The 115,343-nt window shown below is 36.4% G+C and carries 111 protein-coding genes and 1 tRNA gene; 41 read left to right on the forward strand and 71 right to left on the reverse strand.

Annotation, left to right across the window (positions count from 1 at the left end):
- The first annotated feature begins 22 nt into the window (after positions 1-22).
- From GFU89_RS20875 to map, 4 genes are all read left to right on the forward strand, one after another.
- Positions 23-367 (forward strand): hypothetical protein, encoded by a 345-nt coding sequence (locus tag GFU89_RS20875; RefSeq protein ID WP_318848959.1) that lies wholly within the window; start codon positions 23-25, stop codon positions 365-367.
- Positions 368-378: 11 nt separating this feature from the next.
- Positions 379-1,308, forward strand: coding sequence for an RHS repeat-associated core domain-containing protein (locus GFU89_RS20880; protein ID WP_318849094.1), 930 nt, complete (start codon positions 379-381; stop codon positions 1,306-1,308).
- Positions 1,308-1,547, forward strand: a complete 240-nt coding sequence (locus GFU89_RS20885) for a hypothetical protein (RefSeq protein WP_318848960.1) — start codon at positions 1,308-1,310, stop codon at positions 1,545-1,547. The genes GFU89_RS20880 and GFU89_RS20885 overlap by 1 nt, the downstream gene beginning before the upstream one ends.
- Before the next feature lie 424 nt (positions 1,548-1,971).
- Positions 1,972-2,736 (forward strand): type I methionyl aminopeptidase, encoded by a 765-nt coding sequence (gene map, locus GFU89_RS20890; protein WP_318848961.1) that lies wholly within the window; start codon positions 1,972-1,974, stop codon positions 2,734-2,736.
- A 306-nt stretch (positions 2,737-3,042) separates the two neighbouring features.
- Here the strand turns inward: map and GFU89_RS20895 are convergent, their stop codons facing one another.
- Positions 3,043-3,630: an FMN-dependent NADH-azoreductase gene (locus tag GFU89_RS20895; RefSeq protein WP_318848962.1), complete on the reverse strand. Its 588-nt coding sequence runs from the start codon at positions 3,628-3,630 to the stop codon at positions 3,043-3,045.
- Positions 3,631-3,823: 193 nt separating this feature from the next.
- On the opposite strand from GFU89_RS20895, the gene GFU89_RS20900 reads away from it, so the two are divergent.
- Positions 3,824-5,356 (forward strand): M20/M25/M40 family metallo-hydrolase, encoded by a 1,533-nt coding sequence (locus GFU89_RS20900; protein WP_318848963.1) that lies wholly within the window; start codon positions 3,824-3,826, stop codon positions 5,354-5,356.
- 324 nt (positions 5,357-5,680) lie between these two features.
- A complete protein-coding gene (locus GFU89_RS20905) occupies positions 5,681-6,376 on the forward strand; it encodes a hypothetical protein (protein ID WP_318848964.1) in 696 nt (231 codons plus the stop codon).
- A gap of 118 nt (positions 6,377-6,494) precedes the next feature.
- On the opposite strand, the gene GFU89_RS20910 is transcribed toward GFU89_RS20905, so the two are convergent.
- Positions 6,495-7,298, reverse strand: coding sequence for a DUF2490 domain-containing protein (locus tag GFU89_RS20910; RefSeq protein WP_318848965.1), 804 nt, complete (start codon positions 7,296-7,298; stop codon positions 6,495-6,497).
- A gap of 445 nt (positions 7,299-7,743) precedes the next feature.
- Here GFU89_RS20910 and GFU89_RS20915 point away from each other — a divergent pair, with 445 nt between their 5' ends.
- The gene (locus GFU89_RS20915; protein WP_318848966.1) at positions 7,744-10,215 is read left to right on the forward strand and encodes a TonB-dependent receptor; all 2,472 of its coding nucleotides are present in this window, start codon (positions 7,744-7,746) and stop codon (positions 10,213-10,215) included.
- A 69-nt stretch (positions 10,216-10,284) separates the two neighbouring features.
- Here the strand turns inward: GFU89_RS20915 and GFU89_RS20920 are convergent, their stop codons facing one another.
- The 4 genes from GFU89_RS20920 to GFU89_RS20935 all read right to left on the reverse strand — a co-directional run bounded on the left by GFU89_RS20920 (position 10,285) and on the right by GFU89_RS20935 (position 12,972).
- Entirely contained in the window at positions 10,285-11,019 is a 735-nt protein-coding gene (locus GFU89_RS20920; protein WP_318848967.1) for a hypothetical protein, read from the reverse strand.
- A gap of 188 nt (positions 11,020-11,207) precedes the next feature.
- Complete coding sequence (locus tag GFU89_RS20925; protein ID WP_142719241.1) at positions 11,208-11,624, reverse strand: hypothetical protein; 417 nt, start codon at positions 11,622-11,624, stop codon at positions 11,208-11,210.
- Between the two features lie 189 nt (positions 11,625-11,813).
- Positions 11,814-11,900, reverse strand: a tRNA-Ser gene (locus tag GFU89_RS20930).
- A 55-nt stretch (positions 11,901-11,955) separates the two neighbouring features.
- Positions 11,956-12,972: an asparaginase gene (locus tag GFU89_RS20935; protein ID WP_318848968.1), complete on the reverse strand. Its 1,017-nt coding sequence runs from the start codon at positions 12,970-12,972 to the stop codon at positions 11,956-11,958.
- 162 nt (positions 12,973-13,134) lie between these two features.
- Between GFU89_RS20935 and GFU89_RS20940 the strand changes: the two genes are divergently transcribed.
- Positions 13,135-13,815, forward strand: coding sequence for an RNA methyltransferase (locus tag GFU89_RS20940; protein WP_318848969.1), 681 nt, complete (start codon positions 13,135-13,137; stop codon positions 13,813-13,815).
- 88 nt (positions 13,816-13,903) lie between these two features.
- Here the strand turns inward: GFU89_RS20940 and GFU89_RS20945 are convergent, their stop codons facing one another.
- The 3 genes from GFU89_RS20945 to tsaD are packed head-to-tail and all read right to left on the reverse strand — an operon-like array spanning position 13,904 to position 16,004.
- On the reverse strand, positions 13,904-14,599 hold the full coding sequence (locus GFU89_RS20945) for an RsmE family RNA methyltransferase (protein WP_318848970.1): 696 nt from the start codon (positions 14,597-14,599) through the stop codon (positions 13,904-13,906).
- Complete coding sequence (locus GFU89_RS20950) at positions 14,596-14,991, reverse strand: hypothetical protein (protein WP_318848971.1); 396 nt, start codon at positions 14,989-14,991, stop codon at positions 14,596-14,598. The genes GFU89_RS20945 and GFU89_RS20950 overlap by 4 nt, the downstream gene beginning before the upstream one ends.
- The gene (gene tsaD / locus GFU89_RS20955) at positions 14,988-16,004 is read right to left on the reverse strand and encodes a tRNA (adenosine(37)-N6)-threonylcarbamoyltransferase complex transferase subunit TsaD (protein WP_318848972.1); all 1,017 of its coding nucleotides are present in this window, start codon (positions 16,002-16,004) and stop codon (positions 14,988-14,990) included. The genes GFU89_RS20950 and tsaD overlap by 4 nt, the downstream gene beginning before the upstream one ends.
- 4 nt (positions 16,005-16,008) lie before the next feature.
- Between tsaD and GFU89_RS20960 the strand changes: the two genes are divergently transcribed.
- The 3 genes from GFU89_RS20960 (at position 16,009) to GFU89_RS20970 (ending at position 21,851) form a co-directional block, all read left to right on the forward strand.
- Positions 16,009-20,799 carry a translocation/assembly module TamB gene (locus GFU89_RS20960; RefSeq protein ID WP_318848973.1) on the forward strand — a complete coding sequence of 1,597 codons (4,791 nt, stop codon included), beginning with the start codon at positions 16,009-16,011 and terminating at the stop codon, positions 20,797-20,799.
- Between the two features lie 134 nt (positions 20,800-20,933).
- Positions 20,934-21,404 (forward strand): Lrp/AsnC family transcriptional regulator, encoded by a 471-nt coding sequence (locus GFU89_RS20965; RefSeq protein WP_318848974.1) that lies wholly within the window; start codon positions 20,934-20,936, stop codon positions 21,402-21,404.
- 69 nt (positions 21,405-21,473) lie between these two features.
- Complete coding sequence (locus GFU89_RS20970; RefSeq protein ID WP_318848975.1) at positions 21,474-21,851, forward strand: hypothetical protein; 378 nt, start codon at positions 21,474-21,476, stop codon at positions 21,849-21,851.
- 85 nt (positions 21,852-21,936) lie between these two features.
- Here GFU89_RS20970 and gwsS read toward each other — a convergent pair whose 3' ends face one another.
- From gwsS to GFU89_RS20995, 5 genes are all read right to left on the reverse strand, one after another.
- Positions 21,937-23,007, reverse strand: coding sequence for a grasp-with-spasm system SPASM domain peptide maturase (gene gwsS, locus GFU89_RS20975; protein WP_318848976.1), 1,071 nt, complete (start codon positions 23,005-23,007; stop codon positions 21,937-21,939).
- 46 nt (positions 23,008-23,053) lie between these two features.
- The gene (locus GFU89_RS20980; RefSeq protein WP_318848977.1) at positions 23,054-23,980 is read right to left on the reverse strand and encodes a hypothetical protein; all 927 of its coding nucleotides are present in this window, start codon (positions 23,978-23,980) and stop codon (positions 23,054-23,056) included.
- Between the two features lie 172 nt (positions 23,981-24,152).
- Positions 24,153-25,058 (reverse strand): grasp-with-spasm system ATP-grasp peptide maturase, encoded by a 906-nt coding sequence (gene gwsG, locus GFU89_RS20985; RefSeq protein ID WP_318848978.1) that lies wholly within the window; start codon positions 25,056-25,058, stop codon positions 24,153-24,155.
- Position 25,059: 1 nt separating this feature from the next.
- Positions 25,060-25,932: a hypothetical protein gene (locus tag GFU89_RS20990; protein ID WP_318848979.1), complete on the reverse strand. Its 873-nt coding sequence runs from the start codon at positions 25,930-25,932 to the stop codon at positions 25,060-25,062.
- Positions 25,933-26,027: 95 nt separating this feature from the next.
- Complete coding sequence (locus GFU89_RS20995) at positions 26,028-26,210, reverse strand: grasp-with-spasm system A modified peptide (RefSeq protein WP_318848980.1); 183 nt, start codon at positions 26,208-26,210, stop codon at positions 26,028-26,030.
- A 668-nt stretch (positions 26,211-26,878) separates the two neighbouring features.
- Here GFU89_RS20995 and GFU89_RS21000 point away from each other — a divergent pair.
- The 3 genes from GFU89_RS21000 (at position 26,879) to GFU89_RS21010 (ending at position 28,528) form a co-directional block, all read left to right on the forward strand.
- Positions 26,879-27,412: a DUF4303 domain-containing protein gene (locus GFU89_RS21000; RefSeq protein ID WP_318848981.1), complete on the forward strand. Its 534-nt coding sequence runs from the start codon at positions 26,879-26,881 to the stop codon at positions 27,410-27,412.
- Positions 27,413-27,552: 140 nt separating this feature from the next.
- Positions 27,553-28,032, forward strand: coding sequence for a hypothetical protein (locus GFU89_RS21005; protein WP_318848982.1), 480 nt, complete (start codon positions 27,553-27,555; stop codon positions 28,030-28,032).
- Positions 28,010-28,528 (forward strand): hypothetical protein, encoded by a 519-nt coding sequence (locus GFU89_RS21010; protein WP_318848983.1) that lies wholly within the window; start codon positions 28,010-28,012, stop codon positions 28,526-28,528. The genes GFU89_RS21005 and GFU89_RS21010 overlap by 23 nt, the downstream gene beginning before the upstream one ends.
- 193 nt (positions 28,529-28,721) lie before the next feature.
- Here the strand turns inward: GFU89_RS21010 and GFU89_RS21015 are convergent, their stop codons facing one another.
- The 3 genes from GFU89_RS21015 to GFU89_RS21025 form a co-directional block, all read right to left on the reverse strand.
- On the reverse strand, positions 28,722-29,666 hold the full coding sequence (locus GFU89_RS21015) for a transketolase family protein (protein WP_318848984.1): 945 nt from the start codon (positions 29,664-29,666) through the stop codon (positions 28,722-28,724).
- A gap of 100 nt (positions 29,667-29,766) precedes the next feature.
- Positions 29,767-30,621, reverse strand: a complete 855-nt coding sequence (locus GFU89_RS21020; protein WP_318849095.1) for a transketolase — start codon at positions 30,619-30,621, stop codon at positions 29,767-29,769.
- A gap of 107 nt (positions 30,622-30,728) precedes the next feature.
- Positions 30,729-31,247 (reverse strand): hypothetical protein, encoded by a 519-nt coding sequence (locus GFU89_RS21025; RefSeq protein WP_318848985.1) that lies wholly within the window; start codon positions 31,245-31,247, stop codon positions 30,729-30,731.
- Positions 31,248-31,574: 327 nt separating this feature from the next.
- Between GFU89_RS21025 and GFU89_RS21030 the strand changes: the two genes are divergently transcribed.
- The gene (locus GFU89_RS21030) at positions 31,575-33,812 is read left to right on the forward strand and encodes a reprolysin-like metallopeptidase (RefSeq protein ID WP_318848986.1); all 2,238 of its coding nucleotides are present in this window, start codon (positions 31,575-31,577) and stop codon (positions 33,810-33,812) included.
- Between the two features lie 69 nt (positions 33,813-33,881).
- Here the strand turns inward: GFU89_RS21030 and GFU89_RS21035 are convergent, their stop codons facing one another.
- From GFU89_RS21035 to GFU89_RS21100, 14 genes are all read right to left on the reverse strand, one after another.
- Positions 33,882-35,441 carry a sodium:solute symporter gene (locus GFU89_RS21035; RefSeq protein WP_318848987.1) on the reverse strand — a complete coding sequence of 520 codons (1,560 nt, stop codon included), beginning with the start codon at positions 35,439-35,441 and terminating at the stop codon, positions 33,882-33,884.
- A gap of 185 nt (positions 35,442-35,626) precedes the next feature.
- The gene (locus tag GFU89_RS21040) at positions 35,627-35,914 is read right to left on the reverse strand and encodes a GNAT family N-acetyltransferase (protein ID WP_318848988.1); all 288 of its coding nucleotides are present in this window, start codon (positions 35,912-35,914) and stop codon (positions 35,627-35,629) included.
- A 1-nt stretch (position 35,915) separates the two neighbouring features.
- Positions 35,916-36,311, reverse strand: a complete 396-nt coding sequence (locus GFU89_RS21045; RefSeq protein ID WP_306844012.1) for an OsmC family protein — start codon at positions 36,309-36,311, stop codon at positions 35,916-35,918.
- Positions 36,311-36,529 carry a (4Fe-4S)-binding protein gene (locus GFU89_RS21050; protein ID WP_047373661.1) on the reverse strand — a complete coding sequence of 73 codons (219 nt, stop codon included), beginning with the start codon at positions 36,527-36,529 and terminating at the stop codon, positions 36,311-36,313. The genes GFU89_RS21045 and GFU89_RS21050 overlap by 1 nt, the downstream gene beginning before the upstream one ends.
- 1 nt (position 36,530) lies before the next feature.
- Positions 36,531-37,109, reverse strand: coding sequence for a TMEM175 family protein (locus tag GFU89_RS21055; RefSeq protein ID WP_318848989.1), 579 nt, complete (start codon positions 37,107-37,109; stop codon positions 36,531-36,533).
- Positions 37,102-37,641 carry an NAD(P)H-dependent oxidoreductase gene (locus GFU89_RS21060; RefSeq protein ID WP_318848990.1) on the reverse strand — a complete coding sequence of 180 codons (540 nt, stop codon included), beginning with the start codon at positions 37,639-37,641 and terminating at the stop codon, positions 37,102-37,104. Before GFU89_RS21060 ends, GFU89_RS21055 begins: the two co-directional genes overlap by 8 nt.
- A 14-nt stretch (positions 37,642-37,655) precedes the next feature.
- Positions 37,656-38,555: a pirin family protein gene (locus GFU89_RS21065; protein ID WP_318848991.1), complete on the reverse strand. Its 900-nt coding sequence runs from the start codon at positions 38,553-38,555 to the stop codon at positions 37,656-37,658.
- A gap of 53 nt (positions 38,556-38,608) precedes the next feature.
- Positions 38,609-38,920 (reverse strand): GNAT family N-acetyltransferase, encoded by a 312-nt coding sequence (locus GFU89_RS21070; RefSeq protein ID WP_142719264.1) that lies wholly within the window; start codon positions 38,918-38,920, stop codon positions 38,609-38,611.
- Between the two features lie 154 nt (positions 38,921-39,074).
- Positions 39,075-39,950 (reverse strand): pirin family protein, encoded by an 876-nt coding sequence (locus tag GFU89_RS21075; RefSeq protein ID WP_318848992.1) that lies wholly within the window; start codon positions 39,948-39,950, stop codon positions 39,075-39,077.
- A gap of 134 nt (positions 39,951-40,084) precedes the next feature.
- On the reverse strand, positions 40,085-41,488 hold the full coding sequence (locus GFU89_RS21080) for an MFS transporter (protein ID WP_318848993.1): 1,404 nt from the start codon (positions 41,486-41,488) through the stop codon (positions 40,085-40,087).
- Between the two features lie 141 nt (positions 41,489-41,629).
- Entirely contained in the window at positions 41,630-42,442 is an 813-nt protein-coding gene (locus GFU89_RS21085) for a hypothetical protein (protein ID WP_318848994.1), read from the reverse strand.
- Positions 42,443-42,776: 334 nt separating this feature from the next.
- The gene (gene asnB / locus GFU89_RS21090; RefSeq protein WP_318848995.1) at positions 42,777-44,444 is read right to left on the reverse strand and encodes an asparagine synthase B; all 1,668 of its coding nucleotides are present in this window, start codon (positions 44,442-44,444) and stop codon (positions 42,777-42,779) included.
- 319 nt (positions 44,445-44,763) lie between these two features.
- Positions 44,764-46,431, reverse strand: a complete 1,668-nt coding sequence (locus GFU89_RS21095) for a GLPGLI family protein (protein WP_318848996.1) — start codon at positions 46,429-46,431, stop codon at positions 44,764-44,766.
- Positions 46,432-46,620: 189 nt separating this feature from the next.
- Positions 46,621-47,826 carry an RsmB/NOP family class I SAM-dependent RNA methyltransferase gene (locus tag GFU89_RS21100; RefSeq protein ID WP_318848997.1) on the reverse strand — a complete coding sequence of 402 codons (1,206 nt, stop codon included), beginning with the start codon at positions 47,824-47,826 and terminating at the stop codon, positions 46,621-46,623.
- A gap of 299 nt (positions 47,827-48,125) precedes the next feature.
- Here GFU89_RS21100 and GFU89_RS21105 point away from each other — a divergent pair, with 299 nt between their 5' ends.
- Entirely contained in the window at positions 48,126-48,470 is a 345-nt protein-coding gene (locus GFU89_RS21105; RefSeq protein WP_318848998.1) for a zinc ribbon domain-containing protein YjdM, read from the forward strand.
- A gap of 303 nt (positions 48,471-48,773) precedes the next feature.
- Here the strand turns inward: GFU89_RS21105 and GFU89_RS21110 are convergent, their stop codons facing one another.
- Positions 48,774-49,709 carry an ABC transporter ATP-binding protein gene (locus GFU89_RS21110; protein WP_318848999.1) on the reverse strand — a complete coding sequence of 312 codons (936 nt, stop codon included), beginning with the start codon at positions 49,707-49,709 and terminating at the stop codon, positions 48,774-48,776.
- A 75-nt stretch (positions 49,710-49,784) separates the two neighbouring features.
- Between GFU89_RS21110 and GFU89_RS21115 the strand changes: the two genes are divergently transcribed.
- Together GFU89_RS21115 and pheS are read left to right on the forward strand one after the other, a co-directional pair.
- Positions 49,785-50,444 (forward strand): YceI family protein, encoded by a 660-nt coding sequence (locus GFU89_RS21115; protein WP_318849000.1) that lies wholly within the window; start codon positions 49,785-49,787, stop codon positions 50,442-50,444.
- Positions 50,445-50,571: 127 nt separating this feature from the next.
- A complete protein-coding gene (gene pheS, locus GFU89_RS21120; protein ID WP_318849001.1) occupies positions 50,572-51,582 on the forward strand; it encodes a phenylalanine--tRNA ligase subunit alpha in 1,011 nt (336 codons plus the stop codon).
- A gap of 281 nt (positions 51,583-51,863) precedes the next feature.
- Here the strand turns inward: pheS and GFU89_RS21125 are convergent, their stop codons facing one another.
- A complete protein-coding gene (locus GFU89_RS21125) occupies positions 51,864-52,634 on the reverse strand; it encodes a DUF3108 domain-containing protein (protein WP_318849002.1) in 771 nt (256 codons plus the stop codon).
- 153 nt (positions 52,635-52,787) lie between these two features.
- Between GFU89_RS21125 and GFU89_RS21130 the strand changes: the two genes are divergently transcribed.
- Together GFU89_RS21130 and GFU89_RS21135 are read left to right on the forward strand one after the other, a co-directional pair.
- Positions 52,788-53,843 (forward strand): NAD(P)/FAD-dependent oxidoreductase, encoded by a 1,056-nt coding sequence (locus GFU89_RS21130; RefSeq protein ID WP_318849003.1) that lies wholly within the window; start codon positions 52,788-52,790, stop codon positions 53,841-53,843.
- Between the two features lie 12 nt (positions 53,844-53,855).
- The gene (locus tag GFU89_RS21135) at positions 53,856-54,185 is read left to right on the forward strand and encodes a ferredoxin (protein WP_318849004.1); all 330 of its coding nucleotides are present in this window, start codon (positions 53,856-53,858) and stop codon (positions 54,183-54,185) included.
- A 63-nt stretch (positions 54,186-54,248) separates the two neighbouring features.
- On the opposite strand, the gene GFU89_RS21140 is transcribed toward GFU89_RS21135, so the two are convergent.
- From GFU89_RS21140 to GFU89_RS21155, 4 genes are all read right to left on the reverse strand, one after another.
- Positions 54,249-54,830: a TIGR00730 family Rossman fold protein gene (locus GFU89_RS21140; RefSeq protein WP_318849005.1), complete on the reverse strand. Its 582-nt coding sequence runs from the start codon at positions 54,828-54,830 to the stop codon at positions 54,249-54,251.
- 190 nt (positions 54,831-55,020) lie between these two features.
- Positions 55,021-56,463, reverse strand: a complete 1,443-nt coding sequence (locus tag GFU89_RS21145; protein WP_318849006.1) for an aminoacyl-histidine dipeptidase — start codon at positions 56,461-56,463, stop codon at positions 55,021-55,023.
- Positions 56,464-56,627: 164 nt separating this feature from the next.
- Positions 56,628-57,119 carry a hypothetical protein gene (locus tag GFU89_RS21150; RefSeq protein WP_318849007.1) on the reverse strand — a complete coding sequence of 164 codons (492 nt, stop codon included), beginning with the start codon at positions 57,117-57,119 and terminating at the stop codon, positions 56,628-56,630.
- A 23-nt stretch (positions 57,120-57,142) separates the two neighbouring features.
- On the reverse strand, positions 57,143-57,748 hold the full coding sequence (locus tag GFU89_RS21155) for a hypothetical protein (RefSeq protein WP_318849008.1): 606 nt from the start codon (positions 57,746-57,748) through the stop codon (positions 57,143-57,145).
- Positions 57,749-58,144: 396 nt separating this feature from the next.
- On the opposite strand from GFU89_RS21155, the gene recR reads away from it, so the two are divergent.
- Together recR and GFU89_RS21165 are read left to right on the forward strand one after the other, a co-directional pair.
- A complete protein-coding gene (gene recR / locus GFU89_RS21160; protein ID WP_318849009.1) occupies positions 58,145-58,756 on the forward strand; it encodes a recombination mediator RecR in 612 nt (203 codons plus the stop codon).
- The gene (locus GFU89_RS21165) at positions 58,752-59,591 is read left to right on the forward strand and encodes a glycosyltransferase family 2 protein (protein ID WP_318849096.1); all 840 of its coding nucleotides are present in this window, start codon (positions 58,752-58,754) and stop codon (positions 59,589-59,591) included. The genes recR and GFU89_RS21165 overlap by 5 nt, the downstream gene beginning before the upstream one ends.
- A gap of 51 nt (positions 59,592-59,642) precedes the next feature.
- Here GFU89_RS21165 and secG read toward each other — a convergent pair whose 3' ends face one another.
- The 3 genes from secG to GFU89_RS21180 form a co-directional block, all read right to left on the reverse strand.
- The gene (secG, locus tag GFU89_RS21170) at positions 59,643-59,996 is read right to left on the reverse strand and encodes a preprotein translocase subunit SecG (RefSeq protein WP_318849010.1); all 354 of its coding nucleotides are present in this window, start codon (positions 59,994-59,996) and stop codon (positions 59,643-59,645) included.
- Between the two features lie 133 nt (positions 59,997-60,129).
- The gene (locus tag GFU89_RS21175) at positions 60,130-62,160 is read right to left on the reverse strand and encodes a pitrilysin family protein (RefSeq protein ID WP_318849011.1); all 2,031 of its coding nucleotides are present in this window, start codon (positions 62,158-62,160) and stop codon (positions 60,130-60,132) included.
- A 53-nt stretch (positions 62,161-62,213) separates the two neighbouring features.
- Positions 62,214-63,527 carry a pitrilysin family protein gene (locus GFU89_RS21180; RefSeq protein WP_318849012.1) on the reverse strand — a complete coding sequence of 438 codons (1,314 nt, stop codon included), beginning with the start codon at positions 63,525-63,527 and terminating at the stop codon, positions 62,214-62,216.
- A 330-nt stretch (positions 63,528-63,857) separates the two neighbouring features.
- Between GFU89_RS21180 and GFU89_RS21185 the strand changes: the two genes are divergently transcribed.
- Positions 63,858-66,188, forward strand: a complete 2,331-nt coding sequence (locus tag GFU89_RS21185) for an ATP-dependent helicase (protein WP_318849013.1) — start codon at positions 63,858-63,860, stop codon at positions 66,186-66,188.
- Between the two features lie 417 nt (positions 66,189-66,605).
- Entirely contained in the window at positions 66,606-69,383 is a 2,778-nt protein-coding gene (locus tag GFU89_RS21190) for a TonB-dependent receptor plug domain-containing protein (RefSeq protein WP_318849014.1), read from the forward strand.
- 212 nt (positions 69,384-69,595) lie between these two features.
- On the opposite strand, the gene GFU89_RS21195 is transcribed toward GFU89_RS21190, so the two are convergent.
- From GFU89_RS21195 to GFU89_RS21215, 5 genes are all read right to left on the reverse strand, one after another.
- Positions 69,596-71,437 (reverse strand): carbon starvation protein A, encoded by a 1,842-nt coding sequence (locus GFU89_RS21195; RefSeq protein ID WP_318849015.1) that lies wholly within the window; start codon positions 71,435-71,437, stop codon positions 69,596-69,598.
- Between the two features lie 194 nt (positions 71,438-71,631).
- The gene (locus tag GFU89_RS21200; protein ID WP_318849016.1) at positions 71,632-72,654 is read right to left on the reverse strand and encodes an alpha/beta hydrolase; all 1,023 of its coding nucleotides are present in this window, start codon (positions 72,652-72,654) and stop codon (positions 71,632-71,634) included.
- A 22-nt stretch (positions 72,655-72,676) separates the two neighbouring features.
- On the reverse strand, positions 72,677-73,060 hold the full coding sequence (locus GFU89_RS21205) for a DUF3037 domain-containing protein (RefSeq protein WP_318849017.1): 384 nt from the start codon (positions 73,058-73,060) through the stop codon (positions 72,677-72,679).
- Positions 73,047-73,820, reverse strand: coding sequence for a HipA family kinase (locus GFU89_RS21210; RefSeq protein WP_318849018.1), 774 nt, complete (start codon positions 73,818-73,820; stop codon positions 73,047-73,049). The genes GFU89_RS21205 and GFU89_RS21210 overlap by 14 nt, the downstream gene beginning before the upstream one ends.
- A 15-nt stretch (positions 73,821-73,835) precedes the next feature.
- On the reverse strand, positions 73,836-75,092 hold the full coding sequence (locus tag GFU89_RS21215; RefSeq protein ID WP_318849019.1) for a T9SS type A sorting domain-containing protein: 1,257 nt from the start codon (positions 75,090-75,092) through the stop codon (positions 73,836-73,838).
- Between the two features lie 62 nt (positions 75,093-75,154).
- Between GFU89_RS21215 and GFU89_RS21220 the strand changes: the two genes are divergently transcribed.
- Together GFU89_RS21220 and GFU89_RS21225 are read left to right on the forward strand one after the other, a co-directional pair.
- On the forward strand, positions 75,155-75,997 hold the full coding sequence (locus tag GFU89_RS21220) for an alpha/beta hydrolase family protein (RefSeq protein WP_318849020.1): 843 nt from the start codon (positions 75,155-75,157) through the stop codon (positions 75,995-75,997).
- Between the two features lie 49 nt (positions 75,998-76,046).
- Positions 76,047-76,553: a hypothetical protein gene (locus tag GFU89_RS21225; RefSeq protein ID WP_318849021.1), complete on the forward strand. Its 507-nt coding sequence runs from the start codon at positions 76,047-76,049 to the stop codon at positions 76,551-76,553.
- A gap of 56 nt (positions 76,554-76,609) precedes the next feature.
- Here GFU89_RS21225 and GFU89_RS21230 read toward each other — a convergent pair whose 3' ends face one another.
- From GFU89_RS21230 to GFU89_RS21265, 8 genes are all read right to left on the reverse strand, one after another.
- On the reverse strand, positions 76,610-77,434 hold the full coding sequence (locus GFU89_RS21230) for a flavin reductase family protein (RefSeq protein ID WP_318849022.1): 825 nt from the start codon (positions 77,432-77,434) through the stop codon (positions 76,610-76,612).
- 162 nt (positions 77,435-77,596) lie between these two features.
- Complete coding sequence (gene fahA / locus GFU89_RS21235; protein ID WP_318849023.1) at positions 77,597-78,844, reverse strand: fumarylacetoacetase; 1,248 nt, start codon at positions 78,842-78,844, stop codon at positions 77,597-77,599.
- Between the two features lie 52 nt (positions 78,845-78,896).
- Entirely contained in the window at positions 78,897-79,358 is a 462-nt protein-coding gene (locus tag GFU89_RS21240; RefSeq protein ID WP_318849024.1) for a hypothetical protein, read from the reverse strand.
- A 71-nt stretch (positions 79,359-79,429) separates the two neighbouring features.
- Positions 79,430-80,560, reverse strand: coding sequence for a 4-hydroxyphenylpyruvate dioxygenase (gene hppD, locus GFU89_RS21245; RefSeq protein ID WP_318849025.1), 1,131 nt, complete (start codon positions 80,558-80,560; stop codon positions 79,430-79,432).
- Positions 80,561-80,795: 235 nt separating this feature from the next.
- The gene (locus GFU89_RS21250; protein ID WP_318849026.1) at positions 80,796-81,587 is read right to left on the reverse strand and encodes a hypothetical protein; all 792 of its coding nucleotides are present in this window, start codon (positions 81,585-81,587) and stop codon (positions 80,796-80,798) included.
- A gap of 138 nt (positions 81,588-81,725) precedes the next feature.
- On the reverse strand, positions 81,726-83,000 hold the full coding sequence (locus GFU89_RS21255; protein ID WP_318849027.1) for an acetyl-CoA hydrolase/transferase family protein: 1,275 nt from the start codon (positions 82,998-83,000) through the stop codon (positions 81,726-81,728).
- A 216-nt stretch (positions 83,001-83,216) separates the two neighbouring features.
- Positions 83,217-84,728 (reverse strand): succinate CoA transferase, encoded by a 1,512-nt coding sequence (locus tag GFU89_RS21260; RefSeq protein WP_318849028.1) that lies wholly within the window; start codon positions 84,726-84,728, stop codon positions 83,217-83,219.
- Positions 84,729-85,152: 424 nt separating this feature from the next.
- Positions 85,153-86,304, reverse strand: coding sequence for a homogentisate 1,2-dioxygenase (locus GFU89_RS21265; protein ID WP_318849029.1), 1,152 nt, complete (start codon positions 86,302-86,304; stop codon positions 85,153-85,155).
- A 123-nt stretch (positions 86,305-86,427) separates the two neighbouring features.
- Between GFU89_RS21265 and GFU89_RS21270 the strand changes: the two genes are divergently transcribed.
- Together GFU89_RS21270 and GFU89_RS21275 are read left to right on the forward strand one after the other, a co-directional pair.
- Complete coding sequence (locus GFU89_RS21270; protein WP_318849030.1) at positions 86,428-88,497, forward strand: TonB-dependent receptor plug domain-containing protein; 2,070 nt, start codon at positions 86,428-86,430, stop codon at positions 88,495-88,497.
- Positions 88,494-88,955: a thioredoxin fold domain-containing protein gene (locus GFU89_RS21275; RefSeq protein ID WP_318849031.1), complete on the forward strand. Its 462-nt coding sequence runs from the start codon at positions 88,494-88,496 to the stop codon at positions 88,953-88,955. The genes GFU89_RS21270 and GFU89_RS21275 overlap by 4 nt, the downstream gene beginning before the upstream one ends.
- 316 nt (positions 88,956-89,271) lie before the next feature.
- On the opposite strand, the gene GFU89_RS21280 is transcribed toward GFU89_RS21275, so the two are convergent.
- Positions 89,272-89,748, reverse strand: coding sequence for a cupin domain-containing protein (locus GFU89_RS21280; protein ID WP_318849032.1), 477 nt, complete (start codon positions 89,746-89,748; stop codon positions 89,272-89,274).
- Between the two features lie 3 nt (positions 89,749-89,751).
- Positions 89,752-90,741, reverse strand: a complete 990-nt coding sequence (locus tag GFU89_RS21285) for an NADP-dependent oxidoreductase (RefSeq protein WP_318849033.1) — start codon at positions 90,739-90,741, stop codon at positions 89,752-89,754.
- A 92-nt stretch (positions 90,742-90,833) separates the two neighbouring features.
- On the opposite strand from GFU89_RS21285, the gene GFU89_RS21290 reads away from it, so the two are divergent.
- Complete coding sequence (locus GFU89_RS21290) at positions 90,834-91,211, forward strand: winged helix-turn-helix transcriptional regulator (protein ID WP_047424526.1); 378 nt, start codon at positions 90,834-90,836, stop codon at positions 91,209-91,211.
- Between the two features lie 297 nt (positions 91,212-91,508).
- Here GFU89_RS21290 and GFU89_RS21295 read toward each other — a convergent pair whose 3' ends face one another.
- The 4 genes from GFU89_RS21295 to GFU89_RS21310 all read right to left on the reverse strand — a co-directional run bounded on the left by GFU89_RS21295 (position 91,509) and on the right by GFU89_RS21310 (position 95,327).
- A complete protein-coding gene (locus tag GFU89_RS21295) occupies positions 91,509-92,363 on the reverse strand; it encodes a glycine betaine ABC transporter substrate-binding protein (RefSeq protein ID WP_318849034.1) in 855 nt (284 codons plus the stop codon).
- A 1-nt stretch (position 92,364) separates the two neighbouring features.
- Positions 92,365-93,192, reverse strand: a complete 828-nt coding sequence (locus GFU89_RS21300) for an ABC transporter permease (RefSeq protein WP_047424380.1) — start codon at positions 93,190-93,192, stop codon at positions 92,365-92,367.
- 1 nt (position 93,193) lies between these two features.
- Positions 93,194-94,444, reverse strand: coding sequence for a quaternary amine ABC transporter ATP-binding protein (locus tag GFU89_RS21305; RefSeq protein WP_047382703.1), 1,251 nt, complete (start codon positions 94,442-94,444; stop codon positions 93,194-93,196).
- Positions 94,445-94,961: 517 nt separating this feature from the next.
- A complete protein-coding gene (locus GFU89_RS21310; RefSeq protein WP_318849035.1) occupies positions 94,962-95,327 on the reverse strand; it encodes a DUF1304 domain-containing protein in 366 nt (121 codons plus the stop codon).
- 66 nt (positions 95,328-95,393) lie between these two features.
- Between GFU89_RS21310 and GFU89_RS21315 the strand changes: the two genes are divergently transcribed.
- The 3 genes from GFU89_RS21315 to GFU89_RS21325 all read left to right on the forward strand — a co-directional run bounded on the left by GFU89_RS21315 (position 95,394) and on the right by GFU89_RS21325 (position 96,912).
- The gene (locus GFU89_RS21315; RefSeq protein WP_318849036.1) at positions 95,394-95,966 is read left to right on the forward strand and encodes a Crp/Fnr family transcriptional regulator; all 573 of its coding nucleotides are present in this window, start codon (positions 95,394-95,396) and stop codon (positions 95,964-95,966) included.
- A gap of 63 nt (positions 95,967-96,029) precedes the next feature.
- Positions 96,030-96,461 carry a DoxX family protein gene (locus GFU89_RS21320; RefSeq protein WP_318849037.1) on the forward strand — a complete coding sequence of 144 codons (432 nt, stop codon included), beginning with the start codon at positions 96,030-96,032 and terminating at the stop codon, positions 96,459-96,461.
- A 7-nt stretch (positions 96,462-96,468) separates the two neighbouring features.
- The gene (locus GFU89_RS21325) at positions 96,469-96,912 is read left to right on the forward strand and encodes a carboxymuconolactone decarboxylase family protein (RefSeq protein WP_318849038.1); all 444 of its coding nucleotides are present in this window, start codon (positions 96,469-96,471) and stop codon (positions 96,910-96,912) included.
- 220 nt (positions 96,913-97,132) lie between these two features.
- Here GFU89_RS21325 and GFU89_RS21330 read toward each other — a convergent pair whose 3' ends face one another.
- The 6 genes from GFU89_RS21330 to GFU89_RS21355 all read right to left on the reverse strand — a co-directional run bounded on the left by GFU89_RS21330 (position 97,133) and on the right by GFU89_RS21355 (position 101,933).
- Positions 97,133-98,101 (reverse strand): cyclase family protein, encoded by a 969-nt coding sequence (locus tag GFU89_RS21330; protein WP_318849039.1) that lies wholly within the window; start codon positions 98,099-98,101, stop codon positions 97,133-97,135.
- Positions 98,102-98,237: 136 nt separating this feature from the next.
- The gene (locus GFU89_RS21335; protein ID WP_318849040.1) at positions 98,238-99,221 is read right to left on the reverse strand and encodes an aldo/keto reductase; all 984 of its coding nucleotides are present in this window, start codon (positions 99,219-99,221) and stop codon (positions 98,238-98,240) included.
- Positions 99,222-99,390: 169 nt separating this feature from the next.
- A complete protein-coding gene (locus tag GFU89_RS21340; RefSeq protein ID WP_318849041.1) occupies positions 99,391-100,143 on the reverse strand; it encodes a type 1 glutamine amidotransferase domain-containing protein in 753 nt (250 codons plus the stop codon).
- Between the two features lie 2 nt (positions 100,144-100,145).
- Positions 100,146-100,433: a putative quinol monooxygenase gene (locus GFU89_RS21345; RefSeq protein ID WP_047429398.1), complete on the reverse strand. Its 288-nt coding sequence runs from the start codon at positions 100,431-100,433 to the stop codon at positions 100,146-100,148.
- A 1-nt stretch (position 100,434) separates the two neighbouring features.
- Entirely contained in the window at positions 100,435-101,319 is an 885-nt protein-coding gene (locus tag GFU89_RS21350) for an NAD-dependent epimerase/dehydratase family protein (RefSeq protein WP_318849042.1), read from the reverse strand.
- The gene (locus GFU89_RS21355) at positions 101,316-101,933 is read right to left on the reverse strand and encodes an NAD(P)H-dependent oxidoreductase (protein WP_318849043.1); all 618 of its coding nucleotides are present in this window, start codon (positions 101,931-101,933) and stop codon (positions 101,316-101,318) included. The genes GFU89_RS21350 and GFU89_RS21355 overlap by 4 nt, the downstream gene beginning before the upstream one ends.
- A gap of 155 nt (positions 101,934-102,088) precedes the next feature.
- On the opposite strand from GFU89_RS21355, the gene GFU89_RS21360 reads away from it, so the two are divergent.
- The 4 genes from GFU89_RS21360 to GFU89_RS21375 all read left to right on the forward strand — a co-directional run bounded on the left by GFU89_RS21360 (position 102,089) and on the right by GFU89_RS21375 (position 106,078).
- Positions 102,089-103,018 (forward strand): bifunctional helix-turn-helix transcriptional regulator/GNAT family N-acetyltransferase, encoded by a 930-nt coding sequence (locus GFU89_RS21360; RefSeq protein ID WP_318849044.1) that lies wholly within the window; start codon positions 102,089-102,091, stop codon positions 103,016-103,018.
- Between the two features lie 87 nt (positions 103,019-103,105).
- Positions 103,106-103,852, forward strand: coding sequence for a metallophosphoesterase (locus tag GFU89_RS21365; RefSeq protein ID WP_318849045.1), 747 nt, complete (start codon positions 103,106-103,108; stop codon positions 103,850-103,852).
- A gap of 292 nt (positions 103,853-104,144) precedes the next feature.
- Complete coding sequence (locus GFU89_RS21370) at positions 104,145-105,080, forward strand: alpha/beta hydrolase (protein ID WP_318849046.1); 936 nt, start codon at positions 104,145-104,147, stop codon at positions 105,078-105,080.
- 101 nt (positions 105,081-105,181) lie between these two features.
- Complete coding sequence (locus tag GFU89_RS21375) at positions 105,182-106,078, forward strand: LysR family transcriptional regulator (RefSeq protein ID WP_318849047.1); 897 nt, start codon at positions 105,182-105,184, stop codon at positions 106,076-106,078.
- Here the strand turns inward: GFU89_RS21375 and GFU89_RS21380 are convergent.
- A complete protein-coding gene (locus GFU89_RS21380; protein WP_318849048.1) occupies positions 106,055-106,522 on the reverse strand; it encodes a GNAT family N-acetyltransferase in 468 nt (155 codons plus the stop codon). The two genes, GFU89_RS21375 and GFU89_RS21380, sit on opposite strands and share 24 nt — an antisense overlap.
- Positions 106,523-106,957 carry a GNAT family N-acetyltransferase gene (locus tag GFU89_RS21385; protein WP_318849049.1) on the reverse strand — a complete coding sequence of 145 codons (435 nt, stop codon included), beginning with the start codon at positions 106,955-106,957 and terminating at the stop codon, positions 106,523-106,525. It lies immediately after the preceding gene.
- A 185-nt stretch (positions 106,958-107,142) separates the two neighbouring features.
- On the opposite strand from GFU89_RS21385, the gene GFU89_RS21390 reads away from it, so the two are divergent.
- The 4 genes from GFU89_RS21390 to GFU89_RS21405 all read left to right on the forward strand — a co-directional run bounded on the left by GFU89_RS21390 (position 107,143) and on the right by GFU89_RS21405 (position 110,709).
- Positions 107,143-108,018 (forward strand): aldo/keto reductase, encoded by an 876-nt coding sequence (locus tag GFU89_RS21390; protein WP_318849050.1) that lies wholly within the window; start codon positions 107,143-107,145, stop codon positions 108,016-108,018.
- Positions 108,019-108,123: 105 nt separating this feature from the next.
- Positions 108,124-108,828, forward strand: a complete 705-nt coding sequence (locus GFU89_RS21395) for a DNA alkylation repair protein (RefSeq protein WP_318849051.1) — start codon at positions 108,124-108,126, stop codon at positions 108,826-108,828.
- Between the two features lie 136 nt (positions 108,829-108,964).
- On the forward strand, positions 108,965-110,023 hold the full coding sequence (locus GFU89_RS21400) for a nitronate monooxygenase (protein ID WP_318849052.1): 1,059 nt from the start codon (positions 108,965-108,967) through the stop codon (positions 110,021-110,023).
- Positions 110,024-110,097: 74 nt separating this feature from the next.
- Positions 110,098-110,709 (forward strand): hypothetical protein, encoded by a 612-nt coding sequence (locus tag GFU89_RS21405; RefSeq protein WP_318849053.1) that lies wholly within the window; start codon positions 110,098-110,100, stop codon positions 110,707-110,709.
- 81 nt (positions 110,710-110,790) lie between these two features.
- Here GFU89_RS21405 and GFU89_RS21410 read toward each other — a convergent pair whose 3' ends face one another.
- Genes GFU89_RS21410 through GFU89_RS21425 form a run of 4 tightly spaced genes read right to left on the reverse strand, consistent with a single transcriptional unit; the run spans position 110,791 to position 114,051 of the window.
- Entirely contained in the window at positions 110,791-112,128 is a 1,338-nt protein-coding gene (locus GFU89_RS21410; protein WP_318849054.1) for a UDP-N-acetylmuramate--L-alanine ligase, read from the reverse strand.
- Between the two features lie 6 nt (positions 112,129-112,134).
- Complete coding sequence (locus GFU89_RS21415; protein ID WP_318849055.1) at positions 112,135-112,572, reverse strand: hypothetical protein; 438 nt, start codon at positions 112,570-112,572, stop codon at positions 112,135-112,137.
- Between the two features lie 15 nt (positions 112,573-112,587).
- The gene (locus GFU89_RS21420; protein WP_047373745.1) at positions 112,588-113,394 is read right to left on the reverse strand and encodes a lysophospholipid acyltransferase family protein; all 807 of its coding nucleotides are present in this window, start codon (positions 113,392-113,394) and stop codon (positions 112,588-112,590) included.
- A 27-nt stretch (positions 113,395-113,421) separates the two neighbouring features.
- On the reverse strand, positions 113,422-114,051 hold the full coding sequence (locus tag GFU89_RS21425; RefSeq protein WP_318849056.1) for a CoA pyrophosphatase: 630 nt from the start codon (positions 114,049-114,051) through the stop codon (positions 113,422-113,424).
- 425 nt (positions 114,052-114,476) lie between these two features.
- Here GFU89_RS21425 and GFU89_RS21430 point away from each other — a divergent pair, with 425 nt between their 5' ends.
- Positions 114,477-115,295 (forward strand): RIP homotypic interaction motif-containing protein, encoded by an 819-nt coding sequence (locus tag GFU89_RS21430; protein ID WP_318849057.1) that lies wholly within the window; start codon positions 114,477-114,479, stop codon positions 115,293-115,295.
- The last annotated feature ends 48 nt before the right edge of the window (positions 115,296-115,343 follow it).

Here is a 115,343-nt window from a genome sequence, read left to right on the forward strand (position 1 = left end):
ATGGTCAAACATATTATAAAAAATGAAAAATACTTTAATAATTTTCTCTTGTCTATTTCTATTTAGTTGTAATTCTAAATTCAAAATTGGACGATATGAGAATAAGTGCTACTCTACAGACGCTCCTTTAAATATACTTTTAGTTGAAAAAAACAATAGATTTATTTTAATATATCCTAGTTCTGTAGAGCAATTATCTGGAATTTGGGTAGTTAAAAATGATACTTTAGGTTTAATTTCACAATATACTAGTTCACTAAAAGGAAAGGATAGTGTTGCTCATAAAGAAAAAAAGGACTTTATCATTAAAGGAAAAAAATTAATAAATCCTCAAAATCGAAACTGTTACTTAATTTTTAAAAACTAATTCTTCCTCGAATTTTTCGTGTATTAGATAATAAGTACAACGGAAAAGAGCTTCAGGAAACAGTTTTTTTTGATTACGGAGCCAGAATGTATATGCCGGATTTGGGTAGATGGGGTGTTGTAGATCCCTTGGCTGACCAAATGAGAAGATGGTCACCCTATAATTATGTTTTTAATAATCCAATTCGCTTTATTGATCCTGATGGTAGAGGGCCATCAGTGGGACCTGGAGATGGAACAGATGGAAAAACCTATAATATAGAAGAAATTGTAATTACTGTAAGGCGAAAAACGAATAATTTTTTTACTAGGCTTTGGAATGAGATTAAAGGAGGGTTTGTAAATCAATTCAGCTCTAAAACAAATACAGATAAATATGGAGGATTAAATTCTTATCGTCAATGGCAAGCAAGTCCATTCTATAATCAAGGGGAAACAAAAATGGATAGGATTTTCCGATTAATAGGAAATAGCAAACGAGAAGAAATGTTAGATTTTGGCGGTGGGGGCTATAATATGTTTGGGGGGTATGGAAGAGCAACTAAAGCTGCAAATGTAGTAGAAACTGCAGTAGAAGTGGAGTCAAAGAATTCTACAATCCTAGGTTTTAGTATTGAAGAGATAGGAGATGAATTTGCTATTTTTTCATTTGAAGGAAAAGGTGATGCCCCAGACATGACTATATACACCAATTTAGAGCCACAAGGGACTCATGTAAATGTTAAAGTTGATATAATACCAACGGAGATATTTAGGGAAGGAACCAAATTAGAAGAAACTTATGCAAAATACGCTGGTAAAATCGGGATAAAAGATTATAGGAATAGTATTGAAGCTTGGGCGAAAAGTAAGGGATATAAATCAATTAGTTATTATGGAGAAAGAGCAACTGGGAAAGCAACTGGGAGAGTTCAAAGTTCAAAAAAATTCGATATTAAATAATGAAACATTTAGAAATTATAGAAGAAATCAAAAAGGATAAAAACCTAACTTTAGAAAATATAGTTACCATTTTTTATAAAAAAAGAATACCGAGGAATGCATCATTTCATTTAATTAAGATCAATTTTAATTATGATGATTTTGATATAATAAAATATTTAGATCTTATTTATGTGAATGAGCCAACAAATCCTTTTAACAGAGATTTTATGGATGAATTAAATTCTTCAGACTCTTAAATTAGAAAGAGGTACAATATGTTATAATATCCCCGCTGACGTGAACGTCCGTGAATAAAACAAAAACCACTGCAAAAAGCAGTGGTTTTTATTTATAAAAGCCCTTTTACATCCTTATCAAAATACTATGAACCACTTCTATAGCCACTTAGAAAGTACCTCTGACCACTGTAGTAATTCTCTCGAGTCCCTTTATCAAGTAGGTGGAGGATGTTCCGAAGGGGCTCCACCTACTTCATTAACGGCCTCCAGACCGTTCATAAGTCCTTTTACCCCCTTACTCAAGGGGGTAGAGGGGGTGGTAAAGGGGTAGAAGGATATTAAAGTACCTGATAATACACGAATTTTAGGAATTAAAACAAATCATATCAGAATATTTTAATTTCCTAACTTTGTAGTTCTCAATAACAATCAAAATAAAACTATGTCAATTACCACCGAAGATCAGATGATCGGAATGCAAAAAGTAAGTGAAGCTGTTGCCTATACTTTGAAAAAGATGATGGAGTATGCTGAACCAGGCATGACCACAAAAGATCTTGATGAATATGGAGCCAAGATACTGGAAGGTTTCGGGGCAAAGTCAGCGCCTTATCTGACGTATGGATTTCCAGGCTGGACTTGCATCAGCGTGGATAATGAATTCTGCCATGGTATTCCGACTGATCAAAGGATTTTGAAAGAAGGAGATCTGATCAATATTGATGTGTCTGCCGAACTGGACGGATATTGGGCCGATAACGGTAGCTCTTTTGTCATCGGAAAAGATATTCATGGGCATCAGAAACTCGTGGAAGCTTCCAAAGATATTTTAAAGAAAGCCATTGACAATATAAAAGGTGGAGTGAAAATCGCGGACATAGGGCATTTAATGGAAACGGAGGCGAAGAAAAGAGGGCTTAAGGTTATTAAAAATCTTGCCGGACATGGAGTAGGCAGAAGTTTACATGAACAACCCGATGAATTACTGAACTACAAAAACCGTTTTGATTCCAGACGTTTTAAGAAAAACTCTGTGGTGGCCATTGAAACATTCATTTCCACTGATTCCAATCTTGCAGTAGAATTGAAAGACGGATGGACAATGGTAGGAAATAAAGGCGGTTATATGGCTCAACACGAACATACCATTGTAATCACTGATGGGAAACCTATCATTCTAACCCACATGAACGAAATTTTGAATTAAAAACTAAAGGTTATTTATTTCAGGATTGGTAAGCAGCAAAGGCGTCAAGAGAGTATAATAAAATTTTTCAGGTTTTATCATACTCTCTTTGCTGAAAATCTTTGATTTTCTTGCGCCTTAAAATATACATCAGGATAAAAAAACTTTGCGCCTTTGCGTTAAAAAACAAATAATAATCATTATTTGAAATCGCAAAGCTTCATCCAATCAACTTGTTAATTCCTTCTTCGCTCCCTTATATTCAGTATTAACAATAAAAAACTTTGCGTTTAAAAAAATCTTCTTTTAAGAGATTTGTGGCTAGAATCAAAAATCTTTCAGAATACTTCCATAATCGGCTGTAAAACCACTCTCCATAGTCCCTTCAATACGATACGTTTCCACATCAGTAATTCCTGTATAACTTCTAAAAACGTCTTTGATATACGCAGAAATATAATCCGGAGCACCCTCAGCACTTCTGCCACCGGAAGCCACCGCGAGATATACTTTTTTACCCTTAAACTGACCAACACGATTCCACTGTTCATCAAAAATATAAGTAACTCCCGCCCGGATCAGCTGATCCAGCCATGCTTTTAAAGGAGTGGAAATTCCCAGGTTAAACACAGGAGTTCCAATCACAATAATATCTGCTTGGTGCACTTCATCCACAATCGTATTGGCATATGAAAGAAGCTGTTGACTTTGTTCATCATATAATCCCGGATGCTTATAAAACTCATGAATAGATACTTCATCTGCATGAGGTGGAGTTTCCTTAACCAGATCCCGTACTGTAATCTTGTTGATATTACCTTGTTGTAAAAGTTTTTCTAAGATGAAAGAACTCAATTTATTACTATAAGACAGTTCTCCTCTTGCGCTGGAAATAATGTGCAGAATATTCTTCATACTTTTATTTTTTTATTCTTATGACGATCTGATTTTCATAATGGGGACAGGTGTATGTACTTTTTATCAGTTTAAAATTTGAAAAAACAGCATTCAATAGTTTTTGAGACTGAAAAAGCCGGCTTTAAATTGTTAAACCATAAATACTTTGCTATATTTATAGGATTAAACCACCTCGCAAAACTTATCTGCTATGAAAAAAGTCCTTTTAATCCTTCTGGGAATCATTGTCATTCTGGCCGCTGTTGTCTTGATTAAAACGTATACCTATCCGTTTAAAAAAAATAATACAGGAGCAGGCGAAGGCTGGAAACCCATAAAAAATGATTCTGCAGTGATGAGGCTGTCGGGAGGAATAAAGGTTCCCACCGTTTCTACAGGAAGTTTGGGTGAATTCGATTATGCACCCTTTGATCAGTTCAAAACTTATCTAAAAACCTCGTATCCATTAGTATATCAGAATACGGAAAACGTTGAGGTGAATCAGTACGGATTGGTGTTCAGACTTAAAGGAAGCAATCCTGCTTTGGAGCCCATCTTATTTCTTTCCCATATGGACGTTGTTCCTCCGGGAGATGCCGATATAAAAAATAATGAAGAAAATATATTCCGTCCGGATGATAAACCGGCAGAACCTGTTGCAAAAGTAGCAGAAGACTGGGATTTTGCTCCCTTCTCCGGAGCTGTAGCGAATGGAAGGATCTATGGAAGAGGAGCAATAGACATGAAAGGAATGCTATTTTCCTTAATGGAATCAATGAATTCTATGATTAAAAATAAACAGATTCCACAACGTGATATTTATCTGGCGTTTGGTTTTGATGAAGAAGTTGGCGGGCAAAAAGGTGCCATCCAGATTGCAGATTATTTTAAGAAAAAAGGCTTGAAGTTCGATGCCGTTTATGACGAAGGCGGATTAATTATGAGAAAAGGAAATGTGGCAGGGATAGATACAGATGTTGCTGTTGTAGGATGTGCTGAAAAAGGCTTTCTTTCCGCAAAAATAAAAGTAAAAGGACTTGGCGGACATTCTTCTATGCCTCCCATGGAAAGTGCTATCGGAAAAGCAGCTGTTATCATGCAGCGTTTGGAAGACAACCAAATGAAACCTGTGATCACTCCCTTAATCAAAGAGTTTTTTAATAATATAGGAGGTGAAATGCCTTTTACAACAAGAATAGCACTCGCCAATCAGTGGCTTTTAAAACCGGTATTAATTTCACAACTTACTAAAAATAATACAACCAACGCATTGGTAAGAACAACGACTGCCCTGACGATGATGAAAGGGAGTGATGGTACCAATGTGCTTTCTCCTGAAGTAGAATTTGTTGTTAATTTCAGATTACTTCCTGGAAATTCAGTAAAGGATGTAAGGGATCATATTGCTAAAGCAACTGAAGGTTTCGATGTTGAGGTAGAAGAAATTGACAATACAAGAGAAGCTTCTGCAATTTCTCCGACCAATACAAAAGCTTTTAAAATGATAGAAGCCGGAGTCAAGGAAATACATCCCGGAGCTATTGTCACTCCATACCTTACGATGGCAGGAACTGATGCAGGAAAATATGAGATTGTAAGTAAAAATGTTTACAGATTCATGCCGATTAAGATCAACAGTGCAGAACAGCAAAGTATTCACAGCACCAATGAATATCTCAGTATTGAAAACTACCTGAAAATGATTCACTACTTTGAGTATGTGATGAAGAATTATGATAAGTAGTTCGGGGTACGGGATCTAGGGATAATGCATACTATTAAACGCAGAGTTCGCGAATTTTTCTATACTATCTTATTATTTTTTCGATCGCAAAGGCGTTTCACTCAGCAAAGAAAAAGTAGGTCTCTCTGCTAAATGAAATGCCTTTGAGAACCAATAAGCTTTATCTATTAATAAACCTTGCGATCCTTAGCGTTAAAATCATATTCACTATTGACTTTGCGAAACAAAATTGACTCCTGACCAAAAAATATTTTACGAAAAATATATTACGTCAAGTTTTGTCGCATTACGGATATAGCTTTGTCATATCAAAATTACAGAGCTATGGAATTGCCATTTTACTTAAACTTTAACGACTTTGAAAGTAATTATTACGATAACCTTGAAAAATGGTTTGAAGAATATCATAATACCAGCGAAACAGACTATCTGAAAGCTCTTGCTGAACTTTACAGTCCATATGTCTATTATAATTTTACAGATGATATACTAAAGCCGGATGCTTCTATTGAAGTCAAAGACTGCTTTTTTCCTTATCATGAAAAAATCGGGATCTCATTCTGTATCGATTGTGAAAACGGAAATTCTCCATCCAATGGAATGAACCAGGTTTTTGAATTTAAAAATATTTCCATGATGGAGTATGCCCAGCATATTCTGGATAAGATCAATAAGTTTTGTTCTACAAATGCCAATGCTTTGGATGGTACCAAAAATATTCAGGATTATATTAATCATTATGCTGTTATTACCTCTATGGAAGGAGTAGGATATTGTATCAGTTACAATCGTCATCAGAAAGCCATTCCTTTTTTGAAAGCTTACCTGCCATACTATGGTCAGACGGTGAGTATGGCGGTATACAGAGACTTTCTTTTTTCTGTTGTCCAGATTGCAGAATTCATAGATCAGAAACTAAAGACGGTACATGCTTTTAAACAAACTATTTATGCCCGTTCAAGAGCTGAAGCCAAATTCAATGTCCAATTGAGCCGCCAGTTTCTGACATTGTGCAACTAAAATTTTACACCAAACATTCATACTTAATTATATTGCAGAGAAACTTATGTTTCAAACAAAAATCCCGGTCAGCGATGACTGGGATTTTGTATGTGATGGTATAGAATTATTCTTTTTACTATTTCTTTCTGTAAGGAATATTCCAGATCAGGTCTGCCGCCAGGTAATGCACTCCTCCATGATGAATACTTCTGCTGTCTCTGATCAGATCATCCATATATCCTATATCTACGGTAAAAGGAGAGTTGGGGATCGTAAACATATAGTAAGCTGCAATTCGCATTTCACGATACCCGAAAGAACCCCATTGCGGATCAGGTTCATTGAGATGGCTGATGGAAAATAGTGCTTCTGCGCTCAATGCAAGTTTTTGATTGTTTTTAGGAGATAAATTATAGGTTAATTGGCTCTTGATACGCGTTCTGAATTGAAAATCTTCCTCTACTTGATGAAAGTCTGCATCAAAAAACTTCCTGAACTCCTGACGCACCATATTTTTTAGTTTCCATTTCTTTCCAAAGTCAAAAGTATAGGCATATCTTCCGTAAACTCTGAATTCCTGTTCTGTATTTTCCCTATCATAAGGTGCTGTACTTTCATACTGTGGCTGCCGGCGGTAGCTCAAAGCATAGCTATACTGCTGGTGTGGTGCAAAAGAATGATACACTTCGTGATTTAAGACAATGATTGCCTGTTTTGAAAATAAATTATGATTATCCGGACTGCTTTTTCTTCCGATAGCAACATAACTTAACGCTTGCTTCTTTCCCAAAGAATCCAGCTGTCGTTTGACTCCGAAGGCAGACCAGAATGCATTATTGGCATCTCCCAATCCGGGTGGACTGATCTGTGCTTTTAAGGTTGAGCCTGCACAGCCCATTAAAAATAATCCTGCAAAGATTTTCTTTATGCTCAACATCATGGATAACTGCTTTTTTGTTAGTTTTAAATGACTGCGATACCATGAGGTGGGTAAAAATACCATTGATACGCAGAGAGAATACTTCAAGATCTCAAAATTAGAGGCTTTACTCATAAAATGTTTATTCAAAAACTTTTATTACTGTTTAAAAACAAGACAAAATAAAAGCTTGATTTGGGATAGATTTAGGAATGAATTTTCTGAATCAAAATAATGATTGTGGATAAAATGTGAATAACTTGTGGAAAAGTGGATAACTCATGAATTGAGATAAATCCAACTTCCTTGTAATCGGCTGTATGCTATTGTTTTAATACTTTAATTTTCAGAACGAAATAATATCATTTAAAATTTATTTAGAATAGTTAAATTAATTTTGTGAGAGAATTTGTTAATCCTTTATTTTGCACCTTTATTTATAATTATTTTAAATAAGGCTGGAAAAATGATACAATCAAATGAATGTGTGCTCTTATCAGGGCATATGAATCATTCTGGAACTACTCCCCAAAATGATATACCTACCCATCACAACATACAATGGTCTAAGCAGCTGTTCATCCTTTTCTTTTCGCTTCTGAGCTTTGCAACGCTGTATGCACAGGACTTGCATGGAGGAATAACCGGGAAAGTGAGTATGGTGGACGGACAGCCGCTGAGAGCAATATCAGTCTCATTACTTGAAACAGATCGACAAACCCTGACAGATGATGAAGGGAATTATCATTTTGAAAACCTTAATGCGGGTTCTTATACCCTAAAATTACAAATTCTGGGAAGTAAAGAAATCCGTCTTCCTGTTGAGGTTAAAACAGGAGAAGATACAAAACTGGATTATCAGCTTACCAAGGAAAATATTCAGGCGATACAGGAGGTGGTTATCATGAAAAATACCAACAGGTTTTCCAAAAAAGAAAGCGGATTTGTAGCAAGATTACCCTTAAAAAACTTAGAAAATCCACAAGTATACAATACCGTTACAAAAGAACTTTTTCAGGAACAGGTTGCTGTAGATCTGGGAAGTATTTCTAAAAATGTACCGGGAGCAGGAGTGCCTATGATTGCCAACCAGGGAAGGGTGACATTCCGCTCAAGAGGATTCGAAACAGAACCTAATGCAAGAAATGGAGTGGCAGGAGCCGCATTTTCAGTGATTGACCCCGTAAACCTTGAACGTATAGAGGCTATCAAGGGACCGTCAGCTACATTATTCGGGAAAAGTGTAGCCAGCAGCTACGGTGGAGTCTACAACAGAGTGACGAAAAAACCTTATAATAAATTTGGCGGTGAAGTTGGCTATGTGGGAGGAAGCTGGAGCTATAACCGATTGACAGTAGATGTGAATACTCCTGTTAACAAAGATAGAACTGCTCTTTTTCGTCTTAACGCAGCTGGAACTTTTGAAAAGAGTTTTCAGGATCTTGGGTTTACCAATTCTTTAGCGATTGCACCTAGTTTCTCTTATCAGATCAACGATCGTATGTCGCTTCTTCTTGACGTAGAGTTTAATCAGGCAAAAGGGACATCCGTTGTTCGTTTTAATCCTTATACAGGAAGTAACAAAACTCAGTCTATTGCAGATATGAAGTTTCCGTATTATAAAAAATTCTTAGGAGATGATCTGGCGTATGAAACGCAGATGATGAATGTTTTTGCCCAGCTGAACTATAAAGTTTCAGAAAACTGGACTTCCCAGACCATCTTATCGCGTGCAAGATCAACAATTAAAGGGTATATTTCTGCGATTAACGGAAAGACAGACTCTACAGCAACTGCTCAGGTAATGGTAGGAACAACTTCATTTATTGCCACGAACATCCAGCAGAACTTCATCGGAGATTTCCATATCGGACGTTTCAGAAACAGAATGGTTGTAGGATTGGATTATTATAACAATTCCAATCACTTCGACCGTTACCATACCAATACCAAAGTATTCAATTTTGTTCACCCTTCAGCGGATTTCAGAGTGAATCAGAATATCATTGATGCTCTTACAGCAACTTCTGCTTTCAGAAAAGAAAACAATAGCGATAATACCTATGCTGCGTATGTATCGAATGTATTCAATATCACAGACCAGCTTATGGTGATGGCTAGTTTGAGAGTAGACAGGTTTCAGTTTAAAGGAGTCTATGATATCACCACAGGGGAAATTAAAGGAGGTTTAAGCAATAGTGGAACCCAGTCAGGTCCCTATGGACAGACCGCTTTTTCACCTAAGATGGGAATCGTTTACGAAATACTGAAAAATAAAGTTTCCTTGTTTGGAAATTATATGAATGGTTTCAATAATGTAAGCGGTGTTGATATCAATGGAAATACATTCAGACCGGAATATGCCAATCAATTGGAATTTGGAGTGAAGGCGGATATTTTCAATCACAGACTGGTAGGAACCTTAAGCTATTATAACATTCGTGTAGATAATATTTTGCGAACCAACCCTGATGATGTCAACTATTCAATACAGGACGGAACGCAGCTAAGCAAAGGAATAGAAGCCGAAATTACTGCCAATCCGTTTGATGGGTTCAATATTGTGGCAGGATATGCTTATAATGACAGTAAATATACCAATGCTAATCCTTCTGTTGACGGGTTAAGACCTGCATTGTCAGGTCCTGCTAATATGTATAACTTCTGGATCAGCTACCGGATCTCTGAAGGAAAATTAAAAGGCCTTGGAATAGGTGGAGGAGGAAATATGGGTTCATCTTCTTATCAAACCAATACACAAACAGCTAAAGTGATCATTCCATCTTATAAAATGTTTGATCTTGGGATTTTCTATGATCAGCCAAAATATAGAGTAGGATTGAAATTCGATAATATAACCAATGAAAAAGCATGGTCTGTACGTTTGACACCACAGGCTCCGGCACGTTTTCTTGGAAGTGTTTCTTTAAAGTTTTAAATAATTATTATAATTGAAAAAATCCCGAGCATATGTTCGGGATTTTTATTTTTTATGATTAAGATAAGATCAGTTGATCCAAAGGCAGTAATTATTCCGGTAACGTATTTTTCCATAAGAATTCCCCTGAAAAGTTCCGGGAGTATTATCATTCCAGTCCTGTCGGATTACATAGAGCCCTGAAAGAGTGGGTTTAAACACTGCCTGATGATTTTCATCAACAGAAATGTTTTTCTCCCAGTTTTCGGGGTTAAATATCCTGATGGCCGTTCCTTTTTCAACAGGTTTCCTATTTCTGTACGGAGAAATAGTATAAATGCCATTTTTTTCCTGAAGAAGAATATCCATGAACTGAGCAGGCGATACCATTTCCGAAGGTTTCCCTACATGATAAGCACCACATATAAAATCAATAGGACGTACATTTTCGTCAGGATTCTTAGAACGAAGAAGAACAGGAAGTTGGTCATTCATGCCTAAAATCCGGTAAGTTCCCTCGTTGTCAGGTGTGAAAGTTCCTTCCCAGTGATCTTCTTTCATTTGCAATTCAAGTGTTGATTTTTCTCCCTTGGTATTAAGTATAAAAAAGCGGAAGTTTTTGATTTCATTAAATTCCGGTCCAGTGGTTCGGTGGCGCTCACTAAGATCATCAATAAAACCATAAAAAACCTGAACTTTTACAGGGTCTTTTAATTTTCCCGATCCGTGAATTTCTATCCAGTAGGCACTGGCTTTCGCCAATTGCGGGAATAGAAAGAACGTTGAAAATAATAGCAAAGAGAATATTGTTCTGAATTTATACATATTGAAAAGTCCTGTTTGAATAAGCGAATGTAGTGAAAAAGGGAATAAACAAATTTCTGGATTCAATAGTTTTCTCATCATCCAGCATAAAAAAAATGTTTTAATACGCTTCTGTCCGGAGAATAGTAAATTGCCACAGTATGCAAAATACTGTGGCAATCTGGTTTATGGACTGGTTTATTTATAGTTTAGTTTTGCCCTGTCTTACACATGGCATCCCATGTCGTCCAAAAATGGGCATTAATAGCGCCGATAGGAGGGTTGGTGCTGTCAGCAACAATACCTACCATCGAAGCACAGTTAGAATTACAGCCTATTTCATTATGACTTCCGTTCTGAGGTGGAATCTGGCGCCATGTACCGGTAGATCCGCTTAGTAATTCTACCTTAATCTCAAAGATCCCGGAAAGATTGGGAGTCTGAATTTGTTTGGTTGGATTTTCACTGGAAATGGTATCGCTCCAATTTCCCTGTGAGAATGTTACACGCCATGTAGAGATCATTCTGGCGGTGTCGTTTTGAGGTGAAAGATATACCCAAAACTGAGCTCCGTTTCCAAGTACGAGTTGACCTGAAGAATTTGCATTTACACTTGTTGATGTCATATTGATCTGGATTTTAGTTGATTAGATTGTAGTTCAAAGTAACGAAGAACAAGGCAGATGTTGTATAGTATAAATTACCAATTATGATTTTGAGTATAAATACTTATGAGGTAGAGAATTGAATACGAGTAAAGAATTTTAACCAAAAAATAAGCCTGTGCTTCATTAGCACAGGCTTTAATTTTCTTGCAGAGAGGAAGGGATTCGAACCCTCGATACAGTTACCCGTATACTACCTTTCCAGGGTAGCTCCTTCAACCACTCGGACACCTCTCTTTTTGAGATTGCAAAAATAGTGTAATTTCTTTAATATCCAAATTATTCTTGCAATTTAATCTGTAATTTCACCACAAAGGCTTCTGGTGAAATTATCTGCAAAGCTTCCCGGGTAGCTTGGGTTGTCAATAAGGTGCATTGCTTTGGTAATAGCTGTTTCCGCAGTCATGTCCCTTCCGCTGATCGCTCCGATTCTGGAAAAAATATTACTGTTTTCATACTTCCCGAATGAGATACCTCCTGAGATACACTGGCTTACCACTACGATTTCCGTTCCGTTATTTCTGATTTCCTGAAGTGTTTCCTGAGTTTTTTCACTACTGAAAATAGTTCCCGAACCAAAAACCTGAAGAATAAGAACCTTCATTTTAGGAATTTCTCTGAAATGACTTAAGTGCATTCCCGGAAAAATTCTCCAGAATAAAATATCTTCAGAAATATGTTCATCCACATGGAATTCTACCGCCGGGTCACAACGAAACAGATTGTCTTTAAGAATATTCAAATGAACTCCGGACTGTCCCAGAATAGGGTAATTGGGACTTGCATAAGCATCGAAGTACTCGGCAGAATATTTCAATGTTCTGTTTCCTCTTAATAATTTATATTCAAAATAGATGGCAACCTCCTGAATGACTGCTTCATCATTCTCATAAAGGCTGGCATAATAAAGGCTGGTCAGAAGATTTTCCTTAGCATCTGTCCTCAGATCACCAATCGGAAGTTGAGAACCGGTCATGATCACGGGCTTTCTTAATCCTTTTAACATGAAACTTAATGCTGATGCCGTATAAGACATCGTGTCTGTTCCGTGAAGAATCAGGAATCCGTCGTAGTCATTATAATTTTTAAGAATATAATTGGCGATGATCTTCCATTCCTCAGGTCCCATATCTGATGAGTCCAGTGGTTTGGCGAAAGGATGAACAAAGACTTCACATTCCATGAGCTTCATTTCAGGCATCTTTTCAAATATATTACCAAAATCAAAGGCACGGAGACTTCCGGTTTCATAATCTTTTTCCATTCCGATGGTTCCACCGGTATAGATGAGCAGGACTTTTCGCTTCATGTACTATTTTTAATTAAGAATTGGAGCCCGATTAGGGTTCATAGGTCAAAATTACGTTAATTTGCAAAGATTTGAAAATGAATGGAACGCTTAGATCAAAATTTTACAAAAATAAGATGGTAATTGTAGGTGTTACATTGGGCTATTGGAAAAAATAACTAAATGCAGATGAGTGATTTAGCACAGACTTATGAATATTTAAAACAGTTTTTAACCGAAGAAAGACTGGCTAAAATTGAACATTTTTCGCAGGAAAGTTCAGACTTTGTACTTCCGGTTGTAGAAGATGTCTATCAGTTTAGAAATGCAGCAGCAATTGTACGCTCTGTGGAGGCTTGCGGCTTTCATAAAGTAGTCGCTTTGCAGGAAGAATACAGTTTTGAGCCCAACCTTCGGGTGACAAAAGGCGCAGATACCTGGGTTGAAGTAGAAAAACTTCCCCGAAATATGGAATCCTTCCAGAGTATTAAAGACAGAGGATATAAAATTGTGGTGGTTTCATTGGAAAATAATGCTAAAATGCTTCCTGAGTATGAAATCACGGAACCCATTGCTTTAGTTTTTGGAACGGAGATGGAAGGGGTTTCTCAGGAGATCCTAGACTTTGCAGATGAAACACTGGCAATTCCGATGTATGGTTTTACAAGGAGTTTTAATGTTTCCGTAGCAGCTTCAATCTGTATGTATGAACTGAAACAAAAGCTGATCAAATCTGATATTGATTACAAACTAGACGAAGAAAAGCTTTTAAGAATGAAAATCCTCTGGACGGTAAATTCAATCAGAAGCGGACAGCAGATCTTTGATAAATTTCTGAAAGAAAATAATATTGATTGGAAATAATTAATACAGGAATAAAAAAAGAGAAGGTTTACGAACCTCCTCTTTTTTTATGAATAGTTGAGAAAATTATAGTTTCTCAGTTGTGTGTCTATATCATATTATAATAATTCCACGCTGCTACAAAAACCCCTGCAGTTTCCGTTCTCAGTCTTTGATTTCCAAGAGAGACAGCTTTTATTCTATTTTCTGCCAGAAATGCAATTTCCTTTTCAGAAAAATCACCTTCAGGACCTATTAAAAAGGTAAGCTGTTTCAGCTGAGGAATATTTTTAAGATCAATTCTTTCCAAATTCTCATGACAGTGTGCTACAAACGTATCTTCTGTGTCAATATTTTTCAGAAAGTCTGTGAGTTTTATCGCATCATTGATGACTGGAAAATGAAATCTCAGACTCTGCTTTGATGCAGCAACAGCCTGTTTTCGGATTTTATCAATATTAATATTTTTACGCTCCGTTTTCTCGGTTACAATAATACTGATCTCCGAAATACCCATTTCCACCGCTTTTTCCACAAAGAACTCAATCCTGTCAATATTCTTGGTGGGAGCAATCGCAATATGAAGTTTGGGGATAAATTCCGGGAGATTTTCTTTGATCTCAGAAACTATGATACCTGCTTTTTTACCTTCTATAAACAGTTTTCCGGAAGCCAGTTTTCCTTTTCCATCCGTCACATGAATCTCTTCACCATCTCTCATACGAAGTACTTTCACAATATGCTGCTGTTCTTCGTCATTGATGATGATCTGGTCACCTGTTATTTCTCCGTAAAATAGTTTCATATATCCTGAGTTAAGAATGCAACTCCTGTTTTTATAGTCGTGTAAATATCTGTATCACAATCACGGTAAGAACACATGTATATTTCTTCAATCCAGATGTTGTTAATAAAAATCAGATTTAAATATTCCTGCTTTCTCAAATTATTTTTGATCGATAAATAATCTCCTTCCTTTGGAGTATATGGAAAACTGAAAAGATGCTCAGAATTTATTTTTTTTATAATTTCCTCTTTTATATCCTGAATATATCCTGTCTCAGAACTTGATGGAAAGTAATCTAAAGCGTTTTCCGCATCTTCATTTTTTCCTGTAACCGTTTCTAATACCCAATAATATTTTGAGTTCTTTTTAGAATGCGTTCCCAGTATTTTTTCTTCTAAGAGTATTTTCATAAATCGTATTTTGCTGTTGCAGAAGTTCTCAAATCTGTAAATTCACCTCTTTCAAACTTCAGTTTCGCTACCATGGCGATCATCGCAGCATTGTCTGTTGTATACTCAAACTTAGGAATGAAAATACTCCAGCCCAGCTTTTCTTTGTTATCTTCCATTGCTTTTCTGAGCGCAGAATTGGCCGATACACCACCTGCAATAGCAACTTTATTGACGTTAAGATCTTGGGCTGCTTTTTCAAGTTTGTTCATCAGGATTTCAATGATAGACTTCTGTACAGATGCACATAGATCATTGAGATTTTCCTTAATGAATTCCGGATTTTTTCTGACTTCTTTCTGAATGAAGTACAATACCGAAGTTTTAATACCGCTGAAGGAATAATCATAATTCTCCAGCTTCGGTTTGTTGAATTTAAAAGCATCAGGATTCCCTTCCTTGGCAAGTCTGTCGATAATTGGTCCGGCTGGGTAGTCGAGGTCAAAAATCTTTCCGATTTTGTCAAATGCTTCTCCTGCGGCATCATCGATGGTTTTTCCGATGATTTCCATATCAAAATAGTCTTTTACCAACACAATCATCGTATGTCCGCCACTTACTGTAAGGCATAAGAATGGAAAGGTAGGCGGCACAGGATTTGCATCTTCGATGAAATGGGCCAGAATATGGGCTTGAAGGTGATTTACTTCAATTAATGGAACGTTGAGACTCATAGCCAAAGACTTGGCAAATGATGTTCCTACAAGAAGAGATCCTAAAAGTCCGGGTCCTCGTGTAAATCCTATAGCTGAGATTGCATTTTGTTGTATATTTGCTTTGGAAAAAGATTTTTCAACAACGGGAATAATATTTTGCTGATGGGCCCGTGAAGCCAATTCAGGGACAACACCACCATATTCTTTGTGGATGGCCTGGTTCGCGGCAATGTTTGAAAGAATAGAATTTCCCTTGATGATAGCTGCTGAGGTGTCGTCGCAGGACGATTCAATACCTAAAATTATAGAGTCGCTCATAATAATGGCAAAGTTAGAGAATAATAACGAGAATGAGAATAAAAAATCGGTAGCTGAAAACCTAGGTGATCAGGTACAGAAGACTGTCGAAAATGTAGAAGAAAAAGTTCGGGAGACAGTAAAAGAAGCATCTGAGCTGGCTTCAGATGCCATACATCATCCTGTGGAAACGGCTGAAGAGTTTGGGAAACAGGCGATGAAAGATGTTACCAGCTATACCTGGTGGGCAAAACTTCTCTTGATTCTCTTTTGGCTGGGTTTGTTTCTGGTAGGAGGTATATTGGTTGTTATCAATCTTCCGGTGACGAAGCAATGGGCAGCAGATCAGGCTCTTCAAATCGTAAATAAAGACTTCAAATCAGGGTTTTCTACCGAAAGTGTAGATGTTAACTACTTTGGAGATGTAACGATAAAAGGCTTAAAAGTAAAAGACTATAAAGGGTTTGATTTTATTAAAGCCCGTGAATTCCGTGCAGATTCGGACTGGATATCTCTGGCTGTGAATGCGATTTCAGGCAAAAGCAATTCTCTAAGCTTCAATTCCCTAACCCTCGTAAATGCCGAAGTAAGAGTAATCACCTATAAAGGAGACAGTATATCCAATTTTGTCAGATTTACAGAACTCTTTGATGACGGAAAGAAAAGAGATCCCAAGAAACCTCCTTTTCAACTGAATTCAAGAGTACAAATTATTGATTCTAAAGTTTCTATTGTCAACGAAAATTCTCCTGGAGAACAGGGTAAATGGCTTACAGCGACAAAATTCAACTTAAAAGCACCGAATGTAAAAGTCAACGGACCGAATGTTTCGGCTTTGATCAATAATATGTCATTTGTGACCACAAGATGGGGAAAATCCCATATTGTGGATACTTTTTCAACAGAACTGTCTTTAACGAAACAGTTTTTATCATTAAAAGATCTTACACTGAATACAGATCATACTTTACTTCAGGGAGATATTAAATTTAATCTTCATGACGGATCATGGTCAGATTTTGCTGACAGGGTACGATGGGATATGAACATTCAGCAGGGAAGCCAGATCAGTGGTTATGATATCAGGTATTTTGTGACCAACTGGGATAATATCAAGCCGTTCAATCTTTCTGGAACAATGACGGGGCCTTTAAATAAGTTCCATCTGGAGAATTTCCTGATTAGAAATCCCGATGTCAATATTGCAACCAAAACAATGAAGGTGGATAACCTGTTGAAAGGACATTTTGCTATTGAAACAAAAGACCTTTCCACAGATTTTACTTACAAGGATTTAAAAGCAATGATGCCTTCCTTTATCTCTAAAAAGATGAAAAACTTTGCTGATGATTTCGGGAAATTAAAGTACAACGGGACAGCAAGAGTAAATCCGGATCAGATCTATGTAGATAGCGGAAACTTAATGACAGGAATAGGACAGGCTAAAATTTCCAAACTGACTTTGTCCGGTTACAGTACCGCAATGCCTAAATATTCCGGTTATCTTGATGTGAAGGACCTTAATACATCTGTTATTACAAAGAATAAGACAGTAGGTTTGATATCTGGTAAATTCGATCTTAACGGACAGAGCTTTGATGTCAATACGATGCGCCTGACAACCAAATCTCAGATTGCTAGCATTGAAATTATGGATAAAACGATCAATAATCTGTATCTGGACGGATTATTGGATCATAAAAAATACAACGGACTTATTACCGTTAATGATGAGCAGGCAAAAGCTACAATCAAAGGATTAATAGACTTCAGTACTTCAAGAGTGTCTATGAATGTTAATGCGGATGTTACCTATCTGAACATGAACTATTTTACCAATAAACCTGGCAGCCAGGTGGTAAGTGGTCAGGTTGAAGGTAAGATGGCGATGTCTTCCATTAATGACCTTACTTTAGATGTGGATGCCAATAATCTGCACTTTGCTACAGCAACTCAGAAATATACTATTCCAAATGCCAAATTAAAAACCTTTGTAGAAGCAGGAGGCCGAGTGATAGATGTAGATGCTCCGGGAGCTGCTACTGGTAAAATATCAGGAAGGTACAACCTGGCAGATCTTGCAGGAATGGTAGAAAACGGAGTGGGAAAAATATTGGTGGGACCACCGCCTAGAAAATTATACCGCGGACAGAATTTTGCACTGAAGTTTGACGTTCAGCAGGGATTAGTCAACTACTTTTTACCGGAACTTAAATTACCGCAGGGAGCTGTTGTAGATGGAGAGTATGATGGAAATTCAAACAACCTGATTCTGAATCTGGATGCCGCTTCTTTGAAATATATGATGACAAAGGAGGAAGAAATTACAGATGCTGATCAAGCGCTGGCGGCTTCCAATCCTGATTATAAAGTGAATGACCGGAAAAATATCAACAGAGACAGTGCGATGGTGGATAGTGTTAAAGTAAGAATTAACACGGCAGATCTTAACCAGCAATTGTATGCTAAGATCAACAGGGTTGTTTATAATAAAAATGTAATCAAAGATTTTGAGCTTAAAGGGAATAATGAGAATGGAAATACGCTTCATTTAGCGACCGTATTTAAGCATGGAAGTCCTGATGATGAAATTAATGAAAAGCTTAAAGAATACACTATTAATGTAGATCAGTCTACAGATGCGGCCGGTGATTATGTATTCAGATTTGAGCCAACCGAAGTAAAATTCAATGAAGTGACTTGGGCTATAGATACAAGTCCTGAACTGAATCACTCTATTACTTATAGAAGAAATACCGGGGATTTTGATATCAGAAACCTGAGGGTTTATTCTGATAAAAGTGCTCTGTTTATTAAAGAAGCGCAATTTAAATCAGCAAAAGATTTTTATGTAGATGCTGATATCAATGACTTTTCTGTAGAAAAACTTCTGGAAATGCAGTCCGGAGGAAATACAATGGATATCAAAGGTCTTGCCAACGGAAGTGTCAAGATCAAGATGGATAAAAGTACGCTTCAGCCACTGGTAGATCTTACCATTGATGATATTAAGATGAATGGTAACGATATGGGGGATATCTCTATTTCCGCTACCAATGGTTTCTCACTGAACGTTTATGATATAGATGTGAAAGTTCACTCTGCAGGAGTACTTGGAAATAACAGCCTTAATCTGACAGGAACAGTCAATAATAATACTTCTTCTCCGATCATTGATCTTACGGCAGAAATGCGTGATTTTGACCTGTCATTTACACAGCAGTTTGTACAGACTGTTTTCGCAAACCTCAGAGGGAAAGCAACCGGAGACCTTAAAATCAATGGAAAGCTCAGCAACCTGGACTATAACGGTGATATTGCTTTAAAAGATTTCGGATTAAAGCTTTTGTTTACTGGAGTAGATTATTCATTTGATGACACTGTGATTCAGCTGACCAAAGGGCTTGCTATCCTCAACAATATAGAGGTACATGATGGAAGAACCAATTCTAAAGGGAATGTTTCCGGGGCGATCCAGTTTGAGACCCTTTCTTCCATGGGGGTTTCCCTTGTAATGAGAGCAGACAATCTGTTGATGCTTAATACTACCCAAAAAGATTTTGACCTGTTCTGGGGAAGAGTTTACGGACAGGGAGATCTTTACGTGGATGGACCAGTTTCAGGATTAAGTATTACAACTCCTAATATGAAGGCGCTTAATGGAAGTACCTTTACCTTTAATTCAAGTTCTACATCCAATGTGGAAGAATTTAAAATGCTGAGGTTCCTGAAAGAAGGAAAAGATGGTCTGATTACCCTGGAAGAAAAGAAGAAAACTGGAGCCAATATGAATATTGATTTCAATCTGGCTGTAGATAAAGGAACTACTGTAAATGTACTGGTGGGTGATGATGTAGGAAATATTACCGTAAAAGGTTCTGCCGATCCGTTGAGGTTCCATATGAACAGGCAGGGGAATATTGCCATGAGCGGTACCTATAAAGTAGATAACGGAACATTTGTATCTAAGGCAATTCTTAATAAAACATTCCAGATTGAACGGAACAGTAGTATCAGATGGGATGGTGATGCCATGAAGCCTGCATTAGATATTAATGCCAACTATATAAGAATGGTTTCCAATGCTGGAGAATATCTGAGTATGGGGAAACTTCAGCCTATCAGTATTTTGCTGCAGGCCCATATTACCCAGTCGTTGGTAGATCCTAATATTGACCTTAATGTTACCGCTATGGATGTGTCCAGTCAGGTAAGAGAAACGCTTGCTGCCAAGATGAGCCAGGAGGGAGAGAAAGTACTCCAATTCGGTTCTGTTCTTTTGCTGAGTACCTTTAATGTGTCCAACAGTGGTGGAGTAGAAGTGAATGTAGGAAACGTTGCAGAATCACAAGGGTATAATATGCTTCTTAAACAGTTGGGATCTGTTCTTAATACCATGAGTAACGAATTCCAGATTGACCTGAATTATGTAAAAGGTGACCAGAATTCAAACTTTGGAGATAGAGCCAATGCGGGATTAAGTGTAGCGCTTTCCCCAAGAGTTAATATAAAAACTGGGTTGGGTATTCCGTTATCGAAAACAGATGGTGCCCAAAACAACTATTTGTCTACAGAAGGGTCTGTAGAGTATGATTTATCTAAAAAGAACGACGGTACGCTGGTTATACGTGCTTATTCTAAGCCTACGAACATCGGGATGGTGAGTACAAACGGTTCTGCAAATCAAGCCTATGGAGGAGGAGTTGTGTGGAGTAAAAGCTTCAATTCTTTGTTTAAAAAGAAGAAAAAAGACAAAAAAACTTCAGATGCAAAAGGTGAAATAAAAACAGATTCTATAAAATCGAATGCCAAATAATTAGAATATTTTAATGATTTTTATCATCTGTGTTAATTATTGTTAATGTTTGATATATATTTTTTAGTTAAATTATTTTTCGTAAATTTGCAAAAAATACATAGATTTTTTAAAGAAATTGTAATTTAACTAATATGAACTATCAACTGGACGAAATAGACAAGAAAATTCTTGATTTCTTAGTAGAAAACACAAGAATGCCTTTTACAGAAATTGCAAAGCAGATGGATGTTTCTGCTGGAACAATTCACGTAAGAGTGAAAAAGATGGAAGATGCAGGTATTATTTTGGGATCATCTCTTAATATCGATTATGGTAAGCTTGATTATCATTTTACAGCTTTCATAGGTATCCTTTTGACAAAATCAAACCGTACTCAGGAAGTATTGAAAGAATTGTCAGTGTTACCGAACGTAATTGAAGCTAGCGTTATTTCAGGAAAATATAATATTTTCTGTAAAGTAAGAGCTAAGAATACGGAAGATGCTAAAAGAATTATCTATCAGATCGATGACATTCAGGACGTAATGAGAACTGAAAGTATGATTTCTATGGAAGAATTCCTAAGTGACAAAAATAGATTGATCAACGCTATCTCTATATAAGTCAAATTTTAAACGAATAATTATAAAAGAACTTATGAAATTTCTCATAAGTTCTTTATTTTTGTAGGTATGGAAGAATACAGTTATTTTGACGAAGATCCGAAGAAAGGATGGGGATTTGTACTGGCATTTGCCGCCTTAATGTTGTTTACCATAATGGGGCTTGGAATAGATGTGGATGAATATCTGCAGCATGAATATCTGGAGATCCCAAGGTGGTATTTCTATGTTATTTTTTCAATTGATGTATTGATGATGCTTGGGCTGGTACTGATGTTCTTCTACAGAAAAATAGGAATCATCATGTTCCCGGCTTTATTGGTGATGCACTTCTTTATGCACAATTATTACCTGTCTACATTCTTGTATACAGATGTTACCAACCTTTTCCTGTTTACAGGATTCGGAATGCTTGCCATTATCCCGAAATGGAAGTTTTTCAAATAAGAACATAATCACTTTACAATAAAATAACAAACGGCTTTTAAATAGAATTTAAAAGCCGTTTTTGAATATAAGGGGATGAGAAATACTAACTGATTGCTAACGAATGAAAAATTTTTTGCTTTAAAGGATTTTTTGTCCAATCTTCCCAGGTTCCTGTATAGGGATTATAGCCGCATTTTAGAGGTTTTGATACAATGACACCATCTTTGGCTTTTTCTGCATTTTCGGTATACGCCCTGCAGTCTGTGCAGACATATCGGAACTCACAGTCTTTGCAGATTTTTATCTTGTCTTTTGTCAGATTCCAATATTTTTTGAAATCAGGCTGGGCAATTGCTTCTTCAAGGCTGTGTTTATGGAGATTTCCAAAGCTTTCAGTCATCAGCGGACAGTTTTTAATAGTACCGTTTCTGTCAATGCCTATCTTTTTATACAGGCAGGAGTTGTGGTTCATAGCTTCTATGACTTTAGAAATATTGGTATTGAAATATTTCAGTTCCACTTTTCCACAGGCAGAGAGTTTCAGGTCATCTTTAAGAAAATGGAGCGAGAATCTATATTCATCTTTAGCTTTGAAAGGAGGTTTCGAACAATTGTAGAAAATGAGACTGTATATTCTGACTGTATTTTTTTGAAGAGCCTGTATAAAAGATAGATTGGTATCCTGATGATACGGAGAAAAGATTTCTATTCCTGACAGCACTGAAGTTTTAAAAGTATCATCAATTTCTATGAATTCATTTATTGTTAATGGTTTTAAACTGTAAATAACCAAATGTTTAATTCCCAGGTTTTCTATAGACGGTTTTATTTTTTTCAGCAGCTCTATATCTTCCATTTCTATAAAGACATTTGTAATAATACTGGGCTCGTGATGCTCGTAAGAAAGAGGAGGGAAATTTCTATCCCAATCATTCTCCGTGATAAACCCATATTCTTTTTCCAGCAGGAGATTGATGTATTCCTGAACAATTACTTTGGATTCTTTATCGTAATCCTTCAATATATCCTCAATAGAGTGGCTTTTCAGATCTTCAATAATCTCATGCAATTCTAAAGGATAGAGTTCAGATACATTTCTATGCAGATCCGAAATAAGAATTCTGCTGGCTCCTTTGGTGATGAGGATCGTTGAGAATAGATTAAAGTATTTCATAAGTTAGGTAAAGATATTTTTTCAATATTTTGGCAAATGATCAGTATCAATTTTTATTTTTCATTTTCTTTTGAAAATCTTTGGTGATATTTGAAGATTGTTTTAGGCTTGGAAATCCAATTGCTCTTCGGTTTTTGTTTATCCGTGCTGAGTCTGATGCACTAAAATCAGGTGTGGAATAATGAATGAATATCCCATAAATAGTTTCAAGATGATTAATATATTGATGTTTATCTACCATGTCAATGTATTCTCTAGGGGTACATTCACCAGACTTTACATATTCCAATAACTTCACCTTAAAATACTCATAATTCTGAGATCCTGCTATATGATTGAGCAGTACACCCATAGGCATAAATTTGTTATCGTTGCCTGTCAGGCCAATTTTTTGCTTGGATGGGAAACCATAATTTTTAAATGTCCATAAGAGAAGATTGGTATTTTTTCTATCATTAATTTCTACTATTGATCCAGTTCGTTCATTGTATTGATCTCTTTCAAATGCAACATTGAAAGAATCAATTAATGTTTTATTTAACCCTTTTTTCCATTGATCAATCTTTTGTTCTACTGCTATACTATCAATTCCATATTTTTTATAAAGCTTAAAAAAAGTGGAATCTTCTCTTTTATATTTCCAGTAAGGTGCTACCTGTGTTATCAGTTTGTCTAAACCTCGATGTCCTCCGAAGTTTTTATTATATCGATCAGAATATTTAATATAATTTTCGTATTCTTCTATTCTGTCATTTTGTGATGGTGGGTATTTTTTAAATAATTTTTTATATTGTTTGATGGTAGCAAGAGTATCTTTATTTATTCTAAGTGTACTATCAATGGCATATACTTTATTATAATAATCAATATAATTTCGATTTTTGCAGGCGGAAAGAAATAAGCAAAGAATCAAAGAAGTTATATACGTTAAATTAATGTCTTTATTTTGTGTTTTTATATTAAAATACCTCATAATAGGCGGTTCAGTGATTTTATTGGTTTTTCTCTGATATAGAAGTTAGTCTGATATTTTTCACAGTCTAAAACATAAATAATATCATTGTTTTTTTTGAGCTTCTGATCATTGAATTTTTCAATATATTGGAAAGTAAGCGGAAGCTTATTTTTTTCTTTAACTTTAATTTTCATAAGTAGTCAGCTATTTCTTTGTCCAACGAATAGTTGCAGGTATGAGACAATCCAAGGAATTGTCCGATAGTATTGACTTCTAAAAAATAGAATTTTCCATCCTTTCCTTTGATAAAATCCAGTGATCCGCAATTAAGATCTAATGTCTTCATTAGAAGATGAATTTTTTTCTCAATGTCAATCCTAAGTTTGTAAGGGATGTTTCTATTAGGTTTTTCTAAATTATACTTTCTGAAATCTGTCTTGGTTTGCTCATCATTTTGAGAAAAAATAGCCATCGAATAGCACTTTCCATTGAGATAAAATGTTCTTATTTCAAATTCTTTATCAATCTTATCCTGAAAGAATGTGGTAAAGAACTTCATCTTTTCTCTCTTATGTACCGTTGAGGTATACATGATACCATTTAAATCCATATCAATATCATCCAATATTGGGTTTCCTCCAATCGTTTTTATAATGGTTGTATTCAAAGAAACCTGATCAGTATTGTCAGTCAAAAAATATTCCGGAACGTCTAACCCTGCTTTTGTAGCTTCTTCCAGTACCAATAACTTGTTAATATCACTGTTACTTTCTTTATTGATATGTTTCTTGGACTCCAGTTTGGTTCTTACATAATCTTCAAGCCAGTGCTGTACTTCATTCATATGGGCATTCACAGCACCATTGTCATATCTCAGACGTTTAATCTTTAATCTGCCTCTTCTGTACCATACGCTGGTAATTTCATCCAAAAAAAAGGAATTTCTGCTACTTTCTAAAAAGATTTTTTTGTTTTCAGTTTTAATTTCAAAAACTTCATCCTCATGGATGCGTATAAATTTCTTTTTCGCGGCAAGGAGCCATTTGATGATTATCATGGTCGTCCTTTCATTGTTGTTGGAAATAATGAGGATCATTTCACAACTTGTTTTTGATTTTAGATACATATCTTAAAGGAGGTAGTCCTATGGTTTTCCTGTTTCGGTTTACTTTTACAGTATCAATGATAGATTTATAGCTTGGATAAGAACCATATAGCATCTCTTTTTTATCAATTTGGAGATCATGTCTGTCTACCATATTTGCGTAATCTCTTGGAATGCAATCTCCGGATTTTACATACTCCAGCATTTTCATTTTGAAATAATTATACTCTTTTGATTCTATCATATGGCTGAATAAGGGGTGCATTGGCATAAATATATCATCATTTCCAATAAGTCCTATTTTTTGTATTGAAGGATAACCATAGTTTTCAAAAGTCCATTTTATCAGCTCTGTATTTATTCTGTCATTCTTTTCCATGAGCTGAGGATCTTTTCGCCCTTCAGCCTGATCACGGGTAAAAGCAATACTAAAAGAATCTACCAATCGTCTATTCAAACCTTTTTTCCAGTCTGTAATTCTTTGTTTTACTTCAGTACTATCTATCCCATATTTTTGAAACAATGCAAAATACTTTTCATGAGAGCCTTCATAAGGAGCAATCAGGGGGATAAGCTTGTAAAGACTTCTCTTTCCTCCGAAATCTTTTTGATGTTCATCAGCCAGTTTAATATACGTCTCATATTCTTCAATATGATCTTGATTTCTCGGATTATATTTCCGGAATAATTTCCGGTATTGTTGTATTGCCTTTTCTGGATGATTGGCGATTCTATAGATGCTGTCAATTTCATTTACTTTATTGTAATACAAAATATAATTATTGCTTTTACTTTTACAGGAAATGAATATAAAAGGAATAATGAACAATGGTCCTATATATTTCAAAATCAAATTTTGTCTCATTTTATAATCCGTTTTTATTGATTCAATACAGTGTGCTTATTTGTAAAAGGAGGAAATAATTCCTCCCTTACAATGTATGATAGATAAGGACAAATTTATCCTACTTCTAAAGTTGATGAAAGTTTATGATCTACCCAGGTTTCTTTGTCATATACTTCTCCCTTATTTGTAGAAACATAGTTGATTGCAGTATCTCCACCTTTGATAGACTGTAGGTTTTTCATTTTTTTGTTTTCTAAAGAAGAGTAATTACTCTTCATACCAATTAACTTTTTCATGTTGATCATTTTTTGTTGTGTTGTGTAAATCATTTGTGTCATATAAACCCTGACATTGGGATAAATAATTCACATATTTTCATGTACTGTACACATACAATGTAAACATGCAGAATGTATTTCGTCAACGTTGATGTTTTCAAAACTAAAAATTATCACATCACTTCAAAGGGATATAATGTGTATGTGACTTGTTTTTTTTATGTACACAAATACACATGAAATTGGGGATAAATCGGAAGGTTTGGTGAAATATTTGAAATTTGGAAAAGAATAAAGGGAGGTTTGTTCCCGTGATGAAAATCTCAAAAGAAAAAAGGCTATTTTCAAGTAATATATTCTTTTGTACAATATGGAGGAGTAGGTGAGATTGATGCTGGAAATCAAAGGTTAAATAGTTTATTTGAAAGGTATTTGCATGTTTTTAATGATGTTACTCGGGGAAAATCAGCGGTTTTTGAATGAAAAATGATCAGAAATCCATTTAAAATTTTACAAAAAAGTTCTGATTTTATGTTCATTCGTATTTGTGAAGCTTTGGATTATCATAAAATTCTAAAAATAGAATAGCTATAATCATGAATTTGGCTCTACTTATAAAGAATATAATGTGCTGATTTGACAGGATAAAGGTAATTTTACCGCCCATTTTAAAAAAGAAAAGAAGTATGGATTTTGAAATTTTGAAACAGCAGATAGAAGATGCTGCCAGGAAGGCTTTTTTAGAAGTGTATGAAAAGCATGGATCAGAAGAGATTTACAGCTTTGCACTATACAGTGATGAAGGAGCAATGACGGTATGCCCTGCAACCAATACCATGAAAGTACTGAAAGCTGCAGATGAGGATGATGCTCTTTATTATAAATATGAACCAGCAGAATGGACCTATGAAATGAAAGGAGCCGATGAGGAGTTCAATGAGATCTGTACTCAGCTTAGAGCAGAATTGGATAAACATGATGACGATGATCAATGGTTTGAAGGTTTTCAGACTAAGTTATATTCCACCTGCATTGAAGTGCTGGAAAAGCTTAAGAATGAAAACTTTTTCACAAAGATCACGGGCAAAGATATTTTCCTGATTTTCACGGTCTCAGATTATGAGTTTGAGAGCGAAGAATTAAAAGATCTTATTGTAAGACTTAATGATAACGAATATAAAAGTGAATATCTGAATTGGATGGCTACCTGGGGCAATTAAAAGAATGCGAATTAAAAAAACACTTTAAATATATAATACATATGAAGACTGATAAAATAATTGTCTCAGAAGCCTCTTATCAATCACTACCTCTATAATATCAGAAAGAAACCAACATTTAAACAACAATTATATTAATTATGAACAATTACAAATTTTATAAACAAGAAGGAAATCAATATATTTTTAAAAACCAGCCAGTATTTGTAATGGTACTTTGTATTTTCTTTCTGATCGTAGCAGGATTACTTTTTAATAGTGTCAGAACTCTTAGCTATGTTCTTATTGCAGTGGTAGCACTTATTCTGGTTAATTTTTTCACCAAGAAATTCATTATTGATATGGATCGTATGACGATTACAGGGAAGCATACCATTTTTGTCCCGGCCAGAACCTATCCATTAGAGAATTTCAGAAACTTCCATGTGCTGGCAACAAAGTATATGGGTTTTATCACTACCAATGTGATCCTGTCTGTGTATTTTGAAGTTGATGGTAAAGAAAAGAAGCTTACAATAGGCCAGGCTCTTACACAAAAGGGAATACAGAAGATGGTGAATGAAACAGAAGATATTATGAACATTAATAATCCTGAGAATGGACATCCTAGACCGTTATAAGTTTCAGGAAAACGGAAGTGAAATAAGCTTTATGCCCAACTATAATTTCCTGCGTACTTTGGTATGGTGGCTGGGATTGGGTGTGACTGTTCTTCCTGCAGTTATTTATTACTTTAAGGATAAGATGTCCCTGGACCAGTTTAACATTGCATTGGGGATATGGGTAATTTATATGCTGTACTTTCTCTTTGATCTTTTTTTCAGAGTTCCTGTGAAATATATTTTTAATAAATCAGAGAAGTGTGTCTATAGAAGACTTTTTTTGTCTAAAAAGCTCATGAATTTTGATGAAATGACCTATTTTGTCAATAATGAAAGCGGAACTCATTATTATTCAATTGGGAAAAAAAGAAATCAGTTTGTGAAAAACTACAGAATCAGTAATTATTTCTCAGGTTCAAAAGCTTCAGACAGAAGAGAAGATGATTACATCAGAGAAATATTATGCCCTGTTCTGATTGCCGTGGGAATTCCGATGAATCAGCCGGAACAATAATAATGGAGGATAAAAACTAATACAATGAGAAATGGAAGTATAACCATTTCCTTCCTTTTGGGGGTAAAATTCAAAGAATTTTTGACGGGGTGGTTATATACATTTACAATCAAATTTTCACAAATCAACCAATAAAAAGATCCGGCGGTTTCGAAGAAACCGCCGGATTTTGTCTATATAAAAATAGCTTATCTTAAGCTAAAATTCTCTTTACAGCTTCTTTCACTGCAGCAGCATCAATTTTATACTTCTTCATCAGTTCTGCAGGGGTTGCAGACTCTCCGAAAGTATCATTTACCGCTACAAATTCTTGTCTTGTTGGTCTTTTTCTTGCAAGCATACCTGCAACAGATTCTCCTAAACCACCAAGGTAGTTGTGCTCCTCAGCCGTTACAATCTTACCTGTTTTTTCAACAGATTTTAAAATGATCTCTTCATCAAGAGGCTTAATAGTGTGGATGTTGATTACCTCACAAGAAATACCTTCTTTCTCAAGCTCATCAGCCGCTAAAAGAGATTCCCATACCAGGTGTCCTGTTGCAACAATCGTTACATCAGTACCTTCCTGAAGCATAATTCCTTTTCCGATTTCGAAAGGCATATCTTCTGGAATAAATACAGGAACTACCGGTCTTCCGAATCTTAAATATACAGGACCTTCAAAATCTGCAATCGCTAAAGTAGCAGCTTTAGTCTGGTTGTAGTCACAAGTATTGATAACCGTCATTCCAGGAAGCATCTTCATCATACCGATATCTTCAAGAACCTGGTGAGTAGCTCCATCTTCTCCTAAAGTAAGACCTGCGTGAGATGCACAGATTTTCACATTTTTGTTAGAATAAGCGATAGACTGACGAATCTGGTCATATACTCTTGAAGTAGAAAAGTTAGCGAAAGTTCCTGTGAAAGGAATTTTTCCTGTAATGCTAAGACCTGCAGCAATTCCCATCATGTTAGCTTCTGCAATCCCTATCTGGAAAAATCTTTCCGGAGCCTTTTCAATGAATTTCTCCATTTTCAAAGAACCGATAAGGTCTGCGCAAAGTGCTACAACATTAGGATTTTTATCAGCTAATTCAGCTAATCCTGCTCCGAATCCTGAACGAGTATCCTTTTTTTCTGTATATGTATATTTCATTTTACTAAAGTTTTTGATAATTGATAAATAGTGATGACAGATTAATAATAGTATAAAGTTCTAGAGGCATCATTTATCAATAATAATTTATCATTTATAATTAATAATCAGCCGGAGCTTCTAGGTACAATTGCTTGAATGCTGTTTCCAACTGCTCATCATTAGGAGCTTTACCATGCCAAGCATGAGATCCCATCATATAATCAACCCCATAACCCATTTCTGTATGAAGAATGATTGATACCGGTTTCCCTTTTCCTGTTTCTGTTTTTGCTTTCTCAAGGATTGCAATTACAGCTTCAAGATCATTACCGTTCTTTTCTTCCAAAACAATCCATCCGAATGCTTCAAGTTTAGCATGAAGATTTCCTAAGCTTAATACATCATCTGTATCTCCATCAATCTGACGACCGTTATAGTCGATAGTAGAGATGATATTATCTACTTTCTTAGCAGCAGCATACATCAATGCTTCCCAAACCTGACCTTCCTGAAGTTCACCATCTCCGTGAAGAGTGTAAACAAGAGATTGATCACCATCTAATTTTTTACCCTGAGCCACACCAAGAGCTACAGAAAGTCCTTGTCCAAGAGAACCTGATGCTATTCTGATTCCTGGAAGTCCCTCATGAGTAGTTGGGTGCCCCTGTAATCTTGAATCTAATTTTCTGAAAGTGCTCAGCTCTTCAACAGGGAAGAAACCGAATCTTGCCAATGTAGAGTAGAATACCGGAGAAATGTGTCCGTTTGATAGATAAAAATGATCTTCATTTTTGCCTTCCATTGTGAAAGGAAGTTTATAGTTCATCACTTTTCCATAAAGGGCTGTGAAGTATTCTGTACAACCTAAACTTCCGCCCGGGTGTCCTGAATTTACAGCGTGAACCATTCTTAAAATGTCTCTTCTGATCTGCGTAGTAAGAGATTTTAGCTCTTCAATACTTTTACTCATTATGTCTGATTTATTTGCACGCGAATTTACAATTTTTTACCGGCTTATGGAAATGCAAAAATCCGGATTTTTAGATCCGGATTTTAATTTATTTGAATATTTTCCCGCTTTTAGCAGCCTTCATTGAGGTAAACGGAAATTTCTGTAACAATATTATTAACAAATTTAAAGCTTAACAACGTTCCTGCCTGACTGTCTTCAATATTAAAATAACCGGAATCTTTGATAGGTTTGCTATTGTCATCCCAATCCGGACGTACACTGAAGTTGGAATAATTTCTATAAGCATTGATAAGGTCATCTCTGGTGCTTCCAACTCCAATTCCACTTTTGGTCTTAAATTTTTTACTCGTTGTTGTCATGTAAGTAATAGAAGGAACACTCGGATTGGCTTCATTAATATAATTGTCGAAAAGATCAATCTGGATGGTCTCTCCATTATACTTTACAAGGTTTTTTTTCTCCCCATTAGAGTTGGTAAGTTTTGTTCCTGCAATTTTTTCAGCTTCAACTTTGGGCATAAAGACTTTAAACGGGCCGATTCTTAATGTTGATACTTCAAAATTTTCCTGGGCACTCATACATACAAATGTTAATGAAAACATGAGGATTGAGATAATTTTTTTCATATTTTTTTGATTTCTGTTTCTTTTTATTTTGTTAAATTTTTGAATGTATTTATGTCATTCGGATCAAATATAATTAAAATACAAAAGTCTATAAAATTAGTTATTGTAATAAAGAAAATTTAAGTATTGAGTTGAATGCTTTGTGGTAGCTTGATTGTTGCTTTTTTGCTACTAAATGTCATTTTTTTTTGAATTTTAATATATACTATTTGAATAAATTTAACTATTTTTATAATTCAATATTATTTGAATTATGAACCTTTAACTGATTATTCTTTAGTTTTTGGTCTTGTTAGTTGAAGTAATAAAAATTACAAACCATTATATATGAAAATTAAACAATTATTTTATTTGGGGATATTTGTCATATCCATTTCCTCAGGGAAAGCGCAGGACTTTTTTACAGTAATCAGTGAGAGGTCCATTAAAGCAGATCCTAAAAACAGAACCGTACAACCGGAAAAGTCACTGACCTATACATTGGATGTGGCTGGAATGAAAAGTTATTTTAATTCTGTTCCGGAATTGAAAGACAGCGATCGTAAAAATAATGCACCAATTATTGTTCTGCCAATGCCGGACGGTACGAAAGCGAAATTCAGGATTTGGAAATCTTCAGTGATGGCTCCTGGATTGGCAAGTCAGTTTCCACAGATTGTTACTTTTACAGGACAGGGAATTGATGATAAGTACGCTACTATAAAACTTGATTTTACCGAACTGGGATTCCATGCGCAGATAAAATCTGTGGTAGCAGGTGATACTTATATTGATCCTTATGCAAAATTGGATGTCAACAATTATATCATTTATAAGAAAAGTGATCTGATTGATAAAAATCCAAGATCTTGTGGAGTAAAAGATGAGGATGAAACTTCATTAGGAAAAAAAAACGCTCAAAAAACAACAGCTCCAAGCGTAGGAACTCAAATTAGAGTTTTTAGATTGGCTGTTGCTTGTACAGGGGAATATGCGGTAGCTGCAACAGGTTCTGCGACACCTACTGTTGCACAGACACTTTCAGCCATTGTAACCTCTGTAAACAGAGTAAACGGAGTGTATGAGCAGGAAGTTGCTTCAAGATTGGTATTGGTGGATAATGAAGCCAATGTTGTTTTTACCAATGCTGCTACAGATCCCTTTAACGGAAATAATGCCGCAGGTACATTAATTAATGAAAGCCAGACTCAGATTGATTTACTGATAGGAAATGCTAATTATGACATCGGCCATACTTTCAGTACAGGTGGTGGTGGATTGGCAGGATTAGGAGTAATCTGTAATGCAACCAATAAAGGGAGAGGGATCACCGGTTCTCCAAACCCTGTTGGTGATCCTTACGATATTGATTATGTAGCTCATGAAGTAGGACACCAGTTTGGAGGGCCACATACTTTCAATGCAACCACAGGAAGTTGTGGAGGAGGTAACCGTAGTGCAGCCAATGCTGTAGAACCCGGAAGTGGAGTTACCATTATGGCCTACGCAGGAATTTGTGGAAGTACAAATAATTTAGCTCCGAACAGTATTCCTACTTTCCATACCAAATCATTCCAGTCTATTACAGCGAAAGTTCAGTCTACATCATGTCAGGTAACAAGTTCTTCTAACAATTTTCCTCCTTCTGTAAATGCCGGAGGTGATTATACCATACCTAAGAGTACACCGTTTAGATTAGAAGGATCTGCTTCAGATATAGACAACAATCCACTTACTTACAGCTGGGAACAGAATGATGTAGGCCCGGCAAGTGACTGGAATGCACCAACATTAAATGCAGCTATATTCAGATCATATGTACCTGTAACCGTTCCTTACAGATATTTCCCGAAACTTTCAGATGTGATCAGCGGTACAGTATCCAAAGGAGAATTTAAACCATCCTATGCAAGAACCATGGAGTTCAGACTGACTGTAAGAGATAATAACGCAGGGTGTGCAGGAGTTACTAATGATGATGCTATTATTACTGTTGATGGAAATTCAGGGCCGTTCAATGTAACTGCACCTACTACAGCTGTCAACTGGGCAGGTAATTCTACTCAGACCATAACGTGGGATGTAGCGAACACAACTGCCTTCCCTGTAAATTGTGCTACTGTAAATATTTTCCTTTCTACAGATGGAGGTCTTACGTATCCTACACTTATCTTAGGCTCCACTGCAAATGATGGCTCCGAGACCGTTACCATTCCTAATATAACAACTACGCAGGCCAGAATTATGGTGGCAGCAGAGACGAATGTATTTTACAATATAAACCCTATTAACTTTACGATCACACAGACATTGGGAGTGAGCGAAACAGCTTCAAATAAAGATGTATTCGTAGTGTATCCTAATCCAAGTAAAGGACTTCTGAATATTAAATTTACCAATTCAAATGAAGTGTATGATATGACAGTATATGATGTAAGCGGGAAATTAGTATTCACTCAGGCTAATAATAAATTGAATCATGATAAAGTTGGTACTTTTGACTTGTCTCAATTGGTTAAAGGTGATTATCTGGTTAAAGTTAAATCTAAGAACTTAGAGAAAACAGTTAAATGGATTAAAGAATAAAGAATCCATTCACCAAAATAAAAAAGGCTGTCTTCAATTGAGGACAGCCTTTTTATTTTTTTATAAAGATTAAACGACTCTTAAATGTTGTTTATTTTTTACCAGCCACAGGCCAATAAAGGTCAGAAGTCCGTTAAGAACAATCAGTTCCACACCAATTTTGTAATCAGTATACGTGGTAACAGCCATATTGATCAGATAGGTAAGTACAGGTGCCAAAATAGTTACCGCAAGAATGGAGTATTTTCTGGAAATCTGAAACTTCGTGAAAATTCCAAAGGCAAAAAGGCCTAAAAGTGGTCCGTAAGTATATCCTGCAATCTCCATGATCAAATAAACAATAGATTTGTCATTCATTGCTTTGAAAACCATAATCAGGATAAAGAAAACTACCGTAAAAATCAAATGTACTTTCATACGAAGACGTTTCTTCTCTTTTTCTGTTTTGGTTTTATCTTCATTAAGATTTAATAAATCTACACAATACGAACTTGTTACAGCTGTTAAAGCACCATCAGCAGAAGGGAATAACGCTGAGATCAATCCAATAATGAAAATAACGGAAATCGTCATTGGGAAGTACCCCTGAAGTGATAAAGCCGGGAAAAGGTCATCTCCCATTACATTTTTAATATTTCCTGCAGTATCTTTAAATCCGAAAATATTCGTCACAGTTTCAGATTTCAGAGTTCCATATTCAGCTCCGTGCTGTAATGCAAAAAGATAAAGTAATCCTCCCAGGAATAAGAAGGCAAGGTTCACGATAAGAAGTGTTCCGGCAAAGGTCAGCATGTTTTTCTTGGAGTTCTTAAGATTATCTACAGAGATATTTTTCTGCATCATTTCCTGATCCAGCCCTGTCATCGCAATGGTAATAAAAATTCCGCCCAGAATAGTTTTAAGGAAAAAGGTCTTGGAATTAGGATCAAAATTGATGAAATGAGTATAGTTTTTCTGCTCCAGAATAGTATATGCTTCTCCAAATGATAAATTAAGGTTTGATAAAATATAAACGATACATGCTACAAGGCTGATAATCATAAAAGAAGTCTGCAGTGTATCTGTAATAACAATCGTCTTTACACCCCCTTCAAAAGTGTACAGAAGTACCATCAGCAAAAGGACAAGAGAAGTTACCCAAAATGGAACTCCCAACCCTTGAAGTAAGAATATTTGTAAAACGTTGACTACCAGATATAATCTTGCGGTAGCACCAATAGCTCTTGAAATAATAAAAAAGATAGAGCCTATTTTATGAGCTTCCACATTGAATCTTTTCCCCAGATACGTATAAATAGATGTCAGATTCATCTTATAATAAAGTGGAAGCAGTATGGCTGCAACGATAAAATATCCGATGAAAAACCCGATCACCATCATATAGTACTCAAAACCTCCGTAAATATATTCGGAGCCTGTCATTTTTCCTACAGTTCCCGGAACAGAAATAAAAGTAACCCCGCTTAAGCTGGTTCCTATCATCCCAAATGCAACGAGCCACCATTTACTCTTTTTGTTACCGATAAAAAATGACTGGTTATCAGAATTCCGGCTGGTGAAATAGGAAATCACCAAAAGGCCAATAAAATAGATGAAAACAAATAGCAAAAGGATAGTTCCTGGATTCATGCTTGATTTTTAAATTTTAGCAAATATATAAAAAAGATCAGTCGTGAATCATGAATTTGAAATACTGTTGATTTCAAAACAAATTGTGATGAGTATTTTGCTTTACAGTCTGTATTTTACATAAATAAAAAACCTTCCAGAGAATCTCTCTGAAAGGTTTGTATTGTAAGGGTGGAAAACAGTGGCTAGTTCACTAAAACATCCTGAAGTTCCTCACTTTTCTGGAAACTTGCCTTAGCAAAAGGGCAGAGGGGAATGATCTTCTTCTCGTTTTTTCTGGCAAAATCCACTGCAGCCAGAAGCATTTCTTTGCCTACACCTTTTCCGTTGTAAGCTTCTTCCACCTCAGTGTGGTCTATAATAAATCTTTCTTCTCCCGCCCAGGTATACGTCATCATTCCTGCGCGACTTCCATCTATGAAAGCTTCAAAACTTCCGTGTTTATCGTCGTTGTTTTGTTTTACTTCGATCATGTTATGAGAATTTAGTTAGTATTTCTATATCGTTGGTTAATATTTTATGAACAGGGCATGCATCAGCAATGGTGTGCAGTCTTTTCAGCTGCTCATCATCCAGAATACCTTCAAAGCTGATGTCTCTTTTGAAAACAGCTCTTTTTGTTAATGGGAAATTTTCAAGCTCTACTTCCACATTGATGTTTTCTACATCCCATTCTTTTCTTTCAATATACATCCTCAATGTAGCAGCTGTACAGCTTGCCAGTGACGTCGCCAGAATTTCCATGGGATTAAAACCTTTGTTCTGTCCGCCTTTATCAATCGGTTCATCAGTGATGATCTGATTTTCGCCAGCCGTTACTTCTGTATAATATTTTGTTTTTCCTAAACTTGCTTTTACCGTTACCGCCATTATTTTTCTGTATTGAATTTATAACTTAATGCTCCTGAAGGGCATTGATCTATCTGTGTTCTAAGTTCTTCCGGGCTTGCATTTTCTGCTTTTATCCAAGGTCTTTCTTTAGGGTTGTAGACTTTTGGAAGTAATTTTACACATACAGCCGAGTGGATACACTTTTGAGGCTGCCAGATAACGGTGATATTACCGTTGGGATATTCGTGTGTTTCCATATCAATTTTCTTTTAATGATTTTTCGATTCTTCTGTCTGGAATCAGCCATATAAGAGCCACTAGATAATAAAAACCTATGGCAATATAAGGATAAAAAAATGAAGTAGCGATGCCAAGAACATAAAAAATAATAGAGATATATTCTTTATATTTCGAATGGATCGCCTCTTTCAGCTTGGAGTCTTCTCCCTCGCACCGGATGATGACATGCTCCAGAATAGTATAGGCAATTGCCGCCATAATGAGCCCGATACCATACACTGCAACAGGATTTTTAGCAAAACCGGTAGTTCCGATCCATTCCGTAGCAACAGGCATCAGAGAAAGCCAGAACAAAAGGTGAAGATTGGCCCAAAGAATGCTTCCATTTACTTTTTTTACCGTCTGAAACAAATGATGATGGTTGTTCCAGTAGATTCCTATATAAATAAAACTGAAAATATAAGCCAAAAACTTGGGAAGAAGAGGAGTGAGGCTGGCCCAGCTATTTCCCTCAGGTACTTTAAGTTCAAGTACCATAATGGTGATAATAATAGCAAGGACACCATCACTGAATGCCTCCAGTCTTCCTTTAGTCATTCGCTTTAACCTGATTTTTAAAGTTTTGTATTTTATTCTTCAGATCATTCAGCATATCCGGATTGATGACTCCGCTTTCCATGTCAAAGTTTTCATAAAACTTAGGCAATGAAAAAGTATCCTTGATGTCTGCTGCAAACTGAGGAAAAAATGTCTTTGCCGTATTCATCACATTTCCTCCGCCATAACCTCCGGGAGAAGTACTCATCAGAAGCATCGGTTTGTTCTGAAATACTTTTACATTAATCCTTGAAGACCAGTCAAAAACATTTTTAAAGGCTGAACTGTAAGAACGGTTGTGCTCCGCAAGAGAGCAGATGATCACATCACATTCTTCAATAGCTTTTAAAAAACCATGGGCTTCATCCGGAAACCCTTTCTTTTCAAGATCCACAGAGAAAACGGGCATGGTGAAATCGTTGAGGTCAATCAAATTGATTTCCTCATCCTGAAAATCTTTCAGAACAAACTTTACCAGTTCCCTATTGATAGAAGTGGAAGATGTACTTCCTGCAAATGCTAATATTTTCATGGTCTGAACTGAAATTATTTTCTGTTTAAAATAGCCTTAGGAAGCGGAACATATTCATTTTCGTCGCCTGGAACCAAAGGAAATGCCTCATGATTCTGATCATTCCAGTTTACTTTCGCCTGGTCAAGTAATTCTTTATCAGAGTTGACAAAATTCCAGAATATAAAACGTTCTTCATCGAATGGCTCACCACCGAAAAGATAAACCGTTCCGTTTTCGCTCATATCAAACTCACAAAGCTGGGTTTCTTTAGCGATCATCAGCTGTTTTGAACCATAAGTATTTCCATCAGTGGTAACCGTTCCGTCCAGAACATACATCGCTGCTTCTCCGTAAAGATCTTTTCCGATGCTTATTTTCTTGGCATCTTTTGTTTTTATTTCGATAAAAAATAACTTGCTGTGTACAGGAACGGGAGATGTTTTGCCAAATGCTTCTCCTGCAATTAGTTTATACTGAATACCATCTTCTTCCCAAACCGGAATCTCATCAGCTTCAATATGATGAAAAGTTGGCTCAGACTGTTCAAGATGCTTCGGAAGTCCTACCCAGATCTGGAATCCGTGGAGTCTTTTATCTGTGTGTCTTAAATATTCAGGAGTTCTTTCTGAATGTACAACTCCTTTTCCGGCAGTCATCCAGTTAACAGCACCCGGTTTTATTTCAAGAGCACTTCCAATACTGTCTCTGTGGAAAATAGAACCTTCCAGCAGATACGTTAATGTAGATAATCCGATATGCGGATGAGGGGGAACATCAAGATTCTGATAATCCTTTAATTCCGAAGGGCCCATATGATCGATAAAAACGAAAGGTCCAACAGCTCTTTTTTCACGGAAAGGTAGAAGTCTTCCTACCAGAAAATTTCCGATATCTGCTGCTTTTTCTTCAATGATAAGTCCAATATTTGACATGATGTAATACTTTTTAAAATGTTAATTAAATAAATTGTGGCTTTACAGGAAATTTAAAGTTTATCATATCCTTCAAATTTCTCATCCACGATACGTTTCCATTCAGGATGTTTCTTAATAAAAGCGAAAACGAAAGGACAGAAGGGAAGAAGCTTTTTTCCGCTTTCTTCAATATAATTCAGCGTTTTTTCTACTACGGCAGCCGCGGCACCTGTTCCTGCCAGTTCAGGATCTGCTTCAGTATGTACCAAAGCAATCTGGTGTGTGGTCTCACGATAATCGATGAATGCGTAATGCCCGTTGAATTCTATTTCAAATCTTTTTTCTGCTTTTACAAGAGGTATATTTTCAAATTCTGGTTTCATATTTTTTTGAATTAAAAGGGCCTGCTCCTGTAATAGAGCAAAGCTTATTGATTGCAATAACTAAACCTTATAGGTTTTCAAAACCTATAAGGTTTGCCATTATATAAAGTTAATAAAAAAGGAATTATCTAAGATTAAGATAAACTTAATTCTTTTAATCTTCAAGATATCCGAATTTTCCGGTATTGAAATCCTCAAAAGCCTGCATGATTTCCTCTCTGGAATTCATTACAAAAGGACCGTGAGGAAAGATAGGTTCACTGATAGGTTCACCGCTGATGATCAAAACAACAGCATCTTCTTTTGCTTCAGTTGTGAAAGTTTCACCTTCATTTTTAAATAAGGCAAAATGATCAGCTTTCACTGTTTCTTCACCATTGATGATAATGCTTCCTTCAATAACCAAAGCTGCAGTATTGAAATGAGCCGGGAAATTAAAATCTGCTTTTCCACCTGCTTTAAGTTTGGCATTCATCATATGAACCGGAGTAAAGGTACTTGCAGGACCTTTATGACCGTCATATTCACCAGCAATGACTTCCACTAAACCATTTTCACCTAAATCTACTCTTTCCATTGAAGAGTTTTCAATAGCCTGATATTTCGGGCAGCTCATTTTATCTTTTGCCGGAAGATTCACCCAAAGCTGAACCATCTGAAAAATTCCTCCTTCTTTTGCCCATGCTGTTTCATGGTACTCTTTATGAAGAACTCCTTTTGCTGCGGTCATCCATTGAACATCACCTTCTCCGATAACGCCGCCGCCGCCAGCACTGTCATGGTGTTCTACTCTTCCGCTATACGCTATTGTTACTGTTTCAAAACCCCTGTGTGGATGAACTCCCACACCTCTTGGTCTGTCAGAACCATTGAAATGAAATTTTGAATTGTAATCAAGCATAATAAACGGGTCCATTCTTTTCATTTCTAATCCAGGTACTCCCGGAATAAAATTGTGAACCCTGAATCCATCGCCTACAAAGTGTGCAGGTCTTGGAGATACTACGATTTCTATTTTTTTAGTTGCCATCACATTGTTGATTATGTTAACAAAATTACCATAGTTATGTGCGAAAAGCATTGATCTGTGTTAAGTTCGTAGGAAGGGTAGAATGGCAAAATGTAAAGAGTGAATTGTAAATCCTCCCTTTTAAGTTCTATTCTTTACTCTTCCTTCGACTTCATATTCTTTCCATCCGAAATGTGCAGTCTTCTGAAAACAAATCCTGATAAAATAGTCAATATTCCTACCGTGAGAAATGTGAGTCGAAAGGCATTATGAATTTCACCATTAATAAGATCTGTATTTTCAAACAGTTTTAAAACAATCAATCCGAATGCAATTCCGAAACCGATGGCCAGCTGTTGATTCACCGAAATTAAAGAGTTTCCGCTACTGGTCTGGAAATTCCGAAGGTCAGCAATAGAAATAGTATTCATAGAGGTGAATTGTATAGAATTGAAGAACCCTAACACCGCAATAATAGGAATAAACCAATACAAGGAAGTGTGTATATCAGGTATGGCGAGCAGACATATCAGTGTTCCAATGATGAACGTATTGATCATCAAAGTCTGGCGATAGCCATATTTATCCAGAATTTTAATCACAGATGATTTCCCAAAGATAGCCGTTAAAGCCATGGGAGCAATGATCCAGCCTGAAGTTACTGCAGACTGTTTATAGGCAATCTGAATCATCAGCGGAAGCAATAATGGAACAGAACTGATTCCTAATCTGGTAGCCAGATTTCCCACAATACCTACCCGGAAAGTTCTCACCTGAAAAAGGTTTAGTGGGAAGATAGGATTTCCTCCTCTTTTTGCATGTTTGTAATAATAATACAGGAACAGGAAGCCCATAATAAATACCAGCAAAACAGGGGTTATATTCTGCATATCCCCAAAAAGTTCCAGTGAAACGGAAAGCAGGAGGGATGCTGCGGCAAAAATTAAAAAGCCTTTTAAATCAAAATCTACATCATCAGACTTATAATTGGGCATGAATTTTAATCCTAAAATAATTCCTAAAACACCAATCGGAATATTGATAAGAAATATCCAGTGCCATGAAAGATAATCTACCATATAACCACCTACTAACGGCCCGAGTACAGGACCAATAAGCGCTGGAATAATGGCAAAATTCATCGCTTTAAGTAGTTCACTTTTATCAAACGTTTTAATGAGTGCTAGCTTTCCGACAGGAGTCATTAAACTTCCTCCAACTCCCTGGATAACCCTTGAAATAACCAAATGGGTAAGATTTTGAGACAAAGAACAAAACAAAGAACCTAAGCTGAACAATATCAACGAGAAGATGAATATTTTTTTTGTCCCGAAACGGTCTGCCAGAAATCCGCTGGCGGGCATGAAAACAGCCAATGTCAGAACATAACTGATAATGGCGTTCTGCATATTAAGCGGAGACTCATGCAGATCTTTTGCAATGGAAGGCAGGGAAGTGTTCAGGATGGTTGAATCCAGCATCTGCATAAAAATAGCAGTGGCCAGAATTAAGGGAAGTATTTTTTTTATGGATGTCTGTGGTGTACTTGCTTCTGTCATTTTGTATAGGCTGGGCTGTTAAAAAAACGTCCAGACTTATTTTGTTTGAAAAACCTGCCTGCTTTAAGCGGGTTGATCTTTAGATAAAGAAATCCATATAAAATTAAAAAAGTCCTGCGAGATTTCACAGGACTTTTTGATTTATTTTCTAGGTTTTTCTACTCCTTTCCATTCGTCACCAGCTTTTCTATACTGGCTTAAAGTGAAAGTTTTGAAATCCTTTGTTTTGTATTCGATGTTATCGGTATTCTGCTCAAATGGCATGATGTAATAATACTCGATGTCTGTCTTATCAGATTTGTTTCCTTTTTTTACAGTAGGAACATATTTTGAAAACTTATAGCTTGGAAGATATTGTTTCAGTCTTGCATAAAAAGCTTTGTCTTCTTTTTCGCTAGGAATGATATCCACGATATTCAAATCGTCTTTTTTCTTATCAATCCAAAGGTAATACGTTTTCTCTTCTCCCATATTTCTGTTGAAAGAGTTGAAAGCAAACAATTCTTTCGGTACAAGCTCCTTGATTTTCTCAGGATCAACCTTTGTATAGTATTGCCCTTTTGAAGGATCTACATACGTTTCAAGGTTATACATTAAAACAGAATTGTTTTCAAATTTTTTATTTTTAAAATATTGATTTAATGATAATTCTGCTGTTGCTCTCAATTCTTTCCCTCTGTCGTCCAGCTTTTTGGTTGGATTCTGAGGGTTTACATATTTTACAAATTCATATAAAACAACAGGTTTTATATCTTTAAGGTGAGGATACGTTTTTAGCTGCTCTGCTTTTACAAGCCAGTAGAATTGTTGGTAGTAATCATCTTTATCTTGATCTTTCACACTCTTATAAGCCAAAGCAAGCTTCTTTGAATTCAGATATTTGCCATATTTTCCTTGTCCAAAAGCAAAACTTATGGCTAATAAGGCAAATAAAACAGTTAGGTTTCTTCTCATTTTTTTATAATTGATATTTTCGTTTTCCAAATATAATTATTTATTAGATATTATTTTGGATTGTCAGTTAAATTATGCCATATTGTTATTGTTAATTCAAAAGAAAATCCTGTATTGCTACAGGATTGATAAATTATAACTGAGGAAGTTAGGTGTTTAAGCGATGAAATGAAATATCAATAGTGAATTTTTGCTTTGCAAAGTAAATGATGAATAATTAACCATCAATTAGAAAATGCTTCTATATTTATGGTTCGTAACTTCGAATCTCACAACCCACAATAAATTCACAAGCGCAGAGTATTGACCATTGACGATTCACAAATTTACCTCTCTAATACGAAGTTTCATGCACCTTCACCGCTCTTCCGCTCGGATCGTTCATTTTTTTGAATGCTTCATCCCATTCTAAAGCGATAGGAGTGGAGCATGCTACAGATGGAACAGATGGAACAGTAGCGGCTGCCGTTTCACTTGGAAAATGTTCTTCAAAAATAGTTCTGTATCGGTATTCTTCTTTGTTCTGAGGAGTGTTTAACGGGAATCGGAATCTTGCGTTAACCATCATTTCATCCGTTACTTCTTTTTCAGCAACCTCTTTTAAAGTATCGATCCATGAATAACCTACGCCATCTGAGAACTGTTCTTTCTGTCTCCAGACAATAGAATCAGGAAGAAGGTCTTCAAAGGCTTTTCTCAGTACCCATTTTTCGATTTTTCCTTCAGTGGTATTGATCATTTTATCTTTCGGGTTAAGAGTCATGGCAATATCCATGAATTCTTTGTCAAGGAAAGGTACTCTGCCTTCAATTCCCCAGCTCATCAATGCTTTATTGGCTCTTAAACAGTCGTACAGGTGAAGTTTACCCAGTTTTCTTACTGTTTCATCGTGGAATTCTCTTGCGTTGGGAGCTTTATGGAAATACAAATAACCCCCGAATAATTCATCAGAACCCTCTCCTGAAAGTACCATTTTTATCCCCATAGATTTAATGACCCTTGCCAGAAGATACATTGGGGTGGATGCCCTGATGGTTGTTACATCATAGGTTTCCAGGTGGTAAATTACGTCACGTATAGCATCCAGTCCTTCCTGAACGGTAAAGTTAACTTCATGGTGAACAGATCCAATATGTTTTGCAGCAGTTTGTGCAGCAGCCAGGTCGGGAGAACCCACAAGTCCTACAGCAAAACTATGAAGTCTTGGATACCAGGCTTCCTGTGTATCTCTGCTTTCGATTCTCTGGCGGGCAAATTTGGCAGTGATCGCTGAAATAACTGAAGAATCTAAACCTCCCGAAAGAAGTACTCCATAAGGAACATCACTCATCAGCTGTCTGTGAACAGCATCCTCAAGACCTTTTCTTAATTTTGCGATATCTGTTTCGTTTTCTTTCACATGATCAAAGCTGTCCCAGTCTCTTGAGTACCATTGCTGAAGCTCAGTGCCGTCCTGACTGTAAACGAAATGTCCCGGTAAAAATGTCTCGATTTTTTTACATACACCTTCAAGAGCTTTTAATTCAGAAGCTACATAATAGTTTCCGTTTTTATCCCAACCTTGATAAAGAGGGCAGATTCCCATGTGGTCACGGGCAATAAGATAGACCTCATTTTCAGTGTCATATAACGCGAAGGCAAAAATTCCGTTCAGTTTTTCAACAAAATTTTTCCCATATTTTTTGTAAAGAGCTAGAATAACCTCACAGTCAGACTGAGTCTGAAACTCATAATCAGGAAATTCTTCTTTTAATTCTCTATGGTTGTAGATTTCACCGTTCACAGCTAATACTACTTTTCCGTCTTTTGTAAATAAAGGTTGTTTTCCAGAAGTAGGATCTACTATGGCAAGTCTTTCATGAGAGAAAATTACTTTTTCATCCTGAAAAACTCCGCTCCAATCCGGTCCTCTGTGACGGATTTTTTTTGACATTTCCAAAACCTGAGATCTTAATCCTTCAGTTTTTTGCTTGGCATCAAATAAACATACAATTCCACACATAATTTCTATTATTTATGAAACAAAAGTAAAGGTGATGTTTATAAATAGCAATAAAAAATGTTTGAAACGGAATATTTTTAATTAATTAGGATTTTAAAGTTAAAAATATTAACTATTTATTGAATTTTATATGTTTTTGATTGATTTTTTTCGCCAGGCTAAATTTGTGACATCCCTATACAAAATAAAAATGACATATTTATTAATCTATGGTAATTAATTATATGAATTTTAACCCTTACTTTGTGGCTCGAAATAATTTTTTTTCATCATTTGTGTTTTTACCTTCTTGCAATTCTCATGCAAGAAGGTTTTGTTTTTATTGTACTCCGAGTAAAGTTCCCGAAACATTCCATGCACTGAAACTTGTGCCTTCGGAAGCTCCCTGAGGAATTTTCACCTGAATTGTATGTTTTCCTGCTTTCAAATCTCCCAGAGGAATGAAGTTGGGATTGGTAACCGTTCCCGGGCACCAGTTTGATCTGCTGAGATCTGATGATGAAAGACCGTCCTGGAAATTTCCTGATGCGGGATTGTACAAACGGTACGAACCACAGTCTGTTCTCCACGGAACGAATGAAAATACAGGATTTCCATCAACAAAAATAGAATTGGCTTTAGGGACAAATTCATCACCGTTTTCCCAGCCTCCGTGTCCCGTGGTGGTATATCTTAGCTGAGCGTTTTTTAAATCTTTATTTAAAGTGAAATTAACAAGGAGTCCTTTATCCTGATTGAACATCGTAGAGTAGTCCTGTCCGGCCATTTCCATAATATTTAAAGTATTGAATAATGGAATCGCGGTATTGTTTTTATAAATATTCTGATCACTTTTATGAATGGTAATATCAAGGCTTACTTTATGGCCTCCTTTATCATAGTTACCAATAAATGTGCCTACCCAAAGCTCTTTTCCTGATAATGCAGGTTTCAATTCTGTAATATCCTGTCGGTAAGGGCTGATGGTCTGCCAGGTTTTTCCTTTAAGCTGAATATGATTGAACTTCTGGATTCCAAAAGCGGTAAAGAATCTCATCATTTCCATAGCAGGATTATAATTGTCGGTAGTTGTTATACCATAATATTGCTTTCCGTTTCCGTTTTCGTAGACAGGAAGTGTTTTTGCTCCCTTTTCCAATCCATCAAAAAAAGACTTTTCTTTATCCTGCGGAATGAAAAATACGGTTCCGGTTCTGTCATAGGCATCGCCGTTCGACTGTTGTTTCAGTTCTACAAAAATATTTTCCCCTTCTGTAATAGCAGGGAATTTTATCTTTTTAAGAATGATAGTACCGTTGGCGTATCTTTTTACCTGATCATCTGATTTGGAAGCATCAGAAAAATTGATGGTTTCGTTTTCAAAAACATTCAGCGTGGTAAATCTGCTTTTCCAAAGTAAATCTTTATATCCTAATTGATCTGTCGTCTGGATGTTTCCTTTTACAATACTTTCAATTCCTGTATTCTTGATTTTTTTGATCGAGCTTGCCGTAATTAAGGAGTTTTTATTTCTTTCAACTTCCAGAACCAGCCCTAAATTCTGTCCCAAAACAGAAGGTCCGCCTTTCAGTTTCAAATCATTCGTATACCAGACTTCAATGGTGTTTGAATTGACTTTGGTAACTGCTTTTTTACAGTTGTATCCTAAAATCTTTTTAGTTTCATGGGTAAGTTCAAAATCCTGTTTCCCCACAGACTCAGCATCTGATGTTGAAATAATGGATTCAGGTTTTAAGAAAGCATAAGAAACAATTGTGTTTGATGGTTTTTCTACCTTAGTGATTTCATAAGGGAAGCTGCTTTTTTGTTCTTTGATAGTGCTGTTGAGAATGAAATTTTCTTTCTCATTAACCCAAACGATGGTGGAGGGCTGGTCAGCAGTTGTTTTTCCGTTATATGAGCTGGTATATTGAATTTCATAGGTCTGTGCAGAAAACAGACCATATAAGAAAATTACCAGAAAATTGAAAACAGTTCTTGTATGCATAGATAAAATGAGTTTGCTGCAAAGTTATTCTAAAGTTTCTACAGCATCAAAACGGATTATTCTATACAGTTAGTAGACAGTGTACTTTAAATGTTACAAAAAATGTTACATTTTTTTTGGAAAGATTTTTAAATAAAAAAAACTACTCCAGAAAATAGAGTAGTTTTATATATTGTTATTGGGTTTAGATTAAGAAATTCTCTCAATCAAAGCCATATAGAATCCGTCATAGCCTTCGCTAGGCATTACTTTTTCATCCTTAATCATTTTGAATCCAGGATTGTTTTTGATGAATTCATCTACCTGCAGATTATTTTCAGATGGAAGGATAGAACATGTAGCATATACCATTTTTCCTCCTTTTTTAAGCATTTTAGAATAGTCCTGAAGGATTTGCTGCTGTTCTTTTTTAATTCTGTCAATAAAAGCCTGATCAATTTTCCACTTACTGTCCGGGTTTCTTTTTAAAACTCCAAGACCTGAACATGGTGCATCAATCAAAAGTCGGTCTACTTTATCATGAAGACGTTTGATGACCTTATTGTCGGAAATCATACGGGTTTCAATGTTGTGAGCTCCAGCTCTTTTTGCACGACGCTTTAATTCTGCTAATTTCCATTCGAAAATATCCAGGGCTACAATCTGACCTTTATTTTTCATGATGGCTGCTAAGTGAAGTGTTTTTCCTCCCGCACCAGCACATGCATCCACTACTCTCTGTCCTTCTTTTACATCAAGAAAATAACCGATCTTTTGAGAAGAGGCGTCCTGAACTTCAAATAATCCTTCTTTGAAAGCTGTGGTCAGGAAAACGTTTTTCTTTTCTTCCAGCTGAACAGCATCAGGATAATTTTTAATAGAGAAAGCTGTTACTCCTTCATCAGAAAGATCCGAAATAAGCTCCTTAGGTGTTGTTCTTAAAGAGTTGGCTCTTAAAACTGTAGGAGCCTGCTCATTCAAAGCAGTCATTTCTCTTTCCCAGTTGGCTCCAAGTTCTTTTTCAAGAGTTTCAGCCAGCCATTCAGGAATAGAATGTTCTATTGCTTTTGTAGGAACTGTATTCTTTTTAAGTTTCGTAAGAATATCGGCAATTTTGATTCCGTCAAATTCTTCGAATTTTTTATAATTGGTTTTACTCCAAAGTAAATAGGCGATAATAAGCTTGTAAATATTGTTGGGTTTTACACCTTCCCCCATATAATATTCAATACGTTTTTTCCAACGGATGATATTGTAGAAGATCTCAGAAACAACAGCTCTGTCCTGGCTTCCCCATTTTCTGTTTGCTTTCAGAAGTCTTTCAATAACCTTATCGGCATATTTGTTTTTCTCGAAAAATGTCTCCTGTAGGGCATCGTGAATTCCGATGGCCAAGTTTCTGTGAATAAGTTCCATAAATTTGCTTCGCTGTTTGAATCTGCAAAAATACGACTTTTAATTGAGAGTTTGGAATTTGGGATGGAGGAGATGATGAATGAGGCTGTAAATGGTGAATAGTTAATGGTCAATCCACTGCGCTTGTGAATTTTTTCGGGATAAGAGATTCGAGATTCGGGTTTGGGTACTTTGGTTTGAGATTGAGGTTGGGAATTCACCATTCACTTTGCGAAGTAAAAATTGACTTATTGATGGTCCCATTATTCCCTCTTGACTTCAACCTCCAAAAAGCTCTACCTTTGCAAAAAATTAAAAATATGAGTGATACAGTACTTTGTCCGAAATGCAGCTCTGAGTTTACCTATCCAAGTGATAATATGATGGTATGCTCCCAGTGTTTCTACGAATGGGATCCTGCAGAAGTGGCTGCAGAAGCGTCTAATGAAGGAAAGATATTGGATTCAAACGGAAATGAACTTCAGGATGGAGATTCTGTAGTTGTGGTAAAAGATCTTCCTGTAAAAGGAGCACCAAAACCGGTAAAAGCTGGAACTAAAGTGAAAAATATCCGTTTAAGACCAGGAAGTGATCATAATATTGACTGCAAAATTGATGGTTTTGGAGCTATGGCTCTTAAATCTGAATTTGTAAAGAAAGCGTAAGAAAGCTTTGTTTTTTTATGCTATAAAAATAAGAAAGGAAAAGATTGGACAGTGTAATCTTTCTAAGACTTAATTGCAAGATTGCTAATGTCCGTCTGGAAGGCAGAAAGAGAAGTAACCAAAAATTTCCTTATGCTTTAGAGATACAAATGTAAGAAAAAGTTTGATATACGGATTCTTATGTTTGTATTTTTTTTATGGATAAGTGTAAGTAAATGTTGGTGTTATGTGATGTGTAATGAAAAGATAAATCTTAAAATAAGAATCAGGTTAATAAGCAAATTGAGAAATTCGTCCTTTATTTTACATGAACGAAATAGTAATTCGCCCCTCTGATTTTTCATCCGTATAAACCACCATTTCTTTATTCTTTGCTTTAATTTTATTCCAATAATAGTTTCCTGCAAATCTGCTTTCAATAACTTCGGCTTCGAGACCGGTTTCAGTGATTTTTATTTCTTTAGGATAATAGGATAATTTTGAAAGCTGGAAGTCTTCAGCTTCAGTTTCGTTGAAAATATTCACCTCTCCGAATAATTTTGCAACATAAGAGTTGTAAGGATGTCTGTAGGTTTCTTCCGGACTGTCATTCTGAATAAGTCTTCCATCCTGTAAAATGACAATCTGATCCAGCCAAGGCATAATATCCTGAAGTTCGTGAGTAGAAATGATCAAAGAAACGCCATGCTGTTTTACGTATCTGAACAGTCTTTCTCTTAGTTCAATTTTTCTCGGAAAATCCAGATTACTGAATGGTTCATCTAAAATAAGGAGTTTGGGAAGTACAGACAATGCTCTGGCAATGGCCACTCTTTGCTGCTGCCCGCCACTTAAATATTTGGGAAGTACATTGGCAAATTCCTGAAGACCTACTACCTCAAGAAGTTCTGTTACAGTTTCTTTTTTTTGTTTTAAATTGATATTTGAAATAAACTTTCCTACATTTTCTGCAACCGTAGCGTAAGGCATAAGGTCAAAATTCTGTGCTACAAATTTCATTTCCGGTTCTCCGGGAACAAGATTTCCTTTTGGTCCTAAAAGCCGGTTTCCGTTAAAAATAATTTCTCCGCTTTCCCAATCAAGAAGACCATAAATAAGGTTGAGAAGAGTAGATTTTCCGCATCCGCTTTCTCCGGCAAGAGCTATAATTCTGTTTTCTTCAAACCTTAGGTTAAGGTTCTGAAACAGGGGATTTTCTTTGTTATGAGAGAAAAATAAATTGTTTATTTCTAATAGCATATTACAAATGTAAGGTTTTTATGAAAACATAATTTTTTTTATTATATTAGCGGGACTAATAAAAATAAATCAAAAATGAGAAAAAAACTGTTTTCGATAGCGATTCCTGCTTTATTCGTTGCTGCTGTAATGGTTTCTTGTAAAAAAGATAAACCGCTTACCAGTGAGAGTAATGAGGTGACGACTACTAAAGAAGGTAGCCAGTTCACTTTGGATACGCTAAACAGTAAAGTTGAATGGAAGGGATATAAAGTATTTAAATCTGAAAATACGAGCCATTTTGGAACGATCAGATTTGAAAGCGGAGATGTGACGGTGAAAGACGGAAAACTGGAAAGCGGAAAATTCGTTGCTGATATGAGCTCATTAACTTCTGTAGACTTGAAAGACAGCCCGGAAGATATGGGGAAATTAAATGGCCACCTGAAGAGCGGTGATTTCTTTGAAGTTGAAAAATTTCCAACTGCTTCTTATGAAATTACAAAGGTTACTCCAGCTACAGAAGGTGATTACAATACTCTTTTGGATGGTAATTTAACGATTAAAGGAATTACCAAGCCTGTTCAGTTTAAAGCTAATGTTTCTGTGAAAGATGGAGTGGTGAGTGTAGCTACTGAACCGAAAGATATTAAGAGAGAAGAGTTTGGGGTGAAGTTCCAGGCTCCTGCTGAAAACGGAGTGATTAAAGACGAGGTGACTCTTCAGATCAACGTTAAAGCTTTAGAAAAGAAATAATTTTTTTATTTAAGTGAAATAAGTGATTGAAGTCTGCCTCCCGAAAAAGAGGCAGATTTTTTTATGACGGACTTAATATTAAACTTAAAAGTCGTATTTTTGCAAAACATTTTGAAAGGGTAAAATAATGATTGAAAAGATAGAAGAACTACTGATCGAAGTAAACGGCTTCAATGCTACCTCTAGGGAAGATATCGAAAGCTTCCGAATCAAGTACAACGGTAAAAAAGGGGTTCTTAATGATTTTTACGAAACATTAAAAGAAGTTCCTAACGACCAGAAGAAAGATTTCGGACAGAAGATCAATACTTTGAAACAGGCAGTTGCCGGAAAATTGGAAGATTTGAAAAATTCTTCTGAATCTTCTGTTGTCGTAGAAAAAGAAGATCTTACAAGACCTGAATTTCCTTTGGAATTGGGGTCAAGACACCCAATTAATCTGGTAAAAAACAGAATTATTGAAATCTTCAAATCTATTGGTTTTGCAGTTGCAGACGGACCTGAGATTGAAGATGACTGGCATAACTTTACGGCGCTTAATCTTCCGGAATACCACCCGGCAAGAGATATGCAGGATACGTTCTTTATTGAGCAGAATCCGGATATTCTATTGAGAACACATACTTCTTCCGTACAGACTCGTTTTATGGAAGAAAATCAGCCGCCAATCAGGATTTTATCTCCGGGAAGAGTTTTCAGAAATGAAGCGATTTCTTCACGTTCTCACTGTATTTTCCACCAGATTGAGGGATTATATATTGATGAGAATGTAAGTTTTGCTGACTTAAAGCAGACAATACAGTTCTTTACTACTGAGCTTTTCGGAAAATCTAAAATCAGAATGAGACCTTCATTCTTCCCGTTCACTGAGCCAAGTGCTGAGATTGATGTGTATTGGGGATTGAACTCTGAAACAGATTACAGAATCACGAAAGGAACAGGATGGCTGGAAATTATGGGATGCGGAATGGTAGACCCTGCCGTACTGAAAAATGTGAATATTGATTCTGAGAAATATTCAGGATATGCATTCGGAATGGGAATTGAAAGAATTACAATGCTTCTTTACCAGATGAGTGACATCAGAATGTTCTTTGAAAACGATATCAGAACACTGGAACAGTTCAAAACACTATAAAAAATCAAACCTCCGGAGCTCCGGAGGTTTTTGTTTTTAATTACTGACCTAAGAAACAAAACGTAATTAAAAACTGATCTTATTGAAAAATTTACACGTGTCTGTTTCTTATGCCCATACTTCGGTTCGAATCCGCTAGGTACCTCAAAGGAAGTATTGACATGCTGCAGCTCTTTGTCTGCCTCTATAATAAAGACAACCAGTATTAAGAATGTATTACATTGGAAATAAAAAAAGCCTGTAAAATTTTACAGGCATTATATTCAAAAATTAAATTTTCTTTAATTACTAAACTTTAAAGGGTATTTAACATTTTTATAATCATCAATACTGGCTTTTAATGAACCTACTGCAAGTTCAGCTTTCAACAACATAGGCACGTGGTTGGCATCATTGGAAACCCACATCGTAACGCCTTCTTTTTCTTTAAATACTCTTCCGCTTTTTACAGATGGAATAATCTTTAAACAATTGATAGTCCCGAATTTGGTCTTTAAATTTTCTGTTCCTGTCACTTTTAGCTGAAAAGGAAACATTTCATCATCAATCCATACATTCATATTGATGATGGTTCCCACTTTCAGTTCATCCGGGCTTTTACTTCTTAAGTAGTAAAAACATGAAAGCATATCCTGAACTCCTTTTACTGATTTTAAAACCTTAGAACCATTGGCCGGAGTCTTTTTATCTGTTAAAATTAATGTATTGTTATCGTGATTAAAAACCGTTTCAAAATGCTGGCGGTAGCTTCCTTCACGTACATTTCTGACATAGAAACTTGGTAATCCTGTCTGTGTATTGATAAAACTTTCATATAAATCTTCCACTTTGAAGAATGCTTTTACGGCGCCGGTAGTCTGCCCTGTACCTTTTACGTACAGATGGGGTATCCCTTTGTAATTGGTCTGTTTTGTAGTAAGGTTCGCTGTTCCTGCGTTAAGGAAGCCGTAGTGTATTCTGAGAGTGATAGATTCGCCGTCCGCGATGTTATCAATCTGGGCCGAGCCTAAAAAGAATATAAATACTGCAAAAAGGTTTAAAATTTTCTTCATAACAAGACATTTACAAAAACATTGCCAAATTTAAAATCTTAAATGATAGATATTTGACAAATCTCAGGTTTTTATTTAGAATCAATTAAATATGCTTCGCATTAAAATTAGTAAATTTGCAGTTACATGTATAATTAAATTATCTTAAATATTATGATAACCACTGATATATTGATCATAGGTGCGGGACCTACAGGACTTTTTGCAGTTTTTGAAGCTGGTTTATTAAAAATGAAGTGCCATATTATTGATGCGCTTCCACAGCCGGGAGGGCAGCTGGCGGAGCTTTATCCTAAAAAACCTATCTTCGATATTCCAGGTTATCCTTCAGTGAATGCTGGAGAATTGGTGGATAATTTGATGGAGCAGATCAAGCAGTTTCAGCCTGGATTTACTTTGGGAGAAACCGCTGTTTCTTATACTAAAGTAGATGATGAATGGTTTGAAGTGATTACTAACAAAGGGACTGTTCACAGATGTAAAGCAATTGCCATTGCCGGTGGATTAGGTACTTTCGAGCCTAGAAAACCTACTATGGAGAATATTGCAGACTATGAAGAAAAAGGTCTTGAATATTTCGTGAAAGAACCTGAGCATTTCAGAAACAAAAAAGTAGTGATTGCCGGAGGTGGTGATTCTGCTCTTGACTGGAGTGTTTTCTTATCAAATGTAGCAAGTGAAGTTACATTGATCCACAGAAGAAATGAGTTCAGAGGAGCTTTGGATTCTGTAGAAAAAGTTCAGGATCTTAAAAATAAAGGAAAAATTAAACTAATCACTCCTGCTGAAGTTACAGCGATTAAAGGTGACGGAAAAGTAGAAGCGATTACGGTACAGGTTGACGGTGAGGAAGCTTATGACATTGAAACTGATTACTTTATTCCATTATTTGGATTGACTCCAAAATTAGGAGAGATCGGAAACTGGGGATTAAATATCGAAAAAAATGCCATCGTTGTAAACAATGCTTTAGATTATCAGACAAATATTGACGGAATCTACGCAATCGGAGATATCAACACCTATCCTGGAAAACTGAAGTTGATTCTTTGTGGTTTCCACGAAGCTACTTTGATGTGCCAGAGTGTTTATAACAGACTTAATCCTGGTAAAAAATTCGTTCTAAAATATACAACCGTAAGTGGTGTAGACGGATTTGACGGAAGCCGTAAAGAAGCAGAGAAGGCAGTTGTGAAAAAAATTGACTAATTTTGCAGAATTATGTCAGATGTTAATATTAAAATCACCGACAGAGAAGGGGTAACCCACGATGTCGTAGCGCCTACGGATATGTCCATGAACTTAATGGAAATTATCCGTTCTTATGAATTGGCAGAAGAAGGTACTATTGGTGTATGCGGAGGAATGGCGATGTGTGCTTCATGCCAGGTATATGTCATCAATGATCCTGGTCTGGAACCAATGGGAGATGAAGAAGACGCTATGTTGGGTGAGGCTTTCCATGTGAAAGAAAACAGCAGATTAGGATGTCAGTTACATATTGCCGATGCCATGGAAGGGCTCGAAGTGGCAATTGCTCCTTATCCTTAGAAAATATTTTTTAATCTTAATAAAAACCCGTCCGAATTTTTTGGACGGGTTTTGTTTTCTATGTTAAATTTCCTCCTTACAAATCCACTTTCCAACTGTAGGAGCCTGATAATTTTTCATCTTTTCCAGCAGATCATTAATGGTGTCGCTGATCAGCAGCATATCTCTGTTTACCTGCTTTAAAAATCCTTTATCTACCATAGTCTGAACCAGTTTGATCAGATCATCATAGAAGCCGCCAATATTCAGAATTCCGATAGGTTTTTTGTGAAGGCCAAGCTGTGCCCACGTGATCATCTCGAAAAATTCTTCCAAAGTTCCGTAACCACCGGGAAGAACGATAACCCCATCGCAAAGCTCGTTCATTTTCGTCTTTCTTTCATGCATGGTTTCCACAATGATAAGTTCGGTCAGATTTTTATGAGCAATTTCTTTAGATTGCAGAAAGTGGGGAAGGATTCCAATGACTTTGCCTTTTTCACTCAATGCTCCGTCAGCAATCGTTCCCATCAGGCCAACATCTGCACCGCCATAAATGAGCTGTATATCTTGTTTAGCTAAGGTTTTTCCGAGTAATAATGCCTGTTCTTTGTAAATGTCATGCGACCCGAAACTTGAGCCGCAGAATACGGTGATACTTTTCATTGTAGAAGGTTTTTTTATGGTTTGGATGCTTCGACAGGCTCAGCATGACACAGCTAAAAATTAATCTCTAAAAAACGATTAGTATTAGAGATGTCATGCTGAGCCTGTCGAAGCATTTTTTATTTCAATTAAAACTAAAAATATCCAAAATCTTAAGATTTTGGATATTCAATATAATAATTTTAATGTTCTATTTCTGAGGAATATTTGCTAAAATATCTTTCAGGAAGCTCCAGAATTTCTGAGTAGAAGGAATGTTTGCTTTTTCATCAGGTGAGTGAGCTCCTCTGATGGTTGGTCCGAAGCTTACCATTTCCATTTCAGGATAGTTGGCTCCAATGATACCACATTCAAGACCTGCGTGACAAGCTACTACATGAGGCTTTTCACTAAACTTCTCAGTGTAAAGTTTCTCCATCAACTGTACGATCTCCGAACCTGGTTTTGGTTTCCACCCTGGGTATGAACCACTGAATTCAACGTTCATTCCAGCTAATTCTGCTACAGATTTTAATTGCTCTGCCACTGAATATTTAGAAGAATCTACAGAAGATCTTGTAAGATTTAAGATTTTAAGTTCTCCACCCTTCAATTCTACTCTAGCTACGTTGTTGGAAGCTTCTACAAGATCAGCTACATCCGGGCTCATTCTGTATACCCCGTTGTGAAGAGCTTTTAAAGTAAAGATCACTTTTTTAGAATCTCCTTCTGAAATTGCTTTGTCAGAAGACGTAGAGTTCTCAATGTTGATTTGAATTCCAGGTTCTACTGTAGCAAACTCTTCTAAGATATCTTTCTTAAGAATCGTAACATTTTCTATATATTCCTGAGCATTTCTCACAGAAATAATGGCAACACCTTCTCTTGGAATAGCATTTCTTAAACCTCCGCTGTCGATAGAAACCAATTCAATATTCTGGTTTTCCAATCCACTGTAAAGAAGTCTTCCCAAAATAATATTTGCGTTTCCGAAACCTTTATGAATATCCATTCCGGAGTGTCCTCCCTGAAGTCCTTTTACTTCAATTCTTACAATTTGTCCTTTTGGAGCTTCTGCAGCATAGTTTTGAGTGATGGTTACATCAACTCCACCTGCACAGCCGATATCAATCTCATCATCCTCTTCAGTATCAAGATTCAATAAAATTTCACCTGTCAGTTGTCCTGGCTTTAGTCCTAAAGCACCTGTCATTCCTGTTTCTTCATCAATGGTGAAAAGAGCTTCCAATGCAGGGTGTGGAATATCTGAGCTTTCAAGGATAGACATAATGGTTGCTACTCCCAAACCGTTGTCAGCTCCTAGAGTAGTTCCTTTTGCCTTTACCCAGTCACCGTCAATTTCCATTTTGATTCCTTCTGTTTCAAAATCAAAATTAACATCGTTGTTTTTCTGGCAAACCATATCAAGGTGCGATTGAAGTACGATCGATTTACGGTTTTCCATTCCTGCAGTGGCCGGTTTTTTAATGATAACATTTCCTACTTCATCTACGGTAGTTTCCAGTCCGAGATCTTCACCAAATCCTTTGATGAAAGCGATTACTTTTTCCTCTTTTTTTGAAGGCCTTGGAACAGCATTTAATTTGGAAAAGTTTTTCCAGATAATCTGCGGTTCTATATTAGATAATTCCATTGAATTTTATTTTTCTCAAATTTACGAAATAAAAAATGCTTCCGTGGGATACAGAAGCATTTTTTATCATTGGCGAAAGGTGAAAATAGGAAGAGGTGAAATCAAAAAATCTGTTTATTTACCTTCTCTGTTCCGTCTTTTGCTGTTTTGCGATTTTGTCTTTATTAACATCCACATTCTCCATAGATCGGAGTGGTGAAGCTGGTACCGTCCGGTTTTTCAATTGTCAAAGTACCTTCAAACAGTAAAGCTTCCTCGCCTTTTATTTTTTTACCTTTCACAGAAATTTTGTAATTATCATTTTCTATTTCCTTGGTAAGAAGTTCATCTACTTCCATATCACTTGATGAGATAAGATTTAGAGCCAGTCTTTTGCCGTCCAGCATCATATAAGCTGTTTTCCCGGCATCATCTGCGTAGATGTATTTTTCATTTTCAAAATCAGCTTTGTTTACAGCAAAATAGCAGGAGCATTCTTTGATTTCTTTTGGAAAAGGAATGGTGCCCACCAGAATATTTCCTGAAGACTGACCTGTTGAAGCAGAATCTTTAGCGATATGTAAAGAATCGGCAGAAGCAGAACCTGAAACAGTTTCTTTTTCCTTTTTGCAGGCTACCAATAGAAATGCGGAAAATAAAATGATAAAATATTTCATGTGTTTGTGGTTTTATTATTTGTTTATCCTCTTGCTCTTTCAAGAAGCGTCATCATTAGTAAAGAAAGGATTACCAAACTTTCTTCCTCATCATCAATATCGATCAGTCTGTCCAGTTGAAATCTTCTTCCGAAGAATGAAGGCATTTTTTTTAATTTAAAATAAGCTTTTCCGTCAATACCAGTTACCGTATAAGATGGATTAAGGAAATACCCTGTGAACATACCAATGATAGGAAGTTCTCCTACAAAGCTGTCCCAGAATCTTACCCATGCACTGTCTTCCTGAATTTTAAACTTAGGCTGATCCTGAGCATCCAGAACATCATAGCTTGCTTTCCAGATAGAACGCATTCCTTTTCTGGCTAATCTACCAAAGTTTTTATTATCAATAAGATCATTCAAAGAATACGAAGCATTGAAATCAATCCATTGATTCGCTTTGATTCTGAAAAGTTCCTTAGACTTGCTCTCATCATTGAAAACGATAACATCTTCTTTCAACTTAAACATTTTCTGACGAACATACGCTACATAATTTCCGTTTCTGTCAGTAATATTGAAGTCACTTGCTAAAGTAGTGATTTTGAATTTGAAATCCAGAGGATAGTTAAGATTGTTAAGTACCATGTCAGTTTATTTTTTTCATATTTAATTTAAGCCGCAAATATAAAGGTTTTTTTAGAGTTCTCGGATATGGGAGAAAATTTAAAATATCATTTTGGGACATTGTTTTGACAGAAATTTATAAGAGGATTTTTGTGAAAAATAAAATTAAACGCTGAGTTCGCAAGGTTTGTTTGCTATTTTTATATATTTTGTTCGCAAAGACACTTCGTTCAGCTGAGATATAAGTTTTTCTTATTGCTGAGTGAAACGCCTTTGCGATCATTTTTTTAACCTTTAGACATCTTAGCGTACTCAGCGTTAAAAATTTATTATACTTTATAAAAATTCACAAGCGAAGCGAACTGACGATTCATTATTCACTATTAATTATCAACTTTAATCCTTATTTTTGTACCTATGGATTACCCAAGTAAAGTATTAGCCAAGGCGGTAGATGAGATTTCGGGATTGCCTGGGATTGGAAGAAAAACGGCTTTGAGGTTAGCACTACATTTATTGAAGCAGCCCAATTCCAGAGCGGTAAGTCTTGGAAATTCGCTGATTAATCTTGTTAACGAAATAAAATACTGTAAAGAATGTCATAATTTTTCGGATTTTGACATTTGTGAAATATGCAGCAGTGAAAAGAGAAATAGCGAACTGATCTGCATTGTTGAAGATGTAAGGGATGTGATTGCTATTGAAAATACCGGGAAATACACTGGGAAATATCTGATCCTTGGAGGGAAAATTTCCCCAATGGAGGGAGTAGGACCCAACCAGCTAAATATTCCAAGTATTGAAAGGAAACTTAATGATGGTAAAGTGAAGGAATTTATTTTTGCATTGAGTGCGACCATGGAAGGAGATACAACAGCGTATTACATTTACAAGAAATTTAAAAGTTCCCATGTGAATTTTTCCAGCATTGCAAGAGGAATTTCAGTAGGAGATGAATTGGAATATGCTGATGAAATTTCTTTAGGAAGATCTATTATCAACAGGCTGCCATACAACGAAAAGGATTAATATGAAGCTGTCCGTTATTATTGTTAATTATAATGTTACCCAACTGCTCAGAAGCTGTCTTTTGTCACTTCAGAAATACATACAAGAGATAGACTATGAAGTGGTTGTTATTGATAATGCTTCTACAGATACTTCCTGGGGAGATCTTATTCCTGAATTTCCGGACGTCCACTTTATATCTTCTGAAATAAACGGCGGTTTTTCAAAAGCGAATAACCAGGCAATTCAGACGGCAAAAGGAGAATATATATTGTTATTGAATCCTGATACAGAATTTGAAGGATTTTATATGAAAGAACTTCTTGATTTTGCAGATTCTCAGCCTTCTTTCGGATGTCTGGGAGTAAGAATGCATGACGCAGAAGGTAATTTCCTGCCTGAAAGCAAGCGCTCAGTACCGGATATGTTTAATTCTTTTGAAAAGCTGTTTACGAATTTTAAAAAGAATAACTCGAAGTCTTATTACAGAAATGATATTGAAGAAAATGCGGTTGCTGAAATAGAAGTGATGACAGGTGCATTTTTGTTGGCTAAAAAAGATGTCTACGAAAAAATAGGAGGGCTGGATGAAGCTTATTTTATGTATGGAGAAGATATTGATCTGTGCTATACGTTCTTAAGAAACGGGTATAAAAACTTCTATTATGGTAAAGTTTCAATTCTTCATCACAAAGGGGAGAGTACAATCAGGAATGAAGTATATCTTAAGAGGTTTTATGGAGCCATGCAGATCTTTATTGATAAATACTATAAAGAATCAAAGCCTGTACAGTATTCATTTTTAAAAGCAGGATTGAAGCTCCGGCATCAGATTGAAAAGATCAAGCTAAAATAAAAAAGCAACTCAATTTGAGTTGCTTTTGTTTTATATAAGATGATATTCTTCTTATTTTGCCGGTGCTACAGGAGTTTTTGCCGGAGTTGTTGTAGAAGAAGCAGGAGCTGACTGTTTTGCAGGAGCTTCTTTCTTCACGGGTTGTTTCTGTGTAGGAGCTACCTGAGAAGGCTTACCTGTGATGACAACGCTTAAAAGGATAAGAACGATGATAGTTCCGCCTAGAGTCCATGTTGCTTTTTCCATGAAATCATTGGTTCTCTGTACTCCAAACTGTGCAGATGATGCACCTCCGAATGTACTAGAAAGGCCTCCTCCTTTTGGGTTTTGTGCCATAACGATAATTACCAATAAAACGCTGGCAACCATAACAAGAACCATCAATAGTGTAAATATAGTATCCATTAATTCTGATATCTTTTTGAATGGGCAAATTTAATCTTTTTTTACTGAATGACAAAAAAAGATGTCGCCAAATGTTGATAAAAATAAAAACGGCAACAATTGTTACCGTTTTTTATATAAAAATAAGGTGTTTTTATTTGAAATCAGAATCTTTAGCCTGGTTGATAAGGTAAGATTTTACCGCCAGGTTAATATCCATTCCGCCCATATTCTGGATGATGGTAAACGGAAGTTTTACTCCGGAGACATCTTTGTAGTCTGCATAGCTTGTAGGAATAGATCCTCCTTCTCCAACTTTCACTTCACCTGTCTTAAGGCCTGTTTTTACGCTGTAATAGTAAGTGTCTTTAGTTCCTTTTACGACATAAGAATCTTCATTGTTGTACTTTTCGATTCCTGCCAGTTTATATTCTGCACTTTTAGCAAAAATAAGTTCCGGGAAAAGTTCCGGATCTGACATTTCTGCTTTCTGTTTTTCATTAAGTGGCATTTTTTGTCCCTGAGCTTCCATATATCCGTCCTTACCATCAAAAATGATTTTTTGTACAGTATTCCCCATCATCTTCATATCCATTGACATTTTTCCTCCTTTAGCCTGAATAAGTTTCATAGACATATCCATTCCCTGTACTTTTGTAGTAGCATCGGTAGTGATAGAAGTTACTTTCTGAACAGCAGCAAGACCTCCAATTGCATTGATGTATTTATCAGCAATAGATCCGATGGTAACGCTTGCATCTACTTTCTGTGCTGCAGGTTTTGAAACCGGATTAGCCTCTTTATCGAAATATTTTACAGGATATCCTAATTTTTCCAATCCTTCAGCAATATCAGATGCTTTACCTGCAATGAAAATTCTGCTTTGGTTTGGTAGAATCGTAGTCTTTACAGCATTTGCAACATCAGCAGCCGTTACTTTATCAATAGATTTTAAGTAATTGGTATAGAAGTCAGCCGGTAAATCCTGTACTTTTTGGTTTAGTGCAAATCTTGCAATAGTTGCAGGCTGTTCTAAAGACATGATGAAAGATCCTTTCAGCTTAGCTTTAGCATTTGCCAATTCCTCCGGTTTTACAGTTGAAATAGCGTTAAGTTCATTCATGAATTCTTTAACCGCTTTGTCTGTTACCTCATTTCTTACGCTTGCACTTGCAGAGAACTGTGGCGAATATTTGCTTGCCACCATACTTGAATAGGCACCATACGTAAATCCATTCTTTTCTCTAAGGTTCATGAAAAGCCTTGCTTCACCACCACCTCCAAGGATGTAGTTAGCTATTGTTGCAGGGAAGTAATTGGCATCTTTCATTTTCAGCGTGTTCAGGTTGTTTAATGAAACAACAGACTGTACTGCAGAAGGAACATCCACTACGTTAATCTCTGTTTTAGCAACATTAGAGGCTGGTTCTAATTGAGCAATAGGAGTGTTTGCTTTTTTCCAGCTATTGAAAGCTTTCTCGATCAATGGTTTCACCTGGTCAAATTTTACGTCTCCAACGATTACTAAATAAGCGTTATCCGGAGCGTAGTATTTTTTATAGGTATTTTGTACATCAGACAGCTGGATTTTGTTGATAGATTCTACCGTTTGAAATTCACCTCTTGAAGTATTTTTTCCATACATCAAGGCTTTAGAAACTTTTTCCGCGATGGAAGATGCATTTTTTTCTTCAGATTTTAATCCTTCCACAGCTCTTTCTTTAGAGTTTTGAATTTCTTCAGCGGAGAATTTAGGATTAATAATTGCATCGGCCATCAAGTGTAAAACTTCAGGGAAATATTTTGAAAGAGAGTTGGCAGAAGCGCCACCTGCGGAGAAATTAAGAATCGCTCCAAGATAATCCACTTTTTTGTTGAAATCATCTTTGCTGATGTTGGTTGTTCCGTTTTCAAACTGTTCAGCCATGATTTCGCTTACCCCTGTTACTGTTCCTTCATTGTAAGGAGGTCTGTCCATAGAAAGGCTGGCGCTTACTCTTGGCAGTTTGTTGTTCTCAACCACCATTACTGTAAGACCGTTGCTTAGCTGGAAAGTTTTTGGTTTGGCAATGTTAATCGCAGGAGTAGGTCCTGGTTTCGGCATTGCATTAATATCTATTTTTTGTGCTGAAACCATTCCTGTAAAGAAAAATGCTGCAGCTATATATGTTAATTGCTTTTTCATTTGTAAAAATTTAATTTTAAATAATCATAATTTAACCTGAGAAGTTGAAATGATTATTTTTTTTCAGGTACGTAGTTAATGATTATTCTTTGGTTAGAATTAAGATACTTTTTAGCTGCATTTTGAAGATCCTGTCTTGTTATAGATCTGTAAATGTCAATTTCTTTGTTGATCAAATTCGTGTTACCCATCAATACATGGTTGGTTGCCAATGAAGCAGCAATTCCCTGAATACTGGAGTTGGCATTTACAAACTGGTTCTCGTACTGGTTTTGAAGTTTTTGATAATCCTCTTCAGAGATTAATGTCATCTGAAGCTTTTTGATTTCAGCATCAATGTCAGTCTGTAAAGCCTGTTTAGTAGTCTGTCCCATCGGAATCGCGAAGAATGCGAAAATACTGTAATCTTCAAGACCCTGGTTGAAAGCGGCTACCTGAAGCGCTTTTTTGTCCTGATCTACTAATTTTTTATATAAAACTGAAGATTTTCCACTACTTAAATAAGAAGAAAGCATATCTAAAACATAAGCATCTTTCTCTTTATTAGCAGGAGTTCTGTATGCAAAAACATAAGCCGGAAGCTGAATGTTCGGGTCTGTAGCGGTTACTTCTTTTTCCTGAGTGATAGGAGCATCTTTAGGGAAATCTTTTGGATATAAAGTTCCTTTTGGAATTCCTCCATAGTAGGTTTCAATCCATTTTTTGGTTTGTTCAGGTTTGATATCTCCTGCAACTACCAGAGTAGCATTATTTGGAACATAAAACTTTTTATAAAATGCCTGGAATTCTTCTAATTTAGCAGAATTCAAATCTTCCATAGAACCAATTGTTGGCCAGTTGTACGGGTGATTTGTAAATAAATTTTTCTGAATAGTTGTGAAAAGATTTCCGTAAGGCTGGTTATCCATTCTCAATCTTTTTTCTTCTTTTACAACCTCTCTCTGTGTATCCACACCAATCTGGTTGATGACAGCATTACGCATTCTTTCAGCCTCCATCCAAAGTCCAAGCTGTTCGTTATTGGAAGGGAAAGTTTCGTAGTAGTACGTTCTGTCATTGGTAGTGTTGGCATTATTTTGTCCTCCGTTTGAAGAAACAATCTTGAACCAGTCTCCTCTTTTGATATTAGGAGTTCCTTCGAATAAAAGGTGTTCAAAGAAGTGAGCAAAACCTGTTCTGCCTTTTACTTCATCCTTTGCACCTACGTGGTACATTACACCTGTTGTTACAACCGGAGCAGAATTATCCTGATGAAGAATTACGTGAAGACCATTGGGAAGGTCATACTCTTCGAATTTGATTTGCTGTGCATTCAGCATTAGCCCGAAGAAAGCTACGGCAGCAGCAGAAAGAAGTCGCTTTTTCATAAAATTTAGAAATTGTTTATCAATTAGTGTGAAAAGTGAATTAAATGTTACAAACTGTATAGAAATAGATATATAAATGTGAGTAAAGTGATTGGTGAATTCGCTTCGCTTGTCAATTTTTACAGGTTTCGAGGTACATGTTTCGGGGTGATGAATATAAAATTCTTTTTGGACAAATTTTGAATGTATAATCAACTTATCCACCTTTCATCTGTGAAAGAAATTGACCATTCACTATTCACTTGCGAAGCAAAATTTCTAACTTCTCTACGAAAGTTTGAATTCTCCTCTGAATACATTAATTTTGTATTCCCAAATTTTTTTTGCTGTATGGACTATTTGAAAGGACTTAATGAATCACAATATGAAGCCGTTACCTCTTTACAAGGACCTCTGATGGTGCTTGCAGGAGCTGGTTCCGGGAAAACGCGTGTACTTACCATGCGTATTGCCCATTTAATTTACAATGGAATAGACCCTTTCAATATCCTTGCACTTACTTTTACCAATAAAGCAGCACGTGAAATGAAAGACCGTATTGCAAAGGTCGTAGGAGACAGCAATGCAAGAAGCCTTTGGATGGGAACTTTTCACTCTGTTTTTGCACGAATTTTAAGAATTGAGGGACATTACCTTGGGTATCCTTCCAATTTTACCATTTATGATCAGCAGGATGCACTGAATGTGATCAGAAAAGTCCTGAAGGATATGAATATTGATGCAGATCTTTATAAACCTAAAAAAGTTCAGGCAAGAATTTCAACCTATAAAAATAACCTGATTACAGTAAAAGCTTATTTCAACAATCCGGAACTTATGGAAGCGGATGAAAAAGCAAATATGAAGTTCATCGGGCAGATTTATCAGAAATATGTCGATCAGTGTTTCAGAAACGGCGCTATGGATTTTGATGACCTGTTGTTGAAGACCAATGAGCTGCTGACCCGTTTCCCTGAAGTGCTTGCAAAATACCAGGATAGGTTCAGATATATCATGGTAGATGAGTACCAGGATACCAACCACTCTCAGTATCTGATTGTAAAAGCATTAGCTTCAAAATTTGAGAATATCTGTGTGGTAGGGGATGATGCCCAGTCTATCTATTCCTTCCGTGGGGCTAATATCTATAACATCTTAAACTTTAAAAAAGACTATACAGATGCTAAGACAGTATCTCTGGAGCAGAATTACCGTTCTACACAGAATATTGTAAATGCTGCCAATGTAGTTATTTCAAAAAACTTACAGCAGTTTAAGAAAAATGTATTCAGTGATAATGAAGAAGGGGATAAGATCAAAATATACAGATCTCTTTCCGATGCAGATGAAGCCAATTTTGTTGCCGGAAATATCTGGGAATTGCGTAACCGCGACCAGAGAAAGTACAGTGATTTTGCCATTTTATACAGAACAAACTCACAGACGCGTGCCTTTGAAGATGCGCTGAGACGTAAAAATATTCCGTATAAAGTATATGGTGGGCTTTCTTTCTACCAAAGAAAAGAGGTAAAAGACCTTATTGGTTATCTGCGTCTTCTGATCAATGAAAATGATTCTGAAGCGTTGATGAGGATTATCAATTATCCTACAAGAGGTATCGGAGAAACAACGCAGAATAAATTAATCGTTTTTGCAGACGCTCATAATATTGCGGTTTCAAAAATTTTGGATAATCTTCCGATGTATGCACCACAATTAGGTTTGAACAACGGAGTTTTAAACAAACTGAATGACTTCTGGTCTATGATAAAAGCTTTTCAGGTATTGCTGAAAACAGAAACGGCTTACAGTGTTGCTATGGAAGTGGCAAAACGAAGCGGCTTGATTAAGTTTTTAAAAGATGACCAGACTCCTGAAGGGATTTCCAGAGTAGAAAACGTTCAGGAATTGATGAACTCTATGCAAGGGTTCATTGAAGAACAGATACAGCTGGAAGACGGAGATCCGAGCCTCTCCAATTTCCTTGAAAATATTGCGCTTTCTGCAGATACTCAGGATAAAACTCTGGAAGAGGATATGGTTTCATTGATGACCATTCACCTTTCAAAAGGATTGGAATTTCCAGTAGTTCATTTGGTAGGGCTTGAAGAAAATCTTTTCCCAAGCTTTATGAGTTCTGCTACCAGAGAAGATTTGGAAGAAGAGAGAAGACTATTTTATGTAGCATTGACGAGAGCGGAGAAACAGGTCTTCTTCTCTTATGCTGTTTCCCGTTTCCAATGGGGGAAAATTACGGATGCGGAGCCGTCAAGATTCTTAAGTGAAATTGATGATGAATATATTGAATTCCTTAATCCGGCTTTGGAAAAAAGATTTATCAATAATTCAGGGGTAAGATCCAATATTTTTGATGAACATCCTTCTGAAATGAAATCTTTCAAAAAAGTTGAAAAGAAGACCATCGACAAAGGTGATGCCTCGAAACCGGCTCAGGAAGTAAGAAAACTAAAACCTGTAAGCACTGCTAAAATTATCAACCCAAGCGGAGCTTCTTCGCAGGATATTGAAGTAGGAGATAAAGTGAGACATGACCGTTTCGGAATTGGAGAAGTTAGTTTCCTGGATGGAACAGATCCTCAGAATATCAAAGCAAAGGTTATTTTCATCCATGAAGGAGAGAAAAACCTGATCCTGAAATATGCTAAACTGACTAAGATTTAAATCAGAATAATATAAGATCAAGTAAACGGATTCAAAATTTGGATCCGTTTTTTTTTATTTTTTAAACACAAAGTTCGCAATGTAAATATCACGTTGTGTTTATTTTTTCGATCGCAAAGGTGTTTTACTTAGCGCGAAATTTTCTCTGCTGAACGAAGTGCCCTTGCGAACGTAAGAATAATAAGCTTGCAAATTACCTTTGCGATCATTGCGTTTTCCACATCCATTTTAAATTTCCACTTCTATAAAACAATGATTTTTATGGGAATGTTCTTAAATTATCATAACTTTAAATAGGGATAGAAAGAAACGATAACCATTTTTTATAAAAACAAAGTCTATTGATTTTGTAGACTAATAAATATATTTTACATTTGCAGCTTGTAAAAACATAAATGTTCAATCAAATTAAACTATATGAGAAATAAAAAAACTATTCTTTCGGCCTCTGTTTTATTTTTTCTTGGAGTATACACTTACGGACAGGAAAAAGACAGCATAAAAACAAATAAAGACAGCATAAAAACCAATAATGTAGAAGAAGTCGTGGTACTGGGTTCAAGAGCTGGAGCCAGATCTAAGACAGACAGCCCGGTTCCTGTAGATGTATTTAATGTGAAAGAATCTTCATTAATTCTTCCACAAACAAATATTGGACAAATCCTGAATGCAGTAGCACCTTCATTTACTTCTACCGTTCAGACCAATTCAGATGGAACAGACCATTTGGATCCTGCTCAGCTGAGAGGTCTAGGGCCAGATCAGGTACTGGTTTTGGTTAATGGAAAAAGAAGACATACTTCAGCATTAGTTAATGTAAACGGAACACCCGGAAGAGGGACTGTAGGAACGGATTTAAATGCTATTCCTTCTTTTGCATTAAACAGAATTGAAGTATTAAGAGACGGAGCTGCTGCACAATATGGATCTGATGCCATTGCCGGAGTCATCAATCTTGATCTGAAAAGAGACACAGGAAAACTGGCAGGACAAATCAGCTATGGGGGGAATTTAACACCAACGGCTAATGACCATACCGGAGATTTTGACGGACAGAATATTCAGCTGGATCTGAACTATGGTAATAAAATAGGAACCAAAGGAGGTTTCTTCAATATCACCTGGTCTTCACAGTTTAGAAATCCTACTTACAGAGCAGGAACAGAAAGCGGTACGCTTTATAATGCTTACAATGCTATTGAACAAAGAGCTCTGAATGATGGTGTAAATCTTTCCTCTTTGTTTACCAATATCAATAATACTCCAAATTCACAGCAGATTGTAAACTATATCCATCAATACGCCCAGGGAGTAAATTATTTTAACAACAGCCAGCTGGCAGCTATTCAGGGAGCTTCTACCATTCAGGATATTAAAGATTCTCAGGGAAATGTACTCCAAAAAGGTCTTCAATCCTTATTAAATTTCGATGTTACGGATCCGGAATTGGCTTACAGAGGACAAAGCAGAAAAGACTTCAATATGCAGGTAGGGCAGTCTAAACTTAATAATCACCAGCTTTTTGTAAATGCTGAGGTTCCAATAAATGATGACTGGAAGGTATATACTTTCGGAGGGTATAGCTTAAGACATGGGACTTCCGGAGGATTTTACAGAAGACCAAGAGAAAGCAGAACTTTTACAGGATTATACTCTAGTGGTTATCTTCCACAGATTGGAACGGATATTCAGGATATCTCATTGGCTGCAGGAATCAAAGGAAAATGGGAAGGCTGGAATATTGATTTCAGTAATACCTACGGGCAGAATTCGTTTACCTATAATATTCAAAACACGGGAAATACTTCCTTACGTTTTGCTTCACCTAGGGAATTTAATGCCGGAGGACTGCGCTTTTCTCAAAACACTATTAATTTAGATTTCTCTAAAAAATATGATGCGTGGGAAGGGATCAATGTCGCTTTTGGAGCAGAACACCGCTATGAGAATTTTAAAATTACTCAGGGTGAAGAAGCTTCCTATGCAACTTATGATGTTTCCGGAAATGTATGGAACGGAAATTCTGTAAGACCTACAGATTTCTTCGGGGCATTACTTCCTGGAGGATCACAGGTATTCAACGGGTTTAAGCCTGAGAATGCTGTGGATAAAAACAGACAGTCGGTAGCAGCTTATGCAGATGTAGAATTTAATTTCACCAACTGGTTATTGGTAGAAGCGGCGGCGAGATATGAAAATTATTCCGATTTCGGATCTACATTCAATTATAAATTAGCTTCAAGAATCAAGGTAGCCCCTAATTTCAATGTGAGATTGGCAGGTTCTACAGGATTCAGAGCACCTTCTATCCACCAGATTTATTATAATGTAACGTCTACATTATTTACGAATAATCAACTTTTGGAAGTAGGAACTTTCAGCAATGATTCCCAGCTGGCAGGACTGCTGGATATGCCAAAACTGAAGCAGGAAACTTCCAAATCAGCAAGTGTAGGATTTACTTACAGAATCCCTTCAGTAGGGCTTAGCTTTACAGCAGACGGATATTTTACGAGAATTGATAATCGTATCATCCTTACAGACCAGTTTTTAAGAAAAGATGTGCCTTCAGATGCACAAAAAGAATATGATAAATTAAATGTGAATGGTGCCCAGTTCTTCACAAATGCCATCGATACAGAAACAAAAGGATTGGATGTGGTGATTTCCCATAATGCAAGATTTTCAGGATTTAAGCTTGATAATAGCTTTGCCATTAATCTTAATAGAACCAAACAGGTTGGAGATATTCACTCTGCAGGACTTTTACAGTCACCGCAGTTGGAGAAAGTATATTTTTCTGAAAAATCAAGAGTGTATCTGGAAGAAGCTGTGCCTAGAGTGAAAGCCAGCCTTTCGCATACCCTTTCCTGGAAGGATGCTACGTTCTATCTGAGAAATACCTATTTCGGAAAAGTAACAGGTGCTGATATTATTGATGTGAACGGAGACGGGATCATAGATTTTAATGAACACCAGCAGATTGGAGATAAAATCATTACCGATATATCCGCTGCTTACCAGTTTACAAAAAATGTAGGATTGACATTAGGTGTGAACAATTTGTTTGATATTTATCCAACGAAAAACCTTGCTGCCTCTACGAATAACGACCAGTTTATCTATTCACGTTCCACCTCACAGTTTGGACAGAATGGAAGGTATGTTTTCGCAAGACTTAATTTCAATTTTTAAATAAAACAAAAGATAATGCTTATAAAAAAAACAGTTCAGAATTTCTGAACTGTTTTTATGAACTTTTATTTTTGAACCATTAAGATTTAATAAGAGTTTAAGAGTATTAAGATAAGCTTAGCTTTAAGCTTAAAAATCAGAATGATTCATCTTAATTATATTTTATTTCTTAAATCCATTCTTAATGGTTTTAAATTTATAGAATGTGAATTTTATCTTTCTACCAGTTCCTTCACAGGTTCTCCATAATGATCAATCACTGTTTTGTTGATCTGAAGCAGTTGATACCATTTTCTGAAAGCTCCTATAAATACAATAAGCATCAGAATCATTGCTGTTGCCGCTAATGCCGCCAGTAAGTACTGTCCTTTTGGAATATAGATGGCAGTCACCTGAATATATCCGGCCCAGAAGGTAATGATGGCCATGAAAACTCCGGGAATGGCCGAGCATAAAGCATATTTTCCCCTGTTCATCCTTATCAGCATTGTTGTACAGACAATAAGTCCGCAGGCAGCCAGCAGCTGATTACTGATCCCAAATAACGGCCAGATGCTGTTTACATTTCCGGTATACACCAGATATCCCCAGGCAAAAGTGAAAAGAAGACTGCTGATAATAATTCCCGGAATCCAGTTTTTATCATTGAATTTTGGAACTACGGAACCCAGCATTTCCTGCAAGAAAAAACGTCCCACTCTTGTTCCTGCATCAATGGCAGTAAGAATAAATACCGCTTCAAACATAATCGCAAAATTATACCAATAAGCCGTCAGCTGATCCATATAAGGAATTTTGTTGAAGATATGAGCCATCCCTACAGCCAGAGATACGGCACCTCCGGTTCTGCCATAGAGATCAATCCCTATTTTCTGTGAATAATAATCTATATCTACACCATGTAAAGAAGGGTGGGTTGCTAAAAATGAATCATAAGCTTCCTTAGGGGTGTTGATGGCAAAATAATCACCCGGCATCAATGTACATGCTGCAATAAGTGCCATCAATGCTACAAAACCTTCTACAAGCATTGCCCCATATCCAACGAAAAGAATTTCTCTTTCTTTATTAAGCATTTTCGGAGTTGTTCCCGTAGCAATTACAGCATGGAAACCCGAAATAGCTCCACAGGCAATCACGATAAAAATAAAAGGAAGCACTGGGCCACCAATGATAGGCCCTCCACCATTGACAAAAGCTGTGATAGCAGGCATCTGTATGGTAGGGTGAATCACAATGACCCCGATAGCCAGCATGATAATAGTTCCTATCTTTAAATAAGTAGAAAGATAATCTCTTGGAACCAAAAGCAACCAAACCGGTAATACAGAAGCAATAAAGCCATACAAAGGAATCGCGATAGAAATTGTTTTAATATCCCAGGAAAACAAATTATTCATGGTAGGATTCTGCATAAGACTGTGACCTCCGATGATCCCGGCAATCAAAAGGATTCCGCCTAAAATACTTGCAAACAAAACACTGTTCTTTTTATAACGCATAATCAGTCCCATGATGATGGCAATGGGCATGGTAATGATTACGGTAAAAAGAGACCATGAAGCTTCATGCATCGCATTGATACACGCCAGTGATAAACCTGCCAGCGTAAGAATCAGAATAAAAAGGATGGCAAAACCTGCCACAGTTCCGGTAGCTTTTCCGATTTCTTTTGAAGCAATGGTCGCGAGACTTTGACCTTTGTGTCTCACAGAAGCAAAGAGTACAACCATGTCATGAACTCCGCCTCCCAATACACAGCCAATCAGAATCCATAATGCGCCCGGAAGATATCCAAACTGAGCAGCAAGAACAGGTCCTACTAATGGCCCGGCAGCCGCAATTGCAGCAAAATGATGTCCGAAAAGTACATTTTTATTAGTAGCGACATAATCTTTACCATCTGCAAATTCTACTGCAGGGGTCATATTCTGGTCATTAAGCCTGAGAACTTTATTGGCAATAAAAATACCATAAACACGGTAAGCTATCGCAAAAATAAGAACAGATGCAAATATGAGCGTCAGCGCATTAATATTATTCAAAGAATCCATATTGTGTATTTTTTTTAATGAATGATTAATTTATTGACTGTTTTGTTAAAAATAATTTAAACAATAGCCAAGGTAATTAATTTTCACTTCAAAAATATTGATATGTATATCAATCTAGCATATTTGTTCGATGTATTTTATTTATATTGTTGATTTTAAATTATTTAAATTTATTTTAATCAGAAGTATGTATATTATTTCCTCTGAGAAATAATAAAGTCCACCATTTGATCGGTCATCTGATCTAACACAGTTTTATCTGTAGTCCCAAAGCCATGTACTCCGCCATCAATCACAACCAAAGAATTCTGCACTTTTGCTCTGTTGAGTTTTCTGTGAAGTTGTTTAGATTGGCTCATAGGAACTACTTTATCCTTATCTCCCTGTACAATAAGAGTGGGAACTCCGCCTGAAACAAAATTAACCGGTGAAATGGTTTTAAAATACTGGATGATTCTCTCCTGGTCTTTATTGATATCATATCCGGAAAGTCCTTTTACAAGATTCTGCTGAAGACTGATGATCTTTTTTGAGATCAGACCGATCATAAAAACAGGAATAGTGCCTGCTTTAGTATGAAACAGAGAATTAAGATCAGCTGGGCCATAATGGTCAATCACATAATTTACTTTAGAAGAATACGATGACAGTTCAGGATTTCCGATAAATGTATTGTCTTCAGTGTATGCTGCCAATAAAGAAAGATGTGCGCCAGCAGAGGCTCCAAACAACCCGATATTATTGGTGTCAAGTTTATATTGGTCAGCATTTTTTCTGACCCATCTTACAGCGTCTTTGGTGTCCTCCAGCGGCAGTGGGAAATGAGTGCTGTCGTTCAGAAGGGTGTAATCAATACTGATGACGGCATATTGCTTTGCTATTAGTTTTACAATGGTTGTTTCCAGATAATTGTCTGCGTGTACTGTTTTATCACCTTCTACCCATCCGCCTCCATGAACGTAAATCAATACCGGGAGTTTTTCTGTTGTTGCATTTTTAGGAGTGTACAGATCCAGAGCAAGAGGTTTTCCTTTTCTGTTGGTCTTGTAGATTATGTTTTCAGAAACTGTTGCAATTTCGGGGAGTAAGGTACTTTTTACAGGTTCTTTTTTTATTGGCTCTTGTGAAAAACCTAAAGTAAAAAGACTTAAAAATAAAACAAAAAACAGGTTTGTGAAAAACCTGTTGATTGATATGTTGTTTATGGATGATTTCATAATAAATTTTTTAGAGGGTGTGTTATTTTACTAACTCCTCAAAAAGTTTACCAAAAGTACTGTTTAAGTCTCTGGATTTTCCCGGATGAGGTCTGGAAGTCTGTACTACCGCACTCCTTACAGCCGTCAGCCAGCGGAAACGCTCAGGAATATCAAGCAGTGCAATAGGGCCGCCGTCTTTATCACCATTCGCAATTTTCTGGAAACTTTCAAGATTCTGGATAATATCTTCATAGTCCAGTTTACTGTGCATGAGCTCAAATTTATTTGGACACAGATAGAATTCTACTCTGATGAATTTTTCCCTTTTGGAAAACATCACCAGCCCGATATTGAAAAATTCTTCTCTTTCAACTTTAGGTACCAAGCGTATTACCGCATATTCATATATTTTATCCTCTTGCATTTTTCGCTTCGTTTATAAAGATTTGAGAATTTTCTAATCTGGTTTTCAGAAACTGAAAATAGATCTCACGGATTTCGTCAGGCGTTTCATCAGCATCATTCCAGTGCAGCCAGTCTTCAGGAATGGTATTAACAATCTCCCTGAAAAGAGTATCATTCAGTACTTCATGGGCAAACTGATCCGCTTCGTCAAGCATTTTTGCTTTAGGAAGAAGTACATGGTCTTTCACATACTTAAAAGGTGTTTTTGCTGCTGCATCAAAATTCTGCCATGAGTGGTGGAAGTAGAACGAAGCACCATTATCGATGATCCAAAGCTCTTTATTCCACATCAGCATATTTGTATTCCTGAAAGTACGGTCAATATTGGTAATGAAGGCATCCAGCCATACTATTTTTGAAGCCAGAAGAGGATCAACACTTACCCCTGGATCATAAGTAATAGACCCCGAAAGATAATGCAGACCAAGATTCAGACCTTCAGAAAATTTCAGAAGATCCTGTATTTCTTCATCGGCTTCCGTTCTTCCGAAATCGGCATCAACATTGATAAAAACAAGTTCAGGAATTTTTAATCCCAATGCTTCGGTAATCCTTCCACCTAAAAGTTCAGAGATCAGCATTTTTACTCCATGGCCCGCGCCCCGGAATTTTAATACATATTTGAAATCATCATCAGCCTCTGCCAGAGCAGGAAGAGATCCTCCTTCTCTCAATGGCAGAATGTAACGCGTCACGGTTACCGTTCTTAAATTCTGCATGAAGCAAAAATAAGGTTATTTTTTTATAATCTTTTTAGTGAATTCCTTTTCACCTGCTTTATATTGTAAAAAATAAACTCCGCTGGTTAAATGCTGAAGAGGTATGGTATATCCTGAATCTGTTGTATTCAAATGAAAATGAACTCTTCTTCCGGAAGCATCTGTAAGGGAAAGTATTTCAATTTTCTTTTTAGAACTAATGCTGATAAGATGTTGAGCAGGATTCGGATAGATCTGAACTGAGGTGTCAATAGCAGTTTCTGCTGTATTTAATGTGCTTACGACAATCAGTTTGGTTTTGGTGGTAGTGGCTCCGCAGGCATTTGTTGTCAGCTTTACATTATAACTTCCACCTGCAGAGTAGGTGTGTGCCGGATTTTCCAGAGTAGAGATCGTACCGTCACCAAAATTCCATGAATAGGTGGCCGCATTCTGTGTTGTATTGGTAAACTGAACTGTTCCCGCTCCGGTAAGCTGGTAGGTGAATCTGCTGTGAACATCATTGTTCGTTACAAACCATTTATCCGGCTGATTATAAACTTCTGTTTTAACAATATCTTTGATCAGCTGAGCCTGCGCCAGACTAAGATTGCCATTAAAAGGAATCTGTGTAGGATCTTTCTTGAATAAAATAGTGTAAAAGGTATACGCAGCAGCCATAGACCCAATATAACTCGGATGTGATTCATCCTGATCATATAAATCAATAGCAGGGTTTTGCTCTCTGATTGTTCTCCATACTTTACCTACAGGTGAAACAATACCTTCATTTGTCGCGGCCATTTCCATATAGCGGTTATAAATCTGAGTGTCCATTCCCTGATAGGTACACACTGTAGGAAGTCCCGGACAATTCGCTGCATCTCCGTTTTTACGGCCCCAGGTCATGTAGAAAAGTACATTTCCACAGGGATTTGACGCCTTAATCAGATTTGAAAGCTGAAGTGCATAAGGATATACCTGATTTTGAACCTGAGAATCCGGAAATGACGGAAGCTGGCTTTGTTCCTGTAATACAACGTAATCCCAGTTTCCCTGGTTAATGGTAGAAATCACATCCGGATTGCTGGAATGATCCTGAAGCGTGGAACCTCCTGGCGTATGGCTGTGATGTTCCAGTACATCACCGTTAGAAGCAGCAATACTTTGGATGAGGTTAGGCAAATCATTAACGTAAGTATAACTGTTCCCAATAAAGAATACCCTTTTGGTCGTCTGGCTCAGGATAAAAGAAAAAGTAATTAAAAATAAAAGAAGTAGAGTTTTTTTCATAAATTTCAATTTAAATTGATCCCATAAATATAAATAATATTAAATAAAAACCCATTTATTTTATGAATTTGATTAGTGAAAAGAATATATATTTAGAAAATAAAGAAACAAAAGGTTTTCTTGCTGATATTTTTTATAAAGACACCGAAAAAAAACTTCCACTGGTAGTGTTTGTTCATGGATATAAAGGCTATAAAGATTGGGGAGCGTGGAATCTGATGGCAGAAAAGTTTGCTGAAGCAGGTTTTTTCTTTGTGAAATTTAATTTTTCCCATAACGGAACTACTGCAGATGATCCATACAACTTTGGAGATCTTGAAGCTTTTGGGCATAATAATTACTCCAAAGAGCTTTCTGACCTTGGAGTGGTAATAGATCACTTTAGTAAAGATCCGCGTGTAGATAATGAAAAGATTGTTTTGGTAGGTCACAGCAGGGGAGGAGGAATCTCAATTATTAAAACTTTTGAAGATGAAAGAATTAATGGTCTGATCACTTTGGCCAGTGTGGATACTTTAGACCGTTTTCCCACAGGAGAAGCTTTTGAGAACTGGAAAAATAACGGAGTTTATTATGCTCTGAACGGGCGGACCCAACAGGAAATGCCACACTATTATCAGTTTTATGAGAATTATGAGGAGAATGTTCATCGTTTTGATGTAGAACGGGCAACGGAAATGGCAAAAGCTCATATGCTTATTATTCATGGGACGGAAGATGAAGCGGTAGAAGTAAAGCAAGCCGAGCATCTTCATATCCTTCACCCCAATTCTGAACTTTTCCTGATTGAAAATGCCAATCATACTTTTGGAGCAAAGGAGCCCTGGACAGAAACAAATCTACCCCAAGATCTGAATACAGTAACGGAAAAATGTATTGATTTTATAAAAGAAAAATTGAAATAAAACGTTTAAAACTGCGTTATTATAAATTAACCACCTTATCAGTATAATTATGAAAAAAATTATTGCAGGCGCATTCGCGCTCTCATTATTCGTCGTTTCATGTAAAAAAGAAAACAAAACAGAATCTTCACCAAGCACAGATACTTTGGCTACAGTAATGCCTAAAGATTCTGTAATTACAAAAAATGATTCTGTAGCATCACCACCTCCTTCTGCTCCGGCTCCGGATAATATTATCACCAAAAATGTTGGTAAATATCCTCATGATATTAAATTCTTTGAAGATAAAGGCATCACAGAAAGACTGAAAAAGCTTGCAGGAGCTCAATATGATGAAATGGTAAAGAATTTCAATGTAGAAAGTCCTATCACATCAGAAAACGGCATTTATAAACTGTCAGGATGTAAGCAGCATGACTGTCCGGGATACGCAACTCATATTTACTATGATGCCAAGAATGATAATCTGAATGTTTCTATTGATAAAAACGGAAAGATGACAGACTTTTCTGAAAAAGGAAAAATTACGGTTTCAGAAACGTTGAAAGCAAAATAAGGAGAAAAATTTTCCTGCATACCATAAAAAAAGCCTGAGATCTCAGGCTTTTTCTTTTATTTAATTGTCAAAATGGTCCATGCTTCTTCAACTTTGCTTTCCAGAAGCAGTTTCTGGGCTGTAAGATGAATGTTGTCATCCGCATGGAAGTCACCTGCAGGTAATATTTCTGTATTGGCAAGCATTCCAAGGTCATTCCCTGTAAATACTTTACTGTACTTAATGGAATCAGGCAGCTGATCAAAGCCGATTCCTTTTGTTACCAAAGGTTTTGGAACTTCAAAAAGGCTGTTCTCATTGCTTCTGGAATACCAGTTACTGCCTAATCGGGCTACCATATCCAGTTTTTTCTGGTCCAGATTTCCAGCTTCATTCAGATATTCTTCTCTGATATGGATTTTCTGAACTTCACAGATTACAAGATTCCCGGCGCCACCCTGATCTCCCAGTGATTTTACCTCTAAAACTTTACATTCAAAGTTAACAGGACATTCTTCAATCAATTTAGGCTGTACAAGATCGGCCTCTTTCATGGTAAGACCAGACTTGATAAACTCATTGACTCCGGTTTCATATTCTGTAGAAGCTAAAGAAATCTGCTGTACAATCGGAAAATTGACTGTTCCAATAACGACTTCCGGCACTTCAAGAACATTTTCCAGTGTATGTTTCGTTGTATTATCACGTACTCTCCTTGATGGTGAAAAAATTAAAATCGGAGGAACTGTACTGAACATATTAAAAAAACTGAATGGAGATAAGTTAATCGTACCATCTTTATCCACTGTAGAAGCCAAAGCAATCGGGCGTGGTGAAACAGCCGTCTGCATGATGGTCTGAAGTTGTACGGAGGTTATCTCGGAGGGGATTACTGTTTTCATATTTTTATTGTAACACTTAATTCAACTTAAGTATTCAAATTATGTTAAAAAAGATGCTTCGACTCTGCTTACATGACCAATCAAATATTAACTGTTTTTGCAGTATACTTTTAAAAATGTCATGCTGAGCGCAGTCGAAGCATCTGATAATAAATTCTTATTTTAAAGTGTTGGAATAATTTTACCGGAAACTTCACCGAAACCTACTCTTACACCGTCTTTTTCAGCCCAAGCCTTCATCGTAACGGTATCATTATCTTCAATGAATTTTCTTTCTTCACCGTTGCTTAATGATAGAGGATTTTCTCCTCTCCATGTCAATTCAAGCATAGAACCGAAAGATTTTGGATCGCTTCCTGAAATGGTACCGCTGGCATATAGATCACCCACTTCCACATTACACCCGTTTACTGTGTGATGTGCCAGTTGCTGGGTCATATTCCAGTACATATGTTTGTAGTTGCTTTCAGAGACAAGGTTTTGGTCTCCGTTTTCAGGCTGGATATAGACTTCAAGGTTGATATCATAGTTTTGATCACCTTCAAATTTTAAATAATCTAAAACTTCAGGATCCTGTATTGGAGAAGCTGTTCTGAAAGGTTCTAAAGCTTCAAGAGTAACTACCCACGGAGAAATAGATGAACCAAAGTTTTTCGCAAGGAATGGCCCTAGCGGAACATATTCCCAAGATTGAATATCTCTTGCAGACCAGTCGTTGAAAATCACCATTCCGAAGATAGCATCTTCTGCTTCTTTAGTAGAAATACTTTCTCCCATGTCCGTATTTTTGTTGAGGATGAAAGCCATTTCCAGTTCAAAATCCAATTGTTTACACGGTCCGAAAACAGGTTTATCTGCCTCTGCAGGTTTCATCTGACCTTTCGGACGGTTAATATCTGTACCTGAAACTACGATAGAGGATGCTCTTCCGTGGTAACCTACCGGTAAATGTTTCCAGTTAGGCAATAAAGCATTGGCAGGATCGCGGAACATTTTTCCAACATTGGTAGCATGTTCTATGCTGCTGTAAAAGTCTGTATAATTCGGGATGTGAACGGGCATCATCATTTTTACTTTATCCAGATCATAGAACGCTTCTTCTATTGTTTTCTGATCTTTTGATAAAGTTGATCCTTCCTGTAATAATGTCTGGATCTTAGTACGAACGGCATTGGTAACCGGTTTACCCAGTTCAATAAATTCGTTGATGGTGTAAGCTTCAAAAACATTGTCGTCTAATCCTTCAATATCTTCAAAATAACCAAGATCATACAAGGTAGCAAGATCAATTACCTGATCTCCGATTCTTGTACAGCATCCGATATATTCTTTGTTAAAAACTGCGACTCCGAAAGGAATATTGTGTATAGAAAAATCCGAGTTTGAGGAATAGTCTACAAATGATTTCATAAGTTTAGATTTTAGTTAGATTAAAATATTGCTGAGTGTTTCCTCAGGACATTTATTTTGCCTTTTTTGTGTAAGATGCTTCATCTATCCATCTGTCTCTGGTATTGACATCAATGAGATATAGAATATTATCCTGCTGGGTCAACAGTAACGTTTTCGTCACAGGCATTGGTATTTTTTTATTTTCAAGCATATCTGCTCTTAAAGAAATAATATTTTTTTTCCTGACGATATCACCGGTGAAAACATTAGAACTGCTTTCTCCTGTAGCTTTATCATCGAAAACTTCTACATAAGTGGCATTGTTCCCTTTGATAATAATAAAATCCCGTTCCGTATGATCAGCTTCATCTTTGATGAAAATGAATTTTTTGTTGTCAATATTTACATTTTCAAGATGCTGATTAATGCCTTTTCTTTGTTCAAGACGGTTAAGGATTTCATTCAAAGAACCATACTGAGCTTTAAGCCCCAATGTTCCTAAAAGGGAAATCCCAATTAAAAGTTTTCTCATATGCTGTGTTTTATAAAAAAAGTTTTGCCAGAATATTGTATCCTGACAAAACCTATATTTTTAATGTAAAATTAAAGATTACCTCTTCTTTCCTGCTCTCTTTCTAATGCTTCGAATAAAGCTTTGAAATTTCCGGCACCAAAACTCTGTGCACCGTGTCTTTCAATAATTTCGAAGAATAGAGTAGGACGGTCTTCTACAGGCTTGGTAAAGATCTGTAATAAGTACCCTTCTTCATCATGATCAATAAGTATACCTAAATCCTGAAGTTTTTTAAGATCTTCATCAATATGACCTACTCTTTCAGGAACCATGTCATAATAAGCCTCTGGTGGAGCAGAAAGAAACTCTACACCACGTTTTTTCAATTCAGTTACGGTGTGGATGATATCTTTTGTAGCAACAGCGATGTGCTGTACGCCTTCTCCTTCGTAGAAATCAAGATATTCTTCTACCTGAGATTTCTTTTTACCTTCTGCAGGTTCGTTGATAGGGAATTTTGCAAATCCGTTTCCGTTGGACATTACTTTAGACATCAATGCAGAATATTCTGTGTTGATCTGCTTGTCGTCAAAAGAAAGGATATTGACAAACCCCATTACCTTTTCATACCATTCTACTGTTGGGATCATTCTGTTCCAGTCAACATTTCCTACACAGTGGTCTACATATAATAAACCTGCTTCTTCAGGCTTATAATTACTTTCCCACTTTTCATATCCAGGCATGAAAGCTCCGTTGTAATTTTTTCTTTCTACAAACATGTGGATGGTTTCTCCATATGTGTAGATTCCTGACATTCTTACCTCACCATGCTCATCAGTTAACGTTACAGGCTCTAAATATGGTTTTCCACCTCTTTTAGTTGTTTCTTCGAAAGCTGCATAAGCGTCATCTACCCAAAGTGCCAAAACTTTTACTCCGTCACCATGTTTTTTTACGTGCTCGCTGATAAGAGAGTCAGACTTCAGTCCGGTCGTTAATACCAATCTGATCTTTCCCTGTTGAAGCACATAAGATGCGCGGTCTCTTACTCCTGTTTCAGGACCCGCATAAGCTACAGACTGAAAACCGAAAGCGGTTTTGTAATAATGGGCAGCCTGTTTTGCATTTCCTACATAAAACTCAATATAATCTGTACCATTGATTGGTAAGAAATTTTCTGCTTGAGCTATTTTCTCGGCAAATGTAAGTGTTGACATATTTTCTCTTTTACTTTTATTTTATTGGTATGCAAATTACAAAATTCTTAGACATTGCGAAAATATTCCCTTGGATTCATTGAATATATTTAACATAAAGTTAAAGAAGAGTTTACTTAAGTATATTTAAGTTTCTTACGTTTGAAATCGGCTACTTACATTTGTATTACAAAAGACAAATGAAAAAAAATATTTCGAATCATGAAAGCCGTAGAGACTCTCTACGGCTTTCTTTCTATATTGTTTCAATCTTTCTGTTTAACATTCCGGCATCGGGATTATAATTATCCCATATCTTCCAGGTATTATTTATTTTCCGAATGAAGTAGATCTGTGTACTCAGCTGATTGACAAAGTGCTCTTCTCCTGTTTCGCCCACTTTGAACAGGAGATTCCAGAATTCCTGAGACTCCAGTATTTTCTTGTCCGGTTCATCTGTAACGATGTGAATATCAAAAACTTCATAATTGGACCGGTTGTTTTTAGTAACCAGATGAAAATCTTTATCACACAGTTCTTTGCTGAATTGTGATGCTCTTTCCAGGAAAGGAGAATCATCGAATACCAGATCTTTTAGCAATTCAGTGTTGTGAGTAGGAAACAGTTTATAAAATTCAAAAGCGGCTGCACAATAGTCGTAAACCATCTGTGTGAGATATGACTCATTATCTGCTGCCTGATTGCCCTGTTTCTTATATCTTATGGATAGAATATAATCGTTAAGATCTTTGTGTCCTAAGAAAATACAGATCTTATCTAACGTTTTTAGAAACCTGAGATCATTGTGGGTTTTATCCTGGTAATCATTTTCAAAAAAACGCTGCAGGGTAACATGTGAAATGGTATTTCCAATTTCAAATTTCTTTCCTCCTTTCAGTTCTTCAGCTTCAGAGAGCTCGTCTTTAATAATTTCGGAAAGAATAATATAATGGCTTCTCTTCCATTCATTCACATTCCCCAAAACAGAATTCCTTACCTTAGAATGCTTTACAACTTCTTCTCGTATCGAATTATATATAGTTTTCAATTTCCTTGTTTTTGAGTGAGTTTTATCAAAAATACTGCCAAAAGATTAGCGCTTTTTTATGATTTTATAGAGATGGGTTCAAAATATGTTTTACTATTTTAGAAAAAAAACAATTTGGAAATCCTTATCATTTGATTATCAGTGTTTAAATCTGTCGAAAGCGGCTCTCTCCAACATTTCTCTGTCGTCCGGATGGGCAATGCTGATGAGTTCCTGTGCTCTCTGTCGAAGGTTTTTTCCATACAGGTAAGCTGTTCCGTATTCAGTAACGACGTAATGAATATGACCTCTTGTTGTAACCACACCAGCTCCCTGTTTAAGAAAAGGAACGATTCTGGAAATTCCTTTTTTCGTTCTTGCAGTAATGGCTATGATAGGTTTTCCGTCATCACTTAATGCGGCACCACGCATAAAGTCCATCTGTCCTCCGATTCCACTGTACTGCATTGTTCCGATAGAGTCGGCACATACCTGTCCTGTCAGATCTATTTCGATGGCGGAATTGATGGCTACCATTTTTTTGTTTCTCATGATGTTGATCGGGAAGTTGACTTCGCTCACATCTCTGAAAGCAAATACGGTATTGTCATCTACATAGTCATACAATTTTCGGGTTCCGAAGCAGAAACTTGTAATGGTTTTATTATCATTATACCCTTTGTATTTATTGTTGATGACATCATTCTGAATAAGGTCTATAACCCCGTCACTCAGCATCTCAGTATGAATTCCCAGGTCTTTGTGATTGGTGAGGCATTTCAAAACTGCATCAGGAATAGTCCCGATACCCATCTGAAGGGTAGATTTGTCTTCAATAAGTTCAGCCACATTTTTTCCTACAAGCATTTCTTCAGCGCCTACTTTTGAACCGTAATCTACCGTTGGAAGCTCCTCTTCATGCCAAACCAGTTTATGAATTCTGCTGATGTGGATCATTCCGTCTCCATGAGTTCTGGGCATTCTTGGATTGACAATAGCAACGATTATTTTTGCCGTATCCACCGCGGCTCGTGCGATATCTACAGAAGTTCCCAACGTGCAGAAACCATGTCTGTCCGGAGGAGAAACCGTAACAATGGCCACATCCAGAGGAAGGATATTTTTTCTGAATAAAATAGGAATTTCACTTAGAAAGACAGGTACAAAGTCTCCTCTGTCAGAATTTACTGCATCACGCACAGGAATGGAAACAAATAAAGAGTTGATGAAAAAACTGTCTTTGTATTCCGGTTTTGCAATTTCTACATTTCCCTGTTGAGTAATGGAAACCATTTCTACATTTTGCAATCGATTTGACTGTCTTGCCAGCTCATCAATCAGGTAGTTGGGAGTACATGCGCTGCCATGAAAAAATACTCGGTTGCCACTTTTTATCGTATATATCGCTTCTTCTGCACTGATGTAATTATTCATATTTTATCTTTTTAGTAGGGTGTTCATCGTATTTTTTACCTCATAAAATACCTCTCTTCTTTCAAAGATAATCTTTATAACCTTACCTATTTCAAATATTTTCAGGATATTGGAAAGACTTTTGTCATGTAGGATAGTTGGGGCTGTATCTAAAAAAGAAAGGACCAAATGCATTGGCATTCAGTCCTTTTTATTTATTGCTTTGTTGTGAAATTCTTAATTAGAAACTTCAGCCATTGTTTTCTGCTTCATACTTCCTGTTTCGGAGAATCTTAAATGCCAACTGAATGATTCTTCGAGTAAATGAGGAGTATGTCCGCCTCTTTCACAAGCTCTGTCAAAATAAGACTGTAATTCTTCTTTATAATCAGGGTGAACACAGTTGTCAATGATTTTCTGTGCTCTTTCTCTCGGTGCCAATCCTCGTAAGTCTGCTAATCCGATATCTGTCACCAGAATATCAACATCATGTTCCGTATGATCAGTATGAGAAACCATAGGAAGAACATGAGAAATATTATTTCCTTTTGAAGCGGCCTGAGTTACAAAAATACTTAAGTAAGCATTTCTTGCAAAGTCTCCGGAACCTCCGATTCCGTTCATGATCTTTGTTCCTCCAATATGAGTGGAATTTACGTTTCCATAGATATCGAACTCAATAGCCGTATTGATGGCAATTACCCCTAATCTTCGGATCAGTCCCGGAGTATTGGAGATATTCTGAGGTCTTAAAACAAATTTGTCTTTATATTTTGAAAGGTTTCCTAAGACTCTTTCATAGCATTCCTGAGAAACAGTAATGGATGATGCTGAAGCAAAACTCAATTTACCGGAATCTATCAGGTCAAATGTACTGTCCTGAAGCACTTCAGAAAACATCGTCAGGTCATAAAAATTACTGTCTTTGAATCCGGTTAGAACCGCATTGGCCACTTTGCCAATACCTGCCTGAAGGGGAAGTAATCTGTCTGTAAGACGTCCTAACAGAACCTCATTTTCAAAGAATGCAAGAAGATGTTTGGCTATAGCTGTTGTTTTTTCGTCCGGTTCTGCAATGTCTGCCGGGCTGTCTTTGCGGTTGGTAAAAACAATGGCTTCAATTTTTTCAGGGTCAACGGGAATGCTTTTTCTTCCGATTTTGTTCCATGGAGCTACAATTGGAATAACGTTTCTGTAAGGATAATCTTCAGCCTGGTAGATATCATGGATTCCATAGACTTCTTCGGGAACCTCGGTGTTGATTTCGATGATCACTTTTTTAGCCAAAGCAGCGAAGGTTACTGAATTACCCACAGAAGTGGTAGGAACAATGCTTCCATCTCTTTCAATATAAGCAGCTTCGATAATGGCTACATCTATGCTCTGAAGGTTTTTAGTGTGGAGAAGTTCGGCACTTTCACTTAAATGCTGGTCGATGAAGAGAATTTCACCATTGTTGATTTTGTTCCTTAAAATAGGATCTACCTGGAAGGGCATTCTTTTCTTTAAAACATTAGCTTCTGCCAATTTTCCATCGGTACCATGCCCTAGTGAAGCTCCGGTCATCAAAGTGACTTTAAGGTTTTCTGTTTTTCCTCTTTCCGCCAGTGCAGGCAAAATAGCTTTGCTGTCACCTGCTTTTGTAAAGCCGCTGGACCCAATGGTCATGCCGTCTTTAATGATTTTTACAGCATTTTCTGCCGTAGTTACTTTTTGGTGTAGACTTTCTAATCTGATTCTTTCTAACATGTAATATTGATTTTGGTTTAAACCACCATTACTTAGGATGCGTCATGAAAAATAATGATGGTAAATATGTTAACCATGCCTCACAAATTTACGAAAAAAGACGCTTTAAATAAAGAATTTAAAGCGTCTTTTGTATGTATTCAGTAATACTTTTTGATATGAACCAGATGGATTTTTTTAATGTAAAATAAATTTATTTGAATTTTTAACCACAAAAGTCACAAAGAATTATATTTAAGCACTTTAGTTTTCTTAAGAAAGTGTTCAATAATACCGTATAAAGTGCACATTAGAAGAAAATCTTCGATTTTCAAAACTTTAGTGTTCTTTATAATCAAAGATTCACTTATAAATCTTTAGTGTTTATCTTTTGTGACTTTTGTGGTTGATATTAAAACTCAAAAGCTGTTTTAATTTTACTGTTTTATTCTAACCATGAAGTTTTGTAAGAAGGATCTTCTACTTTTAAAGCTTCTTCGGTAATTTTTAAAGGACGGAATGGATCTACCATAACGGCATATTCTTCCGTAAATTTTTTACCAATACTTCTTTCCATTGCACCTGGATGAGGTCCATGTACAATACCTCCTGGGTGTAGCGTGAAGTCCATCAGGTCAATGTGATTACGGCTCATGAAATCACCTTCTGTATAGAATAATACCTCATCAGAATCAATATTGGAGTGATTGTAAGGTGCCGGAATAGCCTGTGGATGGTAATCATACATTCTTGCACAGAATGAGCATACTACGAAATTGTGACCTTCAAAATTCTGGTGAACCGGTGGCGGTTGGTGAATTCTTCCGGTAATCGGCTCGAAATTTTTAATATTGAATTTATAAGGATAAAAATATCCGTCCCAGCCTACTACATCAAACGGATGTGTTGCATAGATGAAGTCAGTGATCTGGTTTTCTTTTTTTACTTTAATCAGGAATTCTCCTTTTTCGTCAACAGGTTCTTTGAAAACAGGAGCAATCATATCTCTTTCGCAGAACGGAGAGTGCTCCAAAAGCTGGCCGAATTCATTTCTGTATCTTTTTGGAGTATAAATTGGAGAGTGGCTTTCTAATACAAAAAATACAGTATCATCAGACTTCAGTTCTACCTGATAAATAGTTCCTCTTGGAATAATAAGATAATCTCCTGCTACAAACTCAAGATCTCCTACAAAAGTTTTTAAAATTCCGGTTCCCTGATGAACATATAAAAGTTCATCGCATTCCGCATTTTTGTAGAAATAGTCCATCGATTTTCTTGGCTTAGCCAACCCCATTTTCAAATCATTGTTCATCAAAAGGATTTTTCGGCTGTCCATGAAATCGTCTTCAGGAGTGACATTCATTCCCTTAAACATTCTTGGAGCGATGTTTTTTTCCACAGCTATTTTGGGAGTGACATCTTTCGGCTCACCGATAGATTTGATCTGCGTAGGGCGGTGGATATGATATAACAGAGAAGAAATACCATGGAAGCCTTCTGTACCGAAAAGCTGTTCATAGTAAAATTTATCTTCCGGAGACTTAAAGATCGTATGCCTTTTTGGTGGGATATTTCCCGCTAGATGATATCTCATTTTACTTTCGTATGTAGTTTCTCAAATTTAATCATTTTTCATGAATTGGCTTAATCTATATTTTTTCAGATAAGTTTTGTATTTAAAAAATAATTGTTAGATTTGTCTAACAATTTTAATTTCATGAAGCGAATACTATTTTCTATCACTTTTTTATCAACCTATTGTTTTGCACAGGAGACAGACAGTTTAAGTTTGCAGCCCAATAAAAATCTGGATTCTGCCAGAGTTACCAAAAAAGAAATCAAGACGAGTACTATAGAGGATGTAGTGGTTACCGGAACTATAAAACCGATGAGCAGATCAAAAAGCCCTGTGGCAGTAGAGATCTACAGCCAGAAGTTCTTTCAGAAAAACCCAACTCCCAGTATTTTTGAAGCTATTGCCATGGTGAATGGCGTAAAACCTCAGCTGAATTGTTCTGTGTGTAATACGGGAGATATCCACATCAATGGACTGGAAGGACCTTATACCATGATTCTGATTGACGGAATGCCGATTGTAAGTTCACTTTCCACCGTATACGGATTGAGTGGGATACCTAATAGTCTGGTGGATAGGATAGAAGTAGTAAAAGGTCCCGCATCATCCATTTATGGTTCTGAAGCGATGGGAGGGGTAATTAATATTATTACGAAAAATGCCTTGACAGCTCCTAAGCTAAGTGTAGATATGATGACAAGTACATGGAGTGAAAATAATCTTGACCTTTCAACCAAGTTCAACGTAGGAAAGAATGCCGCTTCATTATTAAGTTTAAATTATTTCAGCTTTAAAGAAAGAATAGACCAAAACAAAGATAATTTTACAGATGCTACTTTACAGAGCAGAATTTCAGTTTTTAACAAGTGGAATTTTAAAAGAAAGGAAAACAGGCAGGCAAGTTTTGCGCTGAGATACCTGTATGAAGACCGTTTTGGGGGAGAAATGCAGTGGAACAAATCTTACCGCGGCAGTGATCAGGTTTATGGAGAAAGTATTTATACCAACAGGGCAGAGGTTTTCGGGTTGTATGAATGGCCAATGAAGGAACATATTGTGACTCAGTTTTCTTATAATTATCACGATCAGAACTCATTTTACGGATCCAACCCTTTCAATGCTACACAAAAAGTAGCTTTTATGCAGACCTATTGGGACAGAAGCTTTGGGAAACATGATATTACGGCCGGATTCACTTTTAAAAGAACTTTTTACGACGACAATACACCAGGAACATTAGCATCAGACGGAATCACGAATGCTCCGATGAAATCTCCAATCTGGGGAGCTTTTATCCAGGATCAGTGGGAGATTAATGATAAAAACACCTTGTTGCTTGGGTACCGATATGACTATGACAAAGTACATCATTCTGTGCATTCACCGAGGTTAGCCTGGAAATTTTCACCCAATCCGTACCATACCCTGCGTTTCAATTTTGGGACAGGCTTCAGAGTGGTAAATTTATTTACAGAAGATCACGCTGCACTGACAGGTTCAAGGGAAGTGGTGGTAAAATCAGATCTTAAGCCGGAAAGATCGGTGAACGGAAATCTGAATTATATCTGGAAAATCCCTGTGGGAAACCGCTTGGTAAATCTTGATGCTTCCGCATTCTATACTTACTTCAGTAATAAAATTGTGGGAGATTTTGATTCTGATCCTAATAAAATTATTTATGATAATCTTCACGGATATGGAATTTCAAGAGGAGCTTCTCTGAACATTGATTTTGCGTTTCAGTTTCCACTGAGTGTCAATTTAGGAGTAACTTATCTGGATGTATACCAGAAATTTGACAATGAAAATCAGAAAACACAGCAGCTGCATGCTCCAAAATGGAGTGGAACGTACAATCTAACTTATAAGTTCCCAAGTAATCTGACCATAGATTTTACAGGACAGTTTTATGGACCGATGAGGCTTCCTGTTCTGCAGAATGATTATCGTCCTGAATATTCACCATTCTATTCTTTGGCCAATATTCAGGTATCAAAGAGTTTCAAATCAGGATTTGAAGTGTATTGCGGAATTAAAAACTTATTCAATTTTACCCCTAAAGATCCTTTGATGAGACCGTTTGACCCATTTGATAAACATGTTGATGATCCTGTCAACAATCCTAATCATTACACTTTTGATACAGCATATGGCTATGCTCCAATGCAGGGTATCAGAGGTTTTCTGGGAGTAAAATATACTTTGAAATGAAAAAAATAACTTTATTTTTAATGTTAGTGCCCTGTTTTTATCTGTCTCAGATGAAGACAGGCACTTTTTCTGAATGGGAGGTTCTGCAAAAAAAAGAATCCAGACCTGTGGTGATCCATCTTTATACAGATTGGTGTGCGGTCTGTAAAATTGAGTCTTACCGTCTGAGTAAAGATAAAGAGCTGACTGGCATGATGAATGACCATTTTTATTTCATCAATTTTGAAGCGGAAAAAACAAAGGAGACGATCCATTTTCAGAATCAGGAATTTGCATATCTGCAGAATGGAAATTCCGGAATTCATGAATTGGCACTGGCTTTGTCAAAAAATAAAAATCAGCCTGTTTATCCTTTATGGGTATTCCTGGATAAGTATCAGAATCTGGTCTATTATCAGGAAGGGCAGATGACACCTGAGAAAATGAAGCAGAAATTGCTGGAGATTTCTGCTTTGTAATCGGATGGTTTTTGTTGGAAAAACGCAAAGGCGCAAAGTTTTTTCTTTTATTATGCTGTAAGACGCAATGATTTTATCTGTGATAAAATTGTATGTTCCTAATACTATATGCATTAATCCCTGCTGAAAATCTCTGATTTTCTTGCGCCTTAAACAGCATCATATTTATTTCTTTGCGCCTTTGCGTTTACTCAACTTTAAAAGGTCTTCTTTTTATTTCCCGCAGATCATACAGAACACACAGATTTTTGTTTGTTGAATTTTTAAAATCTGTGAGAACTATCCAATCTTTAAATTTTTTAAATAATTAAATCTTTTAATTTTCCCCATCCGCATCAATCAAAACTGCCAGCTGAATACAAGGTTCATCAGAGCGATTGCTCCACGCATGATTCGTTCCTCTTTGAATAACGATATCGCCCGGTTTCAAAAGAGTTTCCCCTTCTTCCATGATGAGGTAAAGTTCACCGGAAAGGATAATGATATAATCCAGTGTCGGAGTTTGATGCATCATCGGATGGGGTTCATTCTTTTTCCATTCAACCCCTAAATCTTTATCAGGAGGAACAACTACATACCGAAAGTAAGTACCATTTTTAGGAGTCTGTGGAAATCCGGTGTTAGGAATTCTGGTTTCAAATTCCAGGCTTGCTGGCGTTGTCTGCGTATTCCATACATCAGAAATTATTAATCCCGGAAAATGTTCTACTGCGTTTTCTACCTGCTGGTCTTCTATGATGATGGATTTTCCTTCTTTTATTCCTGTTACGATTCGTCTTGGTATTTTGTTCATAGATTAGTGTTTCATGATCAGTTTATGGCCGTGGGTCTGATTGTTTTTTAAAATAGAATGTGCTTTCAAAACGGTTTCCAAAGAAAGATTTCCTATGAGTTTATGCTGAGGTGGAAGAATAGTTCCGGTTTCGATGAGTTTTTTTATTTCAAGTAAGCTGTTTTTATAATACTCATACTTTTTAGCCATTCCGTAAGTATAATTGGAGATATTCATGATCAGGCTTCCTTTATTGAAAAGCATTTCATGAGCATCCTTTGTGACTAAAGCTGTTACATCTACGTAAGTTCCATTAATTTTTAAAACCTTTGCAGTGACTTCTGACATATAATTTCCTACGAGATCAACTCCAAACTCAAAGGGTTGATCATTATTGGCTTTTAAAATATTTTCAATAAGATTTTCTTCCCTGTAATTAACGATCTGATGGCTTTTTAATCCTAAATTCAAAAGCATCTGCCTGTTTTCTTCACTGCCAACGGTTGCTGTGATCTGTCGAATGTTATGGGCAAGTAAAAGTTTAATCAAAAATGAACCAACACCTCCAGCTGCGCCAGTGACAAGGAGTGTATTTTCCGGATGTAATTTCAGACGGTTAAAGATCTGCAACGACGTAAGTCCAACTGAAGGAATGGAGGCTGCCTGTTCAAACGAGATATTTTTTGGTTTAAAAGACACAATAGCTTCAGGTATGGCAATATATTCTGCGTAAGTACCGTTGCTTCCCATAGAACCGCTGCCACAATAGACTTCGTCACCAATATTGAACTGTGTAACTTCTGGACCTTTGCCGACAATGATTCCTGATAGCTCTCTTCCTAATATGGGTGAACTGACTAGTTTTCTTTCCAGTTCGTTTTCCAGCATCTGATAATCGATGGGATTGAAACCACTGGCTTTAATCTGGATTAAAACTTCATTGTTTTTAGGTTTTGGCTGTTCTGTAAAACCATCCTCTAATTTTCCATTTTTATTTAAAATAACTGCTTTCATACTTTAAAATTTGATACACAAATGTAAAGAGGGAATAGTTTATATTTGCTACTAGTTAACTAATGGTAACTAGTTACCTTCATGAAACTATTATGGCAAAAATTACTGAAAACGGTATCGAAAGAGAAGCTAGCTGTACAGAAGAATTGTTCGCAATGCGTGACAGTCTGGATGTTTTAGGAGGGAAATGGAAACTGATGATTTTACGGTATCTGACGAACAGACCTGATCAGATGATTCATTTTAAAAAGCTGGAACGCAGTATCGAAGGAATTTCTGCAAAAATGCTGAGCAAGGAATTAAAAGAACTGGAAACAAATCTTCTGATCACCAGAACCATTCAGGATACGAAACCTATCACGGTAACGTACGCAGTAACAGAATACGGGAAGTCTGTATTTCCGGTGACAGAAACATTGGTAAACTGGGGAATACTTCATCGGGAGAAAATCAAAGAATCAATGGGATAGTTATGAGATATTGGAAAACGCAAAGACGCAAAAATTTTCCTTTAAATATGTCTTAAGGCGCAAGGATTTTATCTTTGATACAATTTAATTCTGTTGAATTTTAACTGAAACAAGCTTGCTGAAAATCTTTGATTTTCTTGCGCCTTAAAGCAGTATGTTATTAAATTTCTTTGCGCCTTTGCGATTACTAATACATATTGCTTCATAGAGAAAAGATTAAATAATTTATGTCGATGAAAAAATCCTCAGACCTGAATCAGGTTGAGGATTTTAATACTATCAAATTGTATCGCTATATTAATTTTTATCCAGCCATAAATTTACCAGTTCAGCATGTTCTTCCACCCACTTTTTTGCGGTGGCTTCTTTGTTTTTACTGTCTTCCATTTTGGTTAAAAGATCAGCCATATTTTCATCATCAAAATGGATTTTAGAAAAGAATTTTGCCAATTCCGGATGATCTTTGCCAAAGCTTTTTCTGGAATAGGTTTTAATCTGTTCTGCTTCTCCATATATTTTTTTTGGATCCTCAATAAACTTAAGCTTCATTTTACCAAACATCCAGTGAGGCTGCCATCCGGTTACCACAATCCATTCTTTTCGTTGTATGGCATTCTGTAATTCAGTGATCATGGCAATGGTAGAGGAGTTGATCTGCTGATAATCCAGTTTATAATCAATAATTGCTTTATCAGTTCCGGTGGTTAATCCTGCTCCTTTTTCAATTCCTATAATTCTGTGATTGAATTGATCTTTATGCTGATTGAGCTCTTCAATAGAGTTAACGGGAACATATTCAGGTACGACCAATCCTATACGGCCGTTGTCATAATTGGTTCCAAGATGAGTTAATCCCGGAAATTTGGCAAGCTTTTTAGCATGGGTGTAGGGAAGCCAGACTCCCATGAAAAGGTCTGTATCTTCATTATTCATCGAAGCCAGAATCATATCCGTTGAGGCTTTTTGAATAATAACGTGATATCCTTGCTCATCCAGAATGGCTTTTGCAACGTGTGTCATGGCCACATCTTCCGCCCAGCCATCTACCATTCCGATGGTGATATATTTAGAGTTTTTTATATTTTCACACGAATATAATGCAGCAAAGACCACTATTAAAATCGGAAAAAATAGATATTTTAATTGTTTCATCTTATTGTTTTTTCTTTACAAATCCCTGGGTAATCCTGTCAAGAATAATGGCTAAAATCACAACGGATAATCCACTTTCAAATCCTAATCCAATATCCAGGTTATTAATTCCTTCCAATACTTTCTCTCCTAAACCACCTGCAGCAATCATTCCTGCGATCACCACCATGGATAAGGATAACAATATGGTTTGATTGATCCCTGTTAAGATCGTTTTCATTGCTAAAGGAAGCTCTACTTTAAACAGAATCTGACGGTTGGTTGCCCCAAAAGCTCTGGCGGCTTCCACAATGTCTTTCGGAACGGCTTCAATTCCCAATGCTGTTAATCGTACCGCTGGTGGCATTGCAAAAATGATCGTTGCAAAAGCTCCGGGTACTTTACCGATACTGAAAAATAGTACAGCTGGAATCAGATAGACAAATGCAGGCATTGTCTGCATTAAATCCAGTAAAGGACGAATGATTTTGTCAGCTATTTTACTTTTTGCAGCTAAAATTCCCAGCGGAATAGAAAGGATAAGGGCAGTAATGGTGGACACAAAAATAAGAGCCAGCGTTTCCATCGTTTCTTTCCATAATCCCATTAAAAATATTAAACTCAGTCCGGCTGCGGTTACTACGGCAATACCTTTTCCAGCTTTCCATAATGCCAGCAGCGTAAAAAAGAGAATGATTACATAAAAAGGAGTGTTTGTTAATACCCATTCAATCCCCATTATAGAGGAGTTTCCTACATGTTTTATGACATCAAATACAGGTTTTCCATTTTCTGTGAGCCAATTGATTGCAGTTTCTACATATTGACCTATATCTATAGTTTTATTCATCTTATTGGTTGTTTGCGATTTCTTTTAATTCAATAATTTCTTCTTCGTTAAACTTGGTCGCTTCTATGACAAGAGATAACTGGGTGACAAGACCTAAAAATTTGTTGTCTTCATCAATTACTGCAATGGCTGACTTACTTCCGGAAATTAATGGCAGCATTTCTTCCACAGTTACCTCAGGATAAACTGAAGGAACATTACTGTTGATAATTGATTCTACCGTTGGTTCTTTCTTTCTGGCAATGCGGACTACATCATTAAGGGTCACAAAACCCAGAAATTTATTTTGAAAATCTACCACAGGTAAGTTTTCTAATCCTGTGGCTCTCATTTTTCTTAAAGCTCCTTCCGGACCGTCTTTTCTGAAACGTACCACCGTAGCCTTATCGAACATCAGAGATCTGGCAGTGATAATTGTTTTACGGTCTACTTTCTCTACGAAAGCTTTTACATAGTCGCTGGCAGGATTGGTTAAAATATCTTCTGCTGTTCCTATCTGTTCTATCACACCATCTTTCATAATGACGATACGGTCTCCGATTTTAATGGCTTCGTCCAGATCATGCGTAATAAAGACAATGGTTTTTTGTAAAGTATTCTGCAGTTCAAGCATCTGATCCTGCATTTCAGATTTTATTAATGGATCCAGTGCAGAAAAGGCTTCATCCATAAGTAATACTTCAGGATCGTTGGCCAAAGCTCTTGCTAATCCTACTCTCTGCTGCATTCCTCCTGAAAGTTGGGAAGGATACTGATTTTCAAAGCCATTCAATCCTACAATATCCAGTGCTTTCTGTGCTTTTTCATCGCGGGAAGCTTTGCTTTCTCCTCTGATTTCCAGCCCGAAACCTGCATTATCTAAGATAGTATGATGAGGCAGCAATCCGAATTTCTGGAATACCATACTCATTTCCGTTCTTCTTACTTCCAGAAGTTCTTTGTTGTTTTTGCTCGTAATATCATCGTCATTGATATATACTTTCCCTGAGGTGGGCTCATTCAGCCTGTTTAGGCAGCGCAGTAACGTAGATTTACCACTTCCTGATAATCCCATGATAACAAAGAATTCTCCTTCATAGATCTCAAAACTTGCTTTGTTGATTCCTATGGTACAGCCTGTTTTTTCAAGAATTTCCTTTTTGGAAAAGCCTTTGTCTAAAAGTTCCTGTGCTTTTTCTTTGTTTTTGCCAAAAATAATAGTCAGATCTTCAACTTTAAGTTTTACTTTTCTACTGTTTTCATTTTTTTCCATATTCAGAATTTTTGAATTAATAAATGATATAAAAAATTGTACACCAATTTATTATATACGTTTAGCTTTAGTTGTTCTGCTGATGAGGATAGGATAAAATAATTTGCTAAGCTTTTAATGATAAAAGCTTTTAACAAAAAAATAATGCATAAGAACCATGAGGCCTTATGTTTATTTTAAATATTTCAATAGATTATACTCTAGAAAAAGAGTGCATTTATGTAAAAAGAAATTAATCTTTTACATAGATTCTACAATTAAATTACTGATGAGGTAATTACAGATATGTGTACTGAACAACTTGAACGCCTACTTTGCATCAAAATGCAGGCCAGCATAAAAAAACTGTGTATCAATTTTTTATGACGATGCAAATTTACGAATTTTATATTAAATGGATTTTTACGACTGTAATGTATTGATTTTCAATAGCGTTTTTGAATTGAGATTTCATGAAAATTTTTCTCTTACTACTAAAGCTAAGAGAAGATTGACATTGTTGGTATGATCCGGAAAATTATTTCAATAAAACGGCAATGATTGCCAGTATGGCAGGAAGTGCCTGTACAAAGAATATTTTTTTTGTGGCAGAAATAGCCCCATAAATTCCAGCCACAGCTACACATCCTAAGAAGAATAAAGCAACATTGGTCTGCCATTGCGGATCTTTAATCAAAAATGACCAGATGAGTCCGGCAGCAAGGAAACCATTGTAAAGTCCCTGATTAGCAGCCAGCCCTTTGGTGGGTTTAAACATTTCTGCAGGTAAAGCAGCTTTAAAAACTTCTTTTCCTTTTGTTTCCCATGCAAACATTTCCATCCACAGAATGTAGAGATGTTCTATTGCGACTAAGGCGATCAAAATTTTTGCAACGATGTCCATGATTTATTGTTTTTTGGAATTGTAAAACTAAAAAAATAAAGTTAAGTTTGATTACTAAATATTACAATGGAAACTTTCAAGGCACATTTAGATAAATTTATTACAATCACCAATGAGGAATTTGCTTCTATCATTTCTTTTTTTCAGGTTTTAAAAGTGAAAAAGAAAGAAAATCTGATGCTTGAAGGTGATATCTGTAAATTTAAATATTTCGTTGTGGAAGGTTGTCTGAGAAAGTTTTTTGTCAACGAAAAAGGAGTAGAACAAACCACAGAATTTGCTATAGAAACCTGGTGGATGTCGGATACTTTTGCTTTTGAAAAACAAGTGAAGTCAGGCTTTAATATTCAGGCCGTGGAAAATTCCAGCATTTTAACCATTGACTTTCAGTCTCAGGAACTTTTACTGGAAAAGCACCCCGTTATGGAACGTTATTTCAGAATGGTGTACCAGACGGCTTATGCTGCTGCCGAAAAAAGAATCCGTTATATTTATGAGATGACCAAAGAAGAATATTATGTGCACTTCAGTACGTTGTATCCTTGGTTTATACAGAGAATTCCACAATATTTAATTGCTTCCTTTTTAGGGTTTACTCCAGAATATCTGAGTGAAATCAGGGCCAAGTTACGATCTTAAACCAGTTTAAGATTTTTACGGTTCAGAAACCGGAAATTTGTCATGTTATTAAAAGCCAATACAATGACAGATACCCAAAATCAATTTCCGCAGTTATTTTTAAGACTCGCTCTTGCTGTAACCATGCTTTCTGCTGTGGCAGATCGGTTTGGATTATGGAGCAAAGAAAATTCGGCATGGGGAAATATGGCGAGCTTTGAAGAATATACCAGACAGCTGACATTTTTTCTTCCGGAAACAATGAGTACGTTTTCAGCATATGCTGCTACTTTCTTCGAGATCCTTTTTCCATTAATGTTGATTGCTGGGTTTAAAACCAAAATTGCCGCGTATGGAAGCAGTATTCTGCTGTTGATTTTTGCCATATCCATGACCATTGCTTCAGGACCTAAAGCTCCACTGAACTATTCTGTTTGGGTGGCAAGTGCTGCGGCTCTTTTATTGGCCGTTCAACAACAATATTCTTTAAGTATAGATCAATTAACCAAAAAATAATAATATAATGAGCGCAAGATTAAATATTGCAACAGTAGACTCAGCAGCTTATAAAGCGATGCTTGGATTGGAAGGATACCTACAAACAATTTCATTGACACACATTCAGAAGGAACTGATTAAGATCAGAGCTTCACAGATCAATAAATGTGCTTTTTGTCTTGATATGCATACAAAAGATGCTATCAAATATGGTGAAACCACTCAAAGAATTTTTATTCTGAACGGATGGACAGAAGCCAAAGAATTCTTTACAGAAGAAGAGCAGGTACTTTTGTTGATGACAGAGGAAATTACATTGATAAGCGACAAAGGATTAACTGAAGAGACCTATCAAAAAGCAAAATCTTTTTTTGATGATAACCAGATCGCTCAGATCATCATGGCTATCGTAACGATCAATGCATGGAACAGAATTGCAGTGAGTACTCATCTTCCGGTTGGAAAATAAGGAAGATTGCATTATTTACGGATATTTACTTTATTTAACAAAATGGCCTTTCAAAACTGAAAGGCCATTTTAATGCAAGAAGCAAAGGGACAATGTAATTCTGTTTTAAGTATTAATTCTAAAAATAAATCTTAAAGGTTAGTTTTATTTTTTCAAAACAGGCATTACTTTGTCTCTCTGCTTTTTATAGTATGTTATAGGTTTTAAACAATCCTTCATTTTAGTAAATAGCGACAGGATTCACGTTCACCTGAGTAGAGCCTACATATAAAGGCTGTCCCAGAACGAATAAAAATTCCCACACTTTTTGCTTTACCAGAGAACGGCTGTCAATAAGCTCCAGGTTATAAATTCCTTTTTTCGCCAGCATAAACTGGTTGATTGGGAATTCTTCTTTACTTTTTGGATTAGGATAGACTTCGGAAGCCCAAGTATCTCCGCCAAAAGCTACAATTCCCTGATCGGCAAGCCATTTCGCAGCATCCATTCCGATGCCCGGCTCTGTTTCCAGAAACTGTTTATTGTCTTTACCTATCAATTCCAGCCATCCTGTGTTGAAAAGAATGACGTCTCCCTTTCTTAAGGTAAGTCCCTGTTTCTTTAAAACAGATTTGATGTCTTCTACAGTAAATTCTGTTCCTCCAGGTACGATTGATTTCCCATAATGAGCGGCCATATCAAGAACTACACCACGGGTTACAAAAGGAGGTACTTTTTCCACACCCAGTTTTTTCACACCTTCTACTGTTACAAAGTCTGTAGCTTTGTTTCCATTGTAGTACGTGTTGTCAATACCGATGTGCCCAATACCATTAAGCTGTGTTCCCACTCCGGTCCATCCGTTGACAAGTTCATCATTGAACGTGAATTTATTGGGTCCTATACTTTTTCCTCCCTGTTCCCCAGGCTGAATATTGTATAAATTGAAACTTCTGTGTCTGAAAGCCGGAAGGTTTTTATCAATAGGAACGGCAAGAGCTAATGTTTTACCTTGTTTCACGAGCCCTAGTGCTTGTTTTACGACTTCGGGGGTCAATAAATTAGCGGCTCCGATTTCATCCTTTGCTCCGTAAGCAGAAGGATACCATGATTTGTCTTCGGGATTGACAAGTGTTTGAGCATTTAATGCAATGCTGTTGATAGTCAATAGCATTGCTAACCCGAATATTTTAATCAGATTATTTTTCATTTTTTATGATTTATGGATTGAAAAGAGAAAAGAAACCGGAGGGTGGAATAGGAGGTTGTTAATATGAATAAAATGACTGTAAGTAATCAGTAATGATGGTATCTACAGTATTCTTCTCCCGGCCTCCGGTTTTATATTAAATTTCGCTTAAAGCTGAATTGATGAAGGTCAATTCTTCCTGAGAAAGGTCAATAGACATTGCCTTTGCATTTTCGATGGCTTGCTGTGCATTTCTTGCTCCTGCCAATACAACTGTAATTGCCGGCTGCAGTGTAGTCCATCTTAACACCAGTTGAGAAAGACTGGCTCCTTTTTCCTGTGCAATAGGTTCAATTTTTTCTAAGAAAGTTTTCACTTTATTCAAATCAAACTGCGAGAAATATCCGTTTCTGTGATCGTTATCTTTTAATTGGGTTTCTTTGAAATATTTACCGGTTAAAAGACCTCTTTCCATTGGGCTGTATACGATAATTCCTGAATTGTTTTCTAAAGAATAAGGGACAAGATCATTTTCAATGGCACGGTTCAGCATACTGTAAGAAACCTGATTGCTGGCAAGCTTTAATGTTCTGTTAGCTTCTTCCATTTGAGCCACACTATAATTACTTACTCCTGCAGTACGGATTTTTCCTTGCTGAATTAATAACTCTACAGCTTCCATTGTTTCGCAGATAGGAGTGGTGCCGTCTGGCCAGTGAAGTTGTAAAAGGTCGATATAATCCGTTCCTAATCTTTGTAAACTTTCTTCAACTTCTTTGATGATGTTTTCTTTGGATGCTAATTTATATACCGGAATTGTTTTTCCTTCATCTTCAGCATCAAAGAAAAATTCTCCTTTTCCGTTGTTGCTTCCGTCCCATACCAATCCGAATTTTGTTAAAAGCTGAATTTTTGAACGGTCTTTTCCTTTAATGGCTTCCCCAATCATTTCCTCACTCAATCCGAAACCATAGAAAGGTGCTGTGTCGATAGAAGTTACTCCATGATCTAATGATGCATGAATAGAGTTGATAGAGTCTTGTTTTTCATTACCTCCCCACATATTTCCTCCGATAGCAAAAGCTCCGTGTGTGATTGTTGATAATTCTAAATCTGTATTTCCTAATTTTCTGTATTCCATTTTGTTTTAAAATTTTTATATGTAAGTCACCCCGTCAAAAATTCTTTGAATTTTCGCCACCCCTCCAGTGGAGGGGAATTCTCGTCATTTCAATGGTGACACTTTTAAGAGCTTTTTGGATTTTAAAGAACTTAAAACCTTTTGTGACTTTTGTGGTTAAAATTATTTGTTATTTATTTAATTCTTTTAAAATAGCTTCTCCAACACTCTTTGCAGATTGAGGATTCTGTCCTGTGATCACTCTCTGATCTGCAACTACATGATTCAGCCAAAGCCCTGATTTTTCAAATTGTGCTCCTCTTTCTTTCAGTTTGTTTTCTAATAAGAAAGGAACAACATCTGTTAATTTTACTTCAGCTTCCTCTTCATTGGTAAAAGCATTGATTTTCTTTCCGTCTACAAGATATTTCCCGTTATTCAGCTTGATATTCACCAATCCTGCCGGGCCGTGGCATACAGCTGCTACAATACCTCCGTTTTCGTAGATTTTTGAGGCAATATCAGACAGTTCTTTATTGTCTGCAAAATCCCACATGGCTCCGTGTCCTCCTGCATAAAAAATGGTTGAATATTCTTTCGGGTTCACCTGTGACGGTGTCATAGAATGATCAATCTTGTTTTTGTATTCTTTGTTTTCCCAGAATTCTTTGTTTACCGGATCTTTCAAATCGAAGCCATCTACCGGAGGAGTTCCGCCTTTAGGACTTACAAAGTCAATTTCATATCCTGCTTTGTGAATAACTTCCCATGGGTGAGAAACTTCTCCTAAATAATATCCTGTATCTTCACCAGTACTCCCTTTTTTATCATGGCTGGTTACAACGAATAAGATTTTCTTTTTCATATTTTTTGATTTTTTGGTTTGTGCCTGCACGAATCCTATCGTGAAGACGGCCAGCATTAGAAACGCTAATTTTTTCATGATTAAATGATATTGGTGATATAAATCTGTGGTTTTTCCTGAAGCTTTTCATCCACCAAAGCCCCGAAGGCCTGAATGTAAGGCTGCTGGTTGTGCTGATCCAGCCCTTCTTTACTTTTCCAGATTTCGTAGAAAACAAATTCGTTTTTGTCTTCAATTCCCTGATGAAGGCTGTAAAGCTCACATGCTTCTTCTTTTCTTGTTTCTTTTACCATATTCTGAAGAACTTCCAATACTTCTGCCTGGTGTTCTTCTTTGGCTTTTATAATTGCTGTAAGATGAATTTTCATATTAAATAAAATTTTCAATTGAGTTATAAATTGGTTTCCATTCCAGTTCTGCTCTGGCTTTTTCTGCACTGCATCTGCTGTTGGATGCAAAACCGAAATAGCCGCCTGCAGGCCCGAAACTGTCAACCGCATCTTGTATACTTAAAGATTGGGCCGGTTTCAGATTATATTTTTTGCTGATCACTTCTGCAATGTTTTTTAAAGAAGAAGAACCGTTTTCCGCATAATAGATGGAACCTCCTTTTGCTTTTTCAAGGGCCAGTACATATAAATCTGCTATATCTTCAATGTGTACATTGGACCAGATGTTTTCACCTTCTCCAAAATAAACACCGTGCCCTTTTTTCTGAGAAAAATTAACCAAAGCAGGAATCTGAATACTGTCTTTTTTTATTCCCAGACCTTCTCCGTATACCATGGTGGGAACAATAACGATACTTTTTATACCTTTCTGAACAGACTGAAGAACATAATCGTTAATAAGTACCCTTGATGCCATTTCCAGTCTTGGTGTTAAAGGAACATCTTCTGTAAAAACAAAATCACTCCTTTTACCATTTTCTTTACCACCGAAAATAGCAGATCCTGAAGTGAATATGAATGTTTTATGGCTTCCTTCCATTGCTTTGATAAAATTATCCACAGCATAAGCATCATCCGCAGAATCCGCATTATGAATGACTGCATCAACACTATCAACAGCAGTTTTTATAAGATCTTCATTGTGAATATTCCCGATAATCGTTTTGATTCCCAGTGATTCCAGTTCCTGTACCTGGGTTTCGTTACGAACCAGCCCGGTTACTTCATAATTTCTGTCAAGCATTTTTTTAGCGATACTACCTCCTATATAGCCGGTAATACCTGTGATCAGTACTTTTTTCATGATACTAATTCTTGTTTTAATTCTTTTTCAAAAACGTTTCTTACATGTTCTCTGTAAAGCTTCATATCACGCTCTATATTGGCATTTTTCTCTACATCATGGAAGTGGAAACTTTCCATTTTCTCTAATGAGACAAAGGCATTCATTCTATGGAAACCAAATAATGGTCCATCATCTACACTTCTTTCACTGAAAAATTCTCCGGGAAGCGTGAAGGCAGTTGCAGGAGCATTCCAGCTTGTCGTCAGCATATATTTTCTGCCGCCAAGCATTCCTCCTGTACCATAGTTGATTTCAGGATTCTCAGCCTTTCTTCCGTCACTCATATAAATTCCTTTTGCATGACCTGCTGTGAACACCTCATCAATATATTTTTTTAATCCGTTCGGAAGCTGAAACCACCAGATCGGAGTATGGTAAATAATGTAATCTGCCCAGACAAACTTTTGCACTTCTTCATGTTTATCATAATTTTCACTTACATTCGTTATCTTTACTTCTACGTTGTCAAATTCTTTAAGAGCTGCTAATGTATTTTCTGCAATAGTCTGATTATATTTTCCTCCGGAATGTCCGAAATTCTGTCCTCCGTTGATGATTAATACTTTTTTCATTTTTTTATGATTGTTTAAATTTTACTCTGCAAAGTTAGGATGGATCTTTGTATAATAAAAATAATATAAATTATAGGGAAGTATTATAATAGTGATGGGTGTTAAAATCGCATGTATTTGGTTGACTTTATCAACCAAATATATATATTTGCTTTATGGAAAATGAGATTCAACAGATAAGAAGTTTTAACAGATTCTACACTTCACATATCGGAATGCTGAAAAATAATTTTCTCGACAGTCCTTATTCATTAGCTGAAGTACGGCTTTTGTATGAAATTGGAGAATATAAAAACATTACTTCTCAGCAATTAACCGAACTTCTATATCTGGATAAAGGATATGTAAGTCGGGTTGTCAAAATGTTTTTAAAGGATAATATTATTGAGAAGATACAGTCTGAGGAAGATAAAAGAGCATATTTCATTATATTAACGGAAAAAGGCAACAACCTCTTAAAAGTTTTGCAGTCAAAATCTGATGAACAGATTGAGGAGATCGTTCAGCCTTTATATGCTGATGAAAAAGAGCTTCTAATCAATTCTATGAGTAGTATTAAAAGCTTATTGGCGCCAGATTATGACAAAATAAAGCTTGCCCAAAATGTGAAATTCAGAGAAGGATTGAAGCCGGGAGATATCGGTTATTTAATTTATCTTCATGGAAAACTTTATACTCAGGAATCGGGTTATGATAAGGATTTTGAAAAATATGTCATCAAAACCTTTTCAGAATTTCTGGAAAACTATTCACTTGAAAACGACAAGATTTGGCTGGCGGAATATAATCAGCAGATTGTCGGATGTGTCGCAATTCTACATCGTTCTGATGAAGAAGCCCAGCTAAGATGGTTTTTGACGCTGCCTTTATTCAGAGGAACGGGAATTGGGAAAAAACTTTTGAATACCGCCTTAGATTATTGTAAAGAAAAAAAGTATAAAAATCTTTATTTATTAACGACCAGCGTACAGGAAAAAGCCATTGCAATGTATGAAAAAGCAGGATTTGTAAAAACGGAATCTGTGGAATCTGTGCAATGGGGACAGACTCTTGTGGAAGAACGTTATGATTTGAGATTAATTTAAAGATGATATTTAGTGTTAAAAGTCATATTCAATTTCCAAAGAAATAATTTTTTGTCTCCTACATTTGTTTGATTAAAATAAAGAGTAATGATACAAATTGCTGTTTTTGGTGATGTACATGGAAATCTTCCTGCCCTGGAAGTAGTGTTGAAAGATATTGAGAAGCGAGGAATCACGCAAAAATTCTGTCTGGGAGATCTTGTAGATTTTGCCCCTTGGGGTAATGAAGTCATTGAGAGAATGCAAGAACTAAATATTCCTTGTTTACTGGGAAATCACGATGAAAGAATTGCTTTTGATATTCCTGTTGTCCCTTTGTCTAAACACTCAGAAGAAGAGACGAATGCCAGGTTTATTGCAATAGATCATTCTAAAAAACATATTACAGAAGAGAACAAACAGTTTTTATCACAGCTGCCTTTTCATTTAAAATTAAATTATAAAGTGGGGAAGAAGCATTGGTCTATTCAATTGGTTCATTCCAGTCTGGAAAGTAATGATACGTATCTCTATGAATCAGAAAATGATGAGGTTTTTGAAAATATGCTAAAAGACTCCCAAGCTGATGTTGTGGTGATGGGGCATACTCATTTATCTTTTAAAAAACAGTTTGAAAATAAGGACTGGGCTGTCAATTGTGGCTCCGTAGGCCGTTCTAAAGAAGAAAACAGACTGGCTTCTTATGTTGTATTCACTTTAGACGAAGAAAAAATTACTCCCGAAATTGTACAATTATCATATCCTATTGATGAAACAGTCCGTGGAATTGAGGAAAGTGATATTCCGGATTATTACTCTGCTTTTCTAAAAAATGAAAAAGTATCATTATTTTGATGATTTTTATTGAAGCTCTATCCTAAAAACGAGATCCGTTTTAGACTTATTATGTACAAATAATTAAAAAAAATCTTTTCATACTTCGTTTTAAAAATTGACAAATTATATATTATTTAAATTTTAATAAATTGATTAATAGTTGTTTGTAATTACTCGAACTTTGATCTGTATGCATTCGGACTGATTTTATCATTAAAATCGGTTCGACTTCTTTTATTCGGACTTTTCTGAAAATTATCCGGAGCATATTTGTACCAGATTATTAAAGTCAACTTAAAATTTAGAAATCATGAAAAAAACAAACCTTCTTATTTTTTTACTATTATCAGTATTTTGCTTCGCACAATTACAAAAAGAAAAAATAGATACCCTTCTTACTCCTGAAATCGGAGGAATAAAACAAGCCATAGAAATTAAAACAGATGATTCTGACAAGCCGATACTTTTATTTTTATCAGGAGGACCCGGAAGTTCGATGAGAAAAAACGCAGATTCTTTTACAAATATTTTAAAAAATAAATTTACAATTGTTCAGTGGGATCAGAGGGACGCCGGTAAGACGCTGGAAATAAATCCTTCACCCATTCCGCCTTCAGTAGAGCTTATGGGAAAAGATACCTATCAGGTTATTAATTTTCTGAGAATGGAATTAAAACAGGAAAAAATATATCTGCTGGGAAGCTCATGGGGTAATGCTCTGGGGTTTTATATTGTAAGAAATCACCCTGAGCTTTTAAATGCTTATTTTGCCGTAAACCCTGTTGTAAGCCAGCTGGAGAGTGAGAAAGAATTGCTCAATATTTTAAAAGATCATTTTAAAGAAAATCCTGTTGCCCATAAAGAACTAGCAAGTGTACATATTCCGTTCAAAGTAGATGAAGACCTGTTTTATTTAAGAAAATGGCTTTTTTATAAAGACGGGAAACAGTATGTGACTGGTGATGATTTCAAAAAAGGTTTTCTTCAATGGTCAAAAACGTGGTCGCCAGCGTGGAATGAAGTTATGAATATTGATCTGCCAAAGACGCTAAAAAAAGTAGAATGCCCGATTTATTTTTTTGTGGGTAAAAATGATGTCCAAACCTCTACCAGAATTACAACTGAATATTTTAAGAAAGTAAAAGCTCCTAAGAAAGATCTGTTTTTATTTGAAAATTCCGGACACCAGATTCATAAAGATGAGTCAGAAAAATTTCAGACTACAATTATGCAGATTGTAAAATAGAATCAGAATTGAGTAATGATAGCGGAAATTCACTCGCATTAAATCTACATCAGTATTATAATTATTTTGTAACTTTGCATCAGAATATTAATAATTAAATCATGGTCAATTTAGAATGGTATCGCACTTTTAAGGCGATCTATAAAACCGGGACATTGACGGGTGCTGCGGATACTTTATTCATATCACAGCCGGGAGTGAGTCTGCATTTAAGTTCATTAGAAGCTTATGTAGGATACAAACTATTCGACAGAACCGGTAGAAAAATGATGCCAACAGAGCGTGGGAAGGTATTGTTTAATGCAGTTGCAGAGCCTATTACCAAGCTGGAAGATGTAGAAAAAAACTTTCAGAAGTCTACAGAGAAACATACTCCTACCATCAGTGTCGGAATGTGTTTTGAAACTTTCCAGACGACGTTGGAACAATATGTTTCTTCATTGCCTTTTAATCTGATTATCAGTTTTGGAGAATATCCGGAAATGCTTGATCAGCTGGATAAAGGAATTCTGGATCTTATTATTACTCCGAAAAAAGGATCTTCACCCAATATAGAACATGAAGCTTTCTCTTCTGAACAGATTATTCTGGTAGGGGGAAAAGATGTGGATGTGGCAGCTTTCAATAAGGTTTTAAAAACAAAAGATGCTGAGCAGATAGAAGAATGGTTGAAGAATGAAAAATGGTACGGAACTACCGGAGATATGGAGCATCTTTTCCAGTTCTGGACTCTTAATTTTGGTCATAAGCCGAATTTCCGTCCGAATTATATTGTTCCTAATCTGAATTCTATCATCCGTTGTCTGAAAGGAGGAACAGGATTAGCCGTTATTCCTGATTTTCTATGTAAAAAAGACCTCGAAAGCGGTGAAGTTCAGCTGATCTGGGAAGGGAAGAAGAAATTGGAAAACACACTGTATTTCGGATGTCGTAAAAAAACCAATTATCAAACTGAAATAGAGCATATTAAAGGTTTATTCCGTCAGGTGATGGCTTAGTATAACCATATCGCGCATTTGTAAACCGTTTTCATAAATGGGAACTGGATAATTTTCAATAAAAAAGTTTTTCAGAATCCCATTTTTGATAAAACCGTTTTTTTCATAAAATCTGATCTGTTGGAAGCCGGTATCCGAAGTTCCAACAGTCAGTGTTTTATACTGATTTTCTTTTGCAATTTCCTTTGCTTTATCCATCAGAATACTTCCGATACCTTTGCTCCTGTAGCTTTCAATCACAGCAACGTTTTTAATTTCCAATTCTGTATCACTGTTTTTGTAGAGAGCCATCACCGCAATATTTTCAATGCCGTCGTGTAAAAGATAGATCTCACAATTGAAAATATACTGATCAATAGCTTCTCTGGTTTCATCAGCCAACAACAGTAAGTGATAAGGAATTTCCGAATCTGGATTTACTATTTTAAAAGTGAAATTTTCCATTTACAGACTCATATGAATAAGTGGATAATCCTTTCCCGAACCGTCTTTTTCTGATCTTCCGATCTTTCTGAAACCCATTTTTTCATAAAATCCAATTGCTTGTGGATTCTGTTCATTCACATCTACTTTGGTCAATCCGGTCTTTTCTTTCATAAATTGATAAAGGGCTTTTCCATATCCTTTCCCACGGGCATCATCGTGAATGAAGAGCATTTCAAGATTCCCTTCTGCTACGGATGCAAAACCTTTAGCATCATTGTTATCCGTAATTAAATAAACTTCCAGATTAGGAAGATAATCTCTTGGGATAACTTCTTTAAAATAATTAAAATCCTCTTCTGCAAGAAAAGTATGAGTTGCTTTTACAGCCGATTCCCAGATTTGCATAATTCTCGGGTAATCTTCTGCAGCTGCCAGTCTGATATTTTGTGACATGATACTAAATTTAAACAAAAGTAGAGAAAATAGAGCTGGAATACCAACTAGAGGGTGGAAACTGAACGTTAGAAATGGAAATAGAGGTATTGAGCTGAGGCAACAGTAAAATTGGTAGGCAGGATTTTCGATTTTTTGTCGCAAATTTGTTTATCACTTTATATTAATAACTAAAATAAAGACTTATGCAAAAGAAAACCTATCCAGGACAGCCTGTGGTAACCTTAAATAACGGAGTGAATATTCCTGCTTTAGGCTTTGGAGTATGGCAGATGGAAGACCTTAAAGAATGTGAGAATGCGGTAATAAAAGCTATTCAGAGCGGATATAGAATGATTGATACTGCTGCTATTTATCAGAATGAAACAGCTGTAGGTGCTGGGGTAAAAAATAGCGGAGTAAACAGGGATGAGCTGTTTATCACTTCAAAAGTATGGGTTCAGGATCATGGATATGAAAAAGCTAAAAGTGCTTTTCAGAGAACATTAGACAGATTGCAGATGGATTACCTTGATATGTATCTTATCCATTGGCCTTATGGAGATTTCCTGGGAACGTGGAAGGCTTTGGAAGAGTTATACAAAGAAGGAAAGATCAAAGCTATAGGCGTATGTAATTTTACGATTGAGAAGCTGGAAGAATTAAAAGCTAATTCAACAGTGTTGCCAGTGATCAACCAGATTGAACTGCATCCGGTATTCCAGCAAAAAGAATTGCAGGTCTACAACAGAGAAAATAATATCATAACACAGCCATGGAGTCCGCTTGGAAATGGGAATGCCAACCTTTTAAGCAATCCTGATCTGAAAGCTATTGCTGAAAAATATGGTAAGACTGTGGCTCAGGTAATTCTGAGATGGCACCTTCAGGAAGGGTTTGTAGTGATTCCGAAATCTGTGACACCATCAAGAATTGAAGAAAACTTTAATGTATTTGATTTTGAACTGACAGAAGATGAAATGAATATTGTTCGTTCTTTAGATACAGGAAAAAGATTATTCTTTGATCCTAAAGATCCTGAATGGGAACAAAAAATGCTGAATTCCGTAGCAGATATTTAATCTTCAGATTAATAAAATAAAATAATTCCCGCAGTTTTCATGAATGTACAGATCAGGAATCTGAGCGATTGTGAAACCTGCGGGATTTTAAATTGATTAAAACCCATGACTGCAAAAGAATTCATAGAAACACTCTCGTTATTCAAAAATGAAAAAGAACTCGATAAAGTGGAGAAATTTTTCAAAGGAAATGATGGGATTACAAAGAGTTTCGGAGTGAAATTCGGAGATATTTTTACTATCGCTAAAGAGTTTTCTGCGATGCCTTTGGATGAGATCAACAAACTTCTTGACAGCGAGTTTTATGAAGTGAGGATGGGAGCCGTAAGTATCATGGATTTCCAGGCCAGAAGTAAAAAAACGACTGATGATCAGAAGAAAGACCTTTTTGATCTGTATCTGAACCGTCATGACCGTCTGAATAACTGGGATTTTGTAGACAGAGCGGCGTGTTATATTATCGGGGAATATCTTATTGACAAACCCAGAGATATTTTATACCAGCTTGCCCATTCCGAAAGTCCGTGGGAAAGAAGGACAGCTATTGTAAGTACTCATGCCTTTATCAGGAAAAATGAGGTTGGTGATACTTTTGACATTGCCGAAATTCTTATTCATGATACCCATGAACTGGTGAATAAGGCGGTAGGAAGCTGGGTAAGAGAGGCTGGTAAAAAAGATGAGAAGAAATTAAGCGATTTTCTTGATGCTTATGTGAAGACAATGCCTGCTGTCACATTTTCTTATGCCACAGAAAAGCTTGATGCAGAATCAAAGCTGTACTATAAAGAACTCAGGAAGGCAAAGTAAGTTTGTTCTGCATCATCTGTAAAAAATGTTGATCAATAACTTTAAAGCTTAAACCTTGAACTTCACTGAGTAATATCATGATATTGAATGACATTCATTGTTGCTTTCTTCGTAAATTTTAATAAAAATAATTCTTATGTTTTGGCCGGATACAATCAGTAAAAAACTAGGGATAAAATATCCTGTTATTCAGGCTCCGATGTTTGGAGTAAGTACAGTACAGATGGTTGCAGCTGCCGCAAAAGCAGATTGTCTGGGATCGCTGGCACTGGCAGATCTTTCCGCTGATCAGTCTATTGAATTGATCAGAGAAACGAAGAAAATTACGGATCAGCCTTTCGCTGCAAATATTTTTGTACATCATATTCCTGAAGTGACCGATGCTTTAAAAGAAAAGTTTGTCAAAACCAAGCAGTTTCTCGAGCAGCTGGCCAGAGAAAATACTATTGAAGTAGAGCTTCCGGATCTTGAGGCGATCAATATAACCACTTATCATGAGCAGGTAGAGGTCATTATTGAGGAAAACTGTAAAATATTGAGTTTTACATTCGGAAACCTGGATGATCAGAGTATTCAGAAATTAAAAGAAAACGGAGTTACTCTTATCGGAACCTGTACATCTGTGAATGAAGCTTTGCAGCTTGAAAAATCCGGTATTGATATTATTTGTGTTCAGGGAATAGAAGCGGGAGGCCACAGAGGAAGTTTTGAGGCGGAGAATATTCCGCAGATCGGAGGGTTGTCTTTGCTGTCACAGGTGTATGATCATGTGAATGTTCCTTTAATTTATGCAGGAGGAATTTACGGAGCCAAGACCTTAAAAGCTGTTAAAGATATAGGAGCACAGGGTTTCCAGGTGGGAAATCTTTTATTGGCTTCTCAGGAAAGTGCTTTACAGCCTTTTGAAAAGGAAAGACTGAAAAAAGTAAGAGAAGAAGAAATTGTTTTAACGAAGAGCTTTTCCGGAAGATATGCGAGAGGAGTTAAAAATCAATTTATAGAAACGGTTGAAAACTCAGAATATATTTTACCGTATCCTTACCAGAATAAACTGACCAATGCATTGCGCAAAGCTGCGAAATCTCTGCAAAATCCGGAATTTGTAGGAATCTGGATAGGGCAGTCTATCCATCCGTACAGCGAACTTTCTACAGAAGAAATTTTGAGAAATCTGATCAAAGAATGTGAAATATAGGTCAATATGTTTTCAATTTGCTGGTAATTTTCTATTTTCGTGAAATATAAAAACTAAAATCAACGAAAATAGAAATGAAATTTTCAGAGGGAATTCAGAGATCACTTCCGTTCGGCTACCTGTTTCTTGTCGTAATGGGGATATTAAAAGAAAGTGTCTATTACTACCAGATAGGCATTAATATTCTAAAATATTCAACAATCATGGACATCCTGATCAGTCCGATTGCTACTTTAACGTCTCATCCAGTCATATTGATTGCTCTTATTATCATCGTTGTATCTTCATTCGCCTTTCCATCCTATTTATCAAAGCAAAGCAATCAAAATAAAAAATGGGCTCTGAAAATGGCTTCCCTTAAAGACCATGAAAGTATGAGCAAAGAGGCTATCGAGAATCACTTTACCAATATGTTTGTAAGATTTATGGCTATGATGCTGCTATCTTTTTTCGTAGGAATAGGTTGGGGTGAAGGGATGACATTAACAAAAAGAATAAAGGAGAACAGGCTTAAATATGACTATACATTAAATTATGGTGATGGAAATTCTGAGCTGGTACATCTGATAGGATCAAACAGTATGTATTACATTTATCTGGCAAAAGGTAATAAAACAATAAAAATTGCACCGGTAGGATCCATCAAAACTGTAGAACTGACCAACAACAGGAAACTGAATGATTAGTAAATCATAAAAGAGTACTTTGTTGAGTCATAAAATAAGCATCTAACAAAAAAGCTTCAGATTATTTCTGAAGCTTTTTATTTATTTTGTTAAATCAAGACCGCCAAAATTTCCGGAACTCATCATTAAATAAACACCATCCGTTTTATCTAATGTATTCCAATAGGCATGAAGGTCTTCAGCGTTTGTAAAAACCTTTAAATTCTCATTCTTGAATTTTTCTTTAATAAACTCTGGAGATATAGGCTCCATTCTCTTAATCTTCAAAGCATCCTCAGAATAGAAAACGATAGCTTCATCCAGTCCGTCCATTGCATGGTCATACTGCTCAAGGAAAGCAGGATTTAAACTGGAATACGTGTGAAGTTCCAGAAATCCATATTTCTTATTATTTTTAAACTGTTCTATGAATGCCTTTACAGCAGCCTTTACCTTGCTTGGTGCATGGGCAAAATCTTTATAAAGTGTTCCTTTATCTTCTCTTTCTACTTTCTCAAGACGTTTGGACGCCCCTTTGAAGCTCATAATAGCCTCATAGAAGTCTTCATCCATAATACCAAGCTGTCTGCAGATATGTCTTGCTCCTTCCATGTTCAACAGGTTGTGGGCTCCAAAAACAGAAAGCGGAACATCTCCCATTTCAGTTTTTAAATATACCTTACCATTATTGATTTCGTATTCAGGAGTTTTGTAAGGGATTTTTCTGAAATAGTTTTCAGCATTTTCCACTACTTTCACCACTTCCGGATCCTCTTCATTGTATACCAGAACTCCTCCCGCTGTAATGCTTGCTACAAACTTTCTGAACTGATCAATATAATCATCAAACGTTTTGAAAACATTGATATGATCCCATGCAATACCACTCATCAAAGCAATATTCGGCTGATACAATAAAAATTTCGAGCGCAGATCAATAGGAGAAGAAAGGTATTCATCACCTTCCAAAACCATGAAATCATTATCCTGGGTAAGTTTTACCATACAGTCGAAACCTTCAAGCTGAGCTCCTACCATGAAATCCACATCTTTCTGATGGAAATTCAAAACGTGAAGAATCATTGAAGTAATGGTTGTTTTACCATGTGATCCGGCAATGACAACTCTCGTTTTATTTTTTGACTGTTCGTAGAGAAACTCAGGGTAAGAATATATTTTCAGACCCAGTTCTTTTGCTTTTGCCAGTTCAGGATTATCCTGATGGGCATGCATCCCAAGAATAACAGCATCAATATCCGGAGTGATCTTTTCTGGGAACCAGCCCATTTCCTGAGGCAGAATTCCTTTCTTTTCCAAACGGGATTTTGAAGGCTCAAAAATAGCGTCATCAGAACCTGTCACCTGATATCCTTTGTCTTTTAGTGCAATCGCAAGATTATGCATGGCGCTTCCGCCAATGGCAATGAAGTGGGTTTTCAATTGTATTTACTGTTTTTTAACATTAGTATTAATGATCTGCTGGAAAGCCTCAAGAATGTTTTTCCAGTTGGTCTGATAATTCGAAATGATCATGCTGGCATCCGATTTACTCCCTTCATTAGGACCTTTCTTGATATTGATAGAAGTTGAAATGTTGTCGTAGATTTTTTTACGGTCTTCCTGTATTCTTCTGAAATTGTTCTGAGAAAGCACCTGATCCAGTTTCTTTAGATCCTCATCAGAGATTTTAAAATCCTGCTTGTATTTCTTGCCCTGCCCTTCAAAAGAGTAGTGTACATTATTTCCTTTTATAAGCAGATTTTCATATACAGGAGCATAGCCTCCACTTTTCGAATAGCTGATATCAAAATCCGAATATACTTTTTGGCTGTTGCATGAAACTAATACTATGATTGCGAATAAGATTCCAAGTATTTTGTTCATAATTTTTAATTTACTTTAATTATTTGAGTCCTTTTGTTCTAATTTTTTAGCTTTAAGTTCTTCATCATAACTGTGTAATAGGTTGAAATCTTCTGTCTGCTCAATAGCAGTCATGATTTTCAGTAAAATTTCCGGTGCTTTTTCATTATCATAATCAATATCCAAAGGAGCTTTGAATTCCATCGTAGGTTTTACACCGGTTACCTTTACGCGGAGTCCTTTTTTATCAAAAGCTCTTCTGAATCCGTTTATTTTGATTGGAATTACAATAGGACGCTGATTCTTTACCAATTTGGCTGTTCCTCTTCGTCCCTGTGCAAAAGCAGAAGTAGTTCCTTGAGGGAAAGTTGCTACCCAGCCATTGTCCAATGCTTTCATAATATTATCTACCTCACTCATGTCTACCATTCTGTTGACATTTTTTCCTTCAGCTCTCCATGTTCTTTTTACCGTTACAGCTCCTGCGATTTTGAAGATCTTGGGAAGAATACCTTTATTCATGGTTTCTTCTGCTGCCACATAGTAAAAATCAATCTTGGGATTCAGTAGGTAGATCGGGTTTTTTATCGTGTTTAGATATCCGTTGTTCACAGCACAGAAGGCATGGTACATTGCTGCCACATCTGCAAAATAAGTCTGATGGTTGGATACAAAAAGTACGTTAGAATCCGGAAGATCCACCAGGTGCTCTGTCCCCGTTATCTTTAACTTATTAAATCCGTTGAATCTTCTGTATGATACAACTCCTAAAATAAAAATAATAAACCTTTTCAAAAAATAAGGTGTTCCGAATGCATCGGTGAAAATATTTTTCTTCGCCATTTCTCAATTAAACACGGTAGTGCAAAGTTACATTTTTTTCAGCAACTGACTGAATTCACTTAATATCATTGCTGTAGCACCCCAGATAATGTATCCGTTAAAATTGATAACAGGGACCTCATATCCGTTTGCGTTAGGCAGTGCCATGATTTCGGGGGTATCTGACAAATTTAGAAAAGAAGTGATGGGAAATTCTATCGTTTCCACAGCTTCTGTCTGCTGAAGAATGAAGGCTGGGTTCTTTTTCGTATAGGAAATATAAGGATATACATAAAAATTGCTCGGTGGAACATAAATAGGAGACATTTCTCTGATGATCCTTAGATAATGTTTGTCTATCCCGATTTCTTCGGAAGTTTCCCGAATTGCGGTTTCAGCAAAATCTCTGTCCATCTCTTCACGCTTTCCTCCAGGCAGTGAAATCTGCCCGCTGTGTCTGTCGTGCTCATTAATGGTTCTTTGAATCAATGGAAAATACCACTCGTTGTCTTTCAGATACAGTACGATATTAACAGCCGCAAATTTGGGATTCTTTGCCAATACTTCATCATACGTAAAAACGGGACGGGAGGGAGGTGAGAAGACCCCATGTGCATGTTCACCGGGAAGTTCTACTGTTTTTATTTTTCGTAATAAATCTTTTCCAAAATTTTCCATACCTCAAATTTAACAATATATCTTGAAGAAATAATGGCCTTAACATTAATTAACCTATGCGGATATCAGCATTAAAGATGAGTTGCCGTGAATTTTCCTTTGCAAGTGAATAATAAATAGTGGATGACGATAAATAGTTTAAAACCCAAAACTGTGAAGTTTCAATGTTTATGATAAACTTGGAATGATGAGTGATAATCATGACCTTGTAAAATTCAATATTCACCACTTACTGAGTTACTTACAGAGCTTAAAATGACTCCCGTGTTTTCCCGTAACTGAAAACAATGACCCCCATACAACGGCAAATAGTGACCCTTACACCTATAAACAGTGACTTTTGAAATTTACACTTTGATGGTGGTTTTTCACTTTGATGCAGAGGCTACCTTTGCCTTACTATTAACCAATTAATTTTTACTAAGATGAAAAATTTACTTACAGGTGTACTTACACTATTCGCCATGAGTTTCGGATTTGCACAATTTAATATTGATGTGACTACCCAAACAGGAAACTTAAATGTTGCTACTGTGGATCAGACTGGTCTTTTGAACATCAACTCTTTGACACAGACAGGGAATCGTAATACCGCAGACATTGATCAGGTAGGTATTTTGAACGTTAATACTGCACAAAGTATAGGAAACAGAAACTCTATAGATGTAGATCAGGTAGGTATTGGAAACTCAAATCAAGTAATGCAGATGGGAAACAGAAACTCTGCTTCCACATGGCAGCTTGGAGTTCTTAACTCTACAGAACAAACTCAGATCGGAAGAAGAAATGATGCTTCTTCGGTACAGGTAGGATTGGGTAACTCTGTCGTTCAATATCAGGACGGAAGAAGAAATGACGCTTCAGCTATTCAGTTAGGTAGTGGTAATGAAGCATATCAGGTTCAGCTGGGAAGAAGAAATGACGCCAGTGGAATTCAGATAGGAGCCAATAATGTCCTTGTTCAGTATCAGGATGGTAATGATAACAGTGCTACTCATGTACAAGCAGGAACAGGTAATATCGCAGCTTCAGTACAGATAGGAGATGATAATACCTCTGTGGGAGTACAGGCAGGTAATGCCAATCAACTTTATCAGTTCCAGTTAGGTGATTCCAACACAGCAATTGACCTTCAAATGGGTAACGGAAACTTTACCTGGGTAACTCAGACTGGTGACTCTCATATTCATGTAGGAACTCAGATGGGTAACGGAAACTCAATGATTGTGAATCAATCCAATTAAGCCCTATAACACATACTGTAAATCTTAGAAATTGTAAAGGAGAAACTA

The organism is Chryseobacterium sp. JV558 (genome assembly GCF_033712365.1).
In the GTDB taxonomy this organism is placed as follows: domain Bacteria; phylum Bacteroidota; class Bacteroidia; order Flavobacteriales; family Weeksellaceae; genus Chryseobacterium.

What these genes read in the sequence shown, in the direction of transcription:
- GFU89_RS20875 (WP_318848959.1), top strand. Translation starts at nt 23, where the DNA reads ATGAAAAATACTTTAATAATTTTCTCTTGTCTATTTCTATTTAGTTGT.
- GFU89_RS20885 (WP_318848960.1), top strand. Translation starts at nt 1,308, where the DNA reads ATGAAACATTTAGAAATTATAGAAGAAATCAAAAAGGATAAAAACCTA.
- map (WP_318848961.1), top strand. Translation starts at nt 1,972, where the DNA reads ATGTCAATTACCACCGAAGATCAGATGATCGGAATGCAAAAAGTAAGT.
- GFU89_RS20895 (WP_318848962.1), bottom strand. Translation starts at nt 3,630, where the DNA reads ATGAAGAATATTCTGCACATTATTTCCAGCGCAAGAGGAGAACTGTCT.
- GFU89_RS20900 (WP_318848963.1), top strand. Translation starts at nt 3,824, where the DNA reads ATGAAAAAAGTCCTTTTAATCCTTCTGGGAATCATTGTCATTCTGGCC.
- GFU89_RS20905 (WP_318848964.1), top strand. Translation starts at nt 5,681, where the DNA reads ATGGAATTGCCATTTTACTTAAACTTTAACGACTTTGAAAGTAATTAT.
- GFU89_RS20910 (WP_318848965.1), bottom strand. Translation starts at nt 7,298, where the DNA reads ATGATGTTGAGCATAAAGAAAATCTTTGCAGGATTATTTTTAATGGGC.
- GFU89_RS20915 (WP_318848966.1), top strand. Translation starts at nt 7,744, where the DNA reads ATGATACAATCAAATGAATGTGTGCTCTTATCAGGGCATATGAATCAT.
- GFU89_RS20920 (WP_318848967.1), bottom strand. Translation starts at nt 11,019, where the DNA reads ATGTATAAATTCAGAACAATATTCTCTTTGCTATTATTTTCAACGTTC.
- GFU89_RS20925 (WP_142719241.1), bottom strand. Translation starts at nt 11,624, where the DNA reads ATGACATCAACAAGTGTAAATGCAAATTCTTCAGGTCAACTCGTACTT.
- GFU89_RS20935 (WP_318848968.1), bottom strand. Translation starts at nt 12,972, where the DNA reads ATGAAGCGAAAAGTCCTGCTCATCTATACCGGTGGAACCATCGGAATG.
- GFU89_RS20940 (WP_318848969.1), top strand. Translation starts at nt 13,135, where the DNA reads ATGCAGATGAGTGATTTAGCACAGACTTATGAATATTTAAAACAGTTT.
- GFU89_RS20945 (WP_318848970.1), bottom strand. Translation starts at nt 14,599, where the DNA reads ATGAAACTATTTTACGGAGAAATAACAGGTGACCAGATCATCATCAAT.
- GFU89_RS20950 (WP_318848971.1), bottom strand. Translation starts at nt 14,991, where the DNA reads ATGAAAATACTCTTAGAAGAAAAAATACTGGGAACGCATTCTAAAAAG.
- tsaD (WP_318848972.1), bottom strand. Translation starts at nt 16,004, where the DNA reads ATGAGCGACTCTATAATTTTAGGTATTGAATCGTCCTGCGACGACACC.
- GFU89_RS20960 (WP_318848973.1), top strand. Translation starts at nt 16,009, where the DNA reads ATGGCAAAGTTAGAGAATAATAACGAGAATGAGAATAAAAAATCGGTA.
- GFU89_RS20965 (WP_318848974.1), top strand. Translation starts at nt 20,934, where the DNA reads ATGAACTATCAACTGGACGAAATAGACAAGAAAATTCTTGATTTCTTA.
- GFU89_RS20970 (WP_318848975.1), top strand. Translation starts at nt 21,474, where the DNA reads ATGGAAGAATACAGTTATTTTGACGAAGATCCGAAGAAAGGATGGGGA.
- gwsS (WP_318848976.1), bottom strand. Translation starts at nt 23,007, where the DNA reads ATGAAATACTTTAATCTATTCTCAACGATCCTCATCACCAAAGGAGCC.
- GFU89_RS20980 (WP_318848977.1), bottom strand. Translation starts at nt 23,980, where the DNA reads ATGAGGTATTTTAATATAAAAACACAAAATAAAGACATTAATTTAACG.
- gwsG (WP_318848978.1), bottom strand. Translation starts at nt 25,058, where the DNA reads ATGATCCTCATTATTTCCAACAACAATGAAAGGACGACCATGATAATC.
- GFU89_RS20990 (WP_318848979.1), bottom strand. Translation starts at nt 25,932, where the DNA reads ATGAGACAAAATTTGATTTTGAAATATATAGGACCATTGTTCATTATT.
- GFU89_RS20995 (WP_318848980.1), bottom strand. Translation starts at nt 26,210, where the DNA reads ATGAAAAAGTTAATTGGTATGAAGAGTAATTACTCTTCTTTAGAAAAC.
- GFU89_RS21000 (WP_318848981.1), top strand. Translation starts at nt 26,879, where the DNA reads ATGGATTTTGAAATTTTGAAACAGCAGATAGAAGATGCTGCCAGGAAG.
- GFU89_RS21005 (WP_318848982.1), top strand. Translation starts at nt 27,553, where the DNA reads ATGAACAATTACAAATTTTATAAACAAGAAGGAAATCAATATATTTTT.
- GFU89_RS21010 (WP_318848983.1), top strand. Translation starts at nt 28,010, where the DNA reads ATGGACATCCTAGACCGTTATAAGTTTCAGGAAAACGGAAGTGAAATA.
- GFU89_RS21015 (WP_318848984.1), bottom strand. Translation starts at nt 29,666, where the DNA reads ATGAAATATACATATACAGAAAAAAAGGATACTCGTTCAGGATTCGGA.
- GFU89_RS21025 (WP_318848985.1), bottom strand. Translation starts at nt 31,247, where the DNA reads ATGAAAAAAATTATCTCAATCCTCATGTTTTCATTAACATTTGTATGT.
- GFU89_RS21030 (WP_318848986.1), top strand. Translation starts at nt 31,575, where the DNA reads ATGAAAATTAAACAATTATTTTATTTGGGGATATTTGTCATATCCATT.
- GFU89_RS21035 (WP_318848987.1), bottom strand. Translation starts at nt 35,441, where the DNA reads ATGAATCCAGGAACTATCCTTTTGCTATTTGTTTTCATCTATTTTATT.
- GFU89_RS21040 (WP_318848988.1), bottom strand. Translation starts at nt 35,914, where the DNA reads ATGATCGAAGTAAAACAAAACAACGACGATAAACACGGAAGTTTTGAA.
- GFU89_RS21045 (WP_306844012.1), bottom strand. Translation starts at nt 36,311, where the DNA reads ATGGCGGTAACGGTAAAAGCAAGTTTAGGAAAAACAAAATATTATACA.
- GFU89_RS21050 (WP_047373661.1), bottom strand. Translation starts at nt 36,529, where the DNA reads ATGGAAACACACGAATATCCCAACGGTAATATCACCGTTATCTGGCAG.
- GFU89_RS21055 (WP_318848989.1), bottom strand. Translation starts at nt 37,109, where the DNA reads ATGACTAAAGGAAGACTGGAGGCATTCAGTGATGGTGTCCTTGCTATT.
- GFU89_RS21060 (WP_318848990.1), bottom strand. Translation starts at nt 37,641, where the DNA reads ATGAAAATATTAGCATTTGCAGGAAGTACATCTTCCACTTCTATCAAT.
- GFU89_RS21065 (WP_318848991.1), bottom strand. Translation starts at nt 38,555, where the DNA reads ATGTCAAATATTGGACTTATCATTGAAGAAAAAGCAGCAGATATCGGA.
- GFU89_RS21070 (WP_142719264.1), bottom strand. Translation starts at nt 38,920, where the DNA reads ATGAAACCAGAATTTGAAAATATACCTCTTGTAAAAGCAGAAAAAAGA.
- GFU89_RS21075 (WP_318848992.1), bottom strand. Translation starts at nt 39,950, where the DNA reads ATGGCAACTAAAAAAATAGAAATCGTAGTATCTCCAAGACCTGCACAC.
- GFU89_RS21080 (WP_318848993.1), bottom strand. Translation starts at nt 41,488, where the DNA reads ATGACAGAAGCAAGTACACCACAGACATCCATAAAAAAAATACTTCCC.
- GFU89_RS21085 (WP_318848994.1), bottom strand. Translation starts at nt 42,442, where the DNA reads ATGAGAAGAAACCTAACTGTTTTATTTGCCTTATTAGCCATAAGTTTT.
- asnB (WP_318848995.1), bottom strand. Translation starts at nt 44,444, where the DNA reads ATGTGTGGAATTGTATGTTTATTTGATGCCAAGCAAAAAACTGAAGGA.
- GFU89_RS21095 (WP_318848996.1), bottom strand. Translation starts at nt 46,431, where the DNA reads ATGCATACAAGAACTGTTTTCAATTTTCTGGTAATTTTCTTATATGGT.
- GFU89_RS21100 (WP_318848997.1), bottom strand. Translation starts at nt 47,826, where the DNA reads ATGGAACTTATTCACAGAAACTTGGCCATCGGAATTCACGATGCCCTA.
- GFU89_RS21105 (WP_318848998.1), top strand. Translation starts at nt 48,126, where the DNA reads ATGAGTGATACAGTACTTTGTCCGAAATGCAGCTCTGAGTTTACCTAT.
- GFU89_RS21110 (WP_318848999.1), bottom strand. Translation starts at nt 49,709, where the DNA reads ATGCTATTAGAAATAAACAATTTATTTTTCTCTCATAACAAAGAAAAT.
- GFU89_RS21115 (WP_318849000.1), top strand. Translation starts at nt 49,785, where the DNA reads ATGAGAAAAAAACTGTTTTCGATAGCGATTCCTGCTTTATTCGTTGCT.
- pheS (WP_318849001.1), top strand. Translation starts at nt 50,572, where the DNA reads ATGATTGAAAAGATAGAAGAACTACTGATCGAAGTAAACGGCTTCAAT.
- GFU89_RS21125 (WP_318849002.1), bottom strand. Translation starts at nt 52,634, where the DNA reads ATGAAGAAAATTTTAAACCTTTTTGCAGTATTTATATTCTTTTTAGGC.
- GFU89_RS21130 (WP_318849003.1), top strand. Translation starts at nt 52,788, where the DNA reads ATGATAACCACTGATATATTGATCATAGGTGCGGGACCTACAGGACTT.
- GFU89_RS21135 (WP_318849004.1), top strand. Translation starts at nt 53,856, where the DNA reads ATGTCAGATGTTAATATTAAAATCACCGACAGAGAAGGGGTAACCCAC.
- GFU89_RS21140 (WP_318849005.1), bottom strand. Translation starts at nt 54,830, where the DNA reads ATGAAAAGTATCACCGTATTCTGCGGCTCAAGTTTCGGGTCGCATGAC.
- GFU89_RS21145 (WP_318849006.1), bottom strand. Translation starts at nt 56,463, where the DNA reads ATGGAATTATCTAATATAGAACCGCAGATTATCTGGAAAAACTTTTCC.
- GFU89_RS21150 (WP_318849007.1), bottom strand. Translation starts at nt 57,119, where the DNA reads ATGAAATATTTTATCATTTTATTTTCCGCATTTCTATTGGTAGCCTGC.
- GFU89_RS21155 (WP_318849008.1), bottom strand. Translation starts at nt 57,748, where the DNA reads ATGGTACTTAACAATCTTAACTATCCTCTGGATTTCAAATTCAAAATC.
- recR (WP_318849009.1), top strand. Translation starts at nt 58,145, where the DNA reads ATGGATTACCCAAGTAAAGTATTAGCCAAGGCGGTAGATGAGATTTCG.
- secG (WP_318849010.1), bottom strand. Translation starts at nt 59,996, where the DNA reads ATGGATACTATATTTACACTATTGATGGTTCTTGTTATGGTTGCCAGC.
- GFU89_RS21175 (WP_318849011.1), bottom strand. Translation starts at nt 62,160, where the DNA reads ATGAAAAAGCAATTAACATATATAGCTGCAGCATTTTTCTTTACAGGA.
- GFU89_RS21180 (WP_318849012.1), bottom strand. Translation starts at nt 63,527, where the DNA reads ATGAAAAAGCGACTTCTTTCTGCTGCTGCCGTAGCTTTCTTCGGGCTA.
- GFU89_RS21185 (WP_318849013.1), top strand. Translation starts at nt 63,858, where the DNA reads ATGGACTATTTGAAAGGACTTAATGAATCACAATATGAAGCCGTTACC.
- GFU89_RS21190 (WP_318849014.1), top strand. Translation starts at nt 66,606, where the DNA reads ATGAGAAATAAAAAAACTATTCTTTCGGCCTCTGTTTTATTTTTTCTT.
- GFU89_RS21195 (WP_318849015.1), bottom strand. Translation starts at nt 71,437, where the DNA reads ATGGATTCTTTGAATAATATTAATGCGCTGACGCTCATATTTGCATCT.
- GFU89_RS21200 (WP_318849016.1), bottom strand. Translation starts at nt 72,654, where the DNA reads ATGAAATCATCCATAAACAACATATCAATCAACAGGTTTTTCACAAAC.
- GFU89_RS21205 (WP_318849017.1), bottom strand. Translation starts at nt 73,060, where the DNA reads ATGCAAGAGGATAAAATATATGAATATGCGGTAATACGCTTGGTACCT.
- GFU89_RS21210 (WP_318849018.1), bottom strand. Translation starts at nt 73,820, where the DNA reads ATGCAGAATTTAAGAACGGTAACCGTGACGCGTTACATTCTGCCATTG.
- GFU89_RS21215 (WP_318849019.1), bottom strand. Translation starts at nt 75,092, where the DNA reads ATGAAAAAAACTCTACTTCTTTTATTTTTAATTACTTTTTCTTTTATC.
- GFU89_RS21220 (WP_318849020.1), top strand. Translation starts at nt 75,155, where the DNA reads ATGAATTTGATTAGTGAAAAGAATATATATTTAGAAAATAAAGAAACA.
- GFU89_RS21225 (WP_318849021.1), top strand. Translation starts at nt 76,047, where the DNA reads ATGAAAAAAATTATTGCAGGCGCATTCGCGCTCTCATTATTCGTCGTT.
- GFU89_RS21230 (WP_318849022.1), bottom strand. Translation starts at nt 77,434, where the DNA reads ATGAAAACAGTAATCCCCTCCGAGATAACCTCCGTACAACTTCAGACC.
- fahA (WP_318849023.1), bottom strand. Translation starts at nt 78,844, where the DNA reads ATGAAATCATTTGTAGACTATTCCTCAAACTCGGATTTTTCTATACAC.
- GFU89_RS21240 (WP_318849024.1), bottom strand. Translation starts at nt 79,358, where the DNA reads ATGAGAAAACTTTTAATTGGGATTTCCCTTTTAGGAACATTGGGGCTT.
- hppD (WP_318849025.1), bottom strand. Translation starts at nt 80,560, where the DNA reads ATGTCAACACTTACATTTGCCGAGAAAATAGCTCAAGCAGAAAATTTC.
- GFU89_RS21255 (WP_318849027.1), bottom strand. Translation starts at nt 83,000, where the DNA reads ATGAATAATTACATCAGTGCAGAAGAAGCGATATATACGATAAAAAGT.
- GFU89_RS21260 (WP_318849028.1), bottom strand. Translation starts at nt 84,728, where the DNA reads ATGTTAGAAAGAATCAGATTAGAAAGTCTACACCAAAAAGTAACTACG.
- GFU89_RS21265 (WP_318849029.1), bottom strand. Translation starts at nt 86,304, where the DNA reads ATGAGATATCATCTAGCGGGAAATATCCCACCAAAAAGGCATACGATC.
- GFU89_RS21270 (WP_318849030.1), top strand. Translation starts at nt 86,428, where the DNA reads ATGAAGCGAATACTATTTTCTATCACTTTTTTATCAACCTATTGTTTT.
- GFU89_RS21275 (WP_318849031.1), top strand. Translation starts at nt 88,494, where the DNA reads ATGAAAAAAATAACTTTATTTTTAATGTTAGTGCCCTGTTTTTATCTG.
- GFU89_RS21280 (WP_318849032.1), bottom strand. Translation starts at nt 89,748, where the DNA reads ATGAACAAAATACCAAGACGAATCGTAACAGGAATAAAAGAAGGAAAA.
- GFU89_RS21285 (WP_318849033.1), bottom strand. Translation starts at nt 90,741, where the DNA reads ATGAAAGCAGTTATTTTAAATAAAAATGGAAAATTAGAGGATGGTTTT.
- GFU89_RS21290 (WP_047424526.1), top strand. Translation starts at nt 90,834, where the DNA reads ATGGCAAAAATTACTGAAAACGGTATCGAAAGAGAAGCTAGCTGTACA.
- GFU89_RS21295 (WP_318849034.1), bottom strand. Translation starts at nt 92,363, where the DNA reads ATGAAACAATTAAAATATCTATTTTTTCCGATTTTAATAGTGGTCTTT.
- GFU89_RS21300 (WP_047424380.1), bottom strand. Translation starts at nt 93,192, where the DNA reads ATGAATAAAACTATAGATATAGGTCAATATGTAGAAACTGCAATCAAT.
- GFU89_RS21305 (WP_047382703.1), bottom strand. Translation starts at nt 94,444, where the DNA reads ATGGAAAAAAATGAAAACAGTAGAAAAGTAAAACTTAAAGTTGAAGAT.
- GFU89_RS21310 (WP_318849035.1), bottom strand. Translation starts at nt 95,327, where the DNA reads ATGGACATCGTTGCAAAAATTTTGATCGCCTTAGTCGCAATAGAACAT.
- GFU89_RS21315 (WP_318849036.1), top strand. Translation starts at nt 95,394, where the DNA reads ATGGAAACTTTCAAGGCACATTTAGATAAATTTATTACAATCACCAAT.
- GFU89_RS21320 (WP_318849037.1), top strand. Translation starts at nt 96,030, where the DNA reads ATGACAGATACCCAAAATCAATTTCCGCAGTTATTTTTAAGACTCGCT.
- GFU89_RS21325 (WP_318849038.1), top strand. Translation starts at nt 96,469, where the DNA reads ATGAGCGCAAGATTAAATATTGCAACAGTAGACTCAGCAGCTTATAAA.
- GFU89_RS21330 (WP_318849039.1), bottom strand. Translation starts at nt 98,101, where the DNA reads ATGAAAAATAATCTGATTAAAATATTCGGGTTAGCAATGCTATTGACT.
- GFU89_RS21335 (WP_318849040.1), bottom strand. Translation starts at nt 99,221, where the DNA reads ATGGAATACAGAAAATTAGGAAATACAGATTTAGAATTATCAACAATC.
- GFU89_RS21340 (WP_318849041.1), bottom strand. Translation starts at nt 100,143, where the DNA reads ATGAAAAAATTAGCGTTTCTAATGCTGGCCGTCTTCACGATAGGATTC.
- GFU89_RS21345 (WP_047429398.1), bottom strand. Translation starts at nt 100,433, where the DNA reads ATGAAAATTCATCTTACAGCAATTATAAAAGCCAAAGAAGAACACCAG.
- GFU89_RS21350 (WP_318849042.1), bottom strand. Translation starts at nt 101,319, where the DNA reads ATGAAAAAAGTACTGATCACAGGTATTACCGGCTATATAGGAGGTAGT.
- GFU89_RS21355 (WP_318849043.1), bottom strand. Translation starts at nt 101,933, where the DNA reads ATGAAAAAAGTATTAATCATCAACGGAGGACAGAATTTCGGACATTCC.
- GFU89_RS21360 (WP_318849044.1), top strand. Translation starts at nt 102,089, where the DNA reads ATGGAAAATGAGATTCAACAGATAAGAAGTTTTAACAGATTCTACACT.
- GFU89_RS21365 (WP_318849045.1), top strand. Translation starts at nt 103,106, where the DNA reads ATGATACAAATTGCTGTTTTTGGTGATGTACATGGAAATCTTCCTGCC.
- GFU89_RS21370 (WP_318849046.1), top strand. Translation starts at nt 104,145, where the DNA reads ATGAAAAAAACAAACCTTCTTATTTTTTTACTATTATCAGTATTTTGC.
- GFU89_RS21375 (WP_318849047.1), top strand. Translation starts at nt 105,182, where the DNA reads ATGGTCAATTTAGAATGGTATCGCACTTTTAAGGCGATCTATAAAACC.
- GFU89_RS21380 (WP_318849048.1), bottom strand. Translation starts at nt 106,522, where the DNA reads ATGGAAAATTTCACTTTTAAAATAGTAAATCCAGATTCGGAAATTCCT.
- GFU89_RS21385 (WP_318849049.1), bottom strand. Translation starts at nt 106,957, where the DNA reads ATGTCACAAAATATCAGACTGGCAGCTGCAGAAGATTACCCGAGAATT.
- GFU89_RS21390 (WP_318849050.1), top strand. Translation starts at nt 107,143, where the DNA reads ATGCAAAAGAAAACCTATCCAGGACAGCCTGTGGTAACCTTAAATAAC.
- GFU89_RS21395 (WP_318849051.1), top strand. Translation starts at nt 108,124, where the DNA reads ATGACTGCAAAAGAATTCATAGAAACACTCTCGTTATTCAAAAATGAA.
- GFU89_RS21400 (WP_318849052.1), top strand. Translation starts at nt 108,965, where the DNA reads ATGTTTTGGCCGGATACAATCAGTAAAAAACTAGGGATAAAATATCCT.
- GFU89_RS21405 (WP_318849053.1), top strand. Translation starts at nt 110,098, where the DNA reads ATGAAATTTTCAGAGGGAATTCAGAGATCACTTCCGTTCGGCTACCTG.
- GFU89_RS21415 (WP_318849055.1), bottom strand. Translation starts at nt 112,572, where the DNA reads ATGAACAAAATACTTGGAATCTTATTCGCAATCATAGTATTAGTTTCA.
- GFU89_RS21420 (WP_047373745.1), bottom strand. Translation starts at nt 113,394, where the DNA reads ATGGCGAAGAAAAATATTTTCACCGATGCATTCGGAACACCTTATTTT.
- GFU89_RS21425 (WP_318849056.1), bottom strand. Translation starts at nt 114,051, where the DNA reads ATGGAAAATTTTGGAAAAGATTTATTACGAAAAATAAAAACAGTAGAA.
- GFU89_RS21430 (WP_318849057.1), top strand. Translation starts at nt 114,477, where the DNA reads ATGAAAAATTTACTTACAGGTGTACTTACACTATTCGCCATGAGTTTC.